Raw genomic sequence first — 115,343 nt, forward strand, 5'->3', positions numbered from 1 at the left:
CGCAACAAGCGCACGGAAAACCTGCTTTTCAGATCTTTTTATGTGATTTACAAATTGCTTTTCAAGTTACTTACAGGAAAAGTGATCACTTTTGGCAATTTCAGTCTTGTTCCGCAAAACCGACTTCAAAATCTGGTTCGCGTTTCGGAGATATGGAACAACTATCCGGGCGGCATCATCCGGTCACGGATTCCTTATGATTCGGTGTTGACGAACCGCGCGAAAAGGCTTGCCGGAGAAAGTAAAATGAACTTCGTTTCGCTCGTTTTGCACGGATTAAGCGCAATTTCAGTGTTGGTTGACACCACCGCAGTCCGCATTCTGATATTTTCCATCTTTATGTCCGGTGTGGCCATCGCATTCATCGTTTTTATCATTTTTCTGAAATTGATCGGCAACGCAACACCTGGCTGGGCGTCCACATTAGGGAGCACATTAATGATCCTGATGCTCCAATCCTTCCTGATTTCGCTGTTTTTGGTTTTCATGGTATTACAATATCGCTCTCAGCAGCATTTCATTCCCGCCGTTCACTATCGCGATTTTGTGGAAAAGGTAGACACTTTCAGTTAGGCCTATGCTCACTTTCGACAACTCCCCGCCAATCTATTGGTTTATAGGATATGCATTAGCGGCATTTGTTGTCTTCTCGGCTTTTTTCAGGCCCATTTCAACCAGAATTTACATTATCTCAGCCATTCTGCTGCTGATTTTCATGCGTTTACCAGTCATCGTTTTCAACCGGGAGCTCAATCCTGACGAAAGCCAGATGCTGAGCCACGCGATCACGTTGTTTAAAGATCCCGTTTACTGGCGATCAGTTGACGGCACCACCATCGGCCCGCTCGACAATTATTTATTGGTTATTCCAAGGTTACTAGGATTTCAGATCAACTACACATCCGGGCGTGCAATGGGCCTCATATGTGCTGGCGGGGCGTTACTAATGCTTTTTTATTCCCTTAAAAACTGGTTTGGAGCTTCTGTTGCTCGCAAAATCCTTTTGGTTCCTTTGCTGTTCCTGGCCTTTACGCAGGAGATCGACTTTGTACATTATTCGAGTGAGCAGCTTCCCGTCCTGTTGCTTTCCATTTGTGTTTGGCTGCTTTCCAGAGCGACGCAAAGTCTTGGTAATGAAAGAACTAACTTGTACCTACTCGGATTAGCTGCCGGCGCAATTCCGTTCGCTAAGTTACAAGCCGTTCCACAGGCGCTGGTTTTAGCAGCTGCCGGGTTATGGATTGGTTATCAATGTTTTAAAGCAAAAAAAGACTTCAAACCGATCCTTTTTCTGTTGCTGGGAGGACTTACATTCCCGGTCCTGACACTGATTTGTACATTGGTTTTCAATGTGTTCTCCGATTTGATTTACTTCTATATCCTGGGGAACGTAATCTATGCCGGAGGAAAAGGTTTTTTGGAAATCCCGGGTCAGTTTTTGAGAATATTTAAATTAACGCCTGATTTTCAAGTCTTTACATTAGCATTAATTGCTCCAATATTTATTGCATTTTATCAGATGTTCCGTAGGCCAAACGTTGGTAAAACGAACCTGATTGTGCCTGTGACCATTCTCCTGTTATTATTTTCAAGCATTTATGCGGTTACCAAGTCAGGAAACGATTTTATACATTATCTCAATTTCTGCATCATTCCCTGGACATTGATGGCGGGTTACGGGTTGTCAAGAGTTGAAAAATGGGCAGTTGCATTCCCCGCGATTATTCTGCTCTGGTTTGTTTCCAATGACGCATATCATTTTGTAAAAGAGCGGCGTCTGAATGCTTTTGATTCTGTAAATGCAAGAACACTGGCACAGAGCCCGGTTGTCTCAGCACTCAAAAAATACAGCAAAACCGACGATTATATGGCCGTATGGGGCTGGCAATGTGCTTATTATGTTGAAGCGCAACTATTGCAAGCCACCGCGGAGAACCATTCCGAACGTTCCATTTTCCTTCATCCAATGCAGGAGAAATACAAGAGCCGCTATTTGTCTGACATTGAGCGGACTAAGCCTGCAATTGTGCTGGATGCCGTGGGGAAAAATAGTATGTGGGTACAAAACAAAAAAGCCCAGGGAATTGAGAGTTACCCTGCGCTTTTTCAATATATCCGAAGCAATTATAAATTCATTGGCGACTTTGACGACACACGCTTGTATGTGCGCAATGACCGCCTATAATTGTGTTAAAACATCCGTTTGCTGAACATTCTCCGCTTGTTGCACATGCTCAGCCTTTTCGGCCTGAAGCAGATCATTTAATGTTGTCCTATCCAAAACAGCCAGGTTAGCATCACGCCATCTTTCCAAAACGGAGCGCAGACTGCACGTTTCTTCATCTTTGCAATCATCGCATCTCCCATAGAAAAACATGGAAACACAGAGAGCCGGGGCAATAGGGCCATCGATAATGCGCAACACCTTTGAAAAATTGACTTCGCCCGGAGGAATACGCAGCAGATAGCCACCACCTTTTCCCTTCTGACTTTGTAGAACACCATTATTACGCAAGTCAAGCAATATCGCTTCCAGAAATTTCTTTGGAATTTTCTCTTTTTCAGCAATATAGGAGATCAGGACAGGGCCTTTCCCATATTGTTCTGCTAAAACCTTTAAAGCTTTCAGCGCGTATTTTGCTTTTTTTGAAATCATTGTTCCTTAAATGTACTTTTTAGTCGATGTAGCATATAGGCGAATCGGCTCCATCCCGAATTCGGGATGATCAATTCTAAATATCGAACATTTCACCGAATATCCTGCTAACTGCAGAACATTAATTGGTCAAACAATAATTCCCTTGAAAATTTTCGAAGAAATTGAATTCGCTGTTTGAGTTAGTTTCGGGGCGGTTTGCCACCATTCAGCAAGCCTTGCATTCTTTCCAGCGTTTTCTTTTCGCCACAGAGCGAGAGAAAAGCTTCTCTTTCCAGATCTAGCAGATATTGCTCTGTCACATTCTGCGCGTAGCTCAAATCTCCGCCATTAATGACATAAGCAAGTTTGTTGGCGATTTTAGCGTCATGATCGGAAATATAATTTGCCAAACGCATTTGTGCGATGCCCGCCATAAACAATGCAATGCCTGTTTTTCCCTGCACTTTAATGTCGTTGCGCTGTTTAGGCTGCGTATATCCATTTTCCGCGAGATCCATCGCCGCCTGTTTGGCCTCCCCTATCAACCTCGACCGGTTCAGAACGATCTGGTCTTTATCTTGCAAGTAATTCATTTCGCGTGCTTCCTGTGCAGATGTTGAAACCTTGGCCTGCGCAATGTTCATAAATGCGGTCTGCAGAATATTCAGCTCTGTGTCGCCGGCATGATACATATCCGAACATCTCAGCGCCATTTCCTTTGTACCGCCACCCGCCGGAATAATCCCTACACCAAATTCCACAAGCCCAATATAAGTTTCAGCGTGTGCAACCACTTTGTCTGCATGTAAATTCAGCTCGCAACCACCGCCCAATGCCAGCGAATGTGGCGCCGTAACCACCGGAATGGAAGAATATCGGGCGCGCATCATCGTTTGCTGAAACTGCGCGATCACCATGTTGATCTCATCAAATTCCTGTTCAATAGCAAACATAAACAACATAGCCAGGTTCGCACCCGCAGAAAACGCCTCGCTCGACTCATTACCGATCACCAAACCAAGGAAATCCTTCTCGGCCAGACTGATGCCTTTATTGATTCCCTCGATCACCTCGGAACCCATCGTGTTCATTTTCGATTTAAATTCCAGGTTCAGAATTCCATCGCCAATGTCATACAAATTTGCCCCTGCATTTTTCCATACAATGTTGTTGGACAGGTTACTAAGCAGGATAAAGCTATCCTGACCAGGGATTTTCTTGTATGCTTTTGAAAGAATGTCATAATAGGAGCGCTTTCCGTTTTCCACTTTATAAAACGACTCATTACCGGCGCCAATCATTTCATAAACCCATTCTGCAGGTTTCATATCGAGGCTTTCCATGATAGAAAGCATATTTTTCACACCAATCGCATCCCAGGTTTCAAAAAGTCCATATTGCCAGCCGAAGCCTGCCGAAATGGCTTGATCGATCCGGAAAATTTCATCCGATATTTCAGGGATTCGAAAGGACGCATATCTGAAAATATCAGCGAATGTCTTTCTGTAAAACTCGCCCGCTTTGTCTTTGCCCGCAACCAGCACTGGAAAACGCTTCCAGACATCGCTAATTGCCTTAGTGCCTTCTAATGTTTCAAACTTAACTTTTTCGGAAGGTTTGTATTCCAGTGTGCTGAAATCCAGCGCAAGAATGACGGATTTGCCTTTATCATCCTTTATTTTTTTATAAAAACCCTGTCCAGTTTTGTCGCCTAACCATTTGTTATCATACAATTTCTGCATGACTTCCGGCACGATAAAAGCATCGCGGGACTCATCTTTTCCCTCTCCCGAAGAATATAAATTATTGGCAACATGAACAGTCGTATCCAGGCCTACAACATCCGAAAGGCGATATGTTCCTGATTTTGGACGTCCCGCAACCGGACCGGTAAGCTTGTCCACTTCATCCACGCTCAGACCCATTTCGGCAGCAACGCGAATGGTTTGGATCAATGCATAGATTCCCAGCCTGTTAGCAATAAAACCAGGCGTATCTTTTGCTAAAACAGTGGTTTTTCCCAAAAAAAGATCCCCGTAATGCATCAGAAAATCAACAATTCCCTGATCGGTTTCCGGCGTCGGGATGATTTCCAGTAAGCGCAAATATCTTGGGGGATTAAAAAAGTGCGTTCCGCAGAAATGCTTGCGAAAATCGTCGCTGCGACCTTCCGCCATCAAATGAATGGGAATTCCGGACGTGTTGGAAGTCACAAGCGTTCCGGGCTTGCGCAATGCATCCACTTTTTCAAAAAGATTTTTCTTAATATCAAGCCGCTCTACCACGACTTCCATCACCCAATCGTAATTCTTTATATCCGCCAGGTTATCATCGAAGTTTCCCGTTTTAATGCGTGAAGCAAAAGCCGGGCTATAAAGTGGGGCCGGGGACGCCTTTATCGTTTGCTGCAAGGAATCATTCACGATCCTGTTTCGGAATACAGGATGTTCGCTGGTAATTCCTTTGGCCTTTTCGGCATCGTTAAGCTCTTTTGGAACAATGTCGAGTAAAAGCACTTCCACACCAATATTGGCAAAGTGGCAAGCAATGCGTGATCCCATAATGCCCGAGCCCAAAACGGCTACTTTACGAATTGAACGATTCATTATTTAAAGGTTTGGTTTAAAGCTCTTCCTGTATTTCGCCAGCTTTGAGTTTTTGATTTTCCTCTTCCACTAGTTTGTTGATATCTTTAATTACATCGAAAAAAACGACCAGTTTATCCAATGGAATTTTATCCCGGATCATTGTATTGAAAGAGATCACGCCCTCGCGTGCCAATTCCCGTTTTTCTTTTCCTAAATCCGTCAGCACAATTCTTACGAATCGCTTATCCTTCGCGCTAATTTCGCGTTTGATCAATCCACGTTCTTCCAGGTTTTTGAGCATACGCACCAGGCTTCGTGGCTCCATCCCGAGCAAAGGCGCTATTTTCGTCGCAGGCGTGCCATTTTCAATGTCAATGTTGAGCAATACATAGCCCACAGCCATAGTCGTATCAAAACGTGCGGCATAAGCATTGTACATTCGGGAAATCGAGTGCCAGGCCCATTTTATCTGGAAATCAATCGTTTTTTCCTTACGCATCGTCGAAGAAAGCTTAATGGTGTCAGGAGTGCCCCTTGTCACAAATGTAAGAAATCAGCCCACTATTATGCAAGCATACTAATTTTAGTTTAATAAAAAACGCACCGCCCGGAGAGACGATGCGCTTTTATAAAAACAGCATTAAAATTATTTTTCTGCGATCAGCTTGTCCATCAAACCGTTGAAATCGGTCACAAATTCGTCAAAGTAAGCCCCCGTTCCCTGGCCTGAAAAACCAGTGTGGATCTCACGCACTTTACCTTTTTTATCGATGAAAATTGTTGTCGGATAAGACATCACTTTGTTTAGCATAGGCAGCGCTTTTGCAGTGGCCTCGTCAGTGTTGGTTCCTGCCAAAAGGATCGGATAATCGATCCCCATGCGCTCAATCATACGTTTAATCTTAGGATTGGAAACTTTTGGGTCATCCGATCTTTCAAAAGACAAACCAACAATTTCAACACCGCGGTCCTTGTTCTTTTTGTACCAGGGCGCCACAAAATTGGTCTCGTCCATACAATTCGGGCACCATGAACCCATGATCTGGATGATTACTACTTTGTCCTTAAATCTTGGATCTTTTAAGGATACTGGCTTGCCGTCGGAATCAGGGAATGTGAAGTCGACTGTTTCAAAACCCGGTTTCAAAAAGGTTAAGCTGTTCGCATCGGGTAGTTTAGCTTGCGGGTTCGGCTTTGCAGTAAAGCTTCTCAGACTTTTTACACCGGACCACATCGAACCTTTCAGCGAACCGTCGCTTTGAATAGCAGCTTTAAAAAGCTTTGCATTGGAACCATCAAACGTGGATAAAAACAAGCTGTCGCCATTGACATTACCAGTCAGGAAACGATAATCGCCCGTTGTGGTCAATATAGAACCTTTTACATCCGCTCCATTCTGGACGAATGTCCCTACGGATTGCGTCGTATCGCCCGTTGCTTCCGTAATAAATGTTGCATCCCACTTCCCGGCAACGGTTTTGGTGCTTTTTGCTTCGCCTGGTTTGAAGAATTTATAGTCTTTTCCAAATTCCGCCTCAAACGGAATTGAACCGGCAACTTTGCCCTTTGCATATCTGTAATAGGTGCCTTTAAGCTTTTCACCTTCCGCTTTTGCAATGATCTTCATGTCAAAAAGCTCCATAGGGATCACCAGCGAATCGTTTTGGAAAAATGCGGTATCCATCTTTAACCTTTCTGTATCATTAATGACCACAACGGAATAAGTTTTCCCATCCGGGTTTTTGGACACATCCATAATGAACGGAATCCGGTTCACATCCCGGCTCAATGTTGCACGCCAGGTCCCGCTTTTCAATTCAGTTTGTGCGGAAGAATTACAGCTTATCAATGCAAATAAAATCAGGATCGTAACAATCTGACTAATGAGTCTCATATCCAGTGGGTTGATATTAAATTAGCGGAAAGCTGCCGAAATTAAATCCATTGCCGGCAGCCACTCGTACGCGTGAAAATTGCTAAGTTTGTAACTGCCTCCTGGCAAGAATTAGTTCCTAAGTACGTTGCTTTTAACAAATGGATTTAAAAAGTACATATCACGAGCCTGTCATGTTGTCCGAATGCCTGGAAGGGCTTAACATTCAACCGGAGGGCGTTTACGCGGATGTGACTTTTGGCGGGGGAGGACATTCGCGGGCGATCCTCGAAAAGCTGACCACCGGCCGACTGCTCGTTTTCGATCAGGATCCGGATGCGGCAGCCAATGCCGCGGAATTTAAAGATGACAAGCGGTTTACATTCATTGCGGCCAATTTCAGGCATTTGAAACGTTACCTCAAATTGCATAAGGCCGACAAAGTGGACGGAATCCTGGGCGATCTTGGTGTATCGTCACACCAGATCAACACGCCGGAAAGAGGTTTTTCGACCCGGTTCGATGCCGACCTGGACATGCGCATGAACCCGAACATTGAAAAAACAGCGCGAGAAGTGATCAATTCACGTTCTTCGGCCGAATTGCAGAGGATTTTGGGCATGTATGGCGAGGTTACCAACGCCCGCACGGCTGCGGAAGCTATATTTACTTCCAGGCATAGCACACCCATTGACACGGTTGCCGATTTGAAAGGAATTTTGCTCAAATATGCCCCTAAGCACCGTGAAAACAAGTATTTTGCTCAGGTTTTCCAGGCATTAAGGATTGAAGTCAATGACGAGCTGGCCGTTCTGGAAGAGTTCCTGACGCAGGTTCCGGAAGTGCTCAATCCCGGCGGGCGATTGGTTGTGATGTCATATCATTCGCTTGAAGATCGGTTGGTTAAAAATTTTATTTTAAAGGGAAAATTTGACGGAGAATTAGAAAAGGACTTCTACGGAAATGCGATAAGGCCCCTCAGCAGCGTTACCAGAAAGCCGGTGGAAGCAACAGCCGAAGAAGTTGCGCGAAATCCAAGGGCACGAAGCGCAAAACTCAGGATTGCAGAGAAAGTATAATTTTTAAATATCCCACTTGAGAAATGTCGGAAAACAAAAGAAGACCTAAACCCATTCCGCCTAAGCCTCCAAAGCCTGCGAAGCGCAAGCGGGAATATCATTTGTTCAACTGGCTGAATAAGTTTTTGCCGCTGGACAAAGTTTTTGGCGAAAAAGCGCCTGGTAAGGAGGAACGCCTTCCGGTTAAATATTTCTATTATTTTGGCTGGATTGTGATTCTGCTCGTGGCTTATGAACGCATTGGTTTTCAATCGGAACAATATGTTCGGAACAGCATTAAGCTCAAAAAAGAAGTGGATGATTTGCGGGCCGAATACACGTCTATTCATGCCGAATACATGAAAAGCGGGTTGCAGTCGGTGATCATTGAAAAAGTAAAGGCCGAAGGTCTCGAAGAAAACCTTATCCCTCCCAAAAAGATCATTATCAAGTCGGAAGAAGACGATTAGTCGATGCTGACATTTGAAAAATACTCAATCATTATAAGCTCAATTTTCTTCTAAGAAGGTCATGAAGAACGACGTTGAAAGCGGTCAGAACAATAAGAAAGCGCTGATTGCCCGCGCCCGGACCGTGGGCTGGCTTTTGTTTTTACTGGCCATTGCGGTTTTTGGGAAACTGATCCGCGTACAGTATTATGATGAATTCAAAGGCAAAACCTGGGCGGAATATTCTGCCAAAAATGACCTTAAAATTGATACGATCCCGGCCATGCGCGGGAACATTTACTCCAATGACGACCGGTTGCTGGCGACTTCGCTGCCCTATTATTATGTAGGGCTCGATACCAAAGTGGCGGATTCGGCTTATTTCAAAAATAACATTGACGAGCTCGCTTCTTTGCTTGCTAAAAGCTTTGGAGAAAATACGGCGGCAGGTTACAAGAATAAGATCATGCGCTATCGGGTGAGTAAAAACAAAAGATATCTAAGGCTAAAATCGCGTCAGATCAGCCACCTGGATCGTGAAAAGGTTAAGAAATGGCCGTTTTTTGTAAAAAGCAGAAAAGGTGGCGGGGGTAAATTTGAAACGATTTACAAACGCTATAAACCATTCAGCCCGATGGCGGACAGGACCATTGGCGGCATTGATCCCAAAAGCGGACGCGGCTACATTGGTCTGGAATCGAGTTTTGACAAAAATCTGGAAGGAAAAGCGGGAATAGGCTGGGTCGAATTGGTAGAGGGTGGAATGAAAATTCCGGTAGGCGACGCGCTGAATGTGCAGCCCGAAGCGGGAAGGGATGTTTACACCACATTGGATATGAACTTTCAGGACAGAGCCGAAATTGCTTTGCGCAGAAAACTCATTGAAAGCAGAGCCAATTACGGCTGTGTGATCATTATGGAAGTGGCGACTGGTGAAATCAGGGCAATGGCCAATTTGACGAAACGCGGCGAGGGCAAATACGAAGAAGTTTTCAATTATGCCGTTGCCGGCGGGGCAGATCCAGGCTCAACATTCAAGCTGCCGACCATGATGGCGCTTTTGGAAGAGACCAAAATGAACCCCGACCAAATCACGGTCAATACAGGCGCAGGTTCGGTCCGGTTCCGCGGGACTTCTATTAATGATTCCAAAAGAGGCGGTCACGGTGTTCTGACGGCAACGCAGGTTTTTGAAAAGTCATCCAACATTGGCGTTCATTTGCTCATGCAGCGCTATTTCTTCTCAAAACCAGACGCATATCTTTCCTATCTGAAGAAATTTCACCTGACCACGCCGACTGGCATTCATATGAAGGGAGAAAAGCCTCCTTACATTAAAGACCGGACTTCCAAGCAATGGAGTGCCTATTCGCTAACATTTATGTCTTACGGCTACGAAATGTCGATGACGCCGCTGCAAACATTGGCGCTTTATAATGCTGTTGCAAATGACGGTTACTGGGTAAGGCCAATGATCGTTCGCGAGATCAGGAACGCGGAAGGCGTTGAAGATAAAATCCCGCCATATGTTGAAGATAAGCCGATTGCCTCTCCCGAAACAATTCAGAAAGTGAAGAAAATGCTGGAAGGCGTTGTGAAAGCCGGTTCTGCCAAAAACATCAGCTCCGAACTTTACCAGATCGCCGGAAAGACCGGAACGGCACAGAAACTGATCAATGGCATTTATACACCAGGAAAATATTATACTTCGTTTGCAGGCTATTTCCCTGCCGATAAGCCAAAATACAGCGCGATCGTGATCATCGACACGCCGCAGGGCGAGGGAGCTAATTACACATTATATGCAGGAAGTGTTGCGGCACCGGTTTTCAAAGAGGTGGCCGACCGGATTTATGCATATGACGTAAGCATTCAAAAACCGATCAAAGATTCATTGCCCGAAGTTTCGAAGGATGTAAAATGGGCCGGAAGATCTGCTGATCTGCAAATTATTAGTAAGGAATTGAAATTAACCCCCGTTCCCGGAAATGCAGAATATGCCGCAGGCTCGCTCCTTAAAAAGGGAAAAACCAACTGGCAATCGCGCAGTATGAGTTCGAAAGATGTGCCTGATCTGCAAGGATTAGCGATGCGTGATGCCTTGTATATTTTGGAAAATAAAGGATTCAATGTCACATTTAAAGGTTCCGGCAAAGTGGTGGAGCAGTCATTGCCGCCCGGGACCAATGCCGCGGGCAACAAAACGATCCTATTAACATTACAGTAATTCCTTCATGGAGAGCACCCCAGAAAAAATTTTAAGCGATATCCTGATTGGCGTTGCCGGAGCCAATGTTACCGGCTCTGATATAGTCACAATAAATAGCATTATTCTGGATTCCAGAAAAGTTCTGCCTGGAAGCTTGTTCGTAGCCCTCAGGGGAACGCAAACAGATGGGCATCAATACATTGGCACTGCAACAGAGCTTGGCGCAACAGCTATTCTTTGCGAAGAGCTGCCCGAAAAATTAAGTGACAATGTTACTTACATTCAGGTTGGGGATTCGGCGGAAGCGATGGGGCTTATCGCCGCTGCTTTTTATGAAAATCCTTCACAAAAACTCACATTGGTAGGTGTAACGGGCACCAATGGCAAAACGTCCGTCGCAACATTCCTATTCCAGCTTTTCCGGGCATTAGGTTATCGCTGCGGTTTAATTTCAACTGTTCAAAACCAGGTTGAAGACGAAGTGATCCCTTCCACTCACACCACGCCGGATGCAGTCGCATTGAACCAGTTATTGTCTCAAATGCAGAAAAAAAATTGCAGCCACGTGTTTATGGAAGTGAGCTCACATGCCGTTGCGCAACACCGTATTGCCGGCCTGCACTTCGCAGGAGGCATTTTTACCAACATTACCCACGATCATCTCGATTTCCACAAGACATTTGATAACTATATCAAGGCCAAAAAAGGTTTTTTCGACCAGCTTCCGAAAACGGCCTTCGCGCTCGTTAATTTAGACGATCGCCGTGGCGCTGTGATGGTCCAGAATACAAAAGCCAAAGTGGAAACCTATTCGCTGCAGACACTGGCCACTTTCAAAGGAAAAATTATTTCCGATACCCTCGCCGGCATGCATATGGACATCAATATGCAGGAAGTCTGGTTTCGGGTGATTGGGCGGTTTAATGCTTATAATTTGCTTTCGGTTTATGGTGCGGCGGTTTTGTTGGGCGAAAAACCGGAGTCAGTCCTTACCGAACTTTCCAACCTGAAAAGCCCTCCCGGACGTTTTGAACAATTTCATTCAGCTGATAATATTGTAGGCATTGTGGATTACGCGCATACGCCGGACGCGCTGGAGAATGTGTTGGAAACGATCAACCATTTACGAAGCGGCAATGAAAATGTGATCACGGTTGTGGGTTGCGGGGGAAATCGCGATGCCGAAAAACGCCCGAAGATGGCTGCAATTGCCTGCAAATACAGTAACCGGGTCATTCTTACGTCCGATAATCCGCGTTACGAAGATCCTATGGATATTTTGGAACAAATGCGAAAAGGAGTTCCGCCATTGGATTATAAAAAGACTTCCGTCATTGAAGATCGGCACGAGGCCATTAACAGGGCTTTTGAAGAAGCAAATCCGGATGACATTATTTTAATTGCAGGTAAAGGCCATGAAAATTATCAGGAAATAAAAGGCGTGAAGCATCATTTCGATGATAAGGAGGTTCTGCTTGAAGCTTTTGCAAAGCGTAATTCCTGATATCGGAGGTAAAAATCACAAATGCCTTTTTGCGTAGTCTTTGAAAAGAAGCAACTTTGCAAAGTCATCCCCAATACATTATTCATGCTCTATTACTTATTCGATTATCTCGACAAGCACTTCAATATCCCGGGAGCGGGTGTTTTTCAATACATTTCTTTCAGGGCACTAGGCTCCACGGTTTTGTCCCTGTTTATCGCAGCGACTTACGGAAAAACGATCATAAATTATCTGAGGAAAAAGCAAATGGGCGAGACGATCCGGGATTTGGGATTGGCTGGTCAGATGGAAAAGGCCGGAACGCCGACAATGGGCGGTTTCATTATTCTGGCGTCATTGCTCATTCCCGTGCTGCTTTTTGCAAAACTGAGTAATGTTTACATTGTCCTGCTCATTATTACAGCGCTTTGGACCGGACTGATCGGGTTTGTCGATGACTATTTGAAGAAATTTAAAAACAACAAAGACGGCCTTCACGGGCGCTTTAAGATTGTAGGACAAGTTGGACTAGGCGTGATTGTAGGCCTTACGCTTTCTTTTAACGATAATGTCAGAATCAGAATTTACGAGCAGCCATTATTGAGCTCTAATTTGGGAGAAATCCAGCGATACCGCGATATTATTCACCCGACAGTAACCACAATTCCGTTCATAAAAAACAACGAATTCGATTACAAGGCACTGTTATTCGGCTGGTTACCAGAAGAATACACCTGGGTTATTTACACAATCATTGCCATATTTATCATCACCGCCGTTTCCAACGGGGCTAACATTACCGACGGGATCGACGGCCTCGCAGCAGGTGTTTCGGGGATCATTGCGCTCACATTGGGCGTTTTGGCATATTTGTCGGGAAACACAAAGTTCTCGCAGTATCTGAACATCATGTATATCCCGAACTCAGGTGAGCTCGTGATATTCTGTGCGGCATTTATAGGCGCCTGCGTCGGATTTCTCTGGTATAATGCGTATCCCGCCCAGGTTTTCATGGGCGACACTGGAAGTTTAATGCTGGGCGGTGTAATTGCCGTCATCGCATTGGCTATCCGTAAAGAATGGCTTATTCCCTTTATGTGCGGGATTTTTATTGCCGAAAACCTCTCCGTAATCGTCCAGGTCAGCTATTTTAAATATACCAAACGTAAATACGGCGAAGGTCGAAGGGTCCTCCTAATGTCGCCATTGCACCACCATTACCAGAAAAAAGGAATCCACGAATCGAAGATTGTAACGAGATTCTGGATTGTAGGGATTATTTTGGCGATTCTGACGCTGGCGACGTTGAAGCTGCGATAGACAAGCTCTTCGCTTGTCACACTGAGCGGACTGGGCCGCCGGGCGGTCGAAGTGCTTGCACGATGTACTTGCACTTCGACCGCCCGGCGGCCCAGTCCGCTCAGTGTGACAAGGATGGTTAACGCCCTACTGCCTCACTATATCTCCTCGGGTCATAACCCTTCGCGAACAGCGGATATTGGTCAAAAATCCTTCTTACAACGCTCCTATAATGGTTATTGGAGTTTTCGACACCTTTGAAAATTCCGGAAGCGTAGCCTCTCCATACGACCTGGTCACTTTCAGCGTCGATGAGTGAAACGATGAGTGTTCCTTTATCTAAGGCGTATTTGATGGGTTCATAACGGAAACCGTCGTTTTCAGTATCAACCCAGTTTTTGATAACGGGCTGCATATATCCCTGATAACGCAGGTTATCGTAAAAAATACCGTAATTAACCAGTAATGTTGGCTTTTCAGCTGTGAGTTTGTAGCCTCTCACTTGCATTTGACGTCGAATCGCCTCGTAAATCTCGGTACAGAGATTATTGGTGTCACGCTCACATTCCAGAAAAGTATAGGAAGAATAGTCCTTGAAATTGGTTTCGTAACTGTAGTCGTGCTCCACAAACACTTTCCGACCACTGGAACAGCCCGCTATAATAATAACTAGGAGTAAAGCGGCATAAGTAAAAATTGACCTTAGCATAAGCATTTAATTTGTCAGGTTATGAATAATATATATCAAGAATGTATTTATACAAATCCATTAAAACCAATAACTTACGCCAGATATCTTTTAAAACTATCCCAAATAATAAGCTATTGATTTACGCATTTCAGAAGCAGAAACCACTATATCAAAATCACATTGCCCTGCTCCTTTTAGCAATGAAAACCGCACTTCCTTTCCTTTGTTTTTCTTGTCCTGACGTGTCAGGGCGATGATTTGCTCAATATCCTCTGCCTTAATGTTCACCTTCCCATATGTTGCGAACAGGAACTCTTCAACGTTTGTAAGCGTCTGCTGGTCAATCATTTTTCTTGAAAAAGAAAGATAACTTTCCATGATCATTCCAACTGCAATCGCTTCTCCGTGAAACAATCTTTGGTTGGCAGGCTTATTCAAAAAACAAGTTTCAACTGCATGCCCGAGTGTGTGTCCGAAATTCAAAATTTTACGCAATCCTTTTTCCGTAGGGTCCTGATATACAACTGCTTGCTTAATCTTTACTGAATGCGCAATCAGATCTGTCCAGTTTTGTTCTTCAAAATCCTTTTGTCTGATCTCCTCCCACTTTGCCGCATCCGCGATCAGGCAATGTTTGATAATTTCTGCAAATCCGGAACGTATTTCTCTTTCCGGCAAAGTCTGTAAAAAAACAGGGTCGATCAGCACGCTCTTGGGTAATGTAAAAACGCCCAAATGATTCTTAAAGCCCTGGAAATCAATACCCAACTTACCTCCAACACTCGCATCGACCTGCGAAAGCAACGTTGTCGGCACTTGTATAAAATCTATTCCACGTTTGTAAACTGCCGCACAAAAACCGCCCATATCGCCAATCACTCCACCGCCAATATTGATCACCAATGCATGTCGGTCCAGCGCTTCCTTTGTCATCGCATCCCATATTTTTTCACAGGTCGACAACAATTTATTCGATTCTCCGCTGGGGACATTTACAATGCTGTGTCCTGGCAAAATCGCCTTTAAATGAGGATAACAATGCTTTTTGGTATTATTATCCGTAATTAAAAATACTTTGGAATACTCGGACGAACTTAAAAATCCACTTAAACTTTCACCAATTGGGGCAATAACTACAGACTCGTTCATTCTACTATTTTGTGAGACAGCGCTCATAACACATACGATGAATGCACCATAATGGATGCGTTGATATCCAGGTTTTTAGAAATAATATTCTGGAAATCTCTTTTAAAGATATGAATTATTATGTTTCCCTAGTAATCATTTAAGTTTTGTATTCCAAGAAAATTTACGACAACTCCACATTTTCACCGCAATTGCGTGTTCCGCTGCCTCGTTTGCGTTTTATTTTGTAAAATTGCCGTCCGCTTAACCCCGGAATCTAAATGTCAAGCCTTTAACTAATCATAATTTTAACGCATGAGTGCTCCGCTGATTTCAGGAATTCAACAGGTAGGAATTGGTGTTCAAAATGTTCCCGACGCATGGAAATGGTATCGCAAGATGCTGGGTTTCGATGTTCCGGTGTTTGATGAAAAGGCCGAAGCGCCGCTGATGACGCCATATACGGGCGGGCAGGTGCATCAAAGACATGCCGTTCTGGCCATTAATCTGGCTGGCGGCGGCGGATTGGAAATCTGGTCATTTACGAGCAGAAAATCCCAACCCGCGAATTTCAAAGTTGAAATCGGAGACCTGGGCATCAATGCGATTCGCTTCAAAGCACCTGACGTTAGAAAAGCGCATGAATGGTTAAAAAGCCAGTCCAAAGAAGCCGTTGGACCGTTGGTTGCTTTGCCGGAAGGTGAAGGGTTTTGGGCTAATGATCCTTATGGAAACACATTTCAGATTACGAGTGACGAAACCTGGTTTCAGAAAACGGGAAAACCAGTTGGTGGCGTTGCAGGCGTTGTAGTGGGCGTCTCGAACATGGATGAATCGCTCGTTTTTTATGAAAATCTGCTTCAACCGCTGGAAGTTGTTTACGACGAATCAGGCGTTTTTGAAGACATTCCGGCTTCCATCAAAGGGCAGCGTTTCAGAAGAGTTTTATTAAGAAAGAAATTTACGCCGCACGGTGCATTCAGCCGGCTGCTTGGCAATGTTCAGATAGAGCTTGTGCAGGCACTCGATCGAACGCCTAAAAAGATATTTGAAAACCGGTTTTGGGGCGATTGCGGCTTTATCCATTTGTGCTTCGACACGATCGATATGGACACATTGAAATCCAAACTGCAATCACAGGGATATCCCTTCACAATAGACAGCGAAAGGTCATTCGGCATGGAGTCCGCTGCGGGTCGTTTTGCTTATCTGGAAGACCCGGACGGCACATTGATCGAACTGGTGGAAACGCACAAATTGCCTATTTTAAAGAAAATTGGCTGGTTCCTGGACATTCAGAAAAGGAAGCATCAAAAGCCGCTGCCAGATTGGATGCTGAAATTAATGGGTCTGAGCCGGGTTAAAGACTAATAACGGCTTCCAAACCAGGCCAAAATTGGCAATGCAAAAAATAATGCTAATCCTGCTTGCCAACCAGCAATGGCGCCGATAATAACCGACAGCAAAACAACGATTACAGGATACAAATACATTAACATTCCAAACAACACCGAGTCGTAAAAAACGGTTCTGGCGGTAAGTTTGGCTGTTTTTTCCTCAAAAAGATTATATATCGGCCTGTGAATTGTTCGGCCAAGCCACCCGATGGCTTTTTGAAATGCATTGCGCTTCAGAGGAACAGCACAATCACTAAACAATGCATTCAATCGCTGTGTGCGCTCTTCTTTTGAAATTTCTGCCGGTATGGACCAAACCTCGGCACTCATTTTCCGCTCCAAAATCTCATTGAACTCGCGTAGCCATTTTTCATATTCTTCCGGATCGGTTTTGATATCGTCAATTAAAATAGCCTCTCCAAAGCGCAAGGAAACCCTTTTTCCCGGTCCACGAAAATGTTCGTAGTTTACACCTGTGGGCACAACAGCCATATTTTTGAGCGGATCATTGCCATACCAGGTCTGGTAAGCCATTCTTGCCGTTCCCTTTCCCAATGGACGCAGCCGCCACTCATTCACGCAAATTCCTTCTGAAAAAACAACAACAGCACCACCACCTTTCATGGCATCATGGCTTTCCTGCACAGTAACATCATGGTTCTTGACATGCTGACGACCTTCCGAACCTCTGAAAACCGGGATCAGCTTAATCTGCCGAAGCCAAAACGCCGCGGTCTTTTTCTTGAAAACATCACCACGTGTGAGCGTATGAATAGGATGCCTTAAAATCGAACCTATTACAACAGCATCAAAAAAAGAGCCTGAATGATTGGAAGCAATGAGCAGCGGCCCCTTATGCAGCTTTTCGAAGCCTTGCACACACAGCTTTTTTAAATAAATGGGCAGCGCTAATCGGACCAGGAAACGGGAGAAGTAGAAAAACAAAATGTATAAGGTAAAATGGACCTGCAAAATTATTCAAAGTTTCGATATATGCCTCGTGTCCGCTTCCGCGAAGTTGCTAACTTTGACACCGAATTGAGCTTTTAAAGAGCCTAGCATCAACATTTTGCAGTGCCCAAATACATTATAAATGCGTTTAAAAGATTATCCTGAAATTATCCGGAAGGCCTGGGCAGGGTTTGATAATTCTATTGGAGTTAAGTTTGTAGAAGATATAAGTGCCAAAGTGTCAACGAACCACGTATTTCGTGTGACGCTGGATAATGATGATATTGTTGTTGCCAAGCTCTCCTATTTCGGCAAATACGAGCATTTCAAAGAGGATCACAGGATCATTCAGGCGCTTGCCAATAATTTGCTTTACCCGTTTGAAAATGTGCTTGCCAGGTCGCTCGTCAAGAATAACCAGGTTTATACATATCGTTATCAGGAAGATTTTGTGGATACGTGGGTCGTTTTCTATAACCCGATCCGGGCAATGAACCGGCTTCCAAAAAGACTTAATGAAGAACAGATCAAGAAGTTAGGCAACGAAACTGCTAAATTTCACCTGGCTTGTCTCCGTGCTGGAAAGTCTATTCCAAAATCGTCCAAAAACTTGCGTACGGACATTCAGCATTTACTGGAAATTCTGGATTCGGACACGGGACAATATGAACACCGCGGTTATATCCAGCTTTTAAAAAGACAATGTGATATTTTCATGAAGAATATCCAGCGCCTTAATGTAAGCTCATTCGATAAAATGCCCGTTTTCGTCGACTGGAACATTGGAAATTTCTCGGTTACGGATGATTTGAAGCTGTATTCCCGATGGGATTATGACTGGTTCCGCGTTTCTTCCAGGATTATGGATTTCTATTTTTTCGCCCGTGTTTGTTCCAATGTGGGTGACAGGACGGTTTTTAGCTATCTCCTGGGGCCATTGATGGAAGACCGGTTTATGATTTTCCTCAAAGAATACCACCAGGTCTATCCGCTCACTATCAACGAAGTCCGGTTTATGAAGGAAGCTTACCGGTTTTTTATTTTGAATTATGTTATCAAATACGGGAAATACTTCTTCCACCGGGCCTATTGTACCAAATTACAGAAGGAAGCATACGAACTTTATTTTCCTTCGATCGACGGCTTTGACGAAGACAAAATCCTGAGGGCGCTTAATTTATAGCCGAATTTCGCTCTCATTTTATTCACTCCTAAGACACCAGCAAGAATGATCCTCGACAATTTTAAGTCTGTAATATCAAAATATGAAGTAATCTTCTTCGACGCTTTTGGCGTTTTAAAAACATATAATGGCCTTATTCCAGGCATTGAGAACACATTTGCTTATCTGCGGGAAACTAACAAAGATTTTTATGTGGTTACCAACGACGCCTCCCGCAGCCCGGAACAGTTGGCCGAATCCTATGTGAAATTGGGAATAAACGACGTGACGCCTGACCGCATCATTTCTTCCGGAATGCTGGCAAGGGAATATCTCGAATTAAAAGTGAGAAAAGGCGTCGTGGCGTATCTTGGAACGGATAATTCCGCACATTATATTGGATCAACAGACCTTAAAACGCTTTCGATCAGGGAACTGGACCTTAATTCAGTGAATGATGTGAATGCATTGGTTTTCCTGGACGACGAAGGTTTTGACTGGAATACGGATTTGACAAAAACATTGAATTTGCTTCGCAAGCGCAACATTCCGGTTATCGTGGCCAATACAGACAAAACTTACCCGGCTTCCAAAAGCCGCTTGTCCATTGCAGTTGGCGCACTGGCAAAAATGATCGAAGACACGATCGGCAGACAGTTCATTCGCTTCGGAAAGCCTGATCCTCAAATGTTTATCTTTGCATATCAGCATATCAAAAATTATCCGGATGTCAGCAAGCAGAACATCTTGATGGTCGGCGACACATTGCATACGGATATATTGGGCGGTAATAAATTTGGTCTGGACACGGCACTTGTCTTAACAGGCAATACGCAGGCAGAAGACGCCGAGGTTCGTATAAGGGCGACCGGAATCATTCCAACGTACATTTGTGTTTCCGCAGTTGTTGAATAACAGCCAATTAACTATTTACGAAGCTTTACGTAATACTCTTCGACGCGTTGTGCTTCCTGACTTGCTTCCGTTTTTTTACCTTGTAACTCTAAGATTTTAGCGCGGTTTGCATGACATTGTGCCGCGACAGGAGAATCGGGAAATGACCGGGCAGATCTTGTAAAGAGATCATAAGCTGCACTTAATGATGCCGTATCGTTTTTGGTCATCAGGCGCTCAGCATCCAGATAATCCTGCTTCCAACGCTTTGCAATCGGCGTCATTCGCTCTGCTTCCTGAAATACAGAGAACGGCGGGATTGCTTGCACTTTGGAATTTTTTGCTGTAATGTTCGTGGCTGGACTAGCAAAAAATGCATCCAATGCTTCCGTGTAAGCTTTTGCTTCATTGCGGTTGTGCGTCTCCTGTTTCAACTTCTGCTCTTCGTTAGCATTTGTGAAAAACGAGGCCTCGGCGAGAATCGCTGGAATTCCATAAGTATTTCTCAAAACAGAAGCCCCCGATGTTGCAAAAACGGTAAAATCCGAAACCAGCGAAACAGGTGAATCCGGCTTGTGTAAATAGGTTAATAGGCGCGACGCAAGTTCCTTTCCCAAGTCGACACTGGCAACATTCTCCGATGCATTTCCATGGAAATAAATAATGGGAAAATTCACGGAGGAATCCGCTGTTGCATTATGATGTATGGACACAAAAACGTCGGCCTTATTATCAACAGCAAGTTTGGCCCTTTCGGGTAAAGTAACCACCTTATCCTCCGTTCGCGTCATAATCACCTTCGCACCTTTTTCTTCCAACATTTTTTGAAGAAGCAACCCTACCCTGAGATTAACCCACTCTTCACGCTCACCTGACGGGCCTACGCGGTAACTGTCTGTCAATGCCGTTCCTCCATGCCCCGGATCAATGCAGATGATCTTTCCTTTCAATGACTGAGTGGCTTTTTGCGGGAATCCCGGAGTCGTAATCGTAACCAGAAATAGCAATAACAGGAAGAAGTTTTTCATGGGAATAGGATTGAATTTGTCGATAAAATAGGCATTTTTGCTGAAATTAAAATTACACACACATGCTTGCTAAAACTTACGGAAGTGCCGTTTACGGCGTGGATGCGACAATCACTACGATTGAAGTAAATGTAGCCCAGGGAATGGGCTTTTATATGGTCGGGCTGGCCGATAGTTCTGTGAAGGAAAGCCAGCAGCGTGTTGAGGCCTCGCTCAAATATTACGGCTACAAAATGCCGCGGCAAAAATTGGTGGTTAATCTCGCCCCTGCCGACATTCGGAAAGAAGGCTCCGCGTATGACCTTCCCATTGCACTCTGCGTGCTCCAATCCTCAGAACAGCTGAATTGCCAACACAATCTCGAAGACTATATTATCCTCGGAGAACTTTCGCTGGACGGGATTTTACGACCGATTAAGGGCGTTTTACCCATCGCGATTGAAGCGCGCAAACAGGGTTACAAAGGTTTTGTGCTCCCTGCCGAAAATGCGCATGAAGCTGCAATTGTCAATAACATTGATGTTATTCCGGTAGAAACGCTCACGGACGCCATCGCTTTCTTCGAGGGCAAATCCGATGTTCAGCCCATCGTCGTGGATACACGCGATTTATTTTTCACTTCCCAGAATGAGTATGATGCTGATTTCGAGCATGTTCAGGGACAGGAAAATATCAAACGGGCTTTGGAGATCACTGCTGCTGGCGGGCACAATGCGATTATGATCGGTCCGCCGGGAGCTGGAAAAACAATGTTAGCAAAGCGCATTCCAAGTATTTTGCCACCATTAAGCCTGCCGGAAGCATTGGAAACTACAAAGATCCATTCTGTGGCGGGAAAGTTAGGCAAAAGGGCCACGCTTGTTTCGCGACGGCCATTTCGGGCACCGCATCATTCCATTAGCGATGTCGCGCTGGTGGGCGGCGGGAGCTTTCCGCAGCCCGGAGAAATTTCCCTCGCCCACAACGGTGTGCTTTTTCTGGATGAGCTGCCTGAGTTCAAACGTTCGGTGTTGGAAGTAATGCGGCAGCCGCTGGAAGAGCGAAGGGTAACCATTTCAAGGGCGAAAATGACCGTTGAATTCCCAGCCAATTTTATGCTCATTGCGAGCATGAATCCGTGCCCTTGTGGTTACTATAACCATCCCGAAAAGCAATGTGTTTGCGGTCAGGGAGTAGTGCAGAAGTATTTGAATAAGATTAGCGGGCCACTTTTGGATCGCATAGACCTGCATGTTGAAGTCACGCCTGTATCGTTTGACCAGATAGCTTCTACCCGAAAATCTGAAAGCAGCGAGCAGATCCGGACGCGTGTCATTAAAGCGCGGGATATGCAGACGGAGCGATTTAAGAACAGTAAAGAGATCTATTCCAACGCCATGATGTCGCCGGAAATGGTAAAGGAAATCTGCCAGATCAGCGATCCCGGAAAAGCTCTCCTACGCACCGCAATGGAACGCCTCGGCCTCTCCGCCCGCGCTTACGACCGCATCCTTAAAGTATCCCGAACCATCGCCGACCTCGCCGGAAGCGCCGACATTCAAGTACAACATCTGGCCGAGGCTATTCAATACCGGAGCCTGGATCGGGAGAATTGGGCTGGGTGAAACACCACTATTAAACCTTAAAAAATATGAACCAAACTTACAAGGAATTAAGAGAAGATGCACTTGCTACGCTGCTTGCGCAACCCGATGTCTATTTGCTCATCGAAAAAGTTACTAGTGTTTTAAGAGAAGAACAACTTTTGCTTTCTAACTTTTACATTAATAATCTAAGTGGAAAAAGGAGCGAATTCATCAATGGTTCTATTATACCTATTTCGTTATCCGCTTTGCAGGAAGAAGTTTGCTTGATGCTTGGCAGGTTGCTGGATGAATTCATAACTGATATTTCAACGAACTTCCTAGTGTTTAATACAATGGTTGCTTTTGGAAGAAATTGCTATCAGCCAAATATAAGCTTTTATCGTAAAGATAAGATATTTTCCATCGAGACATTACCAGTCCTCCCCCCTCCAAACTTAGTAGTTGAAGTACTTGGCCCTTCTACACAATTGTCGAATAGAATAATCAAATTCATCGATTACCAAGCCCACAAAGTCGAAGAATATTGGATAGTTGATCCTCAAAACCATACCATTGAACAATATCATCTTGTGGAAGGAGAGTATGTTCTTATATTAAAATCTTCACAAGGCTTTGTTGAAAGCTTTGTTATTAACGGGTTTAAAATTCCTGTCGTTGCTATCTTTAGTGAAGCAGAAAACTTGAAAGCACTTCAAAATCTATTATAAAACTCAAAGTTCCTCTACGCTTACCCCACCCAATTCCTGAAATAATGTTTGCCAGTAATGCGTTACATGCGGATTATTTTCTTTGGTGGATGCTGTGGCTTCGAATGGGGAAACAATGGTTACCTGTGGTGATCCGATTGCGTATTTTTCCAGCTGCTTAACATCTTCTTTCGCGTCTTTTTCCGCTTGTGAATCGTCTTGCGGAGGCCTAATGTGAAAATCCCGGCGATTCGCGCCTTTCACACTTTCAATCATATCACTGAAATAATACACTTTCACTTCCGAACCGCTTTCGCCAGCTTTGGCAATAACAGGCAAACTAGCCCAGATATCGGTTGAAAGATTAGAAGCGCCTGTGTTCTGCTGGTTTAGCTTAGCAAGCAATTGCCTTAGGTAAATGCTTTTTTCCTTTTGTAACGAAAGCTGAAACGCAGTTTCGATTCCTTCACGGTCCGTGGCGTTTGAACCTTCCATATTGTCCTTTTCACTTCTGACGGTCAGAGATAATGCGCGTGCTTTGGAAGTGTTTTCATGGATAAAGTAAACTTCCAGCTTATCGCCCTTATTCTTCATGTTAGTCTCGATAATGTCCGTTAACGTCTGGCGATATTTGTCGTTGACATATTGTTTGTCGACGTGCACACTTTGTGTTTTATCCAAAAAAACCAATGTATAAACCGGCGCATCGGCTACTGCGGGTTTTTCTTCTTCTTTGTCTCCTCCGCAAGATGCAAGCGAAAGCATTGTGATGGAAAGCATAATCAGCTTCCAGTGAAGCATTAAAGACTTTTTTACCTTAAAATCCATAGGGTCAATTTATTTAGCGAAACTAACTGGTTCACAAATATTACACAACGCGAAACGGAGGTTTGGTTGTATTATTTTATACAAAAACAGAAACCCTTCAAAACGTGTGCCTTGAAGGGTTTCAAAATTTTATTCCAGTAAATACTATTTGTGCTGATTCTGGATCATAGTAACCAGTTCCTCAGAGATCCCTGTTGAAGAATAACCACCGTCGTGATACAGGTTTTGCATTGTAACAAAGCGTGTCAGGTCGGAGAACAATGTGATCGCGTAATTAGCGCAATCGTCGGCTGTTGCATTGCCTAACGGGCTCATTTTCTCTGCAAAGTCATAAAAAGCGTCAAATCCTTCGATTCCTGAACCTGCTTTTGTCTTGGTAGGAGACTGGGAAATGGTGTTAACTCGCACATTTTTAGCTTTTCCGTAACGGTAACCATAGCTGCGCGCAATGCTTTCCAACATGGCTTTCGCTTCTGCCATATCGTTGTAAAAAGAGTATGTGCGCTGCGCTGCAATGTAGGATAATGCTACAACCGATCCCCAATCATTGATCGCGTCCAGTTTTTCGCCAACCTGAAGAAATTTATGCAGCGATATCGCCGAAATATCAATGCCTTTCTGAAACCATTCGTAGTTCAAATCACCATATGACTTACCCTTACGAACATTGACAGACATCCCGATCGAATGCAGGACGAAGTCAACTTTTCCGCCCAGGATCTCCATGGATTGTGTATAAAGATTTTCGATATCCTCGACAGAAGTGGCATCGGCGGGAATAATCTGTGCGTCGCATTGTTTGGCCAGATCATTAATAGCACCCATTCGCATGGCGATCGGCGCGTTTGTTAATGTAAATGTGGCTCCTTCTTCTTTTGCTTTCAGTGCTACTTTCCAGGCAATCGAATTTTCGTCCAATGCGCCTGAGATAATTCCCCTTTTTCCTTTTAATAAACCGTAAGCCATGTTTTCCTTTTATAATTGATTAATTAGGATAGTCCGTTTAAGGCGGCAAAGTAAAGCATTTTTGGCTTGCTAAACCAGATTCTTTGCTGCATCCGCATTTTCAAAGCCATGAAATCAAGGCTGTAAAACGCTATTTTCTACTGGTTTAAGGTGCAGCTTTTGTTGAAAAAACGAATCTGTGGCCTCATATACACTTTTTAAGTCTCTGGACCGTAACCGCGACGCAATCACGTGGTCGCCGCTTTCAGGAAATGCTTTCAAAACTTTCTGGTCATCGGGTGTGCCCAGCTCCGGAAACATTTTTTCAATGGCTTTTACAGAAACGACTTTGTCCTGCTCCTCTTCATTTTTGTAATAATAACCCACAAAAATGGGCATCTTAACCTGTGCGAAAACTTCCGGCCGCGCAATCGCATCCATCATTTGCTGTAATGTGATCAGGCCATTGGTATGATAACCTTGCAACCAAAATTGTGCGCGCTCAGGAATTGTATCTTTCGTCCGGTTGTATTCACCGATTGCCGAATGCAAAATCTGCTTGCCCCAGGGACGCGTTATCAGTTTCAATGTCGGATTTGCCACTTCAAAACATGGCGAATAAAGGACAACGCCTTTGATTTCAGGATGTGTAGCGGCTAAGTAAGTTGTTAACAGGGCACCTGCCGACGTCCCTATGACAATTACACTGTCGCCCAGCACTTTACCGATGGCTAATGCACGTTGTGCGCCTGCCATAAAATTGGCCGGAGTAAGGTCTTCCAAAGCGCTCGTATCGCTGATACCGGCATCGTGCATACGCGCCAGGTAAAGGTTAGCACCGTATTTTTTTGCAAGGTCTTTATGGATCGGATCGCCTTCCGCCCAGCTCGCCCCAAAGCCATGAATGTAAACGAAACTGTATGTTGTTTTTTGCTTTTTGGACGAATCAGCCCAGATAATGCGCGCTTCGTTGTCGGGTTTCAGACCCGGCGTTGCCTTCTCGGTGCTGATCACCTCCTTCTCCAATGCAGCTAAATCGGATGTTACCGAGGGTAAAACAGGCGTAAGATTTGCCTCCGGAACTCTCGGGCCGACCATGTAAATAATGCCCAGAACCGCGATGATTCCAATGATCCAAAATAGGAATTTTAACATTTTTTATGAGTTAAGAAGGTATATCAATATTATCTTGCAAACATAATTTAATTATCCTTTCCCATGCCTAATCTTTTACTCGTCGAGGACGATGCCAACCTGGGATCTTTACTTCAGGAATATTTGATAGATAAAGGCTTTCCTACCGATTTAGCTACTGATGGGCAAAAAGGCTGGCAATCATTTGTTGACAAAACATATGATCTCTGTATTTTCGACGTAATGATGCCGAAAAAGGACGGATTTTCACTTGCCAAAGAAGTGCGCATGAGCGGTCGCGATGTGCCGATCATCTTTCTGACTGCAAAATCCATGAAGGAAGACACCATGCAGGGTTTTCGGGTGGGCGCTGATGACTATGTTACCAAGCCTTTTGATCGCGAAGAACTGCTGCTTCGCATTGAAGCCATCCTTCGGCGCTATAAAAAACAGCCTGATAATCAAGAAGAAGCAAAAATATATCAGGTAGGTCAATATTCGTTTGATTACAGCCATCAGCAGCTTTCTGCCAACGATAAATCGGTGAGACTGACAAGCAAGGAATCCGAATTGCTCAAACTTTTTTGCCAAAACCTCAATCAGCCGATCAGCCGAAGCTTTGCCTTGAAAATGATTTGGGGTGATGATTCCTATTTCAATGCGCGCAGTATGGATGTTTACATTACCAAATTGCGAAAATATCTGCGTGAGGACACTTCTATTCAAATCATGAACCTGCACGGTGAAGGTTTTAAACTAATGGTTGGGTAAGGCTGTCATTGGATTTTGGGTGAAGAAATTTCAAAAAACGTTTTCGCAGGGAAACTCTAACATTTTCCGCGTGGTTCTTTACTTAGTACAACAGTAAAAAAGCCGACAGCAACCGCTGATCGCCGCAAGCCAATCATGATCAATTTAGCCCGTCGCCCACGACGCAATAGAAAATCTGCCGGAATCAGGGATTTGGTTCAGGAAACGACGCTTCAGGTTTCTGATTTTATTTATCCAATGTTCGTTCAGGAAGGTTCTAACCTCAAAATAGAGGTGAAATCCATGCCCGGAATTCATCGCTTTTCGCTGGATAATTTGCTTGAAGAGCTGAAAGAAGTCACAGATCTGGGCATCCGCGCCATTGATCTTTTCCCCAATTATGCGGAAAGTAAAAAGGACAGATTCGCCTCTGAAAGTTACCGTGAGCATACATTCTACCTCAAAGCGATCACCGCCGTTAAGGAAAAATTTCCTGAACTGGTGATCATGACGGACGTTGCCATGGATCCTTACAGTTCGGACGGCCACGACGGACTGGTTGAAAATGGGAAGATCCTGAATGATGCCACGCTCGAAATCCTGGGTAATATGTCGCTGGCACAGGCAAAAGCTGGCGCCGACATCCTGGGGCCAAGTGATATGATGGACGGGCGCGTTGGATACATCCGCAAACATCTTGACGATCATGGATTTACAGATGTAAGCATTATGTCATATTCGGCTAAATATGCCAGCGCATTCTACGGTCCATTCCGTGATGCATTGGAATCCGCTCCTAAATTTGGGGACAAAAAAACCTATCAGATGAACCCCGCCAACAAGCGGGAAGCATTACTGGAAGCGCAGCTGGATTTTGAAGAAGGTGCTGATATGCTGATGGTTAAGCCCGCATTATCTTATCTCGATATTATCCGGCTTTTGGACGAAAATTTCGACATTCCCATCGCAGCCTACAACGTTTCCGGCGAATACGCCATGATCAAAGCCGCCGCCGCAAATGGCTGGCTCGACGGCGACCGCGCCATGATGGAAGTCCTAACCAGCATCCGCCGAGCCGGCGCCAAATGCATATTGACGTACTTTGCCAAGGAAGCCGCGGTGATTTTGAATGGATAATCACTATCTTCCAAGCTGATAAAACAATAAATCCCGCCCATGAAAAAAATAATTTTATACGCGCTCTGTCTGGGAAGTGCGGCGTCGCTGCCTGCCTTCTCCCAAAAGAAAACCAATTCCTTACCCGAATTCCAAATAAAAAAATCTGATACCGAGGCGCATATGCGGTTTTTGGCGGCGGATGAGTTGTTGGGCAGGCGGACCGGGGAGCAGGGAAATCTGGTTGCGGCCCGATACATTGCCGAGCAGTTTCGCAAGCTGGGTGTGGTTCCGGTTCCTGGAAACGGGACTAATAATGCTACTTATTTCCAGAGTGTTCCTTTCGAGAAAATGGGCTCGAATGGTAGCGGGGAGATTATTGCGGATGCCGAAATCATGAAAAGTGGAGAAGACTGGCTCCTGATGAATGGCGAAGCTATGAGCGTGAAAGCGCCGATCGTCTATGCTAGTTTTGGTCTGGAAAATGCGGCCAAAAACCAGGATGATTATAAGGGCCTGGATGTAAAAGGTAAGATCGTGCTCGTGGAAAGCGGCACGGCAGAGACGCAAACTCCACGCGAAATCATCAATACTTCCAATGAAAAGCGGAAAATAGCGATGGATAAGGGTGCCATTGCGATCATTGAACTTTTCAATGCGCCGATTCCATGGAATGTGGTTAGCAAATCATTTGGTGGAGAAAAACTGGCGTTGGTAGAAACGGATGGTGCCGCAGCTAAGTCTATTCCTCATGCCTGGGTTAATGGCAAAGAAGCCAGGTACGCACGTGCCTTGCGCGCTGTTAAGGAAGTGGAATTCAAAACGGCTGGGAGGAAATCGCAAATTGTCGGAAGTTATAATGTTGTAGGCTACATTCCTGGCTCAGATCCGAAATTGAAACAAGAATATGTGCTTTTAAGCGCTCATTATGACCACGTTGGCGTGGGCAAGCAGGGCGGACAACCATTTACGGCGGAGGATAGTATTTTCAATGGGGCGCGGGATAATGCATTTGGAACAGTTGCGCTGCTGACTGCGGCTGAGGCGTTGTCTAAAAATCCGCCAAAACGCTCTGTTTTAATCGTCGCTTTGACAGGCGAAGAAGTTGGCTTGCTGGGAAGCAAATATTACGCCGCTCACCCGCTGCTGCCATTAAACAAATGCATTTTTAATATGAATTCCGACGGCGCTGGCTATAATGACACCACCATTGTTTCGGTAATGGGACTGGAAAGAACGGGCGCCCGGGCTGAAATTGAAATGGCCTGTAAGGCATTCGGTTTCGGCGTTTTTGCCGATCCTTCACCAGAGCAAGGCTTATTTGACAGATCTGATAATGTAAATTTTGCCAAAGAAGGAATCCCCGCTCCAACATTCACGCCTGGTTTTAAGGAATTCAACGGCGATATCATGAAAAATTACCACCAGGTTTCCGATAATCCGGAGACGATTGATTTCAACTATCTGCTAAAATTTAGTCAGGCTTATACATATGCAACGCGACTGATCGCTGACAGGAAGCTGGCGCCGCAATGGAGCGTCGGCGACAAGTATGAAGCGGCTGGGAAGAAATTGTATGGGAAGTAGCATTGTCATGCTTACGTCATTCAACTTGTCATGCTGAGCGGAGCCGAAGCACGTTGCTGGGGAGTAGCGTGCTTCGACTCCGCTCAGCATGACAAGTTAGTTGACGGTCGAGTTCCTGTTATAAAAATCAAATACGTTTTTCAAAACAAGGTCGCTCTTCAAGGTGGCCTTGTTTTCTTTTAAGTAGCTTTCGATCTCCTTTCCTTTATCACCCATCAATGCTAAAAGCGACTTCTTACCAGCATTAAACTTCTCTGATTTGCCGTTTGAGATAACATAATAATCGCTATCCAACCGCACGATTGTGTTTTTCTGCCCGGTTCCGAAGCCTGGGTTGTAGTTCGGTTTGGTGATTTTTGGTTTGTAGTGTTTTACTAATGTGAGTTTTCCAGAACTGAGTACTTCGCACATGCCTTTAAGATCCGTATTTGGAATGAGAGACTTAATGCTAACAAAACGCTGCGCGTTTCCATTATTTTTGGCTTCAAAGCTCTTCAGATAGCTGGCTTTGATCACCCGCACGTCATTTTTGTTAGCCAGCACTTCCAGCTCGTCGTTCAGGACATTATAGCGAATGGTTATGCCTGAAAGACTGTCGGATTCCAGGCCCCCAAACTGAGTAACAGGCGCGTTGAGTTTTACAGACCCTTCATGCCACAACGAATCAATGTAAAAGTCGCCAACCACATTAGAGGACTCCGTCGGTGACGTCCAGAAAACACCGGACCTGTCGGCGTTAAGCCCTTTTCCTGTTGCTACGCCAACTTTTGTTCCTTCGCTCAATTGTGCGTTTACAGCGCCGACAGACAGTGTCAGCGCTGATATCATACAAAAAAAGTATTTCATCTGGCTAAACTTATATTTTACAGGTCAACATTATCTTGCTCCCGGAGGGCAATTCTTTTTAAGATAATCGGTGAATAAGCTTCTTAAATGCCGGGATGTTCCCTCGCCCTCCGAAATTCCGTGCGAACGGTTGGGATAAGGCATGAATTGAAATACTTTGTCATTTTTAATTAACTCATTCACAAGCATTTCGGCATTTTGATAATGCACATTGTCGTCGCCTGTTCCATGAATGTAAAGCAAATTTCCCCGAAGATTTTTAGCGTGGGTGATCGGCGAGCCTTTTACAAAATCTTCGCGGTTCTCCTGCGGAACGCCCATGTAACGCTCCTGGTAAATGTTATCATAAGTAAGCTGATTCGCCACAGCAGCAACGGCGATGCCTGTTTTGAAATGCTGCGGATATTGGAATAACAAATTCAATGTAGAAGAACCGCCCCCGCTCCATCCATGCACAGCAACACGACTGGTGTCAATGAATGCATATTGCTTGAACATGGCCGTCGCCGCGCCGTCGATATCCTTAATGTTGATTGTACCGATGTTCTTGTAAATGGCTTTGCGCCAGGCGGCTCCTTTCGGGGATGGCGTCCCGCGGTTATCGACAGATGCGTAAATGTAACCGTCATCCGCCATGCTTCCTGAATATAATCGGTTGCGCCCCGTTCCATAGGTGTCTTTCACCGTGCTTCCCGCAGGCTCGCCGTAAACCATGAACACAATCGGATATTTCTTGGCCGGATCAAAGTTCGTTGGCTTCACCATCCAGGCGTCGATTTCAATTCCTTCTTCTGTTTTAACCTTGAAAAATTCAATGTTCAGCTTGGCGGCATTGATCTTGTCGGCTGATTGGGCTATCGAGTTTGCCGGGTCTATTGAAACATGTTTAGGTAGAGATATCCACTCCTGCAATGGTGCGGTTTTAGCGTTGGAAAACTGATGTCTCGCAAATTTTCCTCCCGGCGAAATCTCATAACTGTGCGTTCCGGATTGATTTGCAGGCGTTAAACGCTCCGGCTTACCTTTACCATCCAACGAAATTCTGTACAGATAGGCCTGCGTAGCATTGTCTGGCGATGCCGTGAAATAGTATGCATTGCTTTTTTCATCGATCCGCACGGGGTTGATCATATCAAAATTTCCGATTGTGACTAATGTCTCCTTTTTTCCATCACGGCTTATGCGATAAGTGTGACGCCAGCCGTCTTTTTCGCTTACCCAAAGAAATTCCTTGCCATTGTTAATCCAGTCCCAGCCCATCGGATCGTTCTCCCAACGGCTTTTTATATCGATCCAGGCAGCGTCTTTTTCAGTGTAAAATGGTGTTGCGCTGCCGTCGGTTGTGTTGATGTATAGCAGCGTGCTTTCGTTTTGCTTGCGGTTCAATTGCTGGATAACCAGTTCATTAGGCATGCCCGACCATTCCATTCTGGGCACATAAGTATTTTGCGGATCTCCGGGAATGTTCATCCATTTGGTCTGCGCACTTGTAATGTCCACAACACCGATTTTGTACGGAGAAGGTGTTTCACCCACTTTTGGATATTCAACAGGAACATTAAATGAATAAATTGAATCTGTGGTGTTGATCATCAGGAAATTACGGATCTTCCGCGCATCCAGCTGCCAGTAAGCAATGGATTTGCTGTCTCCGCTCCAACGAAATCCATCGCGGCAATCGAATTCCTCTTCATAAGCCCAATCGAATGTGCCGTTAATGACGCGATCCGTTCCGTCGGTTGTAAGTTGTTTTATTTCACCACTTTGAATGTCCTCTGCATACACATTATGCTTGCTTACATAAGCTGCTTTCTTTCCGTCGGGAGAGAATTTAGCAAACATTAACGAAGATTCGGGCAATCCTTTTCCAAGTTGTTTCAGCGTCTTACCGGCAACATCAAAAACCCAGTAATCACCACGCGTCTGATAGCGCCATACACGCTTTGAGTTGGTGTATATCAACACTTTATCACCGGCCTGGCTAATGGTATAACTTCTGATTTCTATGGGCGACCCGTTCGCTTTTTTAAGCAAATCCTGCGCAACGATCACCTTTTCTTGTCGGGATGGCAGTGCAGTTTCAACAATTCCCTGCTCGGTTACGTCGCGATAGCCCGCTCCGTCGGGAAGCCATTGAAATGTATCAGGGATTTGGGAATAAAGTTGAAAAGAAAGAAATGTAAGGATTAATGTGTTGACAAAGTGCTTCATAAGAGCTATAAAATATTAGATAGTAAGACAACTAAGTTAGGCATTTTTGAAATAATGATTTGCAAAAATACCATTAGCTGCCTAATCTGCGTCCTCCGGCCTGGTGTCTTTTTGCTTTGCACGCTTTTGCTTTTTCAGCGCTTCGCTCAGCAGAAATTCGATCTGGCCGTTCAAACTGCGGAAATCCTGCTGTGCCCAAGCTTCGAGTTCTTTGAGCATATCAGGATTCACGCGTAAAACAAATGCTTTTTTTTCTGCCATATTATGGATACAAAGTGCCCGCGTTCAGGATTGGGGTCGCCGCTTTTTCGCCGCAAAGTACAACAAGCAAATTGCTTACCATAGCAGCTTTCCGCTCTTCATCCAGCTGGACAATTCCTTTTTCGGAAAGCATTGCCAGGGCCATATCCACCATTCCGACGGCTCCATTCACAATCTGCCGGCGTGCCGCTACAACGGCCGAGGCTTGCTGGCGCTGTAACATGGCTCCCGCAATTTCCGGCGCATATGCCAGGTGACTAATGCGTGATTCCAGCACGTCAATGCCTGCACGGCTCAAACGTTCGGTCAGTTCCGCTTCCAGCATTTCGTTGATTTTCCCACTTCCATCCCTTAATGTTACTTCCTGAATTTGTAAATCCTCTTCTTCCATCGTATCGTACGCATACACGCCGGCAAGGTGCCTTACAGCTGCTTCGGACTGGATTTCAACATATTTTACATAGTCATCCACTTCAAATGATGCTTTTGCCGTATCGCCAACGCGCCAGACTACAACCGCGGCGATTTCAATGGGGTTACCCAGTTTATCATTGACTTTTAATTTCTGTCCATTGAGGTTTCTGGCGCGCAAACTTATTTTTTTTCTGCGAAACAAAGGATTAACCCAACGCAGGCCGCTCTGCTTCATGGTGCCCATATAGTCGCCGAAGAAAGTGGTCACGACAGCTTCATTGGGGTTAATGACCGTCAGGCCGATCAGAATAATAAACCCTATTCCGAAGACAAGGCCGCCACCAAGCGCGCTGCCAGCTGCTGCAACCAGGCCGACGCCACCAAACATTAAAAGCAGGCCGAGCCCAAACAGCGCATAGCCTGATGATGATCGTAGTTCTTTCTCATTCATGGTCATATTTTTGATAGTAAAGTGATATCACAATATTATCAAAGCAAGATCACATTTCACTATTTTTTGGTATAAAAAAATTCCAAAGCTTTTTGACTGGCTTTGGAACCGGATAAGTGGCAGGATAAGTTCTATTGCAGCTGGAAATTAACAGGCAAATTGTATTTTACAGGCACTATCTTTCCACGTAAAACGCCCGGATCCCACATGCCGCTCATTTTCTTAACAACACGCAAAGCTTCTTCATCAATGCCGAATCCGACACCTTTCAAGACCTTGTAATCGCACATGCTTCCATCTTCGCAGACAACGAAAGATAAAAATACCCGCCCGCTCACACCTCTTCGCGACGCCTCCGAAGGATATACGATGTTTTCTCCTAAAAACCTGTAAAAATGATTGATACCGCCTTTGAACTGCGGCTGAATAACGGCCTGCTGATAAGTTCGCTTTTGCCCGTCCTCATAAGCTATCCCTTCCTTTAAAGTTCCATTATCGTAGGTTTCATCATAATGCACAGTGCCATCCTTCCATTTGCCTTGCCACTTTCCATCTTTCTTTCCCTTAACAACAGGTCCCTGTTCCCAAAGCAATTTTCCTTGGTACAGCCTCGTCACAGATTGCCAGTGACCTTCTCCGTCCTTCACCAGTTGCATTCCGTCACTGGTCCAAGCGTTCGCCAAAATCCTTTCTCTGTATTCATTCGGCCTCGGCACCGGATCTTCCGTCACAGATTTAATCTGCCCATTGTCAAACCAAGATAAATGCAGATCTGCGCTATCAGTCGGCACATGCAAATCCCTTACCATTCCGCTCAAATCGTATTTTTTGATCAAAGAAGCTTTGTTATTCGGACCATATTCTGTGTAGGAAATCAACTTTCCGTTCATCTGGAAGATTGCTTCCGACGAATGACTTGCTTCATTATCATCCCTGGCAAACACGAGATAAGCTTTTACAGAATCGGCCCCATTTTCCAGAAAATCCATATGATGCCAGATTTCTTTCTTCTTAAATGGCACCCGGGCGACTTCCTTCCACTTTGAACCTTTTAATTGTTCATAAATCACATCTTGTTTAATGTAACCCTGCTCATTCACAGGCATTACGCTCCTGAATTCATATTTCTTGGAGTCCGTCGTGAGCCTGTATTTACTGTCAAAATAATTGACCAATGCAAATTTTGAGCTGTCGAAACTGGTGTTTGCAGGTGTTTTGAAACTAATAGGATAAACGATCGATTGCCTCACTTTTTCGCCTTTTATTAAAGCCGGCTTCCATGCTTTATACAGCCTCAGCACACGGACTGCTTCCTTATTAGTAAGTGAATCCAGGCCCCTGGAAACTTCCAGCTGCGACATGCTTCCATCCGGCTCGACAACTCCTTTTACATAAACCCGGCCATTAATGCCTTTAACCGAACTCAAAAACGGAATCTGAATATTGGTAGCAATGAATTGCCCAAGCTGACTGTGACCGCCAGCCGGTTCCGCAGGTTTTTCCACTTCGTGCTGTAAGTAAATTTTTTGGCCAAAAACCGTTGCGCTGCAAAGGCAAAATAAGAGAAGAAGTCGCCGCATGATCTTTAAAAATGTTCAATCAAATATAAAAAAAGTATCCTTTCTAAGTTTCTATGTAACCGCAAAAAACACCTAAATACTTCTACAAGCACATTCTGAGGGTTTTGATTCATTTTCTTAACCATCTGATAACCTGTCAGTAACATCCAGGTAATGTTAAATAAGAATATTTGTAATATGGGAGACACAACTCACTTTCGGACAATCATCATTTCTGACTTACACCTGGGAGCAGGTGGTTCGAAGGCAGAAGAGGTTACTAATTTTTTGAAAAGCTATTCCTGCAAAAAGCTTATCCTCAACGGTGACATTATTGACGCCTGGCAGCTGAAAAAATATGGCGTCTGGAAACGGAAGCATACTATGTTTTTTAAGCGGGTGTTAAAAATGATTGAGGAAAATAAGACCAAAGTGATTTACATCCGCGGTAATCACGATGATTTTTTAGATCAAATCATCCCCCTAAGGCTCGGAAAGCATTTCCAGATCCGGAAAGATTACATTCTCAGTTCAGGTTCTCAACGATATTACATTACACACGGAGACGTTTTTGACTCCATAACCACCCATTTAAAATGGCTCGCTTACCTGGGCGATATGGGCTATACATTCCTTTTGTGGGTTAATAAGCTTTATAACAGATATCGGGCATGGCGCGGGCTATCGTATTATTCCCTTTCGCAGCGCATTAAACAGTCTGTAAAAATGGCTGTTAATTACATGACCGATTTTGAAGAAAAACTTACCGAGCTGGCCCGGTCCAGAGATTGCGATGGCGTGATCTGCGGGCACATTCACCACCCTGCGATCCGTGAAATTGACGGGATTATGTACATGAATTCCGGGGACTGGGTGGAAACACTGAGCGCATTGGTTGAAGATTTTGAAGGAAACTGGAGCCTGCTTTATTACGATCAGCACACCGTTCAGGAAAAGGGATTTTCGAAAAAAGCAGCTCCAAAAACGATCATTGAAGACTTCCCCGGCAGCATTCAAAAGCAGGTTGCATTCTCGAGCCTGCTTCCCGGGAAAAACCAGCGATTCCTATGAAAATTCTCTTTCTCGTTCAGGGAGAAGGACGGGGGCACCTCACTCAGGCCATTTCGATGAGCCAGATTTTGCGCAATGCGGGCCATGAAATTGCGGCGGCAATGGTGGGCGTATCGCCTGGGCGCGTTATTCCGGCTTTTTTTGAAGAGCAGGTTTCAGCGCCGGTTTTTCATTTTTCCGCGCCAAATATTGTGTATAACAGTCAGGTTGCCGGGATTAACTTGAAGGCCACTGTTTATAACTTGCTCAAAAACCACACTGAATATCTGGCTGGTTTGCGCCTGATAAACAACACGATAGAAAACATTAAGCCAGATTTGATCATCAGTTTTTATGAGACGTTCAGCGGCTTGTACAATGTCTTATATCGCTCCAAGATTCCGATGGTTTGCGTGGCGCACCAGTATCTTTTGCTGCACCCAAGATTCATTTTTCCAAAAGACAGCAAGATCAGCCAGCTCATCATTAACTTCAATTCAAAGCTTACTTCCTGGCTTTCTGCAAAACGTCTTGCGCTGTCATTTCGGGAGATTGAGTCCAGGAACGACCTGAAAATAACGGTTGTTCCGCCGTTGTTGCGTAAGGAAGTGATTAATATGCACGCGGTTAGTGAAGATTTTTTTCTGGTGTATATGACGCACCACAGTTTGAGCAAACAGATTATTGAATGGCATCTGTCGCATCCTGATGTGAAGTTGCATTGCTTCTGGGATAATGCCGAGGTTTCTGACGAGTTTGTCTTTGACGAAACATTAACATTTCATCGCATTAACAGCAAAAAATACCTGCATATGCTGGCGAGCTGCACCGCGCTTGTTACCACGGCAGGTTTTGAATCGGTTTGTGAGGCCATGTATCTCGGCAAACCGGTTATGATGGTGCCTGTTCCCAATCATTTTGAACAAGAATGCAATGCTATGGATGGCGTGATATCAGGCGCTGGGGTTACTTCCAAATCTTTCAACCTATCGATAATGCTTGACTATTTGCCTAAACATATAGATCAGTCTCAAAAATTCCGCTCTTGGTATCACCGTGGAGAAGCTATGTTTCTTAAAGAAATTGAGGCTTTTGGCAAGAAAAACGAGGCTACTGTTTCTTGAAAATCATGCGGTATTCGCCATTCTGAAAACCCAGAACCAGTTGATTGCCATTCCGCTTATAACTTCCTGTGGCTCCCGACGCGAGCCAGGCTTTACCGCTCCATCCGGGTTCACCCACTTTTGTCCCGCCAAATGTATCGATCGTCAATCCGCATGCTGATGAGATCGTGTAAGCTCCTTCAATTTCATTCGCAACGGTATGACCGTTAATCTTCCCATCTTTACCAGAGTCAGTAAATGTGAAAACAACGCCCCTGCCCTCAATATCGGGATCACTATCCAATATTCCGCTCACATTGTTCTGGTAAGCAACCAGCCGCCACGTGCCGCTGAGCGAAGCCACGTCGCTGCATGGCGGCATGGCGCAGCATAATCGCTGCTCACCTTCCGCATCCGAATCGGAACATTGAAATGCCGTTAGTCCAAACAGCAATGTGAACGAAATGAGTGAAATGACCTTTTTCATGGCTTTAAAAGCTAATTCCTAACCTTAATGCTAATCTGTTATACACCCTATCTTCCGACCGCTCTACCTGATCCCAGAGCGGAAACTTGTCTATGTGCGCTTCCTGTCTTTTGTAACTCACTGTAAATGTAACTGCGGGGCCGCCCGCTTTGCCCATTCTTAGGCCTAATCCGGGATTTAACATTAACCCGCCCTTTGTCCGGTAACCTTCAATATCATCCTGAAACCATGCAAACCCATATCCTACGTCTGCCGTTGTAAACAATCTGACACCGCCATTTTTGGTCAAATCATATCTTATTCCGCCGGAAATAGGCGCTAGCAAGGCTGTTTTGTACCAATCAATGCCGGCTGTCACGCCGGCGGAGAGGCGGTTGCTGAGCATTACGCCGTTGAATGTCTGCAATGTAACATTCAGCCGGTTTTCCAGGATCTCATCGCCCGGACTGCCGGGAAACTGATATTTTACCCTGCCAAACAGCCCGCCAAACTCCGTATGGTTCGTGTATTTGAGCGGGACATGGTTTTGTGCCTGCAAGCTGCCAGCCATAAGCCAACAGCCTATAATAATAAGAATTGCTGCTTTCATCGAGTGGTTTTTGAAAGTGAACTGGCCTAAATCGCTTTGCCAACCGGAATTTTGCCAAGCAGGCGCAGGTCCTTCGGATTGCTGGAATCGTATTGATAGAATCCGTCTTTCCCGATCAGCAGCAGTGTTTTTCCTAATGAAATCACGTCGTAGGCATCCACGTCTTTGAAGTGTGCGAGCAGATTTTTGTCAATTTTGAATTTGTCTTTTACATCAAAAACTTTGAGCCCGTGGGCACCCTCGCAGAGATATAATGTAGGAGAATCAATGCTTAATCCGTGCGGACTTTCCATCTGATAGCTTTTAATAAGCTGCGGTGAGGAAGGATTGCTCACATCAACAAGGTCAAGCTGATTTTGTGTTCCAGGACAAGCAGTTCCGCTCCTGATGGTCACATAAGCAATGTTATCCTGCACCACAACCGGGTCGCAGGCACGCCCATGCTGAAACGTGGAAAGTTGTTTGGGTTCGGCAGGATTGCTATTGTCAAAAATGAACATGCCTGTGGCAGAGCCTATGAAAAGCTTGTTCTCGTAAGGGAAAATGGTTTCTATGCCCCATCCAAAATTCACGGTCGCAAAATCCTTTGGCTTTGAAGGCGTTGCAACATTAAAAAGATGCAGGCTGCTTTGTGTAACCGTGTAAAGAAAATTCTGATGCAGTGCAAAGCGCGCCATGGACCCGGCCTGTCCTTTGCTTCCACCCGAACCAGGCGCAGATGCCGACGAGGCGGAAGACATAGCGGTCGCGAAAGCCCTCTCGGCTAGCCAGCCCCGTTCCCACCAGGAACTCGGGTTTACGCCATCCTCGCAATTCACAGTCACGGTTTCAGTTACAAAATCTACATTCTGGTCGTTAATAGCACCTGTGGTTTCGTTTAATGTCCAGATGCCGCCATCGAAATTTCCGTTTTTAAAAACATCCTTAATCCGCTCCATTTCCTTAGGATTCTGAGGATCGCTAATGTCAATCGCGACGAGATCCGAGAAGCTGTCAGCATACAAAATGTTGTCCCGAACGGCCATATCGCCGTTTCCCGGAATGCGTATGAAGGTGATAAATTCGGGGTGCGACTTGTCTTTGTTGTTGATGATGTGAATGCCTTCTTTTATCTCATTTACAAACAGATAGTCGCCCTTAATGTACATTTTTCCAGGACGTTCAAGTGATCTGGGCGACTCGGTTTTCAGCATGGTCCGCAGTTCCATCACGGAGCGCGTGACATTGGTGAAGCGCCTGGTGACACGCGTTTCCTTGCATTGATCGTTGCATGACCAGGATGTAACGGCGGCAAAGAGGATAAATAAATGTAGAAGTTTAGGTTTCATGACGGTTAGGTTTAGAGGATAGTAAAAATCACATTTATACTCGGTTTAATGCATGACACGGCTATTTTATAAATGGTTGTAACTCAAAACAAAATCGTCCGAAAGCAAGGCCTCCGGACGATAACGCACCCCGAAAATGCCAGGACTACCGGCATTTTTTATCTTTAATTTTTTGTGGCTAATAGATAATGCTACTTACTTTCAGGGTTCTTGATCCTACCCATGAAAAGGATTGTATTGGATGTATTTTCACTGATGATTAATGCAAAAGGACGGTCACAAACGATTGGCTGGTTAGGGCCGGCGGATGTGACACTGACACCTATCGAAGTTACTGCGGCAGCTTCTGTTCCTTTTTCATCTATGCCCAGATAGGTGTCTTGCTTTACGAAATCCACAAACAGGTCAGCGGTCGCATTAATTTTTCCTAGTTCCGCTGCCGAAGTGAATGCTTTCTGAATGCCCATCTTTTCCAAAGTTTGTTTCAGCTGAGCCGAATATTCCAATGTAAATCTGGGTAGGCCCACCTCAATATTAGCTTCCGGCCATCCTTTCCGCAAGTTTTCCCAGTCGCTCGCATTGAAGTTGGTGAGCATTTTATCCACCGTATTCTGACCCTTTGGAACGAGTAATGTCATATTAAACTGCCCATTCGCATAAGGCAGCTGGACTGCGGAATAGGCTTCGGTGCTGAGGGTCTTATATTTTGATTTGGCAAACATCATTTTAACCGGCTTGCCGCTTCCATTTTCTAGTTTAAAAGTTTCGTCCCTCGTGTTCTTGGCATCAAACTGATATTTCCAGTCTCCCTTGAAATACAAAGCGTTGAGCAGGAACATCACGTGATCAGGTTGGATCTCTTCGATGACTTGTTTGATCTTACCATTCGTTTTATCGCTCGCCCACTGATTAATCTTGTCTTTGGCAGCATTATCAAAGTGAAGGCCTGTCGCCTCAGCATTAAATGAATTTTTCAAAACTGATTGAAAATCCGGCTTCACCGTAAATCCGCTTTTGTACCAGAGTGAATTGGCCAGGCCAAGATTTACTTTTGAATCAGCAACCGGCAGGTCGTTGATCAATGTTTTGTAAGCATTGTTGAGGTCCGCAAGTGAAACGCCTTCCATTTCGAGGGCTTTAAGAATTTCATCCGCGGTTTCCTGTTCGGCGCCGTTCAACAGCATCCCTAATGCCATATGCAGGCTCAGCGGCGATACGAACAGGTTTTCTCCCGGAGCCTGTGTTTGCTGTAATGTGTGAAGGAAATTAAATGAAAATTCATTCGTTCCTTCCGAAATGCGGGCTGGAATCTGAACCGGGTAAATTGGGTCCGGCAAATTATCCGGACCGGGGTTGTCGTTTGTGCAGCCGAAAATTGCGCCTGCAACGACACCTGGGATTAATAATGATTTAAGGATCTTATTCATGGCTAATAGATTATCTGAATCTACATTATCCTAGAACCACCAAATCAAAAAATGGTTGGAAGCTAATCCGAATTATTTCAAAAAGAATAGCGCATTCCCCATGAAATACCATACAAATAAGGACGGGAATCCAGACTTTGGTTAGACCGGAAGCCGGACGTTACCGATTTTTGGTAAGATCCCGTCAGGTTAGCATTCCAGCGTGTAGAAAGCCTGTAATTGAATCGCAAGCCTGTGGTGGCGGCCCAATTCATGCTTCTGTATATTTCGTCGCTGGCTTTGGTGGTAATAATTTCACCTGATGCCGATTCCAATTCATTGCTGAGAAAGAAATTGGCCATCATTCCACCTAAAATCGAGGCATTGAATTTTTTCTCGGGATAAATTGTGAATCCGGCTTGAACGGGCAGTTGCAGATATTGATAGTTATTGCTTACCGTTTTGGCTACATCAATGTAAAGTGCCCCGTTATTGACAAAATCAGCTGTTTTGTCTCCGTTCATTCCTGCAAAACCCGGTGCTACGCCGGCGTAGGCATTCTCTAAAACATTTGCCGACTTATTACTGAATGCATTCATCACATAGCCACCGCCCTCGTAAGTTGAATTTCCTTTCAGGTAACTTACGCCCATTTCAACCGACCAATGTTTGGAAAGCTTCATTCCCCCCTGCGTTTGCACAGCGTACGAAGCGCCCGCCTCGCTGGTTCCTGAAACAGCCCTCCGCGTGGATAGTGATTGCCCTGAAAAGCCAACGGGAGCCTCTTTAACTTTAAGGTTTGGATTAAATGATGCTGGCATAAGGCTCAGCGCGGCATAGTATTCAGTGTTTTTCGCAGGCGCAACCGGCTCCTCTTTGGTAGTCACTTCGGGACGGAAGAAAACGTAGCGTTTCTGCATATGAATGTCCAGATCGCTGTAAGGCGTTGTCGGCAACAATGCGAGCGCCATCGTTGATTTTTCTGGTTCAGTTAACGTCGCGCCCTGTTCCTTAACGAACGCATTGCCATCTCTTTTTTCAGCCAACTCGCTTCCCGCAGCCGGGGCAGATTCTTTACCATCTGATCGTAATACACGGCTACTCACTCCATCTGCAGTGCTTTGTGCAGATTTTTCAAATGCCAATCCTTGATTTCTATCACCAATTTCCGGCTTAACAATCGTTCCTGGCTTAATGCCGGTTTCCGGCTTATTGACAGTTTCCGGCTTACTCAAAGTGTTTGACTTTTCAGCTTTATTTTCCTCTAATGCCAACTGTTCTCTGCCAGCATCCGCATTTATCTCAGCTTCTGCCGGCTCATTTTCAGGCGATACGGATTCTTTTGCGTTTTGCTTAGCAGCAGCGATTTCTGTGTTCACTTTATTTCCCTTCAAGCCTGAATTGGAATACCAAATCCCGCCCCCAACCAATAAAAGTGCCGCAATGGAAGCTGCTGCATACCATATTTTAGACGACTGCCACCAAAGCGGCAATATCGCTCCTCTGTCTTCCTGATCAAGCCGCGCCTCAATGCCCTCCCAAACTGATTGAGGAGGAGCTTCGGAGGCCTCTTTCAAAGCCTTTCGCCACTGATCTTCAAAGTTGTTTATCTCGGACGGATCCATCATTAAATCTTTTTTCTTTGTTCAATTTTTGTTGAAGAAGCCCTCTTGCACGCGCATATTGCGATTTTGAGGTTCCTTCTGATATGCCCAGCTTTTGGGCTATTTCATTGTGCTGATAACCTTCAATGGCATACAGGTTAAATATTGTCTGGCATCCAGGCGGCAACTCTTGTATTACTTCCAAAAGCTGTTTTAACTGAAAATCCCCCAATGTTACTTCCTTATCAGCAATGCCATTATGGTGTAAATCAATGTCATCCAGGTCTTTCAAATATTTTTGCTGCCTCAGATGGTTCAACGCTGTGTTTACTACAACAGAACGGAGCCAATACTCTAACGGGCTATCGTTTCTGAAAGAATCTATGTTTTCATATATCTTAATGAACGCATCTTGTAAAACATCCTCCGCATCCGTCCGGTTTTTAGTGTACCGCAGGCATATAGCAAACAGCTTGCCCCCGAAGACGTCATAAAGTTGTCTTTGGGCAGTCCGGTTGCGCTGCTTGCAGCCTTGCACTAATTCCTGTTCGTTAAAGGTCATCCGAAGTTTAGGGGTGCTTCGTTCGGTTTATTTTTATTAAAATCAGCACCGCTATCCCAAAGATAGTTGAATACTGCTTCATGGCTAACGCATTGCGCAATTCTGAACAAGGCAATTCGTAATAGGTTTGACACGATGGACATTGAAATGGTTGGAAAAAGTAAAAAAGGTTTTTTGAGAATGTTTACTACATTACACGCAGGAACTAATCATTGACGCATATCCTTTTAGTAAAAGTGAAGTAAACGCTAAGGTATTTCTGTACACCTAACTTCTATCACCTATGAGCCAATACATGGTTGAAATTCAACTTCCGGCCGTTATGTCGGAAGATTTTACAGCGAAAATACCTGCTCAGAGAAAAAAAATTAATGAAATGATGGAGCAGGGACGACTGATGTCCTATGCCCTTTCGGATGATTATTCCAGACTTTGGTGCGTGGTAAGGGCAGAAAGCGAGTTTGAAGTAATGTCGCTCGTTTCGGAATTTCCGCTGATTGATTATATGGATCCAAAAATATCCAAACTCATGTTCAACAATGTTGTTGCGCTGAGGCTGCCGATGTTCTCGCTGAACTAAGCATTTTAAAATAGAAAAAAGCCTCGTTATCTACGGATAGCGAGGCTTTTTTGCATTATTGACTATAATTTTCTCTCTATTAACCGGAGGACTTTTCCCAATTCCAAGGCGTCCACTTCGCTGAAATCATCGAGCTGGTCGCTGTCCACATCCAGCACCATTGCGACGGTGCCATTGCGATGGAAAACAGGAAGCACTATCTCGGACTTGGATGCAGAGTTGCAGGCAATATGTCCAGGAAATGCTTCCACATCGGGGACGATCAAGGTTTTTTTCTGACTATAACTTGCTCCACAAACGCCTTTGTCGAATGCGATGCGCGTGCACGCAATAGGCCCCTGAAATGGCCCCAACACTAACTGGCCTTCTTTCACAATATAAAAACCCACCCAAAAAAAGTCGAATGCTTCCTTCAATGCCGCAGCAACATTCGCCAGGTTAGCGATCAGGTCACTTTCCGTTCCGATTAATGCTTGTATTTGGGGGAACAATGCATTGTAAACCGTTGCTCTATCGGTGGTTGTGGGGACTAATAGTTCTTCTGCCATTGCGTAAAATATCGATGTCAATCTTGGAAACAGTCGTCAAAGGAGATAAGTTACCGCGACCTTTGAAAAAATATAGCTGGTTAAATATTAATTTTAAGTCCATTTAGTTTAAAACGAATGATCCAACGACATATCCTATTGATGGACGGGCCCGATCACAAAGGCTTGATTTACCAGGTTACCCGCATACTTTTTGCTCATAATCAGAACATTATACGCAATGATGAATATGTAAGCCCATCCAAATATTTCTTTATGCGGACGGAGTTTGAGGGTGAGACGGACATTGATAAATTGATGGAAGTGTTGAAGTCTGATCTGCCAGCCGGACTTAATCTGCGCATTAATCCCAAAAAGAAGAAGGATATCGTGCTCATGGTCACCAAGGAGCACCACTGTCTTGGTGAACTGTTGATAAGATATGCGTTTGATGAACTGGATGCGACAATTCTGGCTGTGATCAGCAATTATAACACATTACAGCCGCTGGTAGGAAAATTTGGCATTCCGTTTCACTTCATCTCGCACGAAAACCGATCGCGGGAGGAACATGAAGAGGCGATTTTAAGAACCCTGGACATTTACCGGCCGGAATATCTGGTTTTGGCGAAGTATATGCGCGTAATCACGCCCAATTTTGTCGATCACTTCCCGGATAAGATCATTAATATACACCATTCTTTCCTTCCAGCATTTATTGGTGCGAATCCTTATCGGCAGGCTTACGAGCGCGGTGTCAAAATTATTGGGGCCACAGCACATTTTGTAAACAACGATCTAGACGAGGGACCGATCATTGCTCAGGATGTAAAGTCTGTCGATCATAGACAAACTGCGTCCGATATGGCTACATTGGGAAGGGATACGGAAAAGGGTGTTTTGTCGAAGGCTTTGAAGCTGGTTTTCAATGATCGTGTGTTTATTCACGGCAATCGGACCATAATCCTGTAACAAGAAAAAAGCCCTTAGTCAGAATCACCGAGGGCTTTTTGCAATCTGATGGATGTTATTGAATATGTAATGTTACAAATAATTCTTTAAAACATCAAATTCAGATTCAATGGGTTATGCTTTTTAATGATTTTCTAATTATTCCACTGGGATCGCCGTTCTGGCCAAATCAACCAGATCTGCGTCGTTCACTTCCTTCTTCAAATCGGCCACTTCCAGGAATCTTGTGTATAATTCGTCCAATGCTGGCTTGTCGAAGCTGAATCCAAGTAATTCTAGGCGATGCTTCAAAGCATGTCTACCGCTGCGGGCCGTAAGCACAATGTCTGACTTATCCACGCCCACATCCTGCGGGTTCATGATTTCGTAAGTTAACTGATGTTTCAAGAAACCATCCTGGTGAATTCCGGATGAATGTGCAAACGCATTACGTCCCACAATCGCCTTGTTTGCCTGAACCGGCATCCGCATCATTTTAGAAACCAGCTGGCTCGTCGGATAAATGAATTGCGTATTAACGCCAGTCTCCAAACCAAGCTCCTTATGAACCGTTAAGGCCATCACAACCTCTTCCAAAGAAGTATTTCCAGCACGCTCGCCAATTCCGTTAATGGTAACCTCAACCTGGCGTGCGCCCTGGCTTATGCCTGCAATAGAATTCGCTGTTGCCAATCCAAGATCGTTGTGGCAATGGATGGAAATGACAGCCTTATGAATGTTTGAAACGTTCTCAAAAATGTATTTGATTTTTGATCCGTATTCTTCCGGAAGGCAATATCCGGTTGTATCAGGAATGTTCACAACCGTTGCACCCGCGCCAATCACTGCTTCGACCAACTGAGCAAGGAACACAAGGTCCGCCCGGCCAGCATCTTCACAGTAGAATTCCACGTCCTCAACTTTGGTTTTTGCATATTTAGTCGCAGAAATGGCTCTTTCAAGGATCTTTTCCCGCGTCGTGTTGAATTTGTGCTGAATATGAATATCCGAAGAACCGATGCCCGTATGGATCCTTCCGCGTTGCGCATATTGTAACGCATTGGCAGCCGCATCAATGTCGCCAGGCACCGCGCGTGAAAGCGCACAAATAATCGGCTCGCGCACGGCTTTGGATATTTCAACCACAGAATTAAAGTCGCCCGGACTTGACACCGGAAAGCCGGCCTCAATAATGTCTACACCGAGTTTTTCGAGCTGCTTGGCTACAACAATCTTTTCTTCTGTCGTTAATTGGCTGCCTGGAACTTGCTCGCCGTCTCGCAAAGTTGTGTCGAAGATCTGAACTCGATTACTCATTGGTGGGTATTAAAATTTTAATGGATACGAATTTAATAAATTTCAAACAATATAAAACCCTTTCCGGATTAGAGAAAGGGTTTTAAACGAATCAAAACATAACCTTTCCCGTGTTTACGGTATTAGCAAAATAAGGAGATTAAGGTTCAATTCGAGTGCGTTCATGATATCTGGTTGCGAAATTTCGCTAACAACATTTTGTTCTGCAAATAAAACATAAGTTTTCCTTCGAACAAATATTATTTGGTATTTCTTCTTTTAAATCAGATTCTTTTCAAAAGTTCTTCTCCCGCCGACTGCGTGTTTAAAAGCAGGTGTGCAGGCGTTGAAGCGTCCGCAATATCTTTGGTCCTGAAACCGTCTTTCAGCAACTTGTCAACAGCTGAAATGATGGCATCGGATTCTTCCTTCAAACCAAACGAAATGTCCAGCAGAAGCGCGGCAGAAAGAACAGATGCCAGCGGATTAGCAATTCCTTTTCCGGTAATGTCATGTGCAGAACCATGGATCGGCTCGTAAACGCCTGTGCTATCACCTACGGAAGCAGACGCCAACATGCCCATTGAACCCGCAATCTGGCTTGCTTCGTCCGTCAAAATATCACCGAACAAGTTAGCAGTTACCACAACATCGAAGCGCCTAGGATCTTTGATCAGCAACATTGCCGCTGAATCTACAAACTGATGCTCAACTGTAACATCTGGATATTCAGGAGCAATCGCTTGGATCACTTCTCTCCATAAACGGCTTGTTTCCAGCACATTGGCTTTATCAACAGACATTAATCTTTTGCCACGCGTACGAGCAGCTTCAAATGCCTTGCGGCCAATGCGCTCTACTTCGTATCTGCTATACTCCGCGATGTCATAAGCGGTGTTATTATCGTTTTTACGGCCTTTTTCTCCAAAATAAATGTCACCCGTAAGCTCGCGGAAGAACAAAATATCCGAACCTTTCAGGATTTCAGGCTTGATTGAAGAAGCCCCTAAAAGCTCGTCAAACAATTTGATCGGACGCAAATTTGCGTACAAACCAAGTTCTTTACGCATTTTCAGCAAGCCTTGTTCAGGGCGAACTTTTGCAGTTGGGTCGTTATCATATTTGGGATGGCCCACCGCTCCGAAAAGGATCGCGTCTGACTTGCGCATTTTTTCTAGCGTTTCATCAGGAAGCGGATTTCCGGTTGCTTCAATCGCAACGTGACCCATTAATGCTTCATCATAGATAAATTCATGTCCGAACTTCTCGGCAATTTTTACCAAAACATTTTTCCCAACTTCTGTAACTTCTTGTCCGATTCCATCTCCCGGAACGATTAGGATATTTTTCTTCATTAATTGTTCGAATTGATAATCAGTAATTAAATCATTTTAATCTTTGCCAATAATGGAGGCAAATCTTCTATTATCGTTGCAAAAACGGCTGTTGCGGAAATTCCGAAATATTCGTGAATCAGCTTATTACGCATTAACTTCATTAGTCTCCATTCAATCTCAGGAGGAGCATCTTTACATGCCTCCGAGACTTTCGCTGCCGCCTCGCCTATAATTTCGAATCTCCTATAAACTGCATCCTGCAATAGATTACTTTCTTCGAAATCCCTTTCCGATTTACCCGTTACATAATCATTTATAATCTCAATAGATTCGATAATGTCCCGAATGTAAACCCGATCGTCGCGTATCATATGAGCTCGACCGTATTTTCAAATACATATTTACGAATTGACGATTTAACAGCTTTAAATTCAACTAAATCAAATTTACGCTTGAATATAGATTGCAGCTCGTCCTCAATGCGCAAGATCTCGAACATAGTAAGCCCGCTTGCATCAATCATCAGGTCAATGTCACTTTCATCATTCTCCTCATTTCTCGCAAAAGAACCAAAGACGGCCGCCTTTGTCACCTTTTTTTGCAAGAGATAATTTTTTAGGTTTTGATAAAATTGAGACTTGTCCATTCGTAAAGATTTAGCTAGAAAATAATCAAAGAGCCGCAACCAAGGGAATTTCCGGCGTCAATTCGGTTGCTGATGGAATGCCGATTAAGTTTAGCATTTTCTGCGTGGCCATGATTGCTGAAACGGTTTGATCGGAATCCAGACCTCTTGTTTTCACATCCTTACCATTGATTTCCCAGGTGATTATGGTTTCGCAAAGGGCATCTGTTTTACCACCAGGCGGAATGCGCACGGCATAATCCGTCAGCATCGGCAAGCTGATTCCTTTTCGGCAATATATTTTTTTCAATGCATTCATAAAAGCGTCATACTGACCGTCGCCTTGCGCATTTTCTTCAAAAACCTCTTCGCCAAACTTGATCTGCAATGTTGCAGAAGGCTTCAAATTTTTTGAATGCGTGAGCACATAATTGACGATGACAACCTTTTCCTCGATCGCATTGCTGGCAAGAATATCAGAAATAATGTAGGGCAAATCCTCAGGCGTCACCGCTTCTTTACGATCGCCAAGCTCAATGATCCGCTGCGTAACTTTTTTAAGATCCGAGTCCGTAAGCGTAATTCCCAGATCTCTCAGATTATTCTCGATATTCGCTTTTCCGGAAGTTTTACCCAAAGCATAAAGCCGCTGACGACCAAAACGCTCAGGCATTAACTTGCTGAAATAAAGATTATTTTTCTTATCGCCATCTGCGTGAATACCAGCGGTTTGCGTAAAAACGCTCTCTCCTACAATAGGCTTGTTAGACGGAATTCTAACGCCGGAAAATGTCTCAACGAGCTTGCTAACCGTGTATAATGACCGCTCATTTACAGAGGTTTTGAACTCCGGCATAAGGTCATTAATAACCGCAATCGTGCTCGCCAAAGGCGCATTTCCGGTTCTTTCACCCATGCCGTTTACTGTCAGATGAAGCCCGTGCGCTCCTGCACGCAATGCTTCCATGACATTAGCAATGCTCAGGTCATAGTCGTTATGCGCGTGAAATTCGAAATGGCTGCTTGGATAACGGTCAACGATGGCTTTTACAAAATTGTAAGACTCAGAAGGTGTTAAAATGCCCAGTGTATCAGGCAACAAAATCCGTTTTACAGGCTGGGTAACCAAAAAATCAAGCGATTGGAAAACGTATTCCGGCGAATTTCGCATGCCATTGCTCCAATCTTCCAGATAGACATTGCAGTCAATCCCACTGGAATCAGCCAACTCAATGACCTTCCGAATGTCTTCGAAATGCTCTTGCGGCGACTTTTTTAGCTGGTGCTTCAAATGATTCAACGAACCTTTGGTCAAAAGATTCATCACCCTGGCGCCAGATTCCAGCATCCAGTTAATGGAAGCATCGCCGTCAACGAACGTCAGGACTTCAATTTTATCCAAAAAACCATTGGCCTTTGCCCATTCGGTGATCTTTTGAACGGCCTGGAATTCTCCTTCCGAAACCCGGGCAGAAGCGATTTCAATGCGGTCAACTTTCACTTCCTGCAACAGGATCTGCGCAATGGTTAACTTTTCTGATGCGGAAAACGACACGCCGCTGGTTTGCTCACCATCGCGAAGTGTCGTATCCATTATTTCAATATAGCGGCTGTTCATAGGGGGCGTGCGGCCGGCGGCTTAATAAATTCTTTCTGCTTCAAACTCCTTAATCTCTCCCTTCATGGCTTGCAGATAATCGATATCGTCAAAACCATTGATCATGTTATGCTTTTTATAGCCATTGATGTCGAAAGATTCCGATTCGCCAGAGCTAACGATTGTAATCGTCTGTTCTTCCAGATTTACCTCAAACTCAGCATTAGGATCTGCCTCAATGGCAAGGAAAATTTTATCCAAAAATTCAGCGCTCACCTGAACAGGCAAGATACCGATATTCAATGAGTTACCTTTAAAGATATCAGCAAAAAAGCTTGAAACAACGCAACGGAAACCGTAATCGTAAATCGCCCAGGCCGCATGCTCACGGCTGGATCCGCTTCCGAAATTATGTCCGCCTACCAGGATTTTACCTTTGTAGATTGGATTATTTAAAACGAAATCTGCTTTTGGCGTATCATCGCCATTGTAACGCCAGTCGCGGAAAAGGTTATCTCCAAATCCTTCGCGTTTGGTTGCTTTAAGAAAACGAGCCGGAATAATCTGGTCTGTATCAACGTTTTCAATCGGCAAAGGCACTGCCGTACTTCTTAATAATGTGAATTTATCGTAAGCCATTTGAATGTCGGGTTTTGAATTAAAGAAGATCTCTAGGGTCTGTAACTACTCCGGTTACCGCAGCCGCCGCAGCCACCAACGGACTAGCCAGAAGCGTTCTTGCGCCTGGGCCCTGGCGACCTTCAAAATTCCGGTTCGAGGTGCTTACAGCATATTTTCCAGCTGGAATCTTGTCATCATTCATCGCCAGACAAGCTGAGCATCCAGGCTGACGAAGCTCAAAACCAGCTTCCGTAAGAATATCCAAAATACCTTCTTCTTTAATCTGGGCCTCTACAATGTGTGAACCCGGAACAACCCAAGCCGTAACATTATCAGCCTTTTTACGACCTTTTACAATCGAAGCAAATGCACGGAAATCCTCAATACGACCATTTGTGCAGCTTCCAATGAAAACGTAATCTATTTTCTTGCCTAACATGGATTCATTTTCATGAAAGCCCATGTAAGCCAATGACTTATCATATGTCGACTTTCCACCTTCCACTTGTTCCGAAGTTGGTATGTTCCGCGAAATCCCCTGACCCATTCCCGGATTCGTTCCATAAGTGATCATTGGCTCAATGTCGGCGGCATCGAAAGTATATTCTTTATCAAATGTTGCGCCTTCGTCTGTTTTGAGCGTTTTCCAGTAAGCTAATGCTTCATCCCACTTTTCTCCTTTCGGAGCTTGGTCGCGGCCATTGATGTACGCAAAAGTTGTTTCGTCCGGAGCGATCATGCCACCGCGTGCGCCCATTTCAATGCTCATGTTGCAAACCGTCATACGGCCTTCCATGCTCATATTTCTAAAAACGTCTCCCGCGTATTCAACGAAATAACCCGTTGCTCCGGCAGTTGTCAGTTTCGAAATAATGTAAAGCGTAACGTCTTTTGGCGTCACTCCTTTGCCTAATGTTCCGTTAACATTTACACGCATTTTCTTAGGCTTAGGCTGCATGATGCATTGCGAAGAAAGCACCATTTCAACCTCGGAAGTACCTATACCAAAGGCAATTGCGCCAAAAGCACCGTGCGTGGATGTGTGCGAATCCCCGCAAACGATCGTCATACCTGGTAGCGTAATTCCGTTTTCAGGCCCAACGACATGGACAATTCCGTTTCTGGCATGGCCGAGGCCCCAGTGCGAAATGCCATATTTGGCTGAATTTGTTTCCAATGCTTTCAACTGATTCGCAGAAAGCGCATCCTGCACGGGTAGATGCTGATTAATGGTTGGTGTGTTGTGGTCGGCTGTGGCGAATGTTCTTTCAGGATACATTACGCCGATGTTTCTGCTTTCGAGCCCCAGAAATGCAACCGGGCTGGTTACTTCGTGGATAAAATGACGGTCGATGAAGAACACATCCGGACCATCTGCAATTTTGCGTACAACGTGTGCGTCCCACACTTTGTCGAAAAGGGTACTTGCTTGATTACTCATTTTTTATTTATTAAAATTTCGCCTCTTCAAGACTGACTTCTAAGAAATTGCGCTGTAAATCGCTGTTTTCTTAAAAGGAGAAATGAGATTACAAATTACCACAAATTCAAGGTAATAAGTATAACGTTAAAGGTTCAAAAAATAGTGATTTTGGTTTTTAAGAGAAGTTTGAGCGGAAATTGTTATTGGGGAGTTGTGGATTACTATAATAATGGTTCTTGCCTGTTATCCCAGAAGAATAGGATGCTTACCTCAAACACGGAAACTTGATAAAAGAAAGAGCAATTCTTATTAATATAGCCCTTTCTTACATCGGAATTTCCTTCAATGGATTTGAAGATATAAGGAGTTTTCGAAAGCGCTTTTAACGTTTGGAGAGTCTTTCGTTCGAATTTCTTAGCGGCAGCCACACCAAATTTTAAGACAATTTGATTAAAGATGTATTCGTATGTTTCTGTCGCTGTGTGTGTAAGTGTAACTTTTAGAATCATTTGCTTTCGGCTCGCCTCCTTTCGAACTCTTCCAGTGTGATGGTTCTGCCTGCTTTAATGTCATCCAAACCTTTTTGTATGCCTTGAATAACGTGGTCAGGTAAAATTTCTTCCTTTTCATAAGGCACATTTAGTGCCTCCAAAAACGCTTCTACCGCTTTCTGTTGGCTCTTTTTCGGATAAACATGCAATGCTTCCATACTAACAAATGCTAGGTGATCTATACAAATATAAAGATTAAAGCAGATTTACAAGCGCCAAATTTAACCCTGCTTCTTCGGCGTCCTCCCGTATTTCTCTTTATATGTTTTAATAAAATGCGAAACGCTCTCGTAACCAATCTCTGTACTGATTTCGGAGACATTTTTTGTGCTGTTTCTTAGCAAGAAATCTGCGTAATCGATTCTTTTGTTTTTAAGCCAAAGCGCGGGTGAGGTTTTGAATTCGTCATGAAAATCTCTTTTGAATGCTGACAAACTCCGGCCCGAAAGTCTTGCTAACTCATTTAATGTTAACGGTTTAAGATAGTAACTGTTCATCAAGAATGACAAATCAGCTTTTTCTCCTTTGTATAAACTGTAAAGAATAGCGCGAAGTTGTTTTGAATTGTCCAGTTCGAGCAAATGAAGTAGTAATTCCTGAAATTTAAGCCGGAGGAAATGATTTTTTAATTCTGTTCTTGATCTAAAATACGGAAATACGGATTGAATAAACTTCTCAAAATTCTCGTCTGACTTTAAAAGCAGGATCGGATTTTCCAGCACAGCTGTTGCTTTGGAAGGATTGAACAATTCAGGATGCAGGCTGACAAATTCTTTCAAAAGCTTTTCATCAAAGAAGAAAACCAGACTTTTATAAGACTCATTAATCGACTCTGACATTAGATAAAAACCGCGCTGGACAAACAGAATGTCACCTTTTTCAACATGCACTTCTTGGGTAGGACTTGTAAATTTCTTTTCCCCTTCCAAAACCACAATCACGGCATGTTCTTCAAAAAACACGTCATACTTGGACGGATAGACCTCGTTGCGATACGCAACAAAAGTCATATCCTGAATCTTTAAGGATTCAAATTCCTGAGAGCTGATATCGGAAGGGACGCGGAGCATTTGTTAAACCATAAATTGAAACAAATCCGGCTGGTCATTCAAATATTCGTAAACAACCCGGTTCGCGTCCATTCTTTCGATTAATGGTGCGAAATCTTCGCGGTTTTTCAGTTCGATGCCGACTAATGCAGGGCCTTGCTCGCGGTTGGTTTTCTTGACATATTCAAATCTAGCAATGTCGTCGTTGGGTCCGAGGACATTTAGAAATTCACGGAATGCGCCGGAGCGTTGAGGGAAGCGGATAATGAAGTAATGTTTTAAGCCTTCGTAAAGCAACGAGCGCTCTTTGATTTCTTCCGTTCTGGTAATGTCATTATTGCCTCCGCTGATGAGTGCGACGACATTTTTGCCTTTTATTTCATCTTTCATCAAATCCAATGCAGCAACAGTAAGCGCTCCGGCTGGTTCGGCAACAATGGCTTCTTCGTTATAAAGCTGCAAAATGGATGAGCAAACTTTGCCTTCCGGCACCAGGATTACTTTATCCAGACTTTTACTGCAAATCTCAAATGTAATATCACCCGCCCTGCGGACAGCCGCGCCGTCGACAAATTTGTCGATGTGCTCCAATGTTACCACGTGACCGTCTTGCATGGCCTGATACATGGTTGGCGAACCTTCCGGTTCAACGCCAATCAGCTTTGTTTTTGGCGAAAGCTGTTTGAAAACGGTAGAAATCCCCGAAGCTAAACCGCCGCCGCCAATCGCCATTAACAAGTAATCAATCTTGAAATCAGCATCTTTAAAAATCTCCAAACCAACAGTTCCCTGACCTTCAATGACTTGCAAATCGTCAAACGGATGCACAAAAACAGCATTAGTGATAGTCTGATATTCTTTCGATGCATAATATGCATCGTCATAAGTGTCTCCGACCAAATGCACTTCAATCCACTCTTTGCCAAATAACCTTACTTGTTTGATTTTCTGCGCTGGTGTAGTTGTGGGCATGAAAATCGCTCCTTTAACCTGCATTTTCCTGCATGCATAGGCAACGCCTTGTGCGTGGTTGCCTGCGCTCGCGCACACGATCCCGCCTGCAAGCGCTTCGGCTGACATGCTTGCCATTTTGTTATAAGCACCGCGAATTTTGTAGGAACGTACGGTTTGCAGATCTTCCCTTTTTAGATAAATGTTAGCCTGATATTGCTCGGAAAGATGCGCATTGTAAAAGATCGGTGTGTGATTAATGATGCCTCGGAGCCTTTCAGCGGCGAGGAAAATGTTGTCTAATGTCGGAGCGGAGTGAGCTGTATCCATTGCTGTTAATGAAAAAAGCCTTGCATGCTGCAAAGCTTCATATTTCTCTTTATTCTCAATTGCCGTTGGCTTAAGCCAACGGCAAAGAAAAAAAATCTAATTAATTATTTTCTGGGCGCAAGCTGCGAACAGTTTTGCCCGATTGCCACATTTCTGATTCGCGAAGCTCAGCCAATTCTTCTTCCAATTTCACGCGATAATCCGATTGTGAGTTACGCGTGATGGAGATTTTAGCTTGTTCGCCACTTTTTACAGAGTTGTAAAGTTGTTCGAAAACAGGCTTAGTAGCGTCACGGAAAGGTTTCCACCAATCCAATGCACCGCGTTGTGCTGTTGTAGAGCAGTTTGCATACATCCAGTCCATGCCGTTTTCAGCAACCAGTGGCATCAATGATTGCGTCAATTCTTCAACTGTTTCGTTGAATGCTTCTGACGGAGAGTGTCCGTTTGAGCGAAGCACTTCGTATTGTGCTGCAAAAATTCCCTGGATAGCGCCCATCAATGTTCCGCGCTCGCCTGTAAGGTCAGACGTAACTTCGCGGTAGAAATCAGTTTCGAACAAATATCCTGAACCAACACCGATTCCCATTGCGATGCATTTCTCACGCGCTTTGCCCGTTGCATCCTGGAATATTGCAAAAGAAGAGTTCAAGCCTTTTCCTTCTACGAACAAGCGGCGAAGTGAAGTTCCTGATCCTTTTGGAGCAACCAAATACACGTCTACATCAGCAGGAGGGATAATTCCAGTTTGATCTTTGTAAGTTACACCGAAACCGTGTGAGAAATACAACGATTTTCCGGCAGTAAGATTAGCCTTAACAGTTGGCCATAATTCAATTTGAGCGGCGTCGGAAAGCAGGTAACAAATGATTGTTCCTTTTGCCAATGCTTCTTCCAATTCGAAAAGTGTTTCGCCAGGAACCCATCCGTCAGCAACGGCTTTGTCCCACGACTTACCTCCTTTGCGCTGTCCAACGATCACATTGAATCCGTTGTCACGCATGTTCAAGCTTTGGCCTGGGCCTTGTACGCCGTAACCAATTACAGCTATGGTTTCATTAGAAAGTACTTCACGTGCCTTTTCAAGAGGAAATTCTTCACGGGTTACTACTTCTTCTTCGACCCCGCCGAAATTTAATTTTGCCATTGATTATTGATTGGATTATTGATTACTCGATTTAAAAACAATATTAGGTAAAGTTGAACGGTTACTGATAATACTCCCACTCAGCCTCAGGAAGATAATCGACAAGCGTTTGAGGCGATTTACTCACTGCGACACGTCCTGATCTTACAAATTCCAGGATCTCGTGGGGCTTGATATAGTCAAAGAATTCAAAAATTTCTTCTTCCGTGCCCGTTTTCTGGATAATTACATAAGTCAGATGCCAGTAAACGACCCAGGCCTTGTAAGTTTTGTTAATGGTCTCGATGTCAAGCGGTTTCGCACCAATTGGTGTTGAGATTTTGAACAATGCGATCTCATTGTAAGCGATATCGTCATTGAGATAACCAAAAACAGCCAGCACTTCAATCACTTTACGGATCTGGCGGACGAGCTTTTCAACTGCATCGCGCGACTCATGGCGAATGACGATGGTAAACCTTGAAATACCCTTACGTTCCGTTTCGGAAACCGTAAGACTATCAATATTAATGCGTCTGCGTGTCAGAATGGTGGTAATCTTGTTCAGAATACCAATCGTATTTTCTGTAAAAACACAAATGGTGTATGTTGTCATGATCAATTAATGTCTATTTTATTCCAATCTGATATCTGCCACGCAAGCTCCGGTTGGAACCATTGGGAACACATTTTCTTCTTTTTCTACCAAAACTTCCAACAAATAAGGCTTATCGGAAGCCAGCATTTTATCCAGCGAATCATTCAGATTCTCCCTCGCGCCGCAAGTGTGGCCGTCGATGCCAAAACCTTTTGCTATGGTGATGAAATCGGGGTTTTGCAGCTCTACAAATGAATAGCGTTTCTGGTGGAAAAGCTGTTGCCACTGGCGCACCATTCCAAGGAAGTTGTTATTCAAAATAATGATCTTAACCGGCAAACCGCTTTGTGCAATGGTCCCTAATTCCTGGATTGTCATCTGAAAACAGCCGTCACCAATGATCGCAACAACCTCACGATCAGGGGCTCCTACTTTTGCTCCAAACGAAGCAGGCAATGCAAAACCCATTGTTCCTAGTCCACCGGAAGTAATAAAAGAGTTTGCTTTTTTGAACTGATAATAACGCGCAGTCATCATCTGATGCTGACCCACATCGGCTACAATCACGGCTTCACCTTTTGTTTTATCGGAAAGCGTGCGAATCACCTCAGCCATTTTGATCTTTTCCGTTGTCGGAGCAAGCTCTGGCTGCGTAATTTTCTGATCCTCAATCGCATCGTATCTTTTGAATTCCTCGCGCCAAGATTCGTGGTTATTTTCCTTAACCAATGGAAGCAACATTTCAAGCGCCCTTTTGGCATCACCTACAACCGGTGCGTCCGCTTTAACGATCTTGTCAATTTCCGCCGGGTCAATTTCAATGTGAACGACCTTCGCCTGCTTCGCATAACGGCTCAAATCACCCGTAACGCGGTCATCGAAGCGCATTCCGACTGCAATAATGACGTCACATTGGTTGGTAAGGACATTAGTCCCATAATTCCCATGCATTCCAAGCCAGCCTACATAGTTAGGATGGTCACAAGAAACAGAAGAAAGTCCGAGCAATGTTGAAGCCGCAGGAATGTCTGTTTTTTCAATGAATTGGATCAATTCCGCTTCTGCATTAGCTATCTGCACGCCGTGTCCAAAGAACAGGAACGGACGTTTTGCCTGATTGATCAATTTTGCAGCTGCTGCAACCTGCTCGTCTTTTGGAGACAAGCGTGGGTGATAGCTAACCAGTTTTTCGCATTTTTTGTGAACAAATGGTCGCGTCATCAATTTCTGCTGCGCATCCTTTGTAATGTCGATCAGGACAGGGCCCGGACGACCCGATTTTGCTATATAAAATGCTTTTGCAATGATCTCAGGAACTTCATCCGCATTGGTAATCTGATAATTCCATTTCGTGATTGGAATAGTAACACCCATCACATCCGTTTCCTGGAATGCATCCGTTCCCAGCAAATGAGAAGCCACCTGACCAACAATGCAAACCATTGGTGTTGAGTCGATTATCGCATCAGCTATTCCAGTAACAAGGTTCGTTGCTCCCGGGCCGGATGTTACAAGGCACACGCCCACTTCACCCGTAATGCGCGCAAAACCTTCCGCCGCATGCGCTGCACCTTGCTCATGACGCACCAGAATGTGGTTAACCTGATCCTGATAATCATAAATCGCGTCATACACCGGCATGATCGCCCCACCCGGATAACCGAAAATGGTCTCAACCCCTTCCGCGATCAGCGACTGGATTACCGCGTGTGAACCATTGATCAACTCCGGCTTAGCAATCGAAGCCACCGGCTCGATCACCTGCATTGTTTGTGTTTGATTTTCATTAAATCCCATGACTCCTCTATTTATTTAGTCGGATGAATTTTCAAGATTTTCAATGTCATTTATATCTCGTGGCCTTCCGGCGGCCTTTTTCGCTGTAATCAGATCTTTATAATGGATCAATCTGATTATTAAATCATCTACAATGTGATCCGACGCATTTTGAAAGGCATAATCGAATTCCAGACCTTTCAAATTGGTAATAATGTCTATCGAAACCGGCGCTCTTCCAAAAGTGAAGACATCAAATTTTGGGTTTGATAAGAAATTGTCTTCGGTCATATCGAACATCGGCATTCCAAACTTCCCGAACGCCTTTGCTATTCTCAAATAGTTCTCTTTCGTTTTATTAACCCAAATATCCATATCACCAGTGGTTCTCGAATAACCGTGAAGGATTACCGAGTAACCTCCAACCAATATGTATTCGACCTCACTTTCATTTAATGATTTCAAAAAGTCCTGAAAATCATCATTGAAGATATTTGCCATTATAATGTGTGTTTCCGCATGGAGAAGGCTGTTCTGTCCATTCTCGGCGGATTGTTTATATCAAACTGAAAAGCGACACTATTCAGGTAATTCGCAGCTTGCAACCTCTCCCTCGACGTTTTTGGCTGATTTTTAGCATAATACTTTTCGGTTTCCTCGTGAGATCCCGCGTGAAATGCTGTCCTGTCTAATTTAAATTCGCTTTCCATAAACTAACTCTTTTACGCTTCGTCCGTTACGCAGCCTTCGGCGGCTGATTTTACGGTTCTGATGTATCTTCCTAACATTCCTTTTGTGAACTTCGGAGCGGGCTGAATCCAAGCCGCTTTGCGGGCTGCCATTTCTTCGTCTGAAATGTGCAAGGTTAGCTGGCGGGTGTTGGCGTCGATGGAGATGCGGTCGCCGTCTTTTACCAGGGCAATCGGGCCTCCGTCGAATGCTTCGGGTGTAATGTGTCCTACTACAAATCCGTGCGTTCCGCCTGAAAAACGGCCGTCAGTGATCAAGGCGATTTTGTCTCCTAGTCCTGCTCCCATTACAGCGGAAGTTGGTTTCAACATTTCCGACATGCCCGGACCGCCTTTTGGACCTGCATTACGGATTACCACAACGTGTCCTTCTTTAATTTCACCTTTTGAAAGCATGGTAATGATCTCCGATTCGTGCTCGCAAACCTTTGCTTCGCCGTCGAACGTCATCCCTTCTTTTCCCGTAATTTTCGCAACCGCGCCCGTTGGCGTCAGGTTACCATACATGATCTGAATGTGACCGCTTGATTTAATGGCTTGCTCCAAAGGAAAAACCATTTTCTGTGTGTCAAAATTAAGATCAGGAGCTTCTGCCAAGTTTTCAGCGACTGTTTTACCGGTTACTGTAATGCAATCACCGTGGATCAAACCTTTGGAATACAGATATTTTGTGATCGCAGGAACACCGCCGATTTCCAAAATATCTTCCATATAATACTTACCACTAGGCTTCAAATCCGCGATAAATGGTGTGCGATCTGAAATTGCCTGAATGTCATCCAATGTCAGCCAAAGTCCTGCTGAACGCGCGATTGCCAAGAAGTGCAATGCTGCATTTGTAGAACCGCCTAGCGCCATAACAACGGTTAATGCGTTTTCAAGGGACTTTTTGGTAATGATTTCTTTCGGAGTAATGTTCAGTTCCAAAAGTTTTTTCATCGCCGCGCCGATTTTCTTGCATTCTTCCTGCTTGCCTTCGTGCGTCGCTGGGTAAGAGCTGCTGAATGGCAAGCTCATTCCCATCGCCTCAATCGAAGCCGCCATGGTGTTTGCCGTGTACATGCCACCGCAAGCGCCCTGGCCAGGAATTGAATTTTGTATAACGCCTTTAAAATCTTCGTCTGAAATGTTGTTGGCAAATTTCTTCCCAAGCGCTTCAAATGCGGAAACGATATCCAGTTTTTGTCCTTTATAATGTCCTGAACGTATTGTTCCGCCATAAACCATAATTGCAGGCCGATCGATCCGGGCCATCGCCATTACTGCTCCCGGCATATTTTTATCACAACCTACAACCGCAATCACGCCGTCATACCATTGTGCGGAAACCACCGTTTCAATCGAATCCGCGATAATGTCGCGACTTGGCAATGAGTAACGCATTCCGTCATTTCCGTTGGTCATCCCGTCGGAAACACCGATTGTGTTAAAGATCAAGCCCACCATTTCATTGGCTGTCACACCTTGTTTCACGTAAACAGAAAGTCCGTTTAAGTGCATATTACAGGGGTTTCCCTCGTAACCTGTGCTGGCAATCCCAATTTGTGGTTTTGAAAAATCTTCTTCTTTCAAGCCAATGCCGTAAAGCATGGCCTGCGCTGCCGGATTGGTAACTTCTTGGGTCAGGGTTTTTGAAAATCTGTTAAGTTCTGTCGACATGGTGAATATGTTGTAAATAAAAACACCTCAATCAGCGGGTGAGTGAGGTGCCAGGTTTTATGCAATCGTCCTCACTCACGCAAATCGCGTGACTAGAATTAGAACTGGGACGATTAAAATGAATTTCATTAGCGTAACTTATAAATCTAGCGAAATTTCGCTAACTTTTTGTTTGTGTTACAAATTAGGAGGGTATCTTTCTATTTTCCAAACATTCACGCGATTTTTTGAGGATAATCTGAGATAAATACCAAATTAATGTTTGGTGAAGCGTGGTTTCAGGAAAATATTTAATTTTGACCAATCCAAAATCCAAATGCTATGCTAACCACAGAGTCATCTTCCCATTACAATAATCTTGAAAAAATGAGTGTTCAGGACATTTTGTCTTCCATCAATAAAGAAGATAAAACAGTCCCGAATGCAGTTGAAAAAGCCATCCCGCAAATAGAAGCGCTTGTATCGCAAATTGTTCCTCGGATGCAGAAAGGCGGGCGACTGTTTTATATCGGGGCTGGTACTAGCGGCCGGCTGGGTGTCGTGGATGCTTCGGAATGTCCCCCAACTTTTGGCGTTCCGTTTGATCTGGTGGTCGGGATTATTGCCGGCGGCGATACTGCGATCAGGAAAGCGGTTGAAAATGCGGAAGACGACTGGAACCAGGCCTGGATTGACCTGAAACCTTACGAACCTAACGAGAACGACACATTAATAGGCATAGCAGCATCGGGAAGAACGCCTTATGTGATCGGCGGATTGACTGTAGCGCAAAAAGCCGGTTTGCTGACCGGATGCGTGGTTTGCAATGATGGCTCGCCCGTTGCGAAAGCAGCAGCATTTCCCGTGGAAGTGGTTGTAGGACCTGAATTTTTAACAGGAAGCACTAGAATGAAGTCCGGAACCGCTCAGAAATTGGTCCTCAATATGATTTCAACGGCTGTAATGATCCGTTTGGGCAAAGTGAAGGGCAATAAAATGATCGATATGCAGCTTACCAATGAAAAACTGGTCAATCGGGCACAGCAAATGATTATCGACGAACTGAATGTGGATGCTGCCGAGGCTGAAAAATTGCTGAATCAATACGGAAGCGTTCGCGGCGCAATTGAATCTGTACAGAAATAAAGGCTAGATTTTCAAAACAATTTTCCCGAACTGCTGGCCCGAATCCATTAAGCGTAATGCTTTTTCGGCTTCGTCCAATGGGAAAACTGTGTCAATGATGGGCATAATCTCTTTTTCCTCAACAAATTTGATCATTTCCTGAAACTCAGCTTCGGTCCCCATCGTGGTTCCGATAATGTTGAGCTGTTTGAAGAATACTTTGGCCGGGACAATGTCGGTAATGTTGCCGGTTCCGCCGCCGTAAAAGCAAATTCTGGCACCAGGAGCTGCAATGTCAATCAATCTTGCAAAACCTGCGCCGCCAGCGCTATCAATGATGACATTGAAATAACCCAGCTTCGGTCCTCTTGCCTTAACAAGCAGATCGCGATACCAGGTTGGGATTTTATAATTGATGCCTCCCTTAGCACCCATTTCAATGGCTTTTTGGATTTTCTGATCGGAACCGGAAGTTACCCACACTTCCGCACCGGCCGCAATAGCAAATTGAATTGCAAACAAAGCGACGCCTCCGCCCGCACCCGTCACCAAAACCTTATCTCCCGGCTGCCATTTTGCTCGCGTATGCAATGCGCGCCAAGCGGTTAATGCGCCAAGAGGCAATGTAGCGGCCTGTTCAAATGATAGATAGGCAGGTTTTTGAACCAGATAACGGGCTTCTACTTTGACATATTCAGCAAAAGTCCCGTTATCCGGCAAACCTAATATTTTGTGTTCATCCCCGTAAAAAGCAGGATTATCGCCCCAGTTTTGCGAAGGATTAATGATCACTTCCTTGCCGAGCCATTCAGCATCCACACCTTCTCCCACTTCACTTACTGTTCCTGCTCCGTCGGATCCGGGAATAACGGGCGTCGTGATTTTCGGATAAAGGCCCTTTTGAATCCAAACGTCGCGGTGATTTAATGAAGCTGCTTTCAGTTGAACAACCACTTCATCGGGTCCGGCCTGTGGTTGTTCAACTTCTTCTATAACCAGGGGCTCGTGAAGATTTTTAATGACAGCAGCTTTCATTCAATTCGGGATTAGATATCTGAGTAGTCGGTTGGAGTCAAGAAGAAGCTTGTATTTTTTGATACATTATTCTGATACTCCGGGTTCACTTTCAATTTATTCCATTCCGCATCTGCGCTGAATGCTTTCCAATGTTCGTCGCGGGACGCTTTATTGTCGAAAGTGGTCATGTACATTAAGTTAGGCTGATGGCTGCCCGCAATCACTTCTGCATAGAACACTGCATTGAAGCCCAATCTTTCAAAAAGAGGAACCTCTCCGCCGTCATTGAACATCTTCACTTTATTTTGATAAATTTTTTCCGTGTGACCTTCGTAACTGCGCAACTCATAAACGCGGTCTGCTTTTGGTCCTGTTAATCCTGGCTTCTTGTGCATCGGCATGCCCGTAAATGCTTGCAAAACAATGGTTTCGTAGCGCGCATAAGGAGGATTTTTGTATTCGGCATCAATGTAATCTTTGCCCGCGGAAGCATATGCCGCGTCTTTTGCAAGTGTTTTGGGCATATCCAGCAATTGTTCCAGTGATTTCAATGGTGTGAAAACGTAAATCAGTTTTCCGGCCATTGTATCTGATGCAACAGGTTTGAAAACACCAACATTCTTGATCCCTGCGCGATGCATGGCCGGAATGTAGGCGTCTTTTAGGTAAGCTTCAATTCTCGCTTGCTGATCCGGGTTTTTTAATTGATAGATCTTGATTTCGTAAAATTCTCTTTTCGGGGGAGCTGCAACGGCTGCAAATGCAACAGCCATAAATACGAGTAGTAAGGTTTGGAATTTGGAACGGTGGTTCATGAAAACTTATAAAAATTAAAATGGTGATTATTGTGGTTAAAAAAGACGACAAATCCTTTGCTCTACCCTAAATCGCCATTATAAGATTTAATTTTCCCTGAAAGGCCGTATCAGAATTTAGGACAAGACAATTGTTTTTTGCTGCTCTTGCTGCGTCTCGGCTTGGATTCGATGGGATCAAAAATGTAGGATAACGATATTTCGTGCGCCCCGCCGCTGCTGGCACCGAGCGTTGATATCGTCAAGTCGTAGCTGTAACCAATTGAAAATTTATCCTGGCGATAACCAGCGAGGAAAATGAGCGCTTCGTGGTTATTGATGTTCTGTTCGTATTTTTTGAAAGGAATGCCCCGATACCAAACTCCCAAAACCAATGGTTCAATGGTTGCATACAAACCCGCATCAAACTGGTCGTATTTGCCTTGCTTTTTGTACATAATTGCAGGAGAAATCGTCTTTTCCTTATCAATTTCATCTCCCAAGAATGTATAACCTGCAAAAGGAATCCTTAATCCAGCCTGAAAACTGGTCTTAACCGGCAACCTTGCTTCCGAAACCGAAGAAAATGCCTGGTTAGGACGATTTAGATGATGTGCCGAAATTCCCGCCCAATACCAGTCAGAATAAAGCATTAAGCCAGATCCAAAATCCGCATAGTTTACATTCGGCCCGCCTTGCGCAAATGGATCCTCCGAAGGCTGTCCGGTAAGTCCACCATTATTATATTGATCACCAAATGTCAGTCCGAAATAATCCAGTTTCCGGGAAGCAAACCCACCCTGGATTCCGAGGCGGAGCGATGTCACTTCATTTAACCGGATCTGGTAAGAATACTGAAGTGCTACATCCGTTGATTTCAGGTTACCGAGGCCCTGGCTGTCCATGGTTACCAAAACACCAAGCCCGCTATTATAATTGGGCAGAAAAATATCGGCACCCACGGAAGTTGTTACAAAGTTCGCTGACAATGATGGCCACTGATTTCTGTAATTGATCGTAGCACGCGGTGCAAGCGCTCCACCGGCAAGTGCCGGATTCAGATACAGGGGATTCGCATAAAATTGCGAAAACTGCGGGTCCTGGCTCCAACCTTTCAGGCAAAGCAGTGTCAGTACAAAAAGGAGAAGTAAACGCTTTATCATAAATATTTCTTATTGCCGCACGTTAATGAGCGGAGGGAAAACAAGCTCAAAAAAAATACAAAATTAAATTCACAAAATATCATCAAATTGCGTATTAATATTCAAATTAGAGTGGTTTTTACGACATTACCGCACAAAATTTTAACATTTTATTTTCGTTAGTATTGTCAGGTAATCCGAATATTAATTGTGGTGGCGTGGGGTGTTTGAACTAGTAACGAAACATGGGGCGATTTTATAATAAGTACCAACAAATATTTTATTCAACATTCTTTCTCATACTGCTGACCACAGTGTTTGCAAACGCGCAGGACTTTAAAGTCGAAGGGCAGTGTATGCAGAACCCGGATTGCGAAGCCGATTCAACAACATTCAGTGATACGCTAAGTACGGCTATTGCGTGGCAATGGAGTTTTGGAGAAGGCGGCGCGACGGATAACCGGCGAATTGCGCAGCATTCCTACCTCGCACCCGGGCAGTATAATGTAACATTGACTCGTACGATCAGAGGCGGGACAACGCAAACGGTTTCAAAAGTTGTTCAGATTGGCGAGTTACCGCCCGCATTTCAGGAATGGAAAACGGATACGACGATTTGTCCTGGCGATACGTTAATCCTGGATCCTTATCCCCAAGGTGCACCGGATGGGGCACGATATGTCTGGTATCCCAAAGGCGACACGACGCAAACCTTAAATGTTGATAGCTCAGGCTGTTACTCCGTAGAAGTGATCTTGCCTAATGGTTGTAAAATCCAGGATCGGATCAATGTGAAGATCTGTATGGAACCTTCCAATCAGGAAGGAGCTAAGTGGTTTTTCGGTGGAAATGCAGGACTTGATTTCTCAAATAATCCGCCCACGCCGATTACCGACGGCAAGCTGAATACGCCCGAAGGAACCTCATCCATAGCCAATTCCAAAGGTCAATTACTGTTTTATTCTGATGGAATAACAGTCTGGAACAAGAACGGGGACGTCATGCCCTGTTTCGAGCAGCCCAATTGCCCGCCGCTAAAAGGAAGCCCGAATTCCACCCAATCCGTCCTTATTGTCCCGCAGCCCACTTGTAAGGGTTGTGAATATTTGTTCAATGTGTTTACAACTTCGGATATCAATGGTGAAAAGCTGTTAACCAAAAGCGTTGTGGACATGCGCCGGAACAATGGCCTGGGTGCGATCATTGAAACAAACACAGTATTACAACAACCTACAACCGAACGTATAGTGTCTGCACGTAATGACCGCGACAGCACTTATTGGGTTATTTCTCACGATTACGGAACGAACAAATTTCGCATTTTCCACGCTACAACCGGCGGTTTAATAGAAAGCAGCGCTCCTGAGCTCGGTATGAAGCATGATAGCCTGGGAAAAGCAGAAGGTTATATGAAATTTTCCTCGCCTGACAGCGCCACAGGGCAGCGCAGACTGGCGGTGATTATCCCCGGCCCACCAAAAAATTATGTTGAATTATTCAGTTTCAATGATTCAACAGGCACATTAACCTATGATAAAACCGTAGATCTGGGAGCCGCGCCGCCCACAGCTTATGGAATTGAGTTTTCGCCCAGCGGGGAGAAAATGTATATTTCATTCTCCGGCGAAAACGGCACCAGTTCTTATTTAAAACAGTACGATCTCACATTACCCGACAGCTTGCTGACAGAAACGGCGATAACCATTGACAGTTCTGCCAACCGAAAATTCGGTGCTTTGCAATTTGGCCCTGATGGAAGGATTTATATGGCGATTGAGGGCAGTGAATATCTCGCCGTTATCGGTGAGCCGGAAGGGAATTCTCTTACGGGCGTTGAGTATGAGCGTGATGCCGTAAGTTTGGGTGGTAAAAAAAGTCAGTTAGGTTTGCCAAATATGGTGCAGGATTTCACGCAGGAATCGTCCGGTCCTGGATTTGAAGCAAGCGGTTTTTGTACCAATGAACCCACAACCTTTGAAGCAAGCCCGATTTGCGACCCGATCGAAGATACTTACCAGTGGGATTTCCTGGGTGATGGAAGCTTTACAGCCCCTTCCAAAGAGCAAAAAGCAACCTATACTTATACAAAACCAGGCACTTATATGGTGCGTATGCGCGCGACCAATAAATGTAAAGACACCACCATTGTGCAGGAAGTCGTTATTTTCGAAACACCTCCTCCGATTAATCTGGGTGCTGACAAAGACACTTGCGGCGCTTTTGTTCCTTTGGATATGGGCGTTCAGGCAGAGGTGTACGCCTGGATTCACCGTGGCAGGGTGGTTGGCCGCCAGAAAACATATAATGCGGTTGCGACTGGCCGTTACATTGCTGTTGCCTTCAACGGTCCGCAAGGAGAATGTTTTTCTGCCGACACCATTGAAATTACATTACGACGCCCGCCAGCATTTTCGATCGGGCCTGACACGACGTTATGCCGCGACAGTTCTATAGTATTAACTGTTCAAAGTGACCGCTGGATTGAATACAATTGGAGCACCGGCGAAGACACAAAAGAAATCACTGTTGGTGAGGCCGGTTCTTACTTTGTGATTGTGAAAGACCGTAATGATTGCTACAACTCAGACACCATTCAGGTTGGCGAGCGGCCTTCACCGATCCTGAATCTATTGCCTGAATATGCGATTTGCATTCCAGATGGTCAATCGGTTATTCTGGATGCGAATGGACAAGGCGTGCAGTCCTACGAATGGCCACATTCCGGCGACACGACGCGTACGGTGACTGTTGGTGCTGAGGGAAGTTACACGGTGATCGCTGTGAATAAAGAGGGCTGTGTGGCGCAGCAAACGACCGAAGTTGTAGACCGGTGCGAGCCCAGGTTCTTTATTCCAGATGCATTTACACCGGACGGCGAGGGCCACAACGAAATTCTGGAAATTTTCGGGGCATATTATACCAATTTTTCAATTCGCATCTATAACCGCTGGGGTGAGGTAATTTATGCTTCTACAAACATTGAAGACCGCTGGGACGGGACATACAAAGGCCTGAAAGTGCAGCCCGGAGCCTATCCTTATGTGATCTCTTACGAGGCGCTTTACTATCCCGAACGCGCACCAAATGTGAAGCGTGGTTCGGTAATGATCATCCGGTAAGCTTCTTTTTGCAGATTAAAACGAGTATTTTTGGTTAAGTTTATTTAGCCGATTATTATGCGTCAGGATTATTTGTCCGGAGATAAAGAAAATCTTTCCAATACTGAAAAAGAAATTGAGCGCGCATTGCGACCGCTTACTTTTGATGACTTTACGGGTCAGGACAAAATTCTGGAAAACCTTAAAATTTTTGTGCAGGCCGCGCGCCAGCGTGGCGATGCGCTCGATCACGTCTTGTTGCACGGCCCCCCGGGATTGGGAAAAACGACTTTATCCAATATTGTGGCCAATGAGCTGGGCGCAGGAATAAAGATCACTTCCGGCCCTGTTTTAGACAAGCCCAGCGATCTTGCGGGTCTGCTAACCAACTTGCAGGAACACGACGTGTTGTTCATTGATGAAATCCACCGTTTAAATCCCATTGTTGAGGAATATCTGTATTCAGCGATGGAAGATTACAAAATCGACATTATGCTCGATAGTGGCCCCAATGCACGCAGCATTCAGATTGGATTGAATCCTTTTACATTAATCGGTGCCACAACGCGCGCGGGCATGCTTACGTCGCCTTTGCGTGCACGATTTGGTATTAATGCACGCCTGGAATATTACGACGCCCAATTATTATCCACAATCTTAAAACGCTCCGCCGCTATTCTCGGCACTCCGCTGGAAGAAGACGCAGCATTCGAAATTGCCCGCCGCAGCCGCGGAACCCCTCGTATTGCAAACAATCTTTTGCGTCGCACGCGTGACTTCGCGCAGGTGAAGGGCAATGGTAAAGTTACTGTTGAAATAGCTGAAATTGCTTTGCTGGCATTGGATGTAGATCAGAACGGGCTTGATGAAATGGACAATCGTATATTGTCAACGATCATTCAAAAATTTAAAGGCGGGCCGGTCGGGCTTTCAACGATTGCAACGGCATGCGGAGAAGAGGCGGAAACGATTGAGGAGGTTTATGAGCCATTCCTGATTAAGGAAGGATATATGAAGCGGACTTCAAGAGGTCGTGAGGTTACGGAGAAGGCTTACAAGCACTTAGGGATCCTGCCAACGTATCGTTCAGGAGAGCTTTTTTAAGATTATACTCCACGAAGTTTTAAGAATTAATCGCGAATTAACTTTGAAAGTAGTATTTTTGCGGTAAATTACTAACCGCCTCTATGATTGAAGTACTGGTTTCCGAAAAATTGGTTGTGAGAGTGCCCTGTGCTGTGATTGAACATAATGGAAAAGTACTGGCTGGACAACGTAGCGCTGCATTATCTTTCCCTTTGCAATGGGAGTTTCCCGGTGGTAAGCAAGAGAAAGGCGAAACGGACGAAGAAACACTCAAGCGCGAAATAATAGAAGAGCTGAATGTTGAAATTGAGATAATAGACAAGCTCCCCGAAACATCAAAAGATCAGGGCTGGCGGGAAATTATTCTCGTTCCCTTCGTTTGCAAACTCAAAACACTCGACATTACATTAACCGAGCACGAACAGATCCAATGGATGGACGCTTCGGAGTTGCCTTCTCTCGATTGGACAGAAGCCGATTTAAATGTGATCGAAAATTATTACAATTATTTAGCGATTGAAAAGTAATCGCTGCCCTTTCTGACTTTCGTTAAATTTCCCGTTTTCATAAACCAGGTTTCCCGACACGAATGTATGTGATACGCTGGACTGGAAATTAACTCCCTCAAACGGCGACCAGCCACATTTCGAATAAATATTCCCTGGTTCCACGGTTGTTTGCGCATTGGTGTCTACTAAAATCAAATCAGCCCAGTAACCTTCGCGTATATAACCCCGGTTGCTGATTTGGAATAAGTCGGCCACAGCGTGGCTCATTTTTTCAACAATTCTTTCAATAGAAATTTTGCCAGCTTTATTCAATTCCAGCATCACATTCAATGTATGTTGCACCAAAGGCAACCCCGAAGGTGCCTGCCAGTAACCCTGCGCTTTTTCTTCAATCGTGTGCGGCGCGTGATCCGTTGCAATGACATCAATGCGGTTGTCCAGCACAGCCTGCAAAATCGCCTCCTTATGGTGTGGCGCTTTGATTGCAGGATTGCATTTGATTTTATTCCCAAGTGTGTGATAATCTTCTGCATCAAACCACAAGTGATGCACACAAGCTTCGGCGGTCACTAACTTGGGTTGGCCATCACTTAATAAAATCTGTCCGTTGGTCCTGATTCCAGGCTCGAAAAGTACAACCTCATCGCCCGTTGAAATGTGGAGAATATGCAGTCTGGTGCCATGCTTATGTGCAAGCGAGCTCGCAAATGTGGACGATTTCAGACATGCCTCTTCGTTCCTGATCAATGCGTGAATATTGTAGGGAACATTCTCACCATATTTTTCCTTGAAATGCTCCATCCGCTGCCGAACTGTAGGCTCGTCCTCGCAGTGCGTGGCGATAATGCAAGGTGCGTTTGCAAATATTTTTTCCAAAACCTCCGGTGCATCCACGAGCATATTGCCCGTTGAGGAGCCCATGAAAATTTTGATCCCGCAAACTTTTGCCGGATTTGTCTTCATTACTTCCTCGTAATTGTCATTGGAAGCACCCATGAAGAAGGAATAGTTGGCCAATGAGGTCTCAGCACCAATCTTGTATTTATCTGCAAGTAATTCCTGCGTAAGCGTGTTAGGAACCGTATTTGGCATTTCCATGAACGACGTTACACCTCCTGCAACCGCAGCTTTGGCCTCCGTATAAATGTTCGCCTTATGGGTCAACCCCGGCTCACGAAAATGCACCTGGTCATCAATGACACCCGGCATCAGATACTGCCCTTTTGCATCAATAACACGGTCTGTCGCGACATGCTGTAAATCTTTTCCGATCCGTTGAATGTGACCATTTTCAATTATTACGTCAAACTCATTGATCTCATTCTCATTTACTACTTGTGCATTTACGATCAGCGTGGTCATTCGGGGTAAATTTTGATGTGATGCAAAGTTATTCAAAACCAGTAAAAATGAATCTGAAAAAAATTTTTAGTGATTTCAGCGATCTGATTTTCCCAAGATGCTGCGAAGCGTGCGATCGCTCACTAGTTGGTAACGAGGCCACCATATGCACTTCATGCATGATTTCACTCCCGAGAATACATGCTAATGGCCTGCATCAGGATGTGATTCGCTACAAGTTCGTAAATGTTCCCGAAGTGGCTCTGACGCATTCTTTTTTACTTTTTACCAAAAAAGGGAAAGTGCAGAGGCTCCTGCACGCATTGAAATACAAAGGGAATAAAGACGTCGGGCTCCTGCTAGGATTTATGTTTGGACAGGAAATGATAGCGACGGGAATGCTGCCGGAAGTTGGCATGATCATTAGCGTGCCGTTACATGCCAAGAAAAAGAAATTAAGAGGATACAATCAGAGTGATCTGCTGGCAGAAGGCTTTTCAAACGCAACCGGCATTCCGTGGTCGCCAACGGTGTTGGAAAGGATAAAACACACTGCAACCCAAACAGGGAAAAGTAAAATGGAACGCCGCGACAATGTAAAAGGTGTTTTTGCAGTAAAAGAGCGCATTGACTCTAAACGCGTGATCATTATAGACGATGTATTAACAACTGGCGCAACGCTCGAAGAATGCGTGCAAACATTGAAAATGGCCGGCTGCGAGTCATTTACGATTTTGACCATTGCATTGGCAGAACATTAAAAAGGCGTTGCTCAATGAGCAACGCCTTCGAATATCTGAAATGAATGTTTATTCTTTGTGACTTCCTGTGGCGATCATCGCGCAACGGAAACCAACCATTGCAGTCGCTGAATCCTGATCCATGTAGCGACGTGTTCCTGGTGAAAGCCAGTATGCAACGTCTGACCAAGAACCGCCTTTGAACACTCTCAGGTTATCATTTACAAGAGAGTTGCTGTTTTTGCTATCGTAATTTTTAGCCTCATCCTGATAACCATCACGACGGAAAGAGTTCAAGTCATTAACGTCACTGTTTGAAAGCGGGCGATAAACGTCATAAACCCACTCACTCACGTTTCCTGCCATGTCATACAACCCGTTGTCGTTTGCTGGATATGAACGAATTTCTTGTGTAATGATAGCTCCGTCATTGGATTTACCTGCAATACCCGCGTAGTCACCAGGACCGCGTTTAAAGTTTGCCAGCATTGTTCCCTGCTTACGGCCACGTGGCTGACGCATTGTGGAACCGTCCCATGGATAAATTCTCTGATTGGACTGGTTCTCATCAGAATATTGTGTTCCGATCATTGCCATAGCAGCGTATTCAAACTCTGCTTCTGTTGGAAGGCGGTATGGAGGCATTACGTAACCACTTTCAATTCTAAGCTGTGGTGCCGGTGCGTCCGTAGAAGCAACTGCTGCATCTGCTGCTGCTGCATCTTTCTTCTTTTTGCCAAAAGAGAAACCTTTTTTCTTCTTGCCTCCCGCTGCTGCTTGCCCTGCTGTATTGTTGGCCTGACTTACCGCTGCTGTTCTCCATGCGCAATAATCATTCGCCTGAACCCATGACACACCCACAACCGGATATAAACGGAAGCCCGGGTGACGCAAATACATGGTTACATATGAATCGTTGAATGATAATTCATTATACCATACGTTGGTATCAGGCAATGCTTTACTGTAAAATTCTTCAGATGAATCTCTTTGAACTGCGTTTAAATATTCAAGATAGTGGACGTTTGCCACCTCTGTCTGGTCCATATAAAAGGATTGGATACTGACAGTACGTTTTGGATTGTCCCGTCTGCTCATCACCTCTTCCTCCAACGAACCCATTGTAAACCGGCCACCTTCGATATAAACAAGGTCGGGGCCTGCTGGCAATGCTTTGTACTGTTTGACCTCAAATCCGTCTTTGCCATTGTAAGCCAAACCCGTTTTAGAGCTTGTTTTACCAGGTTTAAGACTGGTTGGTCGCTTCTTTTTACTACATGAAGTAGCGGCTAATAACACAATCAGAATCAACGCGATCGACCGGATACCCATCTTATGCATGCAAATCATTGCTTTAAAGTGACTTAAGTGTTTGGTATTTTTATAGTATGCGAAATCGCAAATGTAAGAAATGAAAAGAAATTATTTTTAAAAATCAATTATCAGGCCACATTGCATTAATCAAATAACCCGGTCATCGTGACCCCGTCATCGTGACCCGGTCAATGCGACCCAGTCATCGTGACCCGGTCATCTCCATAAGGACCTTCCTGGCTTGCTCTATGCTTTTGATGTCTTCACAAATGAGCATTAACTTACCTTTCTGGTCTTTTAAAGCAATTTTTCTTGGGTGTTGTTTAATATAATCAATCACCATTCCGAACTTCGGAGACTGAAAGAATTCATCGTTCTGCGAAGTAACGAAGTAGCCTTTCAATGTATTGCTTTTCAAAGTTAATTTTTCAAAGTGCAAAAGCTCCGCTTCCCATCGCAAACGCACCATTTTCAGCAAATCTTCTACTTCCGCAGGAATCGGGCCAAACCGGTCTAAAATCTCTTTCTCAAACCTGCCCAGTTCGTCCTCGGTCGAAATATTGTCAAGGCGGGTATATAACGACAATCTTTCTGAAATATTTTTGACATAATCGTCCGGAATCAATGTTGCAAAATCCGTCTCGATCTGACAATCCGGAACCAACTTTGAAGGCAAGCCTAATGCAGTCGAGAACAGATCTTTAAACTCATTATTTTTCAATTCAGAAACCGCTTCATCCAGCATTTTGTGATACAATTCATACCCCAGATCGTTCACAAAACCGCTTTGCTCCGCACCAAGCAAGTTCCCGGCGCCACGAATGTCCAAATCGCGCATAGCGACTTTGAAACCGTCACCTAACTCAGAAAATTCTTCCAATGTTTGCAAACGCTTCCGCGAATCGCTTGCCAGTGTAGAAACAGAAGGTGTCAGCAAATAACAAAAGGCCTTTCTATTGGAACGCCCTACACGCCCGCGCATCTGGTGCAGGTCAGACAAACCGAACATATGCGCCGAATTGATAATGATCGTGTTCGCATTCGCAATGTCAATTCCAGACTCAATAATGTTGGTTGAAACCAGCACATCATATTCGCCTTCGATAAAGTTGACCATTACTTTTTCGAGCTTATCACCGTCCATTTGGCCGTGCGCAACGCCTATGCGCACGTCAGGAACGAGCCTTAATATAATGTTTGCGATGGATTCAATGTCGTTCACGCGGTTATGGACGAAGAAAACTTGCCCGCCCCGCTGCACCTCAAAGCTGATCGCGTCGCGGATAAACTCTTCACTGAATGTATGCACTTCCGTCGTAACCGGCTGACGGTTAGGCGGCGGCGTTGCGATCACCGAAAGGTCGCGTGCACCCATGAGCGAGAAATGCAATGTTCTTGGAATAGGCGTCGCCGTTAATGTCAAAACGTCCACATTAACCCGCATTTCTTTGAGCCTGTCTTTGGCTTTCACACCGAATTTCTGCTCTTCATCCACGATCAGGAGCCCAAGATCTTTGAATTTCACATCCTTATTCAGAATGCGGTGTGTTCCTATTAATATGTCAATTTTGCCTTCCTCTGCTTCTTTCAGTGTCTCTTTAATCTCTTTTGGTGATTTGAAACGGTTGATATAACCCACTTTTGCAGGGAAATCGCCCAATCGCTCGCTGAATGTCTTGAAATGCTGCATTGCCAGAATGGTGGTAGGAACCAAAACGGCAACCTGTTTACTGTCACAAACGGCCTTAAATGCTGCCCGGATCGCAATTTCTGTTTTACCAAAACCCACATCCCCGCACACCAGCCTGTCCATCGGATGCGCTTTTTCCATATCCTCTTTTACATTCGCAGTCGCCGTGGCCTGATCGGGCGTGTCTTCATATATAAAGGACGATTCCAGCTCAGCCTGCATATAATTGTCAGGCGAGAACGGAAACCCGGGAGCTTGCCGACGCTTGGCATACAACGCAATAAGTTCGTGCGCGATGTCTTTGAGCTGCTTCTTAACCTTTGATTTTTTGGCTTCCCACTCACCCGAGCCCAGCTTGCTCATGGCAGGCGGTGTGCCTTCCTTGCCTGTATATTTCGCAATTTTGTGCAGGTTATGCACGCTTACGTAAAGCAGGTCATTATCTCTGTAAATAAGCCGGATCGCTTCCTGCTCTTTACCATTTACATCTTTCCGCTCCATGCCCGCAAATCGTCCAATCCCATAATCCACATGGGTTACAAAATCACCTGGATGCAGTGATTTGAGCTCTTTTAATGTGATCGCCTTTGATTTGCTGAACTTTTCTTTGAGCCTGTATTTATGAAAACGGGCAAAAATCTGGTGGTCCGTATAACAGGCAACCTTTAAATTGTCGTCCACAAATCCCTCTCGCAACGAAATGTGCATGGGCCGGAATTTGACAAATGGGTCCAGGTCTTCAAAAATCCTTTCGAGTCGGTCGAGCTGTTTAGGCTGCTCGGCGACGATAATGTTGACATAACCTTTCGATTGATTTTCAGAAAGGTCGTCAAGCAATCTTTTGAAGTCTTTATTAAATGAAGGCTGTGGCTTGGAAGAATAGGGAAGCTTGTTCTCTGTTTTGAAATAACCTTTTTTACCAAATTCTACGGTTTTAAACTTCTTAACCTGATTCAGAAATCCCCGGCGCGTTTCAAAAAGGTCCTGCGGATTGGAAACGATCTGAATGCCGCCGCCCGTGACTTCCTGCAGTGCTTTTTCCGCTTTTTCAAAACAATTTTCAATAATTTCCAATGTCAGCTCAGCATCCTTAAACCACAACACCGTTTCGGGAGCAAAGAAGTTAAGGAACGACTCGCGCGTTTCATGCGAAAGTTTCTGCTGAATGTCCGGCACAATGTTGATCTGCTTCGCCGTTTCAAGCGAGAGCTGCGTGTCCGGATCGAAGGAACGAATGCTTTCCACTTCATCCCCAAACAGCTCGATACGAAATGGATGTTCATTAGCGAAAGAAAAAACATCCAAAATCCCGCCACGGACTGAAAATTGACCTGCCTCAAAAACAAAGTCAGCAATCTCAAACCCATAACTGGTCAAAAACTCCGTCAGGAACGACGGATCGAGCTTTTCTCCAACCTTAACCGAGAATGTATTGGCTTTCAGTGAACGCTTGTTGATCACTTTTTCAAACAGAGCTTCGGGATAAGTGACAATTTGCGTTGGCACCGATTTGCTGGCGCTGAGCTTATTAAGAATTTCGCCGCGCATCAGCACATTGGCATTATCCACCTCTTCGTAATGATATGGGCGCTTATAAGAAGTTGGATAAAACAGGACCTCGGTTTTGCCGATCAGATTCTGCAAATCGTTCTGGAAATAAGCCGCTTCTTCTCGATCACTCAAAATGTAAACGGCGGGGCCCTTCTTTTTTTCCTGAATGGACGCAGCAACAACCGCATCGAGGCTCCCAACCAATCCTTTGATTTGAACATGCACCGCTTCGGGATCTTTCGAGGCAATTTGTGTGCTCAGGATGTCCAGATAACTATCTCCCTTGTACAGTGTTAGTAAGTCTTTAACTTCCAATTATATAAAGTAATAAAGCGGTGATTCGCTACGTGAATACAAATGCAAAAAGCCGTTTCAGGATTTTCCCTGACCGGCATTTTAAATAACAATGGATTGGTACAAAATGTTTGCCAATGTGGTCGGTTTGCAAACTGTTGCCAATTTATAAACCGCGTTTCCTGATACAAAAATAGCTCGAAACCCAGAACACGGCAAATTACAAAATTGTTAATCGGCCGGAGGCTAATATATTTAGCCTAATAATTTTTTAAAAACGTAAAATATGACCGATTGGCTCAATCAAACCATTTCATTGGCCGGCATTGCCACCACCTGGCTGGAAATATTGGGCTTTATCACCGGCGTGATCTGCGTTTACCTGAATACACAGCAAAATGTATGGGGATGGTTTTTCGGGATTATTAATGCTGTCCTATATGCCATTGTGTTCTGGCAGGTCAGACTTTATGCCGATACAGGCTTGCAAGGCTATTACTTCCTTACGAGCATTTATGGGTGGTGGATGTGGAAATTTGGTGGAAAAAATCATGACGGGATCAATGTAACGCGAACGCCAGCCCGGATGTATCCTATTTTCGGACTGGTTTTTATCGCTATAACCGCTTCCTGGGGATTTTTATTAGGAAAATTTACAGACGCCAGCCTCACTTATGCAGATTCCGCATTAACCGTCGCCAGCCTGATTGGCCAATGGATGATGGCACGTAAATATCTGGAAAACTGGATATTATGGATCATTGCGGATGCTTGCTATGTGGTTATGTATTTCTACAAAGACCTGCATCTTACCGCAATACTGTATGCTGTTTTTCTTGCCTTAGCTGTTGGCGGTTACGTGCAATGGAAGCGCGATTTATCGCGAAATGCGGCGGTTATCTAGCTTTTTTCAGCTCAAAACCCAATAAGGAATTTCCTGCTCTTCCAGCAATGTCCTGATCCGGTCCGAGTCGTGAAAAATGATTTGTAATTCTTTTCTGGGCGTGCCTTCTTCTTCCTCGTCCATCCATTTCCAATCCTCCGCAGTGGCATCCAGAATATCAATAACGGACAGCAGCTTTTCTTCGGATTTCTCCTTTGCGAGCCAGTCAGCCGAATTTTCAATATAAATGATGACTTTTTGCTCTTTGATCCATTCCAGATCATTCAGCATTTCGTCCAGCGCATCCAGGTTTTTCCCGTCATACTCCGGGAAGTGCATGGCTGTTGAAATTTCTTCGTAAAAATCTTTAAGCGAAGTGGCTTTACGGCCGTCAATTTGGGCGATGAAAGCGCCCAGGAACAAGGTCCGGACATCCGATTGCTCCCTGGCGATCAGGAAGTGTGTGTTCTTCATATTTTTCGGCGGATTACAAGGTTGCAAGTTAGAAAAAATAAGATTGCAACATTGCAATTAAGGTGCCTTTGATTTTGCCTTTATTGCGGTAGTATCGCCAGCTTTCAAAAATTCGGCGACCGCTGCTTCGTTAAAACCATTCACTACCATAAGATTGGAATTCTTTCTACTCACCTCACGCACAGCAGAGTCCGTTGCAGCAGACTGCCAAACGTAAATGGAACGAAGTCCTTTGAATGTTGCAGCCTCCTTGAGTCCGGCATCGCTAACTTTCGTATCCACCAGATTAATGTATTCGAGCAAAGGCAGGTTTTTCAAATTCGCAAGTCCTGCATCGGTAACAATGGTGTGCTCTAAATGCAGCTTATTCAAATTTTTAAACTTCTGCATTTCTTTCAAAGCTGCGTCTGTTATTTTGGTGTCACCCAGTTTCAGCCAGGCAATCTGCTGGGCAACCGGCGCGAGTAACGCCATATCTTTATCCGTAAAATCAGGCGCATTTACTGCACTTACTTCAAGCAAATTCTGATCCTGCGCCAATGCATTTACAATCAGCCCGGCTTTTTTTAACGCAGCCAGGTCTTTTTCATCGGCCGCCGGCACCTTTACATTTTGAATGGCTGAAACCGCACTTTTTGTCGCCGCATTGCCCGTTCCGCTCGTTCCCAACGCTGCCAAAGCGGGTTTTACCTGTTCCGAAATAGTGAGTTCTGCCACTTTTTTATCGGCAGGCGCTCCCTGATCGATCCACCAGGAAATTAACGTGATCTGATCGGCTGTTAGCTGCGGTTTGCCTTTTGGCGGCATATGGTCGTCGTCATTTTCGGGAAGGAGGCAGCGTTTGATCATATCGCTTTCCGCACTTTTGCCGGCAATAAAAGCAGGCCCGCCTTCGCCACCTTTTACCAGTAAAGCCAGCTGGTCCATTCGTAAATCGCCCTTTTGCTTGCTTTCGTTATGACATTGCACACATCGCATTTCCAGGATCGGCTGCACAACATCTTTATAAACCAGTGCCTGGTTGACGTCAGCCAGTGGTTTTATTTCTGTAATTGTCTCTTTGGCCGGCGACATTCCGGCCAGGCTTCGGAATGGTTCTGGTGTATATTGGGTCAAATATTCTTCCCCATGCGTAAGCGATCCACCATCATGCCCCGCAGAGAGCAATAACAATGTTGCTATTGCAAACGCAGGCAAATAAATCATTGAACTATAAGGAATTACCCGCTGAAAACGATCCGACTTGACGAGCCACGCAATCCATGCAAAAACAGCAACGCCTATGCCCTGCCACATATGGTCACTCAGCAAATCTGCATCATAACCGCCTCCTAGTGACAGTAAATAACCCGCTATGCACGCTATGGTGGCACTTATGGCAGACCAAAACAGAATAAAAGAAACTGTTCCTTCACTAACCGCAACCTTACCTGTGCGGCGCCCGATTTCGAGGAATGCTGCAATCAGCAAAAATCCAATGGGCAAGTGCACCAGCACCGGATGAAACCTTCCAATAAAAAGAGCCCAGGGCGATGCCTGTAAAATGATTTGCGACATGGAGGGTGAAGGATTAGAATAGCATTTTATAACCGGAAAACTTCTGGACAAGCAACGGTTTTAGGAGAATTATCGCCATTAACTTCCATTAAATCAGCCATATAGTCCCACCACTTTTTCATAATGGGTAAAGATGCCAAACTCGCTGTCTGATCATTCGTCCCTTTCTTTTGGAATGCGAAAAGCGCTAGTGTCACCTCATCCAGAAAAATATAATATTCCTTAATGCCTGCATTTTTCAGTAAATCGGCCAGCTCAGGCCAAATCTCGTCGTGGCGTTTTTTGTATTCCGTTTCATTGCCCGGTTTCAGTTGCATCCGGAATGCTGAAATTATATCCTGCTCCATAAAGTGCTTCGTTATGCTTTGTTGGTCTGAAAATGGCAACCGGCCACTCACAACGTTTAAGCATTCAAATGCCGATCCCTACCCGTTTTCAGTCGGATCTTTGTCAGAGGATCAATGGATTCAGTGGAGAATTTAATGGGCTGCCAGCTGGCAAGCCGCACATCCAGCGCTGCCGATCGGCTTCCTGGTGTTTGTTTTTGGGCTCAGTAACCTTTGCGCCATCGGCTATAAAAATGACCGTCATGACTTCGCGCATTGTTTCCGTGGATTTGTTTCCGGGAGCAGAATGCAAAGTCCAGCCATAATGCCAGGTCGCGTCGCCCGCCTTCATAGTTTGTGCGCGCGAAACTTTGAAACCTTTATCCTGAATGAATTTTTCGAGCATGGCTTCTGATTCATCAGAAATCGGCACATTTTCGACGAAGCCAGCTTGGTGCGACCCTGACGCAAATGTGAGCATGCCCATATCCACATCAATGTCAATTAGCGGCATCCACATGGTAATGGTGTTGCTGGTGTCAACTGGCCAGTAATATTGGTCCTGGTGCCACGGCGTAAACCCACCGCCAGGCTCCTTATACAGAGCCTGGTCGTGGTAAATTCTGACATTCTCTACTCCCAGCAAGTCAGCGGCAATTTTCCCGAAGCGTTTGGCAAGCGCATAAGCTTTCACATTGTCATCAACTTCCCACAGATTTGTAATCTGCAAAAAAGCCTTTCCATACGTGTCCCTGTCTTCCAATTTCCGCTTTTCCGTATTGAACTTTGTTGCAGCACTGTTGATAACGTCCCTATAATGAGACACTTCTGCTTCGTTCAACACACCTGGGATCAGCACATGACCATTCTCTCTAAAACTTTCGATCTGCGTTTCAGAAATCGCCTTAAAATCAGCCAGGTCGGGAGCAGTTAAGGTTGTCATAAAATTTTTAAGAGTTTAGAAATAATCAATTTCAAATTTCGGTTCTTTAGGGTTTGATGGTTAGGCTGATAATGGATATTTTGTGGTGAATATTATCTAATTTCATTTTCTCAAAACCATTCCGAATAAAATAGTCAATGATAAGAGCGTTATTTGAGACGATTAACTCAGGGTCTGACGCGTCATTTCTGGTTAATTCATTTAATCTTGAAAAGTTTGACGTGCCGTATCATTTTCATCCCGAATTTGAGCTGACATTGATCTTAAAAGGCAAAGGAAAGCGCTACGTAGGCAAGCAAATGGCCGATTTTGATTCGGGAGATCTTGTGTTACTGGGATCCGATTTGCCGCATTCCTGGAAATCTGAAAGCATTTCAACACCTGGCTTTCATGCCAGATCCATTGTGGCGCAGTTTGACAAAAACTTTCTTGGCAACGAATTTTTCGACCGTCCGGAATTATCAGACATTCGTAACATGCTAAAAATCAGCGCGCATGGAATTCATTATATAGGGCAAACTGCGAAAGAAATTGGCGAGAAGATGTGCGTCCTGGCACTTGAAGAAAACTCATTCCGGAAAATGTGGCTGCTGCTGGACATCCTGGAAGATCTCGCCGCGTCCAAAGAATTCGTGCTGTTGGACCAGGACGGGGTCGTCGCCACGCAAATCAACAGCAATAAAGATCGAATTAATGCTGCGCTGGGCTACATTGTGGATAATTTCAGAAACGACATTGTCCTGAATGAAGTTGCGGCGGTTGTAAATATGTCACCTAATGCTTTTTGTAAATATTTCAAAAGGGTCACTAACAAAACTTTCCTCGACACGGTGATCGATTACCGCATTAATTTCGCCGTGCAACAACTCCTTTCCACGGACAGGCCGGTGTCAGAAATTTCCTTTGACAGCGGGTTTGGTGATGTTTCTCATTTTTATAAACTTTTCAAAAGGCGTATGAAAATGAGTCCGCTGAATTACAGAAAAAACTTTCAGAAAGGACTTTAAGGGATTATTTAAACTGCATGAGATAACCCGTCAAATCGGCCAGATCCTGCTCATTTAGGCCTAATGTCGTTGGTTCTGGCATTAAAGATGACGCCATTTTCTCCCTGCTTTTAATCTGATCTGCTTTAATGGAATGTTGCTGTCCGGCAGCATCTTTCAAAACCACGTTAGCGCCATCACTCATCAGAAAACCAAAAAACGTGTCGCCGCCCTTCGTAACTATGGTATAGCTTTCATAACCGAAAACCATACTGGCCGAAGGATTTACAATTGCATCCAAAAGTCCCGTTTTATCAAACTTCTTATGAATTAATGTTAAATCCGGCCCGATTTCCGCGCCTTTTGCACCGTGCTTGTGACAAGCTTCACAGCTGTTGGCAAACAATTTTTCGCCCTGCGAGACATTAGGGCTCATTCGGGCAATGAAATCTGTTTTCAAAACCTTCCCATTCTTAGGGAAAAACTGACTGGCAACAATCCGCACATTCTGGTCTTGATTTTTGAAAATAATGTCGCTAACCGATCTCGCAATGCTGTCAGGCAACTGTCCCTGCACACGCATATCCACGAGCATATTGCCACCATTTTCATCCGCAGCCATCTTTTTCGCAGCGTCAATTCTGGTGGGTAAAGCCTGGTTTTTATCCGAGACAATCTTTTTATTTTCCAACATTTGCTTGTACGCAGGCGTCATTTCCTGTGCAACAGCCTCTTCCCAATTGATCAGGTCGGCCCAGTCGTTGGTCTTGCGAAAACCGACCCACCACGAAGCCAGCGAAGCAACCTCAGGAAGCGGAGACTTCGATAATGTGATCATAGCTTCCACCGCCTTTTTATTTTTGATAAAACCAATCGCCGTAAGTGCTTTGCGTCGCTCAGGAGCAGGCACTTTGGAAGATTCAGCCCGCATTTTCATTTCCTCTATAACCTCCGCAGGATGCAAACGCCAGGCCAAACTAGCACGCTGTAGCCCAAAATTCACGGGTTCGCCCGGATAGGCTTCACCAACCATTGCGTACACCTGCTGCTCCTTCCCATCTGCCGCCGTCCCGATTGCTTCCAGCATCCAGGGATCTTTGCCATCATACATTTTGATAAGGCTGGCAATGCTCTCCTTCGCTTCCGCAAACGGCACATCACGAAGCGCAATTCCTACTTCCCGCCGGATGGCAGGATCCTGATCCTTAGCCATTTGTGCCAAATAAGGTTTTTCTGAACCGATGGCTTTGAGTGCTCTGAAAGCCGTAAGTTTATGCGATACGTTCGTGGATTTTAAGAGATTAACCACTTCATTTTTGCCACTATTCCCCAGTTGCGCCATCAGCCAAATTGCCCTGGCCTGATGAAAAGTGTTTTCGGCATTTAGCAACTTTTTAACATCAGGCAATGCTGCATCGCCTTTGTTTTTCAAGCCCTCAAAACCCAATGCCCGCACATTGACTGCCGGGTTTTTCAACGCTGCTACCAAGCCATTTGTGGTCGACAAATCCAGTTTGGGGATAGTTAAGTTCTTCCCTTTCGGTGTAATGCGGTAAATGCGGCCATAACCTTTTTTATCCTTCATGCTATGCCCTCCTACAACAGGATCAAACCAATCCGCAATGTATAAGGCGCCGTCAGGGCCAACCGCAATGTCCGACGGGCGAAACCATTTGCGGCTATCGTTATCGGTTTCATACCATTCATATCTCTCAGAAGCTTGCGGGAATGAGCTGATCAGATCACGTCGTTTTAAGTCAAAACCTGCACCATTAACCTTTGGCTGGTAAGCAAAGATCACATTTCGGCCCGCTTCACAGCTTAGCAATGTTCCCCGGTAATTTTTGCCGAGCGCATCGCCTTCGTAATAAACAATGCCCGTCGGCGATCCCGCGCCCGAATTGTCGCCTGCAGGCATTACGCCCGGATCTTCCTGATGCCAGTGCGTTGTAAAAATATCCTGTCCCGGCCTGCGATCTGCCTGCCAGTAACGTGTGCCGTCGGCTGAGAAATAACCCGCATTACCGTTTTCCTGCAAAAACGAAACCCGGCACGTAATCACCTGATCATCATTATCGTTCTGCCACATATTGCCGTAGCTATCGAGGCAAACTTCGTAACTGTTTCTGAAATTATGTCCCATCACTTTCAATCCGGTCCCGTCCGGGTTCATACGCAATGCCAGCCCGCCTACCCAAATGCGGCCGTCGTCAGACTTTTGGTTTCCCTCGTTTGTCTTATTGTAAGGCGTTCCACCCGTATATAAGCTTCCGCTGCGAAGTGTCCAGCCGCTTTTGTCGGTTACTTTATGCGGTCCCGCATTTCCTGTGTTGAAATAATATTTCCCGTCGGGCCCTGTAACCAATGAATGCAGCGAATGATCGTGGTCAAAACCACCAAATCCGGTCAGCAGCACTTCGCGCTTGTCCGGCTTATCATCACCATTCGAATCGGTGTATATAATGAGGTTTGGAGCGCAGGAAACGATAATTTTATTGCCAATAACCGCTATTCCTAATGGCGCTGTGAGCAATGTGTCTTCTGTGAAAACTTTGGAAGACTCGGCTTTTCCATCGCCGTTCTTGTCTTCCAGGATCATAATGCGGTCGCCTTTTTGCTTGTGACTCAGCCGTTCCGCGGGTTTTGTGTTAAAATCCCGATAATTGACTGCTTCTGTAACCCATACCCGGCCCTTTGCATCAATGTCCATATTGGTTGGGTTATAGAGCATGGGTGCTTCTGCCCACAATGTTGCTTCGAGGTCATCAGGCACATAAAGACGGGAGGAATCGTCCTTCGACGCGATTGCTAATGTACTTTTTTGAGGCGGACGTGCGCTATTTTTACTTATGCGAATGGTCGCGAAAGTAAACATCATGCACAGACATCCTATTACTGTTAGTGCTCTTGGTAAAGTTTGGGTCAAAGCGGCCATGCTATTTGAATGAAAATAATCCTTCGAGATACTTCCTGTTGTCTGTATAACATTGAACAATGTCCGCTCCGGGAGGCGTCGCTCCTTCAATTTGCATCCAGCCTGCATAACCAATGTCTTTTACGGCTTTGGCGATTTTCGGCCAGTCCATCGTTCCCTGGCCGAGTTTTTGGCCATTTTCTTTCATGTGCAGCTCGCAAATCATCTCTTTACCCAGCATTGAAATTTCCTTAAAAACATCATTACCAGCATCCGCGGCATTTCGGAAATCGTAGTAGACCTTCACTGACTTGCTGCCGACTGCCTGAATAATATCCAAATGTTCCTGAGCCGTCAGATAAGATTCTATGCCTAATATGATCCCTTTTTTCTCTGCGTGGGGTGCCACTTTTCTAAGCTTTGCAATAACCGCTTTCTTGCCTTTTTCATCATTGCGAAGATCACCATCTGAGAAAAAAGCCAGCAATACAACATGCACACCCAATCCGGCAGCGGCATCCACGCTATTCCAAACCCATTCTTCTGAAACTTCGACCGATTTGTAAGGCGCGCGGTTCAGTTCGCCAATCGCCAGGCTCGAAACTTTCACCCCCGTCCGTTCTGACGCAGCCTTGATAGATTGCAAAGTATTGTCAACCGAAAGTCCTTCCGGATTTTTTGAATTATTATAGCTAACCTGGATTCCCTGCAAACCGATATCTTTCGCCCGGTCGAATGCTTCCGGATTAAGGCTCTTCCCCACTGACCAATCGCAAGCGCCCAACTGAAATTGCGGCACAGGCATCGACAAAATATCAGGAGAAGCCACTACCGCCATCAGCAAAGCGCTTTTCCGAATCATTTCCCTCCGATCCATTAATGCATTATGGTTCATTGTGTTATGATTTAGGGATTGTTAAACCATAATATTGTAAATGTTGGGTTTGGGTTTTTCTACTTAAACCGGTTATTGGATAGGTCATATATTCAATATCCCGTTTCATCCCTCCGGGATTTTACCCTTCGACTCCTATTTTTTTGCTACCCATATTTCATCGCTCTGCGATTGGTTGCGAGGTGGTATGATTATATCAATTTTTTGCAGGGTGATATCCCGCTTCTTTGGAATTCCAAAGCGGTTTTATAACACTTGTGTCGATCTTACTTTTCGCCTTAGCAAGATCAAAATTCTGCTGGACCTTCATCCAAAATTCAGCAGTTGTGTTAGGAAATCCAGCTGCCAGACGAACGGCCATTTCGGGACTTAGATTAGATTTCCCGTTAATGATAGCGGACAATGTCTTTCTGGTAGTTCCCAGACTCGACGCAACTTGCTCAATCGTAAATTGATATCCTTCTTCACGCAAACCATCTAATGTTTCACGAATCAACTCCCCTGGGTGCGCTGGATCAAATATTGCCATAGTTTCTGTTAGTGATAATCTATATAGTCTACGTCAACTGCATCATTCCCGTCAAAACGGAAAATGATCCGGTAGTTTCCAGACGCTTTTACCGAATAAAATCCACTTAAATTTCCTTTCAGTGCGTGAAAGGAGTAGCCAAGCTGATTCATTTGTTCTGGAAAAGTGGCTGCATCCAGACGTGTCAAAATTAACCTTATTTTAGCCACATGACCTTGGTGAAGCTTGGACCGATCTCCTTTTTTAGCATATAACTCCAAGCCCTTGTGTCTGTAACTTTTTATCATAACATAGGTGTGTAGTGAAACGTGTCAGGTGTCATGAATTTATTTTTTACTGCTGTCTGATTACGGCCAGATCGTGCTATTTACTTACAAAAAGCATCCTCAATATGATAGATCTCCGCCTGACCAGTGGGTTGAATTAAGATCGAGACAATGTCGAACCGAATGTCGAACATCCAGTCCTTATCAAATATGTAATGTTCTGCGGCGCGCATGATGAGCCGGGCCTTTGTGACATTTACAAATTCCTCGGGCATGCCAAAGCCAATTCCGCTCCGGGTTTTGACTTCAACGAAAATTAACATTTTGTCTTTTTTGACGATCAGGTCAATTTCTGAATGGCTTCTTCTGTAATTTTTCTCGACTATCTCAAATCCTTTCTGCGCTAAAAATGCTGCTGCCTGGTCTTCGCCCCAGTTTCCAAGGTCGTTGTGTGCTGCCATAAGAACAATTTGTATGTTAAAGTGTGTTAAATAATAAATGCCTCTTTTTACATTGAGACGTTGAAAAATAAATTGGTCACAAATTTTAAATGAATACCCTCATCAATAAACTTGTCCACTTTCAGGATCTGGGGCTGATTGATTATCAGGAGGCTTGGGATTATCAGGAAAAGATCTTTGCGGAAACGATTTCTGTGAAGACGGCAAACCGGAATCTCGGTACGGACGAGCAGCTTTTAACACCCAATTATTTGCTTTTTTGCCAGCATCCGCACGTTTACACGCTTGGGAAAAGTGGAAAAGCGGATCATTTGCTTCTAGGTGAGGATGATCTTGCTGCAAAACAGGCTAAGTATTACAAAATCAATCGCGGCGGCGATATTACCTATCATGGACCCGGCCAGATTGTGGGTTACCCGATTTTCGATCTGGACAATTTTTTTACTGATATTCACCGCTATATGAGGACTTTGGAGGAGGCGATTATCCTTACTTTGGCCGATTATGAATTACAAGCAGGTCGGATTAATGGTCTGACGGGTGTCTGGTTTGATTTTGAAGAACAAAAAAATCCCAGAAAAATCTGTGCATTAGGCGTGAAATCGAGCCGGTGGGTTACAATGCATGGATTTGCGTTGAATGTGAATACGGACCTTTCCTATTTTGGTAACATTGTGCCATGCGGCATTCAGGATAAGGCGGTGACTTCCATGGCGGCGGAACTGGGAAGGGACTTGGATATGCGGGAAGTTTCCGATAAATTAAAAAATCATTTAGCAGGGCTGTTCCAGATGGAACTGTAAGTTGAGAATTAATGAAAAAAGATATCATATTTCACCCCGTTCAGGGCATACAGGTTGCAATTGTTAGGAGTATCAATGAGTCGGGTGCGGACGAATGGAACGTGATTGTGATCAATAGAAATCAGGAGCCGATTACAAATGTTTTTGTTACCTCGAAAGGCTACGGCAACAGCGAATCAGGGACTAATTCGGATCAGCGGACTTCGACATTAAGACATTTTTTTCCTGAAATAAAAGCGGGCGAACATGTGGTTGTGGAGCCGATTATGCCGGATGTTTTTCATCTGAACAATGAATTTTGGGTCAGCTATTTCATTGGAAATCAGATATACGATAAAAAGTTTATCTTCGTGCCCGACAGCATTATCGAAGATAACCTGATCCCGATCAGCCCGCTGGGTCTGGAAGGCGTATTGCACGAGTAGCCGGATTTTATACAAAACACACATTATGACAGAAGAATTTAGAAAACGAGCCAAGAACTTCTTGCTGCTTGACATTGAAACCGTTTCCTCATTTGCATCCTACGACCAGCTTCCCGAACGGATGCAGAAGCTTTGGGACAAAAAAGCACTGACATTCCGAAAGGGAGACGACGAGACCTCCAATGCAGCGTATTTCTACGACCGTGGTGCGATTTACTCGGAATTTGGAAAGATCGTTTGCATCGCATTTGGCGCATTTTTCTGGAATGAAAACGATGAGATTTCGTTCAAAGTCACCAGCTTTTCCGGGGACAATGAAGTTGATATCCTGCTACAATTCAAAGCATTAATTGAAAAATATCCGGCAGATCAGCTCATTTTGTGTGCGCATAATGGCAAAGAATTTGACTTCCCGTTCCTATGCCGAAGAATGCTGATCCACTGTATTGAAATCCCAAAAGCGTTGCAGATTTCGGGTAAAAAACCATGGGAAATTTTGCATCAGGACACGATGGATCTTTGGAAATTCGGCGACTATAAAAGCTACACCTCACTGGATTTGCTCGCAGCCGTTTTTGACATTCCCGGCAGTAAAAATGAAATGAGTGGCGACCAGGTAACGAAGGTTTATTACGAAGAAAATGATCTGGCCAAAATTTGCCGATATTGCAGAGAAGATGTCGTCGTGCTGGCACAGCTTTATCTGAGATTACATTGTTTTAAGGCAGTGCAGCCCGAAAATATTATCAGAATAGAATAACCCGTCGGCTGGCGCCCGGCTAACGACGCCCGTGGGCAACCCGCTTTCACCCTTGTGAAGGCATTATATAAAAGAATAAATGAAAGACAAAAAAATAAAAATTAACAAAGGCAATGATAAAAAAGAGGTCAGAACGCCTCATCATATTGTTTCCTACATTGATAATCTGAAAGCTGATATTGCGGCTTTTTTCGATTTAAACAGCGAGCATACTTTCCGCCCTTTCGATGTCCATGATCACTTTGGAGTTCAGGATAAGAAGGTAAAACAGCTTATTAACGAAATTATTCATGAGCTTGAAGAGGCAGGAAGGCTTGTGCATCAAAATGGCGGTTATTCTGCCGGTCCGAATAAAGAGGTTAAGAAAGGCCTTACAGGACGCGTGGACCGGGTAAATAAATCATTTGCCTTCGTCATTATTGAGGGCCGCGAGGACGATATTTATATAGAATCCGAAATGCTGAATGGCGCTTGGGATGGTGACATTGTTACCGTTCAGCCGCTGACAAAAAACAGCCGTAATTCAAGGTCTGGCCGCAATGACTCTGGTAAGAGTCGCGTGGAGGGACGCGTTGCAGAAATTGTGGAGCGTTCGGGGACTGAGATTGTCGGGATTATTGAAATTACTTCGCGTTATGCAGTTGTCCAGCCAGATAACAAAAAGCTTTTTGACCCTATTTATATTGAACCAGAGGAGGTTAAGGAGGCGCAAGATGGTGATAAGGTGATTGTAAAAGTGACGCAATGGCCTACCAGAAGAAGCCAGGCAGAGGGTGAAATTGTTCAGGTATTGGGAAAAGCCGGTAACAATGATGTCGAAATGCATGCGATTCTTGCGGAATTTGGACTTCCTTATCATTTTCCTGAAACGGTGGAAGCCGAGGCGCAGCGGATTCCCGATAAAATTTCCGAAAAGGACATTAAAAAGCGCAGGGATATTCGGGATGTGCTGACTTTCACCATTGATCCGGTTGATGCGAAGGACTTCGATGACGCGCTTTCTGTGCGTTACCTGGATGAGGGTGTGGTTGAGGTGGGCGTTCATATTGCAGACGTTTCGCATTATGTTTTGCCGGGAACTGAATTGGAAAAGGAGGCTTACCGTCGCGCAACATCGGTTTATCTGGTGGATAGGACGGTTCCAATGCTTCCGGAAAAGTTGTCCAACAACCTTTGCTCGCTCCGACCGAATGAAGATAAACTTTCGTTTTCAGCCATTTTTGAAATAAGTCCAAAAGGCAAAGTCCTGAAAGAATGGTTTGGCAGGACGGTCATCCATTCGGACAGACGCTTTTCTTATGAAGAAGCACAAGCAGTTCTGGATTCGGGAGAAGGAGATTATCCGCGTGAGTTGCATACATTGAATACGCTGGCGAAGATTTTGCGTAAAGAGCGGTTTAAGAATGGTGCTATTAATTTTGAAACCCCGGAAGTCCGTTTCAGACTGGACGAGAACGGAAAGCCGCTTGGGATTTATCAAAAAGAGCGCCATGATTCCAATAAATTGATTGAAGAATTCATGCTGCTCGCTAATAAACGCGTTGCGGAATACGTGTATTCGCTTTCAAAAGGCGAGGCCAAAAATACGATGGTCTATCGCGTACACGAAGCGCCGGATACGGATCGGTTGCAGACATTTGCAAACTTCGTTGGCAAGTTGGGCTACAAATTAGAAGTGGAAGAGGAAAATAAGATTGCCAAATCCATGAACAACATGCTTTCCAAAGTGGAAGGAAAGCCCGAGCAAAACCTCATTGAATCACTTGCCGTGAGAACAATGGCAAAAGCGCGTTATAGCGTTGAGGATCTCGGACACTTCGGGCTGGCATTTCAGCGCTATTCACACTTCACCTCGCCAATCCGCCGTTATCCGGACGTGATGGCGCACAGACTTTTACAGCATTATCTGGACGGCGGTGCTTCGGTTCCAAGGGACAGTTATGAAGATGCGTCGAAGCATTCATCTGAAAGAGAAAGACTTGCTGCGGAGGCTGAAAGGGCTTCTATTAAATACAAGCAAGTGGAGTACATGAGTATGATGGATAAGGATCGTGAATTTGACGGGATCGTTACAGGTGTCACGGAATTCGGGATTTTTGTTGAAATAACAGAAACAGCATCCGAAGGACTTATCCGCATGACGGATCTTGGCGATGATTACTACGAGCTCGACAAAGAAAATTACCGCATCATCGGCCAGCGCACCAAGAAGATTTACACATTCGGAGAAAAGGTGAAGGTAAAAGTGAAAGATACGAACCTTGCACGCAGAAGCATGGATCTGTATTTGGCTGGAACAATTCCTTCACCGGTTCGGAATAACAATGGTTCTGGTGACAGGGACAGACGTCCCAGAGAGTCGCGTGAATCGAGATCGTCAGGAAAAAGCAGCCGTTCCTCAACGTCATCGTCCAGATCATCTTCATCCGCGAAGCCAAAAGAAAGGCGTAAGCGGCGATAGTTATACGGCCTGTTTCACTTTTTTCAAAAGCTCGTCAACACGATCAGATAAAGCTATCAGGCCTTTTTCAATTTCCATATCTAATGTTCCCGGGGCAAACTGATCTTTGTTCCGGGCCATTTCCTTCCAAAATTCTTTTTTTTCTTCCTCACTTTGCAATGCTGAAAATCTGGTGAATGCATTACGTAAGGACTTAGGGATAATCTGTTGGTTCATGCGTCTAGAATTGATTTGAGTTCAAGTAATCGATCCAAAATACCATTAATATGTGCTTCTAGCCTAGGCCCTTTCAAACTTGATAATTCGCCTTCCGATCCACTGTAAAAATCGAGAATATATTTCAGATAAATTATCTCTTCTTCGAGTTCTTTCCTTTCAACAGGTGACATTTCTCTTTATTCTAGTGTGTGTTCTACCTCAAGGAAATATATGCACCGCGTTTCGAAGAATAGCAAACAAATTACCCGCCGGTAAATATGTGCCGTTAAACTTTACGGATGAATGTTAGATTGATGTACTTAGAAGCTTTGATGTTAAAGGAAACTCCAATCCCCTGACATGCTTAGAACCCTGAAACTCGTAGCTTTTTTACTGATCCTCTCCCTCACTTCCCAAGCCCAAAAAGCTGCCGATAAGGAGGAATGGCAATCTCTGTTCAATGGTAAAGACCTTACGGGTTGGGACATTAAGATTGCAGGACATAAGGTGAATGATAATTATAAGAACACCTTCATTGTTGAGGATAATATGATTCGGGTGAATTATAAAGAATATGACAAATTCACCACCGAATACGGGCATATGTATTACAACAAGCCTTTTTCCCACTATAAAATCAGATTGCAATATCGCTTTACAGGCAATCAGGTTCCCGGTGGCGCTTCCTGGAATGTCAGGAACAGCGGCATAATGCTGCATTCGCAGTCGGCGGCTAGTTTAGGTTTGGATCAGGACTTCCCTATTTCTCTGGAAATGCAATATTTGGGAGGTTTGAATGCTGGCGAGCGGACAACCGGCAACCTTTGCACACCCGGGACCATTGTCGAGATCAATGGAAAAGTAGATCAGGCGCATTGCATTAACTCCACTTCAAAAACATACAACGGCGACCAATGGGTTACTGCTGAGGCGATTGTACTGGGCGACTCTATTGTTTATCATATGATCGAAGGCGATACAGTTCTGACATTTACCAATCCCAAAATCGGTGGCGGCTATGTTGGTAAAAATCATACGTTTAAAGACGGAAAAGTGGGCAGCGAAGCGGAATGGGTTCGTAAAGACAATACGCCGTTGGGAAGCGGCTACATTGCATTGCAGGCCGAAAGTCACCCTATCGATTTCCGGAACATCGAATTGCTGAATTTGAAGGGTTGCATGAATCCAAAAGCAACCAATTACAAGTCCTATTACAAATATCCTGATAACAACACGTGCACGTTTAATAAGTAGTTAGTAACGGTGACACATTTGCTCGGTCACCCGAAGTGGTTTTGATTATATTTGGTAAACGTCATTTTTCTCTAACCCATTCACTTATGAGCATTGTTCAGCGCGTCCTTCGCAAAGCCGAATCAATTAAAGATCATTATTTTCCGATTAAGGAATTTGATCAGGCGACGCTTCCCTGGATCGACAAATCTAACGCCGATATCGCAGGTTTTTTGAAAAAAAATCCGCCTCGCTACGATGTTCCCTATGACATGGCTGATAAGTTAAGGAGCTGGGAACAAAATGGTTACGTTGTGCTGGAAAAGATCATCCCGGAAGAAATGATAGATAATTTCTGGGGAGATTTTCAAAAGCTGGTGCAGAATCCCGATAAATATGACCTCTCGGTCCGTATTGACCTGGATGAATTCAAACCCAATCAGGAAAGGAACATTAAGGAATTTCCGAAAGAAGCGTTGCTAGGCAAATATGTGAAGATCAACGACTTCCATAACTCATCGGTGGCTGGGAAAAAGTTGATGACGCATCCTTACATTGTTTCATTCCTGGAAGCGATTTTCAATCAAAAGATTGTGGTCATGCAGAGTTTGGTTTTTATGTACGGAAGCCAGCAGCCTACACATCAGGATTTCCCTTGGGTTACAGCAAAAATTCCGAGTCATCTGGCCGCCGCGTGGATTGCGTTAGAGGACATTAAAATTGACTCCGGCCCGCTTTACTATTACATTGGTTCTCACAAAATGCCAAAATTTAACTTCGGAAGCGGTATTTTGTTCAAAAAAGACTCGACAAAATCTCCACTTGAATTTGCTCAATATCTCGATCAAACCTGTGCAGAACATCAATATCCGAAAGAAACATTGCTCATAAAAAAAGGCGATGTGCTGATCTGGCATGCAGCGCTGGCGCACGGCGGCTCGATGATCACCAATCCGGAGCAAACCAGGAAATCATTTGTCTGCCACTATTCGACTGAACAAGCATTGCCTTATCATAGAAATTTTGTGACGCAGGTGCCCGTTAAGCAAGATTATAACGGCGTTTTCATCTACAATAACCCTGTCTTTCCCCAATCTGAGGATGTATTGAAATAATTATTAACCAATTCATTTTTGGTTTTTTATATTTTTGCAAAAAATGGACGTTTATACTGGACACAGCATCGTCCATTTTTTGTTTATATCTAAATCTGCCCAAAGGCCGTATCTTCCTGAATGAAAAATACAACGCTCCGGTTTGTCTTGATTGTAGGTTTGCTCGCCGGAGTAAACTTTTTGGCCTCACAGTTCTTCTTCCGATGGGACCTGACACAGGACAAGCGATACAGCATTTCTGACGCTACAAAACAGCTTTTAGGCGATCTTGACAAGGATATTATTGTTAATGTTTACCTAAGTGGCGATTTACCTGCGGGATTTGAACGATTGGAAAGCGCCACACGGGAAACATTGGAAGAGTTTAAAACTTATTCTAATGGCCACCTGATCGTTAACTATTCTGATCCCTCCGAAGCAACCAGTGAAGAACAACGGCAAAAACAGTTTCTGAATTTGGTTGACAGAGGTCTTACCCCGACAAACATATTCGATAATGAAGACGGGAAGCGGACGGAAAAGATCGTTTTTCCAGGTGCAATTGTTCAGGCAGATACATTATCTGTTCCGGTTCAGCTTTTAAAAGGGAATAAGTTCAGCTCGCCGGAAGAGCAGCTTAACCAGTCTTATGAAGGAGTTGAATTTGAAATAGCGTCCGCTATCCGGCTGCTGGGCAACCAGGAACATAAAAAAGTCGGGCTCGTTGTTAGCCATACCAAAATATCCCCGGCAAGACTAAGCGACTTAATTGCAACGATCCAGCAGAATTATGACGTGTTCCTGGACATGAATAATCCGGAATCTTATGAAGGACTGGATGCATTGCTCGTTTTAAAACCCGACAGCGCCTTTTCGGATGATGAAAAATATAAGCTGGACCAATACATTATGGGCGGCGGCAATGCATTGTTTTTCGTGGATGGGGCACGTGTCGACAGCGTTAGTCTGGACGGGAATTATGCGCAGCCATTGGACCTGAATCTCAACGATCTCTTTTTCAAATGGGGCGCAAGGGTTAACACGAACCTGGTTAAGGATCTCAAAAGCAGCGCGGAAATCCTTTTAAATGTTGGCAACGTGGGTGACAAACCAGACATTAGACCCGTGCCATGGCGCTTTTTTCCCTTGTTGAACAATTTTGGCAGACATACGATTACAAGGAATGTTAATGCCGTTTATACAAGGTTTCTTAGCTCGATCGATACAGTTGGAGGCGCTGACAACATTAAGAAAACGCCTTTGCTGATGACGTCAGAAAATACGCAGATCGTCAACGCACCTGTGCTTGTAGGTTATAATGAGGCGCGCAAGGATCCTGATCCGGCAACTTACAATACGGGGCTAAAATTGGCCGGTGTTCTTTTAGAAGGAACCTTCAGTTCCCTTTTCGCCAACCGGATTTTGCCTGGTGACCCGAAAGCGGCAAAATTTAAATCAACCGGAAACCCTGCCAAAGTCATCATTTGTTCAGACGGGGATATCATTGTGAACGATTATGATTATAAAAGGAATGCGCCATTGCCATTGGGTTATGACAGGGTGACCAGACAAACCTTCGGAAACAAGGACTTCGTGATGCATGCGCTTGATTATATGACGGATGCAAATGGACTGATCAGTGCACGCAGCAAACAAATTGACATTCGGGCATTGGACAAAATCCAGATCCGGGAAAACAAGAAGTTTTGGCAGGCACTTAATTTACTGCTCCCCATAGCCTTGATAGGAGTTTTTGGCGCATTACGCTACTACATCCGAACCCGAAAATTCGCTTAGAGCACGGTGCTTCGTCGGTAATTTTTTATACTTTTGTTCTCTACAAAACGATTTTTCGAAATCCGCTATATATAATTTTATCATCTAAACACTTACGTCACGAATTATGAAGTTTGTCGTTTCGTCATCAGTTCTACTTAAACAGCTGTCTGCTATAAACGGTGTCGTTTCAACGAACCCAATTGTGCCCATTCTTGAGAACTTCCTTTTATCACTGGAAGGAAATACATTAACGGTTACGGCTTCTGACCTTCAAACGGTGATGATCACCGAGATTGAAGTGGAGTCATCCGAAAAAGGAGCCATTGCCATTCCGGCCAAATTGTTGCTGGATACGCTTAGGGGACTGCCTGAACAACCGATTACATTGCAAGTAAATGGCGAGACATTCGGGACCGAGATCATTTCTGATAACGGTCGTTACAAGCTTTCAGGTGAGAATCCAATTGATTTTCCGAAAACACCAGCTGTTAATCGCGGCCAGTCCGTTGACTTTTCTTCCTCGTCATTAGGTGCTGCTATTGCTAATACATTGTTCGCAACGAGCACGGATGATCTTCGTCCTGCTATGACAGGGGTTTTTGTTCAAATGGGAACAGAAAACGCAACTTTCGTGGCAACAGACGGTCACAGATTGGTAAGATATCGCCGCACAGACATTAAGTCTGAGGTAGATACTTCCATGATCATTCAGCGCAAAGCATTGAATTTGTTGAAATCATGTTTGCCATCAGAGGATCTGCCGGTTAAGGCCGAATTCACATCGAGCAATGCATTTTTCAGCTTTGGAAACATTCGAATGATCTGCCGTTTGATCGACGAGCGTTTCCCGGATTATGAGAATGCAATTCCTACAAATAATCAGAATACACTTACTATTAACAGAATGGAAATCCTTAGCTCGCTAAGACGTATTTCTATTTACTCAAACAGAACAACGCACCAGGTTCGCCTGAAAATGTCGTTAAATGACCTTGTTATTTCTGCCGAAGATCTTGATTATTCCAATGAAGCAAACGAGCGCTTAATGTGCGAATACAATGGTGATGATATGGAAATTGGCTTCAATGCTAAGTTCCTTATTGAAGTGTTAGGCAACCTTTCCAGTAAGACAATTACATTTGAATTATCGGCTCCAAATCGTGCTGGTTTAATAATTCCTGTCGATCAGGAAGAGAATGAAGACATCCTAATGCTGGTTATGCCAGTGATGCTAAACACTTACGTTTAAAAATATATTTTGTTTATTAAGGAAAATCCAGCTGAGCTCAGCTGGATTTTTGCGTTTTATATCCTTCCAAATCAGCACTTTAACTTCTTTTAACATTTAACTACGAAAAAAATCGTAGTTAAGGCTTGCATCTACGATTTTTTTCGTAGACATTTGATACGAAGATTATCGTATAACATTTCCGCCATGTATATCAAGCCAACAGACTCCGAGTTAGAAATTCTAAATTATCTATGGCAAGCCGGGCCAAGCACAGTGCGCGCGGTTCATGATGCACTGTCCGCAACCAAAGATGTCGGTTATACAACCACATTAAAGTTAATGCAGATCATGCACGACAAAGGGCTTTTGTATCGCACAGAACAAGGTCGCTCGCACATTTATGTAGCGCTGCTGGGGAAAGAGGAAACGCAGCAAAATTTGCTGGGGAAATTGGTGGAGACTGCCTTTCAAGGTTCGGCGGCGCAAATGGTTATGCAAGCGCTGGGGAATCACTCTACTTCCAAACAAGAATTAGACGAAATACGTGAGTTATTAAATAACCTGGAAAACAACCGTTAGCCATGAAACTTATCCAAAACCTTCTTTCTGACACTGCCATTGCATCCTTCGGCTGGACATTAATTCATTCGCTTTGGCAAGGCACCTTAATCGCAGTTATTGCTATTGCGAGTTTTTATCTGCTTCGCCGTAAATCTGCTAACCTGAAATACATCGTTGGCGTGGGATTTCTGTCCGCCCAGGTTTTGTTATCCGCACTCACATTTATTTATTATGATTTTAAAGCAACGTCAGCGGCTAAGGTTGGAGCGGCTGTTACGGATAATTCCGCCAAAATCTTTCATTACGCCAGCTCAACGGTAAGCCGCGCAATTGATTCAAAACTCCCTCTTTCCTTTAAAGTACAAATGTGGCTTTCTGCCCACATTAGCGAGCTTGTGGTCTGCTGGCTCATTGGAGCGGCATTTCTGCTTCTGCGTTTTGCAGGCGGATGGATTTTTACGGAAAGGCTTCGCGTGAAAGCAAACATTGTCATGGACAAAGAATGGCGCGCTCGATTCGGTGTGATGACGGCCAAAATGAACATTACACAATCCGTGGAATTCCGGGAGACGGCAAAAATCGTAACGCCTATGGTCATTGGAGCGCTGAGCCCCGTTGTATTGATCCCGATAGGATTGCTTTCTGGGTTTTCTACGGCGCAAGTGGAGGCGATTTTAGCCCACGAACTTGCACATATCAGGCGCAACGACTATTTGATCAACATGCTACAATCTTTTGTGGAAGTTGTTTTCTTCTTTCATCCTGCCATCTGGTGGTTATCAGATCGCATCCGCGCCGAGCGTGAACATTGCTGTGATGATATTGCATTAAGTGTTTGCGGAGACAAGATGTCGTTGGCGCACGCACTGGTGAAAGTAGCCGAATGGCAGCATACGCCTGGCTTGGCAATGGCCTTTGCTTCAAAAAAACCGTTGTTGCTGCAAAGGGTGCAAAGAGTTTTGGGTTTAAATCCAAAGCCTGCTAGAACGCTGGGAAATCTGCCGATCATGCTTTTTGCTTTAAGCCTTGTTATTGGGATTTCAGTTTATGCAGTGGCTCAGAAAAGTGAAAAGGAAAAGACAAAAAAATCGGTGCAACATGCCACCAAGAAAAAACAATCCCCTAATAAATATGCAGTAAGAGATGATTCTATTGTTGAATTCGACGGAATTGAACCAGTTGTAGAACTAGCCGACATTGAAATTCCCGAAGTATACGTCCCTGAATTCGACATTCCAGAATTCGAAATCCCTGATATCGATCTCTCCGGAATAGCAGCAGTTCCTTTCATGGACGACTCTACCCAAAAGAAAATGAATGAGATACACCGCAAATTGCAGGCGTTGCAAGCGGAGATGGAACCTTATAATCAGCGCATTGAGGAAATTGAACTTGAAATGGAAAAATACCGGTTCGATGTGGAGCGTATACAAAGGGACATGGAGAAGCTCGATTGGAAGAAAGACGGAGCTCGGGAGTTGAGGGAAGATCTGATGGAAAAAAGATCATCACTTTTGGAAAGGTCCCGCTCCAATGATGCCAAAACCAATGAATCGGAATTGGAAAAGCAATTGGCTGATTTTGAGCAACAAATCAAAGTGCAGGAGCAAGCGATCTCCGAATTGAATGCACAAATTGCCTCTACGAGAAAGGAAACATTGAAGGCAGAAGAACCTATCCGTAATCTTGAAAAAGAAGTTGAAAGCCTTCGCGAAAAAATGGAGGCTATCAGTGAGAAAATGGGAATCGAGTCACTTGGCCTTGCCAGATATGAAGCGAGATCAATGCCCAGGCCAAGAGTTGCACGGGTTCCCCGACCTGCAAAGGCCACGTCCATCCGGAACGGACAAGCGCCCCCGCCTCCGCCAGCTCCCGCAAAGCCGGCAAAAGCGCCAGCAGCACCGAAACCACCGGTTCCCAACAAATAATAAAAATAAAGCGGGCAATGTGAAGACATTGCCCGCTTTATTTTTGACTGCTTATCTTATTCTACTTCAATAATCACATCGTCGCTCATCGGGTGGCTCACGCAGGTTAAAATAAACCCTTCGTTCAATTCCGCCTCCGAAAGTGCATCTTCTTCATCCAAATGCACTTTCCCGGAAGTGCATCTGCCCAAGCAAGCCGTACACATGCCCGCCTGACAAGAATACGGCAAGTCAATATCCATATTCAATGCTGCTTCAAGAACTGTTTCGTGCGGTTTTACCGGCAGCTTGTATTCCGCGCCTTCGTAAAACAAAGTAATTTCGCGCGTTTTTAACGTATCATCTTCCTCTTCCAAAGTCACTTCGCCAGGTTGTGCGGCTGTTGCCGTCATAAAGCTCTCTTTCCGGATCTTGTTTTCTGGAACAGCCAGAATGGCTAATGCCCTGTGCGCCTCTTCCATCATATCTTCCGGCCCGCAAAGAAAAAATTCTGCTTCGGACTTATTCAATGTAGGCAGCTTTTCTATTATTTTGAGCAAATGGCTCTTATTCAAACGTCCTTTTTCTCCTTCCCAGGTTTCGGTAGGCTGGCTTAATGTATGCACCAAATTGAATCGCTCGCCATATTTCGCCTGCAAGGCTTCCAGCTTATTTTTGAAAATGATGCTCTCCTCATTTCTGCTGCCATAAATCAGGAAAACCTCACTTTCCGGCTCCACCATTAATATTGATTTCAAAATAGAAAACAATGGTGTTACGCCACTCCCCGCTCCTATGAAAACAACTTGCCGGGTCTGATCATCATTCTGTTTTGGAAAAAATGCGCCCATAGGCTCCATAACTTCCAATGTATCACCTACTTTAACTGAATCCAGCAGCAAATTAGATGCGTAGCCGCCGGGAACTCTTTTAATTGTAATAGCCAAAGAAACATCCGTGTAAGGCGAGCTTGACATGGAGTAGGACCGCCTGATTTTTTTATCGTCAACCGGTAGAAGCAAGGTCAGGAACTGGCCCGGCCTGTATGCGACAACCTCATTTAGCGGATGCCAAAAATGCAGCGTCGAAGCTTCCTCGGTCTCTTTCTCGATTTCCTTAACTTTCAAAAAATAATACTTACTCATTGATACAGATATTGCGATTAGCGGCCGGTTGCGTTTACCCGGGAATACAAAAGCCTCACAGGTAACACCTATGAGGCTTTTATGATTTCAATTTTTATTATTTTAAAGTTGCTACCGCGTCTTTAATGCGTTGAACAGCTTCCACCAGCGATTCGTCAGCAGCTGCCGTTGAAATACGGATACAATCCGGGGCTCCAAAACCTGAACCAGCCACTGTTGAAACGTATGAGTTGTTCAATAACCAGTTCGAGAAGTCGTCAGAGTCATTGATCTGTGTTGTTCCATCCGACTTTCCAAAGTAATAACTTACGTCCGGGAACGCGTAGAACGCTCCCTGAGGCATATTTACCTTAAATCCGGGAATTTCTCTTAGCAAACCAACAACAAGATCACGACGACGTGCATATGCTTTTGTCATCTCAATGGAAGGTTCCATAGGGCCGTTAAATGCAGCCGTTGCCGCCTTTTGGGCAATCGAGTTGGTTCCAGAAGTAACTTGTCCCTGCAATTTTTCAACACCATCGGCAATCCACTTCGCAGCAGCTGTAAACCCGATTCTCCATCCCGTCATAGCATAACCTTTTGCTACACCATTCACAGTAATAACACGGTCTTTTAATGCTGGAATGGAGCCAATGCTAAAATGGCCCTCCTCCGTGAAATTAATATATTCGTAGATCTCGTCAGCCAACACGTAAACATCTTCGTGCTTTTCAATCACTGCTGCGATCTCCCTAAGCTCATTTTCTGAGTAAACTGCTCCGGTTGGATTGTTTGGAGAAGCATACATTACAATTCTGGTGCGTGGCGTGATGGCAGCTTCCAATTGCGCAGCGGTCACTTTGAAATCATTATCAAAAGCACCATTGATCACAACCGACTTTCCCTCAGCCAGCTTCACCATTTCGGAATAACTAACCCAGTAAGGCGCGAAGATTACAACCTCATCGCCCGGATTAATCAAAACCTGGATTACATTAGCCAGAGAATGTTTCGCTCCCGTCGAAACCACGATATTTTCTGGTTTCCAATCTATATTATTGTCGCGCTTTAACTTATCAGCAATTGCCTTTCGCAGATCAGGATAACCTGCTACCGGTGAATAACCATGAAAACCATCATCAATGGCCTTCTTAGCAGCCTCGCAGATGTGTGCGGGCGTCTTGAAATCTGGCTCTCCAACGCTCAGACTGATTACTTTGTGACCTTGTGCGGCCAATTCACGTGCCATTTTAGTCATCGCAAGCGTCGAAGATTCTTCGAGTGCGTTGATCCGGTCGGCCAATAACCGTGGTGCAACCTGGGTTTGCTCTGCTACTGCGGACATTGCAACAATAATTTAGTTAAAGAAGATACTGCGATCTGTATGAACAAATTGCCCGCAAAGGTACGTGTTTTTTAGAAGTTGTATTGTGTAATGCAAAGAAAGATTTGTGAAAAAGTGGCGTTACCAAACGAAAAAATGTGCGTCTAAGGATAGATGATTTTTTCTAACTTAAAACAACATGGAAATGGATACGGAAATCAACATTGACGAGATAAAATTTTTGGCCAACATTCCCGACGAGCTGCATGCGCCTGTGCTGCGCGTTGCGAACGGTTTGCACCAACGTGCTAAATATCCCAAGGAAAAAGTATTTCTGCTGCTGGCCAAAATGATAAACAGCCCGAAAAAATTTGCTCTGTCCAGAAACAAAGTGACCAACCTAGCCAAAATCTTTTACGAATACAAAAGGAATGGAAAGGAAATAACACTCACGGACGACGGCAAGGAGCTGATATACAATGAAGAAGCTGTTTTAACATTAGAGGAAAAGGGTGGACAGTCAAAGCATAAGTTTGATCTGAGGGAAGAAAAACTGCATTATACGGTTTTTGGGAAAGAGCACATTGAAGAAGGCGCTTTATTGCAAATGGAAACGGCTGTAAGTTTGCCTATTTCAATTGCCGGCGCGCTGATGCCGGACGCACACCAGGGTTATGGCTTGCCTATAGGCGGCGTGCTGGCGACAGAAGCGGATAAAGTAATCCCGTTTGCTGTGGGCGTTGACATTGCCTGCCGCATGTGCATGTCTGTATTTGACTTGCCTGCCGATTATCTCAAACGCGAACCGCATTTGCTTAAAAAGATCCTGACTGAAAATACGAAATTCGGCATGGGCGGGGAAACAACGCGCAAATATGACGATAGCGTCATGGATCTTGCGGAATGGAATTCGGTCAAAATTGTTCGCAATCTTAAAGACAAAGCTTACCGGCAGTTGGGGACTTCTGGCACCGGGAATCATTTTGTTGAATGGGGAATCGTGGAAGTTTTTGAGGATGATACATTACTGAAACTTCCCAAAGGCACTTATTTGTCGCTGCTTTCTCATTCCGGTTCTCGCGGATTTGGTGGTAATGTTGCAAATCATTATTCCAAACTGGCCATGCAAAAGACAGTTCTTCCCAAGCAGGCTGCGCATCTTGCCTGGCTCGATCTGAACACGCAGGAAGGCCAGGAATACTGGATCGCCATGAATCTGGCAGGAGAATATGCTTCCGCAAATCATCATGAAATTCATAATAAGATTGCCCGGGAGCTAGGACATAAGCCAATAAGAATGATCGAAAACCACCACAACTTCGCCTGGAAAGAGCAGTTAGCGGACGGCACCGATGTAATTGTCCATAGAAAAGGCGCGACCCCGGCTGGGGCCAATGAGTTGGGCATTATTCCCGGATCAATGAGCCAGCCCGGTTATGTAATTCGTGGAAAGGGCAGCGCTGAGGCAATAAATTCTGCTTCACACGGTGCCGGGCGCGTAATGTCACGCACGAAAGCATTTTCGACAACAACGAGAAGTGAAATGAATAATGTTTTGAAAGATGCGGGAATTCAGCTTATCGGCGGCGATCTCGATGAATCGCCAATGGTTTACAAAAACATTGACGACGTCATCGCCGCACAGCATGACCTTGTCACTGTGCTAGCCAAATTCTCACCGAAAATCGTCAGAATGGCGGATCCAAATCGGAAAGAAGGGAGGGAGGATTAGGTTAAATGCCTAATTCAGCTTTGACATCATCCAGCGTATGCCAGGTTTTGTTTTCTGATTTGATTTTAATTGCTCGTAGATAGTCCGCAAGATCTTCAATGCTGTCAAAGTCTGACAGTTCATTAAGCAAGGATTCATACTCAGCGATCGGGAGAACAGCAAATTTCGGTTTTCCCGATTCCTCTATAATTTGTGCATGTAGGTTCATTAATAAATGTGTTTTCTGTGTCCTATATCGATTATCTCGATAATTTTTAACGCATCCTCTTTGTCAAAAAGAACGCGATAGTCTCCTATTCTCAAACGAAAAACCGCTATCGGATGACTTTGCAATCGCTTTACATTTCGTGCTTCATTTGGATCTGCTGAAAGTTCCTCCAGCTTTTCCAAGATTTGCGAAGCGTCGCGCTTAGGGATCGCCTTTAAGCTTTTGAGAGCTTTATTAGTAAAAATCAATTTGTACATTAGAGTATAGTGTGCTTAGATAAAATTAAGCATCCTAACTCGAATTGTCAAACATTCAGTAACCAGAACTTCCTCTAAAAAACTTCCCCTAAATTCACAAACAAACCCCTCGAACCTTTCATACCAAAACCATAGTCAATAGCAACATTGGCTCTGGATTTTTTGTTGACTTTTATCCTTAGCCCGACTCCGCCGCCGGGTGCGACTTTGGTAAAGTTGTTGGCTGGCCAGTTTGATACGCTTTGGGCATTTCCGAAAACTACGGCGCCTAACAGGCCGTTTCGGGTAAGGGACATTCTGTATTCGGTCTCAAAATAAAGCAACTTTGGACTACGGAATCGGCCTTGAATGTAACCGCGACCCATGGCAGTGGCCGGGTCCCAGCCTGTACTCGGAAGATCCAGATAGGGCGCTTTTCCACTTACAACGAGCCAGTTATAGTTCCAGAACGCCAGTGTATTTCTGCTGCCCTGCGGAAGATTGAAGTATTTTCGGATATCAACAACGATTGAATTCCAGTTACTAGTGCTGTTAAGCTTTTTCAGGCTCGACCGATATTGCACGCTGGTATAAAAGCCCTTTTCAGGATTAATGGAGTTTGTGCGGTTGTCGTAAACCAATGTTGCAACCGGGCCCGCTGAAATTGATTTTGGGGTTAGACCATATCTGGTAACGTCGGCATTGCTATCTTCCTGGCTTATACGCCAACGGTAATCATAAAAGAACCCGATTCCGGCATAAAATGACTCGGTAACTTTTTTCAAAACCGTTTGGTGAAGTCGAACGTGCTTATAATCAATCCCGGAAGCATCACTCAGCTCACTATCAGGCCCGAGACCATAAGTGTCCTGGGGATATTTAAAGTAACGCCAATCCGTTAAAATGTTAAGATCATTATCCCGCGTCCAAATGCTGGCTTGGAGTGGAATGGTGATTTGCTTGTATTGGGTATAAATGAAGTTTGCAGTAATGCTCGACAACCTCGTTTTTTGCGGATTACTGGAATAAAATGCGGAATTTACATTCATTGAACCGATCAGACCCGAGGTCAATGTATAGCCAAAAGCGGGCACAATGGAAAAGAGCACTTTCCCCGTCTTCAAAACTGTATCCACCTTTACTGAATCTTGCCGGTGCTTTTTCCGCAAGCCTTTTAGCACATCAATAATATCCTTTTGCAAAACAATCTTTCTAACAGAGTCCGCCTTTTCGACGGGCTGATCATCAGATATTTGCATGGGCCGGCTGTATGATTCCACACCTGTGAACGACAGGTAAAGAAACAGCATCAATATGCGTAACAAATTTCGCTTCAACTTATTTATGGGGGTAACATTTGGAATATAATATACTATACCAAAATGATACCTAAACAAAAAGCCACCGACCCGTGAAGAATCAGTGGCTTTTGTAATGAATTCTCAGTGAGTTACGCCAATGCCGCTTTCAGATTGGTGTCAATCGCGTCAAGGAATTCCTCAGTATATAGGTAATGCTCGCCGTGTTTCACATCGTTTCCGTGAATGTTAACAGCAAGGTCCTTGGTCATTTTCCCACTTTCAACCGTTTCAATACACACTTTTTCAAGGGCAAGGCTGAAATCGATCAAAGGCTGGTTGTTATCCAGTTTACCACGGAATGCCAAACCACGTGTCCAGGCGAAGATCGACGCGATTGGGTTTGTAGAAGTTGGTTTTCCTTTTTGGTGCTCGCGATAGTGACGTGTTACCGTTCCGTGCGCAGCCTCAGCTTCCATGGTTTTGCCATCTGGTGTTACCAAAACAGAAGTCATCAAGCCCAATGAACCGAAACCTTGTGCAACTGTATCTGACTGAACGTCACCGTCATAGTTTTTACAAGCCCATACAAAGTTTCCTTCCCATTTTAATGCAGAAGCAACCATGTCATCGATCAAACGGTGCTCGTAATGCACTTTTCCTGCATAATCGCTTTCGTAAACTTCCTGGAAAATATCCTTGAAACGGCCATCGTATTTTTTAAGGATTGTATTTTTTGTCGAAAGGTAAAGGGGCCATCCTTTGTCCAATGCAACATTGAAACAAGCGTAAGCAAATCCGCGGATCGACTCATCAATGTTATACATTCCCATGGCAACGCCCGCACCTTTGAATTGGTAAACTTCGTGCTCGATCACTTGTCCGTCTTCGCCTTCAAATTTGATGGTAAGCTTTCCTTTTCCAGGCACAACGAAGTCTGTTGCTTTATATTGATCGCCAAAAGCGTGACGGCCAACGATGATAGGAGCTGTCCAGTTAGTAACCAAACGGGGAACATTGCTCATTACGATAGGCTCACGGAAAACAGTTCCGTCCAGAATGTTACGGATCGTTCCGTTTGGCGATTTCCACATTTGTTTCAGGTTGAATTCCTTCACGCGGTCTTCGTCAGGCGTAATCGTAGCGCATTTGATCCCCACACCATATTCTTTTATCGCATTCGCCGCATCTATGGTAACCTGGTCATTCGTTTCGTCGCGGTATTCCACGCCCAAATCGTAATATTTAATATCCAGATCCAGGTATGGCAGAATAAGTTTTTCTTTAATAAACTTCCAGATAATCCTGGTCATTTCGTCTCCGTCAAGCTCCACTACGGGATTTGCAACTTTAATTTTGCTCATGTCTTGTTTATAAACTATGGTTAAAGATTTTAAAATGCGAGCGTGAAAGTACAAACAATAGCGTAAAAAGGCGAAAAAAGGAGAACATTGTTAAGGAGTTAACTTTGGCAGCCTTAGTCTAATTTTCGATATTGCCAGTGAGTATAAAACAGAAAAATAATGGACAAGGCTTCGTTACGCAGGGATTTTCTACAAAAAAGACTCAATCTCCCCGACGATGAAGTTTCACTCAAGAATGATCTTATCGCCAGAAATCTCTTTGCGTCGCTCGCGATAAATGGCGGCGAGACAATCCATATTTTTTTACCGCAAATCAACAAAAAGGAAATCGACACCTGGAACATTATCAGGCGATTGCGGCTGATGTTTCCGGAACTCCGCATTGTGGTGCCATATGTAATTCCGAAAACAAAGGAAATGGAACATTATGTTTTAGATACCCAAACCCGCCTGGTTACTAATCAGTGGGGAATCCCCGAACCGGACCCGGCGACCTCTCAAATCGTTGATGTTCAGGGCATCGACCGCATTTGCATTCCTTTACTGGCGTTTGACGAGCGAGGTTACAGGGTTGGCTACGGTGGCGGATATTACGATCGGTTCTTAGCCAAATGTCGGCCCGATGCTGTCAAAACAGGGCTCTCTTTCTTCAAACCAATTGCTATAATCGAAGACATTAACCCATACGACATTCGCATGGACTCCTGCATAACGCCCGAAAAAACCTGGATTTGGTAACTCAATTCACCTTTTTGTCCTGAATTCCAGCGCATAAAATGTAAAAATCTACATTCATTCTAAAATTCCTCGTAAATTTGCGGCACTTTTCGCCTGCTCAGGCAGCCTGAAGTAAGATCATTTTCTATCCACTTTTATCTTAATGCAAGAATGAAAATCGCAGTAGTAGGCGCCACCGGCTTGGTAGGCGGCGAAATCCTCAAAGTGCTCGAAGAGCGTAATTTCCCGGTGACGGAATTATTAGCCGTTGCATCTGAAAGATCTGTTGGTAAGGAAGTTACATTCAAGGGTAAACAGATAAAGGTGATCGGATTTGAGGAAGCCATTGCAGCCAAACCTGAGATAGCGATATTTTCAGCAGGTGGCGGAACGTCATTAGAGCTTGCGCCAAGATTCGCGGAAGCTGGCATTACAGTGATTGATAATTCCTCGGCATGGAGAATGGACCCGACTAAAAAACTGGTTGTTCCTGAAATCAATGCAGGTGAATTAACGAGAGAAGATAAGATTATTGCAAATCCAAATTGCTCGACCATTCAAATGGTGGTGGTTTTGAATCCTTTACATCAAAAATATAAAATCAAACGTGTGGTGGTTTCCACTTACCAGTCTGTAACGGGAACGGGTAAGGCGGCAGTTGACCAGCTTTTCTCAGAACGCGCTGGCGATCACAGCAAAGGAAAAGTATATCCGCACCAGATCGACCTGAATGTATTGCCGCATATCGACGTGTTTTTGGATAACGGTTACACGAAGGAAGAGATGAAAATGACCAATGAAACGAAAAAGATCATGGGCGACGACAGCATTGCGGTTACGGCCACAACAGTTCGCATCCCAACCATCGGCGGTCACTCTGAGGCAGTTAACATTGAATTCGAGAATGAATTTGATCTGGACGAAGTTCGTCAGATTTTAAGCGAGGCGGAAGGTGTGATTTTGCAGGATGATCCTAAAAAAGCACTTTATCCAATGCCTTTAACAGCGCACGGAAAAGACGAAACTTTCGTAGGCCGCATCCGCCGCGACGAATCTCAGCCTAAAACACTGAATCTTTGGATTGTAGCTGATAACCTTCGCAAAGGCGCGGCCACCAATACAGTTCAGATTGCTGAGTTTTTGGCTAAGCATGATTTGGTAGGTGTAGCGCAGGCTGTTTAGGATTTTTTGGAATAAAATAAATGAGAAGGAGCTGCTGAAAGGTGGCTCCTTTTTTTGTTCCAGAGATTACCTATCTACTTCTCCCATCACCACATCAATAGATCCAATAACAGCCACCAAATCAGCGAGTAAAGATCCTTTTGTAATTTCGCCGATCACCGAAAGATTGTGAAAACAACAAGAGCGGGCTTTGCAGCGGAATGGGACATCAGATCGGCCATCTGTGCGGAAAAAGAAACCAAGCTCGCCCTTCGGACTCTCACCGCGAACGTAAAAATCCATCGCCTTAGGCCGGATTTTCTTCGGTACAATGGCTTGCGGATCAAAATCACGTGTCCGCTTGTAATTTCCGGTAAGTTGTTCAAGACTTTGCTCAATCATTTTCACGGATTCCCAGCATTCCACCACACGAACCCAGGTCCTGTCCCAGCAATCACCCGTGGTGCCCATTTTGCCTTCGCCAATAGGAATTTCAAAATCCAGTTCGGGGTAAACCGAGTAACCATCCACTTTCCGGAGATCGTAACGAAGTCCGGAACCACGCAACATTGGGCCAGTACAGCCATAATTGATGGCAACGGGCAATGGAAGAACGCCAACATTGGCTGTGCGCTGGATAAAAATTTTATTGTCGACCACAAGTTGCTGCAATTCTGTCAACTTGGGCTTCAAGTATTTAATAAATTCCAGACAGCGTTCTTCAAAACCAACCGGCAAATCGTAGAATAACCCGCCAATCCAAATGTAATTATAAAGCATTCTCGCACCGCAGGTCCATTCCAGCAAGCGCAGGATCTGTTCGCGGTCGCGCATCATCCATAGAAACGGCGTGTAAGCGCCAATATCCATGGCATAAGTTCCTAATGCTACAAAATGCGAAGCCAGCCGGTTCAGTTCGGCCACTACAACGCGTATGTATTCAATGCGTTTTGGGATGTCGTTCTCAATGCCCAGCATTCTCTCCACGCCCATTACATATGCATGCTCGGAATTCATTGCCGCGACGTAGTCCATACGGTCCACATATGGGATGATCTGATTGAAAGGCAATGACTCGGCGTGCTTTTCGAAGCAGCGGTGCAGATAACCCAAATGAGGGACCACATCTACAATGATTTCTCCGTCCGTAACCACTTCCAGCCGCAGAACTCCGTGTGTACTAGGATGTTGTGGCCCCATATTCAAAACCATTTCTTCTCTACGAAGATTTTCGGACTTGTATTTTGTAGGAACCGAAACGGCCAGATATTCGGGTTTGTATTCGTATTGAATAGAATTGCTCATAGTTAGAATCTCACAAGCTTTTGATCATGAACCTCCACTTTCAATGGCCCAATGGGCCGCCCCTCATTATGCAGCCTATCAACAGCCGTTACATAGTATATGTATCGCTTTCCTGATTCAGCGGTCAAATCAATAAATTTCTCACCTTCATAACACATGCCAAGAATGCGTCTGGGATCATGCGCGGAGGCTTTTTCATCGGGCGCAAAACGGTAAATTACATAATACCAGGCCCTGTCGCCATCCGATGCTGGATCTGGCCGTTCCCAGGTCAGTTCGATGCCCTTCGATAATAATGTCGCTTTCAGACTTCTGGGAGACAATGGTGCAATCCTGTCTTTCCAGGGCATAGTCGGGACAAGCGACGGATAACGGAAAAAATCTCTGCGGAGTGAATCTACAAACCCAAGGCTGTTTCCGCGCAACGAACGCGAACTGAAAAAAATCGCCCCGTCCGTTTCGCTTTCCCTTAAGTATCGAACCTGATTGGGAATTTCCAATGGATTAGACCAATGTTTGTCTTTGTCCTTATAACCGACGCGATAAGCGCCCATTCCTATATATAAATGTCGTTCGTAAGAATTCTCTGTCCACCAATCGACCAAATTTTTATAAGGGACGCGTGAAAATCCGGAAGAAAAATAGACTTGTGGCGCTATATAATCAATCCATCCTTCCTTAATCCAACGCCTGCTATCGGCGAAAAGATCATCATAGGACGCCAACGCACCATATGTTTTAGATCCTTCCGCATCACGGTCTTTATTTCTCCAGACACCAAAAGGACTGATCCCGAATTTCAGGCGTGGCTTAACCGCCTCCAGTCCATCATGAATTTGTTTTACTAATAAATCAATGTTATGTCTTCTCCAATCGGCCTTATTGGCAAATCCCTCTCCGTATTTCTGAAATGTTGCCTCATCCTGAATAACCTGTCCGGGAGCGGCATAAGGGTAAAAGTAATCGTCAAAATGAATGCCGTCCACGTCGTAGTTTTTAGCAACATTCACCGTCATATCTGTAATAAACTGCCTTACTTCGGGAATACCAAAATTAAAAAGCTTATAACCATCGTAACTCAGGATCCACTCAGGGTGTATTTTACTAATATTTTCAGCAGAAACGCTGGTTGAAGATTTGTGAACCAACCGGTTCAGATTTAGCCATGCATGAAATTCGAGGCCTCGCTTGTGCGCCTCATTAACCATAAAATCCAACGGGTCCCACATCGGGTCAGGTTGCCTCCCCTGCCGCCCCGTTAACCATTCGGACCAAGGCTCAGTGCTTTTGGCATAAAATGCATCTCCGGCCGCGCGGACCTGCACGAAAACGGCATTCATTCCTACTTTCTTATGGAAATCGAGCAGGGCTGAAAATTCCTCCTGCTGTTCCCCTGGTATAAGATTTTTGCTGCTAGGCCAATCAATATTATCAACAGTAGCGATCCAAACTGCCCTGAATTCCCTTTTTGGAGGGAGAATCTCTTCAGTTTCGGCACTTTGGGCAATACAACTTTCCATTATAAAAAGAAGGAATGTAAAGGAAAGCGCAACTATTTTAATTTTTTTCACTATCTAACCAATGCAAAATGTTAATCCAACCAAAGTAACGTAATTTGGAACAAAGTTAGCCGAGAACCGTCTTAAATTCATGTGATGACGGTTTGAAATGACTCTGTTTGTGAAGTGAACACCAAAACCTGCATTCTTGTCTTTGTTATATTTTAAGCATCTCAGCGCGTATTATGCTTTGTTTAAGGTCGAAGAAACAAACGGCGGATTGTTGTTATTGTGAATAATTTTTCTGCATATTTATTGTGTAATTACAAGGATTTTTGTGACTTAAAGAAAACAACACTCTTTGCGAATGCAGCTAGTAACGTTTAAACCTACATCCCGTATTGGAACCATTTGTCAAAACCACTAAGAAAAACGTCCTGTTTGAAATTGCATGGGAGGTTTGTAATCAAGTTGGAGGAATTTATACTGTAATACGGACCAAGGTCCCCGCAATGGTAGAAAAGTGGGAAGACAACTACTTTTTGCTAGGCCCATATTTCGAGAAAAAAGCGTCATCCGAATTTGAAATAATCACCGATCTGGAGGATTCTCCGGCTGGCCGTGTCGTAAAGCGATTGCGCGATATGGGTTACACCGTATATTATGGTTACTGGCTCGTTACCGGCAAGCCGCGAGTTATCCTATTTGATCTGGAAAGCATTGCGCATGAGCTCGATACTATCAAATTTAACCTGTGGGAACGCAGCCGTATTCCTACAATCAATGTTGAGCCGCTGGTCAATCAAACGCTTTGCTTCGGGGAATTTGTTCGGTTATTCTTGAAGGAATATGCTGAGGAAAATGCAAAACGTGAAGAAATTTATGCCCAGTTCCACGAGTGGATGGCCAGCAGCGGCCTACCCGACCTAAAACGCGATAATGTTAAAATTGCAACCACATTTACCACCCATGCAACCATGCTGGGGCGTTATCTGGCGCAGAATGTAAGTGGATTTTACAGCAAGCTCCCCTTCTTCGACTGGGAACAGGAAGCAAAAAATTACGGAATCCTGGCGCAATGTTCTGTTGAAAGGCAAGCAGCATTGAGTGCGCATGTGCTCACTACGGTGAGTGATGTTACGGCACGGGAATGTGAAGTTTTCCTGGGCCGGATGCCTGATCTGGTTACACCGAATGGCCTTAATGTTGTGCGTTTCCAGGCTGTCCACGAATTCCAAAATCTACATTTAAAACATAAGGAGCGTATTCATGAGTTTGTACTAGGGCATTTTTTCCCGAGCTATTCCTTTGATCTGGACAAAACGCTTTATTTCTTCACTTCTGGGCGTTATGAATATAGTAACAAAGGCTACGACCTCACGTTGGAAGCATTGGCCAGGCTGAACTGGAAAATGGTGCAGGCAAATATGGATATGACGGTTGTAATGTTCATTGTGACCAAACAGCCGTATTCTTCTGTTAATCCGGACGTTTTGCAATCGAGGGCAGTCTTAAACGAGTTGCAGGAAACCTGTACTGCCATTGAAAAAGAAGTGGGAGAAAAACTTTTCCTTGCAACGGCCTCAGGCGCGGATCATAAAATGCCCGATCTAAACAATTTTGTGGATGAATATTGGAGGTTAAGGCTTAGGAGGACCATTCAAAGCTGGAAAACGGACAAACTGCCTGCTTTCGTAACGCACGATTTGAAAGCGGAAGACGGCATTACAGAGTTTTGCAAAACGGCAAATCTGGTCAATAATGAGCGCGACCGGGTGAAAATCGTTTATCACCCGGATTTCATTTCCTCAACAAATCCGCTTTTCGGGCTTGATTACGGGCAATTTGTGAGAGGTTGCCACCTTGGCGTCTTCCCAAGTTATTACGAACCATGGGGTTACACGCCACTGGAATGCGTCGTCCGCGGCGTGCCAACAGTAACGAGTGACCTTTCAGGATTCGGAGATTACATCATGCAAATTATGCGGGATTATGAAAACCGCGGCATTTACGTAATCAACAGAAAATCACAGACATTCACCCAAGCCGCCGACCAGCTCGCCGATATCCTGTTCAAATTCGTAAGAATGCAGCGCCGCGACCGCATTATGCAGCGAAACCGCGTCGAAAACATCTCGGATGTATTCGACTGGATGAATCTGCGCTCTTATTACGACACCGCGCACGATCTGGCCGCGAAAAGGCGGAAGCCGTGATGATATTGCAGAATAAAGTAAAGCCCATTTCAAATGTAAAGTTTGAGTGGGCTTTTTTAGTTATTAAGTTTACCAGTAACAAATAACAATACAATGAATTACATAGAAGTAGATCTAAAAGTAGACCCGGATTTTTCGGAAATATTGATGGCGGAGCTGGGAGAGGCTGGTTTTGAGTCTTTTGTAGAGACGGATGAGGGGCTCTTGGCTTATATTCAGGAAAATGATTTTGATGAACAAAACTTGCACGATCTTACTGCCAAATACCTGGAATTAACGACAATAGCGGCCACATGGAAATCGTTAGAAAGAAGAAATTGGAATGAGGAGTGGGAAAAAAGCTACGAGCCAATAGAAGTTGGTGATCAAATCCGGGTGAGGGCCACCTTTCACGAGCCGGACCCCGCATTTAAATACGATTTGCTGATCCAACCAAAAATGTCTTTTGGCACAGGACATCACGAAACGACGTGGCTCGTCATGAACGAGCAGCTGGGTTTGCCGCACACCGGATTGGCAGTGATGGATGTAGGTTGCGGAACGGGGATTTTGTCCATTCTTGCTTCAAAACTGGGTGCGTCACATTTATTGGGTTTTGACATTGATGAATGGGCTGTTGAAAATACCAAGGAGAATTTTGCAATGAACAATTTGGTTTCCAAAGCGGAGGTTTTCCAGGGAACAATCACCGAAGTTCCTAAGGAGCAAATGTTTGGAGGCATTCTGGCGAACATTAACAGAAACATATTATTAAGTGAAATACCCGCTTATGTGAAGCATTTGCAGCCCGGCGGCTGGCTGGTCACAAGCGGATTTTATGAAACAGATCAGGCTGACATTGAGCAATGTGCGTTTGAAAACGGGTTAACGAAAATTAACTCGAACAAGCGCAATCAATGGGCCTGTGTGGTATTTAAAAGTTGAGGAACAAAACAAATGAGGATACTTCGTACTGCTTTACTTTTCTGCATATTGGCATTGGCAGGCAAAACTGTGTCTGCGCAAAACTTAAAACTTTCGGACGATCCGGGGCAGTTTATGGTACAACTGCGCAAGCTGATGGATGGCAGCCGCAACCCGCAATACATTCGCTCCGCCGCGCAGCTCGACAGCGTGTGGATGTCTGCGTTGAATACTTCCCAGCAAACGAAGTTTATCAACATTATTAAAACACAGATTTCGAAAGGGCAGAAAGCGGGGCCGGTCATGTTCCTCCTGATCCGCAACACGCATGCATTTGCGAAGCAATCGCCAGAAAACCTGGAAGGCTTTCTGGATCTGGCGACAAATTCGGGGCAGAAATATGATGGTAAGACATTGCAAAAAGTGCTGGAAACGGTCAGGACGATTAATGAAACCAATAAACTCTACGCGGCAAATTATAACTCACTTTACCTTTTAGAAGGAACATATAAATATCGTTTCGACACAACGAATGCTGTAACGGCTAATGCGGAAGCGACTGTTGCCGCTGCCAATGACAGCTGGGACACGCCTGTTGACTCGAATTACGTAATTACGCCCAAATCAAATCCCCTACCCGTCATTTCCGGCGCTATGCTGGACTTGCAGAATGCAACATTCGCCATGGTTACGGCGAGCGATTCGGTGGTTTTCGGACCAGCTAACGGCAGCGTTTCGCTTAAAGACGGTGTTTTTGTTGGAAAAAATGGGAAGTTCAACTGGCAGGCCG

At 44.6% G+C, this 115,343-nt stretch carries 105 protein-coding genes (2 of these 105 only partly in view); 42 read left to right on the forward strand and 63 right to left on the reverse strand.

The window, feature by feature from the left end:
* Both B5X68_RS21235 and B5X68_RS21240 read left to right on the forward strand, forming a co-directional pair.
* Positions 1 to 573, forward strand: the 3' portion of a protein-coding gene (locus B5X68_RS21235; RefSeq protein ID WP_082216770.1) for a glycosyltransferase. It extends 375 nt beyond the left edge of the window; only the last 573 of its 948 coding nucleotides appear in the window; the start codon falls outside the window, past its left edge; the stop codon is at positions 571 to 573.
* A gap of 4 nt (positions 574 to 577) precedes the next feature.
* Positions 578 to 2,185 carry a hypothetical protein gene (locus tag B5X68_RS21240; protein WP_082216771.1) on the forward strand — a complete coding sequence of 536 codons (1,608 nt, stop codon included), beginning with the start codon at positions 578 to 580 and terminating at the stop codon, positions 2,183 to 2,185.
* On the opposite strand, the gene B5X68_RS21245 is transcribed toward B5X68_RS21240, so the two are convergent.
* The 4 genes from B5X68_RS21245 to B5X68_RS21260 form a co-directional block, all read right to left on the reverse strand.
* Positions 2,180 to 2,656: an RrF2 family transcriptional regulator gene (locus tag B5X68_RS21245; protein ID WP_082216772.1), complete on the reverse strand. Its 477-nt coding sequence runs from the start codon at positions 2,654 to 2,656 to the stop codon at positions 2,180 to 2,182. The two genes, B5X68_RS21240 and B5X68_RS21245, sit on opposite strands and share 6 nt — an antisense overlap.
* Positions 2,657 to 2,838: 182 nt before the next feature.
* The gene (locus B5X68_RS21250; protein ID WP_082216773.1) at positions 2,839 to 5,244 is read right to left on the reverse strand and encodes a 3-hydroxyacyl-CoA dehydrogenase/enoyl-CoA hydratase family protein; all 2,406 of its coding nucleotides are present in this window, start codon (positions 5,242 to 5,244) and stop codon (positions 2,839 to 2,841) included.
* A 16-nt stretch (positions 5,245 to 5,260) separates the two neighbouring features.
* A complete protein-coding gene (locus tag B5X68_RS21255; protein WP_082216774.1) occupies positions 5,261 to 5,725 on the reverse strand; it encodes a MarR family winged helix-turn-helix transcriptional regulator in 465 nt (154 codons plus the stop codon).
* 147 nt (positions 5,726 to 5,872) lie between these two features.
* Positions 5,873 to 7,120 carry a peroxiredoxin family protein gene (locus B5X68_RS21260; protein WP_082216775.1) on the reverse strand — a complete coding sequence of 416 codons (1,248 nt, stop codon included), beginning with the start codon at positions 7,118 to 7,120 and terminating at the stop codon, positions 5,873 to 5,875.
* Between the two features lie 140 nt (positions 7,121 to 7,260).
* Between B5X68_RS21260 and rsmH the strand changes: the two genes are divergently transcribed.
* The 5 genes from rsmH (at position 7,261) to mraY (ending at position 13,618) form a co-directional block, all read left to right on the forward strand.
* A complete protein-coding gene (gene rsmH, locus B5X68_RS21265; RefSeq protein WP_082216776.1) occupies positions 7,261 to 8,178 on the forward strand; it encodes a 16S rRNA (cytosine(1402)-N(4))-methyltransferase RsmH in 918 nt (305 codons plus the stop codon).
* A 23-nt stretch (positions 8,179 to 8,201) separates the two neighbouring features.
* Complete coding sequence (locus B5X68_RS21270; RefSeq protein WP_082216777.1) at positions 8,202 to 8,627, forward strand: FtsL-like putative cell division protein; 426 nt, start codon at positions 8,202 to 8,204, stop codon at positions 8,625 to 8,627.
* A gap of 61 nt (positions 8,628 to 8,688) precedes the next feature.
* On the forward strand, positions 8,689 to 10,833 hold the full coding sequence (locus B5X68_RS21275) for a PASTA domain-containing penicillin-binding protein (RefSeq protein ID WP_082216778.1): 2,145 nt from the start codon (positions 8,689 to 8,691) through the stop codon (positions 10,831 to 10,833).
* 7 nt (positions 10,834 to 10,840) lie between these two features.
* Positions 10,841 to 12,319: a UDP-N-acetylmuramoyl-L-alanyl-D-glutamate--2,6-diaminopimelate ligase gene (locus B5X68_RS21280; RefSeq protein ID WP_082216779.1), complete on the forward strand. Its 1,479-nt coding sequence runs from the start codon at positions 10,841 to 10,843 to the stop codon at positions 12,317 to 12,319.
* Positions 12,320 to 12,403: 84 nt separating this feature from the next.
* Positions 12,404 to 13,618, forward strand: coding sequence for a phospho-N-acetylmuramoyl-pentapeptide-transferase (mraY, locus tag B5X68_RS21285; RefSeq protein WP_082216780.1), 1,215 nt, complete (start codon positions 12,404 to 12,406; stop codon positions 13,616 to 13,618).
* 118 nt (positions 13,619 to 13,736) lie between these two features.
* Here mraY and B5X68_RS21290 read toward each other — a convergent pair whose 3' ends face one another.
* Positions 13,737 to 14,312, reverse strand: coding sequence for a DUF4136 domain-containing protein (locus B5X68_RS21290; protein ID WP_082216781.1), 576 nt, complete (start codon positions 14,310 to 14,312; stop codon positions 13,737 to 13,739).
* 90 nt (positions 14,313 to 14,402) lie between these two features.
* Positions 14,403 to 15,437, reverse strand: a complete 1,035-nt coding sequence (gene aroB, locus B5X68_RS21295) for a 3-dehydroquinate synthase (protein ID WP_082216782.1) — start codon at positions 15,435 to 15,437, stop codon at positions 14,403 to 14,405.
* Between the two features lie 294 nt (positions 15,438 to 15,731).
* Here aroB and B5X68_RS21300 point away from each other — a divergent pair, with 294 nt between their 5' ends.
* On the forward strand, positions 15,732 to 16,787 hold the full coding sequence (locus tag B5X68_RS21300; RefSeq protein ID WP_082216783.1) for a VOC family protein: 1,056 nt from the start codon (positions 15,732 to 15,734) through the stop codon (positions 16,785 to 16,787).
* Here B5X68_RS21300 and B5X68_RS21305 read toward each other — a convergent pair.
* Positions 16,784 to 17,692, reverse strand: a complete 909-nt coding sequence (locus B5X68_RS21305; protein ID WP_229208512.1) for a 1-acyl-sn-glycerol-3-phosphate acyltransferase — start codon at positions 17,690 to 17,692, stop codon at positions 16,784 to 16,786. The genes B5X68_RS21300 and B5X68_RS21305 overlap by 4 nt on opposite strands.
* A 214-nt stretch (positions 17,693 to 17,906) precedes the next feature.
* Between B5X68_RS21305 and B5X68_RS21310 the strand changes: the two genes are divergently transcribed.
* The gene (locus B5X68_RS21310; protein WP_082216785.1) at positions 17,907 to 18,947 is read left to right on the forward strand and encodes an aminoglycoside phosphotransferase/kinase family protein; all 1,041 of its coding nucleotides are present in this window, start codon (positions 17,907 to 17,909) and stop codon (positions 18,945 to 18,947) included.
* A 45-nt stretch (positions 18,948 to 18,992) separates the two neighbouring features.
* Positions 18,993 to 19,841, forward strand: coding sequence for a TIGR01459 family HAD-type hydrolase (locus tag B5X68_RS21315; RefSeq protein ID WP_082216786.1), 849 nt, complete (start codon positions 18,993 to 18,995; stop codon positions 19,839 to 19,841).
* Positions 19,842 to 19,852: 11 nt separating this feature from the next.
* On the opposite strand, the gene B5X68_RS21320 is transcribed toward B5X68_RS21315, so the two are convergent.
* Positions 19,853 to 20,848, reverse strand: a complete 996-nt coding sequence (locus tag B5X68_RS21320; RefSeq protein ID WP_082216897.1) for an N-acetylmuramoyl-L-alanine amidase family protein — start codon at positions 20,846 to 20,848, stop codon at positions 19,853 to 19,855.
* Between the two features lie 62 nt (positions 20,849 to 20,910).
* Here B5X68_RS21320 and B5X68_RS21325 point away from each other — a divergent pair, with 62 nt between their 5' ends.
* Positions 20,911 to 22,452 (forward strand): YifB family Mg chelatase-like AAA ATPase, encoded by a 1,542-nt coding sequence (locus B5X68_RS21325; RefSeq protein WP_082216787.1) that lies wholly within the window; start codon positions 20,911 to 20,913, stop codon positions 22,450 to 22,452.
* Positions 22,453 to 22,478: 26 nt separating this feature from the next.
* On the forward strand, positions 22,479 to 23,141 hold the full coding sequence (locus B5X68_RS21330; protein WP_082216788.1) for a Uma2 family endonuclease: 663 nt from the start codon (positions 22,479 to 22,481) through the stop codon (positions 23,139 to 23,141).
* Positions 23,142 to 23,144: 3 nt separating this feature from the next.
* Here B5X68_RS21330 and B5X68_RS21335 read toward each other — a convergent pair whose 3' ends face one another.
* The 3 genes from B5X68_RS21335 to B5X68_RS21345 form a co-directional block, all read right to left on the reverse strand.
* A complete protein-coding gene (locus B5X68_RS21335) occupies positions 23,145 to 23,900 on the reverse strand; it encodes a hypothetical protein (protein ID WP_229208518.1) in 756 nt (251 codons plus the stop codon).
* A 192-nt stretch (positions 23,901 to 24,092) separates the two neighbouring features.
* Positions 24,093 to 24,914: an enoyl-ACP reductase FabI gene (locus tag B5X68_RS21340; RefSeq protein ID WP_082216789.1), complete on the reverse strand. Its 822-nt coding sequence runs from the start codon at positions 24,912 to 24,914 to the stop codon at positions 24,093 to 24,095.
* Between the two features lie 114 nt (positions 24,915 to 25,028).
* The gene (locus tag B5X68_RS21345) at positions 25,029 to 26,048 is read right to left on the reverse strand and encodes an alpha/beta hydrolase (RefSeq protein WP_082216790.1); all 1,020 of its coding nucleotides are present in this window, start codon (positions 26,046 to 26,048) and stop codon (positions 25,029 to 25,031) included.
* A 63-nt stretch (positions 26,049 to 26,111) separates the two neighbouring features.
* Here B5X68_RS21345 and B5X68_RS21350 point away from each other — a divergent pair, with 63 nt between their 5' ends.
* The 3 genes from B5X68_RS21350 to B5X68_RS21360 all read left to right on the forward strand — a co-directional run bounded on the left by B5X68_RS21350 (position 26,112) and on the right by B5X68_RS21360 (position 29,480).
* The gene (locus B5X68_RS21350; protein WP_082216791.1) at positions 26,112 to 26,798 is read left to right on the forward strand and encodes a response regulator transcription factor; all 687 of its coding nucleotides are present in this window, start codon (positions 26,112 to 26,114) and stop codon (positions 26,796 to 26,798) included.
* A 135-nt stretch (positions 26,799 to 26,933) separates the two neighbouring features.
* Positions 26,934 to 27,914 carry a porphobilinogen synthase gene (hemB, locus tag B5X68_RS21355; RefSeq protein WP_170916698.1) on the forward strand — a complete coding sequence of 327 codons (981 nt, stop codon included), beginning with the start codon at positions 26,934 to 26,936 and terminating at the stop codon, positions 27,912 to 27,914.
* Positions 27,915 to 27,953: 39 nt separating this feature from the next.
* Entirely contained in the window at positions 27,954 to 29,480 is a 1,527-nt protein-coding gene (locus tag B5X68_RS21360) for a M20/M25/M40 family metallo-hydrolase (RefSeq protein WP_082216792.1), read from the forward strand.
* Between the two features lie 96 nt (positions 29,481 to 29,576).
* Here the strand turns inward: B5X68_RS21360 and B5X68_RS21365 are convergent, their stop codons facing one another.
* The 5 genes from B5X68_RS21365 to B5X68_RS21385 form a co-directional block, all read right to left on the reverse strand.
* Complete coding sequence (locus B5X68_RS21365; RefSeq protein WP_212568028.1) at positions 29,577 to 30,308, reverse strand: hypothetical protein; 732 nt, start codon at positions 30,306 to 30,308, stop codon at positions 29,577 to 29,579.
* Positions 30,309 to 30,356: 48 nt separating this feature from the next.
* Complete coding sequence (locus B5X68_RS21370; RefSeq protein ID WP_082216793.1) at positions 30,357 to 32,537, reverse strand: S9 family peptidase; 2,181 nt, start codon at positions 32,535 to 32,537, stop codon at positions 30,357 to 30,359.
* 81 nt (positions 32,538 to 32,618) lie between these two features.
* Positions 32,619 to 32,798, reverse strand: a complete 180-nt coding sequence (locus B5X68_RS21375; RefSeq protein WP_082216794.1) for a type II toxin-antitoxin system antitoxin — start codon at positions 32,796 to 32,798, stop codon at positions 32,619 to 32,621.
* A 1-nt stretch (position 32,799) separates the two neighbouring features.
* Entirely contained in the window at positions 32,800 to 33,663 is an 864-nt protein-coding gene (locus B5X68_RS21380) for an SPFH domain-containing protein (protein ID WP_082216900.1), read from the reverse strand.
* A gap of 131 nt (positions 33,664 to 33,794) precedes the next feature.
* A complete protein-coding gene (locus tag B5X68_RS21385) occupies positions 33,795 to 35,243 on the reverse strand; it encodes an energy transducer TonB (protein WP_082216795.1) in 1,449 nt (482 codons plus the stop codon).
* 177 nt (positions 35,244 to 35,420) lie between these two features.
* Between B5X68_RS21385 and B5X68_RS21390 the strand changes: the two genes are divergently transcribed.
* Both B5X68_RS21390 and B5X68_RS21395 read left to right on the forward strand, forming a co-directional pair.
* On the forward strand, positions 35,421 to 36,293 hold the full coding sequence (locus tag B5X68_RS21390) for a UDP-2,3-diacylglucosamine diphosphatase (protein ID WP_082216796.1): 873 nt from the start codon (positions 35,421 to 35,423) through the stop codon (positions 36,291 to 36,293).
* Entirely contained in the window at positions 36,290 to 37,396 is a 1,107-nt protein-coding gene (locus B5X68_RS21395; protein WP_082216797.1) for a glycosyltransferase family protein, read from the forward strand. Before B5X68_RS21390 ends, B5X68_RS21395 begins: the two co-directional genes overlap by 4 nt.
* On the opposite strand, the gene B5X68_RS21400 is transcribed toward B5X68_RS21395, so the two are convergent.
* From B5X68_RS21400 to B5X68_RS21425, 6 genes are all read right to left on the reverse strand, one after another.
* Positions 37,383 to 37,862, reverse strand: a complete 480-nt coding sequence (locus B5X68_RS21400) for an META domain-containing protein (protein ID WP_082216798.1) — start codon at positions 37,860 to 37,862, stop codon at positions 37,383 to 37,385. The two genes, B5X68_RS21395 and B5X68_RS21400, sit on opposite strands and share 14 nt — an antisense overlap.
* A 4-nt stretch (positions 37,863 to 37,866) precedes the next feature.
* Positions 37,867 to 38,451, reverse strand: coding sequence for a hypothetical protein (locus tag B5X68_RS21405; RefSeq protein WP_082216799.1), 585 nt, complete (start codon positions 38,449 to 38,451; stop codon positions 37,867 to 37,869).
* 26 nt (positions 38,452 to 38,477) lie between these two features.
* Complete coding sequence (locus tag B5X68_RS21410; RefSeq protein ID WP_170916699.1) at positions 38,478 to 39,779, reverse strand: LVIVD repeat-containing protein; 1,302 nt, start codon at positions 39,777 to 39,779, stop codon at positions 38,478 to 38,480.
* Between the two features lie 191 nt (positions 39,780 to 39,970).
* On the reverse strand, positions 39,971 to 41,206 hold the full coding sequence (locus B5X68_RS21415; protein ID WP_082216800.1) for a serpin family protein: 1,236 nt from the start codon (positions 41,204 to 41,206) through the stop codon (positions 39,971 to 39,973).
* A 77-nt stretch (positions 41,207 to 41,283) separates the two neighbouring features.
* On the reverse strand, positions 41,284 to 42,813 hold the full coding sequence (locus B5X68_RS21420; protein WP_229208513.1) for an outer membrane beta-barrel protein: 1,530 nt from the start codon (positions 42,811 to 42,813) through the stop codon (positions 41,284 to 41,286).
* The gene (locus tag B5X68_RS21425; RefSeq protein WP_082216802.1) at positions 42,782 to 43,351 is read right to left on the reverse strand and encodes an RNA polymerase sigma factor; all 570 of its coding nucleotides are present in this window, start codon (positions 43,349 to 43,351) and stop codon (positions 42,782 to 42,784) included. Before B5X68_RS21425 ends, B5X68_RS21420 begins: the two co-directional genes overlap by 32 nt.
* A gap of 283 nt (positions 43,352 to 43,634) precedes the next feature.
* Here B5X68_RS21425 and B5X68_RS21430 point away from each other — a divergent pair, with 283 nt between their 5' ends.
* Positions 43,635 to 43,931 carry a muconolactone Delta-isomerase family protein gene (locus B5X68_RS21430; protein WP_082216803.1) on the forward strand — a complete coding sequence of 99 codons (297 nt, stop codon included), beginning with the start codon at positions 43,635 to 43,637 and terminating at the stop codon, positions 43,929 to 43,931.
* Between the two features lie 62 nt (positions 43,932 to 43,993).
* Here B5X68_RS21430 and msrC read toward each other — a convergent pair whose 3' ends face one another.
* Positions 43,994 to 44,479, reverse strand: a complete 486-nt coding sequence (msrC, locus tag B5X68_RS21435; RefSeq protein ID WP_082216804.1) for a free L-methionine (R)-S-oxide reductase MsrC — start codon at positions 44,477 to 44,479, stop codon at positions 43,994 to 43,996.
* A 141-nt stretch (positions 44,480 to 44,620) separates the two neighbouring features.
* On the opposite strand from msrC, the gene purU reads away from it, so the two are divergent.
* Entirely contained in the window at positions 44,621 to 45,430 is an 810-nt protein-coding gene (purU, locus tag B5X68_RS21440) for a formyltetrahydrofolate deformylase (RefSeq protein WP_229208519.1), read from the forward strand.
* Positions 45,431 to 45,568: 138 nt separating this feature from the next.
* Here purU and B5X68_RS21445 read toward each other — a convergent pair whose 3' ends face one another.
* The 16 genes from B5X68_RS21445 to ilvD form a co-directional block, all read right to left on the reverse strand.
* Positions 45,569 to 46,726, reverse strand: a complete 1,158-nt coding sequence (locus tag B5X68_RS21445; protein WP_082216806.1) for a 2-isopropylmalate synthase — start codon at positions 46,724 to 46,726, stop codon at positions 45,569 to 45,571.
* A gap of 263 nt (positions 46,727 to 46,989) precedes the next feature.
* Positions 46,990 to 48,060, reverse strand: a complete 1,071-nt coding sequence (gene leuB, locus B5X68_RS21450; RefSeq protein WP_082216807.1) for a 3-isopropylmalate dehydrogenase — start codon at positions 48,058 to 48,060, stop codon at positions 46,990 to 46,992.
* A 26-nt stretch (positions 48,061 to 48,086) separates the two neighbouring features.
* Complete coding sequence (locus tag B5X68_RS21455) at positions 48,087 to 48,413, reverse strand: HepT-like ribonuclease domain-containing protein (RefSeq protein ID WP_082216808.1); 327 nt, start codon at positions 48,411 to 48,413, stop codon at positions 48,087 to 48,089.
* Positions 48,410 to 48,688 carry a nucleotidyltransferase family protein gene (locus tag B5X68_RS21460; RefSeq protein ID WP_082216809.1) on the reverse strand — a complete coding sequence of 93 codons (279 nt, stop codon included), beginning with the start codon at positions 48,686 to 48,688 and terminating at the stop codon, positions 48,410 to 48,412. The genes B5X68_RS21455 and B5X68_RS21460 overlap by 4 nt, the downstream gene beginning before the upstream one ends.
* A gap of 25 nt (positions 48,689 to 48,713) precedes the next feature.
* Complete coding sequence (locus tag B5X68_RS21465) at positions 48,714 to 50,285, reverse strand: hydroxymethylglutaryl-CoA lyase-like TIM-barrel protein (protein WP_082216810.1); 1,572 nt, start codon at positions 50,283 to 50,285, stop codon at positions 48,714 to 48,716.
* 21 nt (positions 50,286 to 50,306) lie between these two features.
* On the reverse strand, positions 50,307 to 50,903 hold the full coding sequence (gene leuD / locus B5X68_RS21470) for a 3-isopropylmalate dehydratase small subunit (protein WP_082216811.1): 597 nt from the start codon (positions 50,901 to 50,903) through the stop codon (positions 50,307 to 50,309).
* A gap of 19 nt (positions 50,904 to 50,922) precedes the next feature.
* A complete protein-coding gene (leuC, locus tag B5X68_RS21475; protein ID WP_082216812.1) occupies positions 50,923 to 52,326 on the reverse strand; it encodes a 3-isopropylmalate dehydratase large subunit in 1,404 nt (467 codons plus the stop codon).
* A gap of 487 nt (positions 52,327 to 52,813) precedes the next feature.
* Positions 52,814 to 53,017, reverse strand: coding sequence for a hypothetical protein (locus B5X68_RS21485; RefSeq protein ID WP_082216814.1), 204 nt, complete (start codon positions 53,015 to 53,017; stop codon positions 52,814 to 52,816).
* A 63-nt stretch (positions 53,018 to 53,080) separates the two neighbouring features.
* A complete protein-coding gene (locus tag B5X68_RS21490) occupies positions 53,081 to 53,929 on the reverse strand; it encodes an AraC family transcriptional regulator (protein WP_082216815.1) in 849 nt (282 codons plus the stop codon).
* Positions 53,930 to 53,932: 3 nt separating this feature from the next.
* Positions 53,933 to 55,189: a threonine ammonia-lyase gene (ilvA, locus tag B5X68_RS21495; RefSeq protein ID WP_082216816.1), complete on the reverse strand. Its 1,257-nt coding sequence runs from the start codon at positions 55,187 to 55,189 to the stop codon at positions 53,933 to 53,935.
* Positions 55,190 to 55,289: 100 nt separating this feature from the next.
* Entirely contained in the window at positions 55,290 to 56,336 is a 1,047-nt protein-coding gene (gene ilvC / locus B5X68_RS21500) for a ketol-acid reductoisomerase (protein WP_082216817.1), read from the reverse strand.
* A gap of 61 nt (positions 56,337 to 56,397) precedes the next feature.
* Positions 56,398 to 56,931 (reverse strand): acetolactate synthase small subunit, encoded by a 534-nt coding sequence (gene ilvN, locus B5X68_RS21505; protein WP_026631940.1) that lies wholly within the window; start codon positions 56,929 to 56,931, stop codon positions 56,398 to 56,400.
* Positions 56,932 to 56,949: 18 nt separating this feature from the next.
* Positions 56,950 to 58,710, reverse strand: coding sequence for a biosynthetic-type acetolactate synthase large subunit (gene ilvB, locus B5X68_RS21510; protein WP_082216818.1), 1,761 nt, complete (start codon positions 58,708 to 58,710; stop codon positions 56,950 to 56,952).
* Between the two features lie 15 nt (positions 58,711 to 58,725).
* Positions 58,726 to 59,190, reverse strand: coding sequence for a nucleotidyltransferase (locus tag B5X68_RS21515; protein ID WP_082216819.1), 465 nt, complete (start codon positions 59,188 to 59,190; stop codon positions 58,726 to 58,728).
* Entirely contained in the window at positions 59,190 to 59,399 is a 210-nt protein-coding gene (locus tag B5X68_RS21520) for a hypothetical protein (RefSeq protein WP_082216820.1), read from the reverse strand. The genes B5X68_RS21515 and B5X68_RS21520 overlap by 1 nt, the downstream gene beginning before the upstream one ends.
* A gap of 12 nt (positions 59,400 to 59,411) precedes the next feature.
* Positions 59,412 to 61,097, reverse strand: a complete 1,686-nt coding sequence (gene ilvD / locus B5X68_RS21525) for a dihydroxy-acid dehydratase (RefSeq protein WP_082216821.1) — start codon at positions 61,095 to 61,097, stop codon at positions 59,412 to 59,414.
* 321 nt (positions 61,098 to 61,418) lie between these two features.
* Here ilvD and murQ point away from each other — a divergent pair, with 321 nt between their 5' ends.
* Positions 61,419 to 62,222, forward strand: coding sequence for an N-acetylmuramic acid 6-phosphate etherase (gene murQ / locus B5X68_RS21530; protein WP_082216822.1), 804 nt, complete (start codon positions 61,419 to 61,421; stop codon positions 62,220 to 62,222).
* A gap of 3 nt (positions 62,223 to 62,225) precedes the next feature.
* Here the strand turns inward: murQ and B5X68_RS21535 are convergent, their stop codons facing one another.
* The 3 genes from B5X68_RS21535 to B5X68_RS21545 all read right to left on the reverse strand — a co-directional run bounded on the left by B5X68_RS21535 (position 62,226) and on the right by B5X68_RS21545 (position 65,175).
* Positions 62,226 to 63,236: a zinc-binding dehydrogenase gene (locus B5X68_RS21535; protein WP_082216823.1), complete on the reverse strand. Its 1,011-nt coding sequence runs from the start codon at positions 63,234 to 63,236 to the stop codon at positions 62,226 to 62,228.
* Between the two features lie 11 nt (positions 63,237 to 63,247).
* Positions 63,248 to 64,033: an NIPSNAP family protein gene (locus tag B5X68_RS21540; RefSeq protein ID WP_082216824.1), complete on the reverse strand. Its 786-nt coding sequence runs from the start codon at positions 64,031 to 64,033 to the stop codon at positions 63,248 to 63,250.
* A gap of 110 nt (positions 64,034 to 64,143) precedes the next feature.
* Positions 64,144 to 65,175 (reverse strand): PorP/SprF family type IX secretion system membrane protein, encoded by a 1,032-nt coding sequence (locus B5X68_RS21545; RefSeq protein ID WP_082216825.1) that lies wholly within the window; start codon positions 65,173 to 65,175, stop codon positions 64,144 to 64,146.
* 293 nt (positions 65,176 to 65,468) lie between these two features.
* Between B5X68_RS21545 and B5X68_RS21550 the strand changes: the two genes are divergently transcribed.
* The 3 genes from B5X68_RS21550 to B5X68_RS21560 all read left to right on the forward strand — a co-directional run bounded on the left by B5X68_RS21550 (position 65,469) and on the right by B5X68_RS21560 (position 69,865).
* On the forward strand, positions 65,469 to 68,273 hold the full coding sequence (locus B5X68_RS21550; RefSeq protein ID WP_229208514.1) for a PKD domain-containing protein: 2,805 nt from the start codon (positions 65,469 to 65,471) through the stop codon (positions 68,271 to 68,273).
* A 57-nt stretch (positions 68,274 to 68,330) separates the two neighbouring features.
* Positions 68,331 to 69,356: a Holliday junction branch migration DNA helicase RuvB gene (ruvB, locus tag B5X68_RS21555; protein WP_082216826.1), complete on the forward strand. Its 1,026-nt coding sequence runs from the start codon at positions 68,331 to 68,333 to the stop codon at positions 69,354 to 69,356.
* Positions 69,357 to 69,439: 83 nt separating this feature from the next.
* Positions 69,440 to 69,865: a (deoxy)nucleoside triphosphate pyrophosphohydrolase gene (locus B5X68_RS21560; RefSeq protein ID WP_082216827.1), complete on the forward strand. Its 426-nt coding sequence runs from the start codon at positions 69,440 to 69,442 to the stop codon at positions 69,863 to 69,865.
* Here B5X68_RS21560 and B5X68_RS21565 read toward each other — a convergent pair.
* Entirely contained in the window at positions 69,848 to 71,209 is a 1,362-nt protein-coding gene (locus B5X68_RS21565; RefSeq protein ID WP_082216828.1) for a dihydroorotase, read from the reverse strand. The two genes, B5X68_RS21560 and B5X68_RS21565, sit on opposite strands and share 18 nt — an antisense overlap.
* A 47-nt stretch (positions 71,210 to 71,256) precedes the next feature.
* On the opposite strand from B5X68_RS21565, the gene B5X68_RS21570 reads away from it, so the two are divergent.
* Positions 71,257 to 71,949: a ComF family protein gene (locus B5X68_RS21570; RefSeq protein WP_082216903.1), complete on the forward strand. Its 693-nt coding sequence runs from the start codon at positions 71,257 to 71,259 to the stop codon at positions 71,947 to 71,949.
* A 48-nt stretch (positions 71,950 to 71,997) separates the two neighbouring features.
* Here B5X68_RS21570 and B5X68_RS21575 read toward each other — a convergent pair whose 3' ends face one another.
* Positions 71,998 to 73,269, reverse strand: coding sequence for an SUMF1/EgtB/PvdO family nonheme iron enzyme (locus tag B5X68_RS21575; RefSeq protein WP_082216829.1), 1,272 nt, complete (start codon positions 73,267 to 73,269; stop codon positions 71,998 to 72,000).
* 175 nt (positions 73,270 to 73,444) lie between these two features.
* Complete coding sequence (mfd, locus tag B5X68_RS21580; protein WP_082216830.1) at positions 73,445 to 76,798, reverse strand: transcription-repair coupling factor; 3,354 nt, start codon at positions 76,796 to 76,798, stop codon at positions 73,445 to 73,447.
* Positions 76,799 to 77,063: 265 nt separating this feature from the next.
* Here mfd and pnuC point away from each other — a divergent pair, with 265 nt between their 5' ends.
* Positions 77,064 to 77,681: a nicotinamide riboside transporter PnuC gene (gene pnuC / locus B5X68_RS21585; protein ID WP_082216831.1), complete on the forward strand. Its 618-nt coding sequence runs from the start codon at positions 77,064 to 77,066 to the stop codon at positions 77,679 to 77,681.
* 6 nt (positions 77,682 to 77,687) lie between these two features.
* Here the strand turns inward: pnuC and B5X68_RS21590 are convergent, their stop codons facing one another.
* From B5X68_RS21590 to B5X68_RS21605, 4 genes are all read right to left on the reverse strand, one after another.
* Entirely contained in the window at positions 77,688 to 78,134 is a 447-nt protein-coding gene (locus tag B5X68_RS21590) for a barstar family protein (RefSeq protein WP_082216832.1), read from the reverse strand.
* A gap of 57 nt (positions 78,135 to 78,191) precedes the next feature.
* Complete coding sequence (locus tag B5X68_RS21595; protein WP_082216833.1) at positions 78,192 to 79,691, reverse strand: c-type cytochrome domain-containing protein; 1,500 nt, start codon at positions 79,689 to 79,691, stop codon at positions 78,192 to 78,194.
* Between the two features lie 26 nt (positions 79,692 to 79,717).
* Complete coding sequence (locus B5X68_RS21600) at positions 79,718 to 80,038, reverse strand: L-rhamnose mutarotase (RefSeq protein ID WP_082216834.1); 321 nt, start codon at positions 80,036 to 80,038, stop codon at positions 79,718 to 79,720.
* A gap of 103 nt (positions 80,039 to 80,141) precedes the next feature.
* Positions 80,142 to 80,960, reverse strand: coding sequence for a phytanoyl-CoA dioxygenase family protein (locus tag B5X68_RS21605; protein ID WP_082216835.1), 819 nt, complete (start codon positions 80,958 to 80,960; stop codon positions 80,142 to 80,144).
* 137 nt (positions 80,961 to 81,097) lie between these two features.
* Between B5X68_RS21605 and B5X68_RS21610 the strand changes: the two genes are divergently transcribed.
* Entirely contained in the window at positions 81,098 to 81,967 is an 870-nt protein-coding gene (locus tag B5X68_RS21610) for an AraC family transcriptional regulator (protein WP_082216836.1), read from the forward strand.
* 4 nt (positions 81,968 to 81,971) lie between these two features.
* On the opposite strand, the gene B5X68_RS21615 is transcribed toward B5X68_RS21610, so the two are convergent.
* The 5 genes from B5X68_RS21615 to B5X68_RS21635 all read right to left on the reverse strand — a co-directional run bounded on the left by B5X68_RS21615 (position 81,972) and on the right by B5X68_RS21635 (position 87,011).
* Positions 81,972 to 84,824: a PVC-type heme-binding CxxCH protein gene (locus B5X68_RS21615; protein ID WP_229208515.1), complete on the reverse strand. Its 2,853-nt coding sequence runs from the start codon at positions 84,822 to 84,824 to the stop codon at positions 81,972 to 81,974.
* Between the two features lie 58 nt (positions 84,825 to 84,882).
* Positions 84,883 to 85,755 (reverse strand): sugar phosphate isomerase/epimerase family protein, encoded by an 873-nt coding sequence (locus tag B5X68_RS21620; protein ID WP_082216838.1) that lies wholly within the window; start codon positions 85,753 to 85,755, stop codon positions 84,883 to 84,885.
* Positions 85,756 to 85,951: 196 nt separating this feature from the next.
* The gene (locus B5X68_RS21625) at positions 85,952 to 86,284 is read right to left on the reverse strand and encodes a HigA family addiction module antitoxin (RefSeq protein WP_082216839.1); all 333 of its coding nucleotides are present in this window, start codon (positions 86,282 to 86,284) and stop codon (positions 85,952 to 85,954) included.
* 8 nt (positions 86,285 to 86,292) lie between these two features.
* Positions 86,293 to 86,571 (reverse strand): type II toxin-antitoxin system RelE/ParE family toxin, encoded by a 279-nt coding sequence (locus B5X68_RS21630; protein WP_082216840.1) that lies wholly within the window; start codon positions 86,569 to 86,571, stop codon positions 86,293 to 86,295.
* Between the two features lie 80 nt (positions 86,572 to 86,651).
* On the reverse strand, positions 86,652 to 87,011 hold the full coding sequence (locus B5X68_RS21635; protein ID WP_082216841.1) for a YraN family protein: 360 nt from the start codon (positions 87,009 to 87,011) through the stop codon (positions 86,652 to 86,654).
* Between the two features lie 89 nt (positions 87,012 to 87,100).
* Here B5X68_RS21635 and lipB point away from each other — a divergent pair, with 89 nt between their 5' ends.
* The 4 genes from lipB to rnr all read left to right on the forward strand — a co-directional run bounded on the left by lipB (position 87,101) and on the right by rnr (position 91,460).
* The gene (gene lipB, locus B5X68_RS21640; protein ID WP_082216842.1) at positions 87,101 to 87,814 is read left to right on the forward strand and encodes a lipoyl(octanoyl) transferase LipB; all 714 of its coding nucleotides are present in this window, start codon (positions 87,101 to 87,103) and stop codon (positions 87,812 to 87,814) included.
* Between the two features lie 11 nt (positions 87,815 to 87,825).
* The gene (locus tag B5X68_RS21645; protein WP_082216843.1) at positions 87,826 to 88,239 is read left to right on the forward strand and encodes a hypothetical protein; all 414 of its coding nucleotides are present in this window, start codon (positions 87,826 to 87,828) and stop codon (positions 88,237 to 88,239) included.
* A gap of 25 nt (positions 88,240 to 88,264) precedes the next feature.
* Positions 88,265 to 88,999: a 3'-5' exonuclease gene (locus B5X68_RS21650; protein WP_082216844.1), complete on the forward strand. Its 735-nt coding sequence runs from the start codon at positions 88,265 to 88,267 to the stop codon at positions 88,997 to 88,999.
* 79 nt (positions 89,000 to 89,078) lie between these two features.
* Positions 89,079 to 91,460 carry a ribonuclease R gene (gene rnr / locus B5X68_RS21655; RefSeq protein WP_082216845.1) on the forward strand — a complete coding sequence of 794 codons (2,382 nt, stop codon included), beginning with the start codon at positions 89,079 to 89,081 and terminating at the stop codon, positions 91,458 to 91,460.
* Here rnr and B5X68_RS21660 read toward each other — a convergent pair whose 3' ends face one another.
* Positions 91,461 to 91,676: a hypothetical protein gene (locus B5X68_RS21660; protein ID WP_082216846.1), complete on the reverse strand. Its 216-nt coding sequence runs from the start codon at positions 91,674 to 91,676 to the stop codon at positions 91,461 to 91,463. It lies immediately after the preceding gene.
* Positions 91,677 to 92,018: 342 nt separating this feature from the next.
* On the opposite strand from B5X68_RS21660, the gene B5X68_RS21665 reads away from it, so the two are divergent.
* The 6 genes from B5X68_RS21665 (at position 92,019) to B5X68_RS21690 (ending at position 99,484) form a co-directional block, all read left to right on the forward strand.
* On the forward strand, positions 92,019 to 92,912 hold the full coding sequence (locus B5X68_RS21665; protein WP_082216847.1) for a 3-keto-disaccharide hydrolase: 894 nt from the start codon (positions 92,019 to 92,021) through the stop codon (positions 92,910 to 92,912).
* An 86-nt stretch (positions 92,913 to 92,998) separates the two neighbouring features.
* Positions 92,999 to 94,006, forward strand: a complete 1,008-nt coding sequence (locus tag B5X68_RS21670) for a phytanoyl-CoA dioxygenase family protein (RefSeq protein ID WP_082216848.1) — start codon at positions 92,999 to 93,001, stop codon at positions 94,004 to 94,006.
* 120 nt (positions 94,007 to 94,126) lie between these two features.
* On the forward strand, positions 94,127 to 95,782 hold the full coding sequence (gene gldG / locus B5X68_RS21675) for a gliding motility-associated ABC transporter substrate-binding protein GldG (RefSeq protein ID WP_082216849.1): 1,656 nt from the start codon (positions 94,127 to 94,129) through the stop codon (positions 95,780 to 95,782).
* 106 nt (positions 95,783 to 95,888) lie between these two features.
* Positions 95,889 to 97,013 carry a DNA polymerase III subunit beta gene (gene dnaN / locus B5X68_RS21680; protein ID WP_082216850.1) on the forward strand — a complete coding sequence of 375 codons (1,125 nt, stop codon included), beginning with the start codon at positions 95,889 to 95,891 and terminating at the stop codon, positions 97,011 to 97,013.
* Between the two features lie 186 nt (positions 97,014 to 97,199).
* Complete coding sequence (locus B5X68_RS21685) at positions 97,200 to 97,574, forward strand: BlaI/MecI/CopY family transcriptional regulator (protein ID WP_082216851.1); 375 nt, start codon at positions 97,200 to 97,202, stop codon at positions 97,572 to 97,574.
* 2 nt (positions 97,575 to 97,576) lie between these two features.
* Positions 97,577 to 99,484, forward strand: coding sequence for a M56 family metallopeptidase (locus tag B5X68_RS21690; RefSeq protein ID WP_082216852.1), 1,908 nt, complete (start codon positions 97,577 to 97,579; stop codon positions 99,482 to 99,484).
* A 56-nt stretch (positions 99,485 to 99,540) separates the two neighbouring features.
* Here B5X68_RS21690 and B5X68_RS21695 read toward each other — a convergent pair whose 3' ends face one another.
* Positions 99,541 to 100,608: a ferredoxin--NADP reductase gene (locus B5X68_RS21695; protein ID WP_082216853.1), complete on the reverse strand. Its 1,068-nt coding sequence runs from the start codon at positions 100,606 to 100,608 to the stop codon at positions 99,541 to 99,543.
* Positions 100,609 to 100,705: 97 nt separating this feature from the next.
* Positions 100,706 to 101,935, reverse strand: coding sequence for a pyridoxal phosphate-dependent aminotransferase (locus B5X68_RS21700; RefSeq protein ID WP_082216854.1), 1,230 nt, complete (start codon positions 101,933 to 101,935; stop codon positions 100,706 to 100,708).
* A gap of 184 nt (positions 101,936 to 102,119) precedes the next feature.
* Here B5X68_RS21700 and B5X68_RS21705 point away from each other — a divergent pair, with 184 nt between their 5' ends.
* Entirely contained in the window at positions 102,120 to 103,646 is a 1,527-nt protein-coding gene (locus B5X68_RS21705; RefSeq protein ID WP_082216904.1) for an RtcB family protein, read from the forward strand.
* A 1-nt stretch (position 103,647) separates the two neighbouring features.
* Here the strand turns inward: B5X68_RS21705 and B5X68_RS21710 are convergent, their stop codons facing one another.
* From B5X68_RS21710 to B5X68_RS21725, 4 genes are all read right to left on the reverse strand, one after another.
* Positions 103,648 to 103,854: a prevent-host-death family protein gene (locus B5X68_RS21710; protein ID WP_082216855.1), complete on the reverse strand. Its 207-nt coding sequence runs from the start codon at positions 103,852 to 103,854 to the stop codon at positions 103,648 to 103,650.
* Complete coding sequence (locus B5X68_RS21715) at positions 103,854 to 104,111, reverse strand: type II toxin-antitoxin system RelE family toxin (RefSeq protein WP_082216856.1); 258 nt, start codon at positions 104,109 to 104,111, stop codon at positions 103,854 to 103,856. The genes B5X68_RS21710 and B5X68_RS21715 overlap by 1 nt, the downstream gene beginning before the upstream one ends.
* A gap of 74 nt (positions 104,112 to 104,185) precedes the next feature.
* A complete protein-coding gene (locus B5X68_RS21720) occupies positions 104,186 to 105,349 on the reverse strand; it encodes a BamA/TamA family outer membrane protein (RefSeq protein WP_141110373.1) in 1,164 nt (387 codons plus the stop codon).
* Between the two features lie 191 nt (positions 105,350 to 105,540).
* Complete coding sequence (locus B5X68_RS21725; protein ID WP_082216858.1) at positions 105,541 to 106,752, reverse strand: NADP-dependent isocitrate dehydrogenase; 1,212 nt, start codon at positions 106,750 to 106,752, stop codon at positions 105,541 to 105,543.
* A 159-nt stretch (positions 106,753 to 106,911) separates the two neighbouring features.
* Between B5X68_RS21725 and B5X68_RS21730 the strand changes: the two genes are divergently transcribed.
* Together B5X68_RS21730 and B5X68_RS21735 are read left to right on the forward strand one after the other, a co-directional pair.
* On the forward strand, positions 106,912 to 107,490 hold the full coding sequence (locus B5X68_RS21730) for a 5-formyltetrahydrofolate cyclo-ligase (RefSeq protein WP_082216859.1): 579 nt from the start codon (positions 106,912 to 106,914) through the stop codon (positions 107,488 to 107,490).
* A 150-nt stretch (positions 107,491 to 107,640) separates the two neighbouring features.
* Positions 107,641 to 108,651 carry an aspartate-semialdehyde dehydrogenase gene (locus B5X68_RS21735; RefSeq protein ID WP_082216860.1) on the forward strand — a complete coding sequence of 337 codons (1,011 nt, stop codon included), beginning with the start codon at positions 107,641 to 107,643 and terminating at the stop codon, positions 108,649 to 108,651.
* A gap of 66 nt (positions 108,652 to 108,717) precedes the next feature.
* On the opposite strand, the gene B5X68_RS21740 is transcribed toward B5X68_RS21735, so the two are convergent.
* Both B5X68_RS21740 and B5X68_RS21745 read right to left on the reverse strand, forming a co-directional pair.
* A complete protein-coding gene (locus B5X68_RS21740) occupies positions 108,718 to 109,935 on the reverse strand; it encodes an NADH-quinone oxidoreductase subunit D (RefSeq protein WP_082216861.1) in 1,218 nt (405 codons plus the stop codon).
* A gap of 2 nt (positions 109,936 to 109,937) precedes the next feature.
* Positions 109,938 to 111,455 carry a glycoside hydrolase family 10-like protein gene (locus B5X68_RS21745; protein WP_170916700.1) on the reverse strand — a complete coding sequence of 506 codons (1,518 nt, stop codon included), beginning with the start codon at positions 111,453 to 111,455 and terminating at the stop codon, positions 109,938 to 109,940.
* Between the two features lie 380 nt (positions 111,456 to 111,835).
* Here B5X68_RS21745 and B5X68_RS21750 point away from each other — a divergent pair, with 380 nt between their 5' ends.
* From B5X68_RS21750 to B5X68_RS21760, 3 genes are all read left to right on the forward strand, one after another.
* Positions 111,836 to 113,650 carry a glycosyltransferase family protein gene (locus B5X68_RS21750; RefSeq protein WP_082216863.1) on the forward strand — a complete coding sequence of 605 codons (1,815 nt, stop codon included), beginning with the start codon at positions 111,836 to 111,838 and terminating at the stop codon, positions 113,648 to 113,650.
* Positions 113,651 to 113,743: 93 nt separating this feature from the next.
* A complete protein-coding gene (gene prmA / locus B5X68_RS21755) occupies positions 113,744 to 114,574 on the forward strand; it encodes a 50S ribosomal protein L11 methyltransferase (RefSeq protein ID WP_082216864.1) in 831 nt (276 codons plus the stop codon).
* Between the two features lie 12 nt (positions 114,575 to 114,586).
* A protein-coding gene (locus tag B5X68_RS21760; RefSeq protein WP_082216865.1) for a hypothetical protein crosses the window boundary here: on the forward strand, positions 114,587 to 115,343 show its 5' end (the start). It continues 3,923 nt past the right edge of the window; the window shows 757 of its 4,680 coding nt (coding positions 1-757); it begins with the start codon at positions 114,587 to 114,589; its stop codon lies beyond the right edge, outside the window.

This window comes from Dyadobacter psychrophilus (assembly GCF_900167945.1).
GTDB classification, from domain to species: domain Bacteria; phylum Bacteroidota; class Bacteroidia; order Cytophagales; family Spirosomataceae; genus Dyadobacter; species Dyadobacter psychrophilus.

Bases quoted from the DNA above. Each gene is read 5' to 3' on its own strand.
- B5X68_RS21240 (WP_082216771.1), top strand. From the start codon at position 578: ATGCTCACTTTCGACAACTCCCCGCCAATCTATTGGTTTATAGGATAT.
- B5X68_RS21245 (WP_082216772.1), bottom strand. From the start codon at position 2,656: ATGATTTCAAAAAAAGCAAAATACGCGCTGAAAGCTTTAAAGGTTTTA.
- B5X68_RS21250 (WP_082216773.1), bottom strand. From the start codon at position 5,244: ATGAATCGTTCAATTCGTAAAGTAGCCGTTTTGGGCTCGGGCATTATG.
- B5X68_RS21255 (WP_082216774.1), bottom strand. From the start codon at position 5,725: ATGCGTAAGGAAAAAACGATTGATTTCCAGATAAAATGGGCCTGGCAC.
- B5X68_RS21260 (WP_082216775.1), bottom strand. From the start codon at position 7,120: ATGAGACTCATTAGTCAGATTGTTACGATCCTGATTTTATTTGCATTG.
- rsmH (WP_082216776.1), top strand. From the start codon at position 7,261: ATGGATTTAAAAAGTACATATCACGAGCCTGTCATGTTGTCCGAATGC.
- B5X68_RS21270 (WP_082216777.1), top strand. From the start codon at position 8,202: ATGTCGGAAAACAAAAGAAGACCTAAACCCATTCCGCCTAAGCCTCCA.
- B5X68_RS21275 (WP_082216778.1), top strand. From the start codon at position 8,689: ATGAAGAACGACGTTGAAAGCGGTCAGAACAATAAGAAAGCGCTGATT.
- B5X68_RS21280 (WP_082216779.1), top strand. From the start codon at position 10,841: ATGGAGAGCACCCCAGAAAAAATTTTAAGCGATATCCTGATTGGCGTT.
- mraY (WP_082216780.1), top strand. From the start codon at position 12,404: ATGCTCTATTACTTATTCGATTATCTCGACAAGCACTTCAATATCCCG.
- B5X68_RS21290 (WP_082216781.1), bottom strand. From the start codon at position 14,312: ATGCTTATGCTAAGGTCAATTTTTACTTATGCCGCTTTACTCCTAGTT.
- aroB (WP_082216782.1), bottom strand. From the start codon at position 15,437: ATGAACGAGTCTGTAGTTATTGCCCCAATTGGTGAAAGTTTAAGTGGA.
- B5X68_RS21300 (WP_082216783.1), top strand. From the start codon at position 15,732: ATGAGTGCTCCGCTGATTTCAGGAATTCAACAGGTAGGAATTGGTGTT.
- B5X68_RS21310 (WP_082216785.1), top strand. From the start codon at position 17,907: ATGCGTTTAAAAGATTATCCTGAAATTATCCGGAAGGCCTGGGCAGGG.
- B5X68_RS21315 (WP_082216786.1), top strand. From the start codon at position 18,993: ATGATCCTCGACAATTTTAAGTCTGTAATATCAAAATATGAAGTAATC.
- B5X68_RS21320 (WP_082216897.1), bottom strand. From the start codon at position 20,848: ATGAAAAACTTCTTCCTGTTATTGCTATTTCTGGTTACGATTACGACT.
- B5X68_RS21325 (WP_082216787.1), top strand. From the start codon at position 20,911: ATGCTTGCTAAAACTTACGGAAGTGCCGTTTACGGCGTGGATGCGACA.
- B5X68_RS21330 (WP_082216788.1), top strand. From the start codon at position 22,479: ATGAACCAAACTTACAAGGAATTAAGAGAAGATGCACTTGCTACGCTG.
- B5X68_RS21335 (WP_229208518.1), bottom strand. From the start codon at position 23,900: ATGCTTTCCATCACAATGCTTTCGCTTGCATCTTGCGGAGGAGACAAA.
- B5X68_RS21340 (WP_082216789.1), bottom strand. From the start codon at position 24,914: ATGGCTTACGGTTTATTAAAAGGAAAAAGGGGAATTATCTCAGGCGCA.
- B5X68_RS21345 (WP_082216790.1), bottom strand. From the start codon at position 26,048: ATGTTAAAATTCCTATTTTGGATCATTGGAATCATCGCGGTTCTGGGC.
- B5X68_RS21350 (WP_082216791.1), top strand. From the start codon at position 26,112: ATGCCTAATCTTTTACTCGTCGAGGACGATGCCAACCTGGGATCTTTA.
- hemB (WP_170916698.1), top strand. From the start codon at position 26,934: ATGATCAATTTAGCCCGTCGCCCACGACGCAATAGAAAATCTGCCGGA.
- B5X68_RS21360 (WP_082216792.1), top strand. From the start codon at position 27,954: ATGAAAAAAATAATTTTATACGCGCTCTGTCTGGGAAGTGCGGCGTCG.
- B5X68_RS21365 (WP_212568028.1), bottom strand. From the start codon at position 30,308: ATGATATCAGCGCTGACACTGTCTGTCGGCGCTGTAAACGCACAATTG.
- B5X68_RS21370 (WP_082216793.1), bottom strand. From the start codon at position 32,537: ATGAAGCACTTTGTCAACACATTAATCCTTACATTTCTTTCTTTTCAA.
- B5X68_RS21375 (WP_082216794.1), bottom strand. From the start codon at position 32,798: ATGGCAGAAAAAAAAGCATTTGTTTTACGCGTGAATCCTGATATGCTC.
- B5X68_RS21380 (WP_082216900.1), bottom strand. From the start codon at position 33,663: ATGAATGAGAAAGAACTACGATCATCATCAGGCTATGCGCTGTTTGGG.
- B5X68_RS21385 (WP_082216795.1), bottom strand. From the start codon at position 35,243: ATGCGGCGACTTCTTCTCTTATTTTGCCTTTGCAGCGCAACGGTTTTT.
- B5X68_RS21390 (WP_082216796.1), top strand. From the start codon at position 35,421: ATGGGAGACACAACTCACTTTCGGACAATCATCATTTCTGACTTACAC.
- B5X68_RS21395 (WP_082216797.1), top strand. From the start codon at position 36,290: ATGAAAATTCTCTTTCTCGTTCAGGGAGAAGGACGGGGGCACCTCACT.
- B5X68_RS21400 (WP_082216798.1), bottom strand. From the start codon at position 37,862: ATGAAAAAGGTCATTTCACTCATTTCGTTCACATTGCTGTTTGGACTA.
- B5X68_RS21405 (WP_082216799.1), bottom strand. From the start codon at position 38,451: ATGAAAGCAGCAATTCTTATTATTATAGGCTGTTGGCTTATGGCTGGC.
- B5X68_RS21410 (WP_170916699.1), bottom strand. From the start codon at position 39,779: ATGAAACCTAAACTTCTACATTTATTTATCCTCTTTGCCGCCGTTACA.
- B5X68_RS21415 (WP_082216800.1), bottom strand. From the start codon at position 41,206: ATGAATAAGATCCTTAAATCATTATTAATCCCAGGTGTCGTTGCAGGC.
- B5X68_RS21420 (WP_229208513.1), bottom strand. From the start codon at position 42,813: ATGATGGATCCGTCCGAGATAAACAACTTTGAAGATCAGTGGCGAAAG.
- B5X68_RS21425 (WP_082216802.1), bottom strand. From the start codon at position 43,351: ATGACCTTTAACGAACAGGAATTAGTGCAAGGCTGCAAGCAGCGCAAC.
- B5X68_RS21430 (WP_082216803.1), top strand. From the start codon at position 43,635: ATGAGCCAATACATGGTTGAAATTCAACTTCCGGCCGTTATGTCGGAA.
- msrC (WP_082216804.1), bottom strand. From the start codon at position 44,479: ATGGCAGAAGAACTATTAGTCCCCACAACCACCGATAGAGCAACGGTT.
- purU (WP_229208519.1), top strand. From the start codon at position 44,621: ATGGACGGGCCCGATCACAAAGGCTTGATTTACCAGGTTACCCGCATA.
- B5X68_RS21445 (WP_082216806.1), bottom strand. From the start codon at position 46,726: ATGAGTAATCGAGTTCAGATCTTCGACACAACTTTGCGAGACGGCGAG.
- leuB (WP_082216807.1), bottom strand. From the start codon at position 48,060: ATGAAGAAAAATATCCTAATCGTTCCGGGAGATGGAATCGGACAAGAA.
- B5X68_RS21455 (WP_082216808.1), bottom strand. From the start codon at position 48,413: ATGATACGCGACGATCGGGTTTACATTCGGGACATTATCGAATCTATT.
- B5X68_RS21460 (WP_082216809.1), bottom strand. From the start codon at position 48,688: ATGGACAAGTCTCAATTTTATCAAAACCTAAAAAATTATCTCTTGCAA.
- B5X68_RS21465 (WP_082216810.1), bottom strand. From the start codon at position 50,285: ATGAACAGCCGCTATATTGAAATAATGGATACGACACTTCGCGATGGT.
- leuD (WP_082216811.1), bottom strand. From the start codon at position 50,903: ATGGCTTACGATAAATTCACATTATTAAGAAGTACGGCAGTGCCTTTG.
- leuC (WP_082216812.1), bottom strand. From the start codon at position 52,326: ATGAGTAATCAAGCAAGTACCCTTTTCGACAAAGTGTGGGACGCACAC.
- B5X68_RS21485 (WP_082216814.1), bottom strand. From the start codon at position 53,017: ATGGAAGCATTGCATGTTTATCCGAAAAAGAGCCAACAGAAAGCGGTA.
- B5X68_RS21490 (WP_082216815.1), bottom strand. From the start codon at position 53,929: ATGCTCCGCGTCCCTTCCGATATCAGCTCTCAGGAATTTGAATCCTTA.
- ilvA (WP_082216816.1), bottom strand. From the start codon at position 55,189: ATGGATACAGCTCACTCCGCTCCGACATTAGACAACATTTTCCTCGCC.
- ilvC (WP_082216817.1), bottom strand. From the start codon at position 56,336: ATGGCAAAATTAAATTTCGGCGGGGTCGAAGAAGAAGTAGTAACCCGT.
- ilvN (WP_026631940.1), bottom strand. From the start codon at position 56,931: ATGACAACATACACCATTTGTGTTTTTACAGAAAATACGATTGGTATT.
- ilvB (WP_082216818.1), bottom strand. From the start codon at position 58,710: ATGGGATTTAATGAAAATCAAACACAAACAATGCAGGTGATCGAGCCG.
- B5X68_RS21515 (WP_082216819.1), bottom strand. From the start codon at position 59,190: ATGGCAAATATCTTCAATGATGATTTTCAGGACTTTTTGAAATCATTA.
- B5X68_RS21520 (WP_082216820.1), bottom strand. From the start codon at position 59,399: ATGGAAAGCGAATTTAAATTAGACAGGACAGCATTTCACGCGGGATCT.
- ilvD (WP_082216821.1), bottom strand. From the start codon at position 61,097: ATGTCGACAGAACTTAACAGATTTTCAAAAACCCTGACCCAAGAAGTT.
- murQ (WP_082216822.1), top strand. From the start codon at position 61,419: ATGCTAACCACAGAGTCATCTTCCCATTACAATAATCTTGAAAAAATG.
- B5X68_RS21535 (WP_082216823.1), bottom strand. From the start codon at position 63,236: ATGAAAGCTGCTGTCATTAAAAATCTTCACGAGCCCCTGGTTATAGAA.
- B5X68_RS21540 (WP_082216824.1), bottom strand. From the start codon at position 64,033: ATGAACCACCGTTCCAAATTCCAAACCTTACTACTCGTATTTATGGCT.
- B5X68_RS21545 (WP_082216825.1), bottom strand. From the start codon at position 65,175: ATGATAAAGCGTTTACTTCTCCTTTTTGTACTGACACTGCTTTGCCTG.
- ruvB (WP_082216826.1), top strand. From the start codon at position 68,331: ATGCGTCAGGATTATTTGTCCGGAGATAAAGAAAATCTTTCCAATACT.
- B5X68_RS21560 (WP_082216827.1), top strand. From the start codon at position 69,440: ATGATTGAAGTACTGGTTTCCGAAAAATTGGTTGTGAGAGTGCCCTGT.
- B5X68_RS21565 (WP_082216828.1), bottom strand. From the start codon at position 71,209: ATGACCACGCTGATCGTAAATGCACAAGTAGTAAATGAGAATGAGATC.
- B5X68_RS21570 (WP_082216903.1), top strand. From the start codon at position 71,257: ATGAATCTGAAAAAAATTTTTAGTGATTTCAGCGATCTGATTTTCCCA.
- B5X68_RS21575 (WP_082216829.1), bottom strand. From the start codon at position 73,269: ATGCATAAGATGGGTATCCGGTCGATCGCGTTGATTCTGATTGTGTTA.
- pnuC (WP_082216831.1), top strand. From the start codon at position 77,064: ATGACCGATTGGCTCAATCAAACCATTTCATTGGCCGGCATTGCCACC.
- B5X68_RS21590 (WP_082216832.1), bottom strand. From the start codon at position 78,134: ATGAAGAACACACACTTCCTGATCGCCAGGGAGCAATCGGATGTCCGG.
- B5X68_RS21595 (WP_082216833.1), bottom strand. From the start codon at position 79,691: ATGTCGCAAATCATTTTACAGGCATCGCCCTGGGCTCTTTTTATTGGA.
- B5X68_RS21600 (WP_082216834.1), bottom strand. From the start codon at position 80,038: ATGGAGCAGGATATAATTTCAGCATTCCGGATGCAACTGAAACCGGGC.
- B5X68_RS21605 (WP_082216835.1), bottom strand. From the start codon at position 80,960: ATGACAACCTTAACTGCTCCCGACCTGGCTGATTTTAAGGCGATTTCT.
- B5X68_RS21610 (WP_082216836.1), top strand. From the start codon at position 81,098: ATGATAAGAGCGTTATTTGAGACGATTAACTCAGGGTCTGACGCGTCA.
- B5X68_RS21615 (WP_229208515.1), bottom strand. From the start codon at position 84,824: ATGATGTTTACTTTCGCGACCATTCGCATAAGTAAAAATAGCGCACGT.
- B5X68_RS21620 (WP_082216838.1), bottom strand. From the start codon at position 85,755: ATGAACCATAATGCATTAATGGATCGGAGGGAAATGATTCGGAAAAGC.
- B5X68_RS21625 (WP_082216839.1), bottom strand. From the start codon at position 86,284: ATGGCAATATTTGATCCAGCGCACCCAGGGGAGTTGATTCGTGAAACA.
- B5X68_RS21630 (WP_082216840.1), bottom strand. From the start codon at position 86,571: ATGATAAAAAGTTACAGACACAAGGGCTTGGAGTTATATGCTAAAAAA.
- B5X68_RS21635 (WP_082216841.1), bottom strand. From the start codon at position 87,011: ATGGCAGCACACAACGACCTTGGAAACTGGGGCGAAGACCAGGCAGCA.
- lipB (WP_082216842.1), top strand. From the start codon at position 87,101: ATGAATACCCTCATCAATAAACTTGTCCACTTTCAGGATCTGGGGCTG.
- B5X68_RS21645 (WP_082216843.1), top strand. From the start codon at position 87,826: ATGAAAAAAGATATCATATTTCACCCCGTTCAGGGCATACAGGTTGCA.
- B5X68_RS21650 (WP_082216844.1), top strand. From the start codon at position 88,265: ATGACAGAAGAATTTAGAAAACGAGCCAAGAACTTCTTGCTGCTTGAC.
- rnr (WP_082216845.1), top strand. From the start codon at position 89,079: ATGAAAGACAAAAAAATAAAAATTAACAAAGGCAATGATAAAAAAGAG.
- B5X68_RS21660 (WP_082216846.1), bottom strand. From the start codon at position 91,676: ATGAACCAACAGATTATCCCTAAGTCCTTACGTAATGCATTCACCAGA.
- B5X68_RS21665 (WP_082216847.1), top strand. From the start codon at position 92,019: ATGCTTAGAACCCTGAAACTCGTAGCTTTTTTACTGATCCTCTCCCTC.
- B5X68_RS21670 (WP_082216848.1), top strand. From the start codon at position 92,999: ATGAGCATTGTTCAGCGCGTCCTTCGCAAAGCCGAATCAATTAAAGAT.
- gldG (WP_082216849.1), top strand. From the start codon at position 94,127: ATGAAAAATACAACGCTCCGGTTTGTCTTGATTGTAGGTTTGCTCGCC.
- dnaN (WP_082216850.1), top strand. From the start codon at position 95,889: ATGAAGTTTGTCGTTTCGTCATCAGTTCTACTTAAACAGCTGTCTGCT.
- B5X68_RS21685 (WP_082216851.1), top strand. From the start codon at position 97,200: ATGTATATCAAGCCAACAGACTCCGAGTTAGAAATTCTAAATTATCTA.
- B5X68_RS21690 (WP_082216852.1), top strand. From the start codon at position 97,577: ATGAAACTTATCCAAAACCTTCTTTCTGACACTGCCATTGCATCCTTC.
- B5X68_RS21695 (WP_082216853.1), bottom strand. From the start codon at position 100,608: ATGAGTAAGTATTATTTTTTGAAAGTTAAGGAAATCGAGAAAGAGACC.
- B5X68_RS21700 (WP_082216854.1), bottom strand. From the start codon at position 101,935: ATGTCCGCAGTAGCAGAGCAAACCCAGGTTGCACCACGGTTATTGGCC.
- B5X68_RS21705 (WP_082216904.1), top strand. From the start codon at position 102,120: ATGGATACGGAAATCAACATTGACGAGATAAAATTTTTGGCCAACATT.
- B5X68_RS21710 (WP_082216855.1), bottom strand. From the start codon at position 103,854: ATGAACCTACATGCACAAATTATAGAGGAATCGGGAAAACCGAAATTT.
- B5X68_RS21715 (WP_082216856.1), bottom strand. From the start codon at position 104,111: ATGTACAAATTGATTTTTACTAATAAAGCTCTCAAAAGCTTAAAGGCG.
- B5X68_RS21720 (WP_141110373.1), bottom strand. From the start codon at position 105,349: ATGCAAATATCTGATGATCAGCCCGTCGAAAAGGCGGACTCTGTTAGA.
- B5X68_RS21725 (WP_082216858.1), bottom strand. From the start codon at position 106,752: ATGAGCAAAATTAAAGTTGCAAATCCCGTAGTGGAGCTTGACGGAGAC.
- B5X68_RS21730 (WP_082216859.1), top strand. From the start codon at position 106,912: ATGGACAAGGCTTCGTTACGCAGGGATTTTCTACAAAAAAGACTCAAT.
- B5X68_RS21735 (WP_082216860.1), top strand. From the start codon at position 107,641: ATGAAAATCGCAGTAGTAGGCGCCACCGGCTTGGTAGGCGGCGAAATC.
- B5X68_RS21740 (WP_082216861.1), bottom strand. From the start codon at position 109,935: ATGAGCAATTCTATTCAATACGAATACAAACCCGAATATCTGGCCGTT.
- B5X68_RS21745 (WP_170916700.1), bottom strand. From the start codon at position 111,455: ATGGAAAGTTGTATTGCCCAAAGTGCCGAAACTGAAGAGATTCTCCCT.
- prmA (WP_082216864.1), top strand. From the start codon at position 113,744: ATGAATTACATAGAAGTAGATCTAAAAGTAGACCCGGATTTTTCGGAA.